Origin of the sequence: Streptomyces sp. SKN60 (genome assembly GCF_026236535.1) — a bacterium.
Classification (GTDB): domain Bacteria; phylum Actinomycetota; class Actinomycetes; order Streptomycetales; family Streptomycetaceae; genus Streptomyces.
In genome coordinates this window covers 336,780-452,122 of record NZ_JAHTMW010000002.1, presented here as the reverse complement: position 1 = coordinate 452,122, position 115,343 = coordinate 336,780, and the positions used below count along the sequence as shown (strand labels likewise).

General features: G+C 72.4%; 94 protein-coding genes and 2 tRNA genes (2 of these 96 cut by a window edge). 50 read left to right on the top strand and 46 right to left on the bottom strand.

The genetic code is table 11. From position 1 onward, the window contains the following. From KV205_RS05140 to KV205_RS05130, 3 genes are all read right to left on the bottom strand, one after another. On the bottom strand, positions 1 to 2,720 hold the 5' portion of the coding sequence (locus tag KV205_RS05140; protein WP_265862494.1) for an FtsX-like permease family protein. The gene continues 61 nt to the left of window position 1, outside the view; the window shows 2,720 of its 2,781 coding nt (coding positions 1-2,720); its start codon is at positions 2,718 to 2,720; its stop codon lies beyond the left edge, outside the window. A 349-nt stretch (positions 2,721 to 3,069) separates the two neighbouring features. Continuing rightward, positions 3,070 to 6,432: an FtsX-like permease family protein gene (locus KV205_RS05135; protein WP_265862493.1), complete on the bottom strand. Its 3,363-nt coding sequence runs from the start codon at positions 6,430 to 6,432 to the stop codon at positions 3,070 to 3,072. A 162-nt stretch (positions 6,433 to 6,594) separates the two neighbouring features. Continuing rightward, positions 6,595 to 6,999: a globin gene (locus KV205_RS05130; protein ID WP_265862492.1), complete on the bottom strand. Its 405-nt coding sequence runs from the start codon at positions 6,997 to 6,999 to the stop codon at positions 6,595 to 6,597. Positions 7,000 to 7,117: 118 nt separating this feature from the next. On the opposite strand from KV205_RS05130, the gene KV205_RS05125 reads away from it, so the two are divergent. Next, positions 7,118 to 8,095, top strand: a complete 978-nt coding sequence (locus KV205_RS05125; RefSeq protein WP_265862490.1) for a methyltransferase domain-containing protein — start codon at positions 7,118 to 7,120, stop codon at positions 8,093 to 8,095. Between the two features lie 40 nt (positions 8,096 to 8,135). On the opposite strand, the gene KV205_RS05120 is transcribed toward KV205_RS05125, so the two are convergent. From KV205_RS05120 to KV205_RS05060, 13 genes are all read right to left on the bottom strand, one after another. Then, on the bottom strand, positions 8,136 to 9,491 hold the full coding sequence (locus KV205_RS05120) for an FHA domain-containing protein (RefSeq protein WP_265862488.1): 1,356 nt from the start codon (positions 9,489 to 9,491) through the stop codon (positions 8,136 to 8,138). 63 nt (positions 9,492 to 9,554) lie between these two features. Beyond that, on the bottom strand, positions 9,555 to 10,868 hold the full coding sequence (locus KV205_RS05115) for a VWA domain-containing protein (RefSeq protein WP_265862486.1): 1,314 nt from the start codon (positions 10,866 to 10,868) through the stop codon (positions 9,555 to 9,557). A 45-nt stretch (positions 10,869 to 10,913) separates the two neighbouring features. Next, positions 10,914 to 12,275: a PP2C family serine/threonine-protein phosphatase gene (locus tag KV205_RS05110; RefSeq protein WP_265862745.1), complete on the bottom strand. Its 1,362-nt coding sequence runs from the start codon at positions 12,273 to 12,275 to the stop codon at positions 10,914 to 10,916. A 2-nt stretch (positions 12,276 to 12,277) separates the two neighbouring features. Further along, complete coding sequence (locus KV205_RS05105; RefSeq protein WP_274710131.1) at positions 12,278 to 14,692, bottom strand: serine/threonine-protein kinase; 2,415 nt, start codon at positions 14,690 to 14,692, stop codon at positions 12,278 to 12,280. Positions 14,693 to 14,751: 59 nt separating this feature from the next. Further along, positions 14,752 to 15,996 (bottom strand): hypothetical protein, encoded by a 1,245-nt coding sequence (locus tag KV205_RS05100; RefSeq protein ID WP_265862483.1) that lies wholly within the window; start codon positions 15,994 to 15,996, stop codon positions 14,752 to 14,754. A gap of 88 nt (positions 15,997 to 16,084) precedes the next feature. Next, complete coding sequence (locus tag KV205_RS05095; protein WP_265862481.1) at positions 16,085 to 17,230, bottom strand: glutamate ABC transporter substrate-binding protein; 1,146 nt, start codon at positions 17,228 to 17,230, stop codon at positions 16,085 to 16,087. Positions 17,231 to 17,241: 11 nt separating this feature from the next. Beyond that, positions 17,242 to 18,693, bottom strand: coding sequence for a hypothetical protein (locus KV205_RS05090; RefSeq protein ID WP_374214624.1), 1,452 nt, complete (start codon positions 18,691 to 18,693; stop codon positions 17,242 to 17,244). A 299-nt stretch (positions 18,694 to 18,992) separates the two neighbouring features. Then, positions 18,993 to 19,964, bottom strand: a complete 972-nt coding sequence (locus KV205_RS05085; RefSeq protein ID WP_265862479.1) for a BadF/BadG/BcrA/BcrD ATPase family protein — start codon at positions 19,962 to 19,964, stop codon at positions 18,993 to 18,995. Further along, positions 19,955 to 21,220 carry a 6-phospho-beta-glucosidase gene (locus KV205_RS05080; protein WP_265862477.1) on the bottom strand — a complete coding sequence of 422 codons (1,266 nt, stop codon included), beginning with the start codon at positions 21,218 to 21,220 and terminating at the stop codon, positions 19,955 to 19,957. The genes KV205_RS05085 and KV205_RS05080 overlap by 10 nt, the downstream gene beginning before the upstream one ends. Positions 21,221 to 21,227: 7 nt before the next feature. Further along, positions 21,228 to 22,133: a carbohydrate ABC transporter permease gene (locus KV205_RS05075; protein ID WP_265862475.1), complete on the bottom strand. Its 906-nt coding sequence runs from the start codon at positions 22,131 to 22,133 to the stop codon at positions 21,228 to 21,230. A gap of 3 nt (positions 22,134 to 22,136) precedes the next feature. Further along, a complete protein-coding gene (locus tag KV205_RS05070; RefSeq protein ID WP_265862474.1) occupies positions 22,137 to 23,081 on the bottom strand; it encodes a carbohydrate ABC transporter permease in 945 nt (314 codons plus the stop codon). 5 nt (positions 23,082 to 23,086) lie between these two features. Next, a complete protein-coding gene (locus KV205_RS05065) occupies positions 23,087 to 24,436 on the bottom strand; it encodes an ABC transporter substrate-binding protein (RefSeq protein WP_265862473.1) in 1,350 nt (449 codons plus the stop codon). 54 nt (positions 24,437 to 24,490) lie between these two features. Continuing rightward, on the bottom strand, positions 24,491 to 25,654 hold the full coding sequence (locus KV205_RS05060) for an ROK family transcriptional regulator (protein WP_265862471.1): 1,164 nt from the start codon (positions 25,652 to 25,654) through the stop codon (positions 24,491 to 24,493). 169 nt (positions 25,655 to 25,823) lie between these two features. Here KV205_RS05060 and KV205_RS05055 point away from each other — a divergent pair, with 169 nt between their 5' ends. After that, a complete protein-coding gene (locus KV205_RS05055; protein ID WP_265862468.1) occupies positions 25,824 to 26,156 on the top strand; it encodes a hypothetical protein in 333 nt (110 codons plus the stop codon). A 16-nt stretch (positions 26,157 to 26,172) separates the two neighbouring features. Here the strand turns inward: KV205_RS05055 and KV205_RS05050 are convergent, their stop codons facing one another. The 3 genes from KV205_RS05050 to KV205_RS05040 form a co-directional block, all read right to left on the bottom strand. Beyond that, positions 26,173 to 26,571, bottom strand: a complete 399-nt coding sequence (locus tag KV205_RS05050) for a helix-turn-helix domain-containing protein (RefSeq protein WP_265862466.1) — start codon at positions 26,569 to 26,571, stop codon at positions 26,173 to 26,175. Beyond that, positions 26,486 to 26,728, bottom strand: coding sequence for a type II toxin-antitoxin system RelE/ParE family toxin (locus tag KV205_RS05045; RefSeq protein WP_265862743.1), 243 nt, complete (start codon positions 26,726 to 26,728; stop codon positions 26,486 to 26,488). The genes KV205_RS05050 and KV205_RS05045 overlap by 86 nt, the downstream gene beginning before the upstream one ends. 115 nt (positions 26,729 to 26,843) lie before the next feature. After that, positions 26,844 to 27,275 carry a hypothetical protein gene (locus KV205_RS05040; RefSeq protein ID WP_265862464.1) on the bottom strand — a complete coding sequence of 144 codons (432 nt, stop codon included), beginning with the start codon at positions 27,273 to 27,275 and terminating at the stop codon, positions 26,844 to 26,846. A gap of 95 nt (positions 27,276 to 27,370) precedes the next feature. Here KV205_RS05040 and KV205_RS05035 point away from each other — a divergent pair, with 95 nt between their 5' ends. Next, positions 27,371 to 28,210 (top strand): helix-turn-helix transcriptional regulator, encoded by an 840-nt coding sequence (locus KV205_RS05035; RefSeq protein ID WP_265862462.1) that lies wholly within the window; start codon positions 27,371 to 27,373, stop codon positions 28,208 to 28,210. Further along, positions 28,207 to 28,410, top strand: coding sequence for a DUF397 domain-containing protein (locus KV205_RS05030; protein WP_265862459.1), 204 nt, complete (start codon positions 28,207 to 28,209; stop codon positions 28,408 to 28,410). The genes KV205_RS05035 and KV205_RS05030 overlap by 4 nt, the downstream gene beginning before the upstream one ends. Here KV205_RS05030 and KV205_RS05025 read toward each other — a convergent pair whose 3' ends face one another. The 3 genes from KV205_RS05025 to KV205_RS05015 all read right to left on the bottom strand — a co-directional run bounded on the left by KV205_RS05025 (position 28,411) and on the right by KV205_RS05015 (position 30,339). Continuing rightward, positions 28,411 to 28,734: a hypothetical protein gene (locus KV205_RS05025; protein ID WP_265862457.1), complete on the bottom strand. Its 324-nt coding sequence runs from the start codon at positions 28,732 to 28,734 to the stop codon at positions 28,411 to 28,413. Then, entirely contained in the window at positions 28,731 to 29,072 is a 342-nt protein-coding gene (locus KV205_RS05020) for a DUF6247 family protein (protein WP_265862455.1), read from the bottom strand. Before KV205_RS05020 ends, KV205_RS05025 begins: the two co-directional genes overlap by 4 nt. Positions 29,073 to 29,226: 154 nt before the next feature. After that, positions 29,227 to 30,339 carry a mechanosensitive ion channel family protein gene (locus KV205_RS05015; protein ID WP_265862454.1) on the bottom strand — a complete coding sequence of 371 codons (1,113 nt, stop codon included), beginning with the start codon at positions 30,337 to 30,339 and terminating at the stop codon, positions 29,227 to 29,229. Positions 30,340 to 30,565: 226 nt separating this feature from the next. On the opposite strand from KV205_RS05015, the gene KV205_RS05010 reads away from it, so the two are divergent. Next, positions 30,566 to 31,132, top strand: a complete 567-nt coding sequence (locus tag KV205_RS05010) for an HNH endonuclease (RefSeq protein ID WP_265862453.1) — start codon at positions 30,566 to 30,568, stop codon at positions 31,130 to 31,132. A gap of 33 nt (positions 31,133 to 31,165) precedes the next feature. Here the strand turns inward: KV205_RS05010 and KV205_RS05005 are convergent, their stop codons facing one another. Continuing rightward, positions 31,166 to 34,282 (bottom strand): beta-N-acetylglucosaminidase domain-containing protein, encoded by a 3,117-nt coding sequence (locus KV205_RS05005; RefSeq protein ID WP_265862451.1) that lies wholly within the window; start codon positions 34,280 to 34,282, stop codon positions 31,166 to 31,168. A 263-nt stretch (positions 34,283 to 34,545) separates the two neighbouring features. Between KV205_RS05005 and KV205_RS05000 the strand changes: the two genes are divergently transcribed. From KV205_RS05000 to KV205_RS04990, 3 genes are read left to right on the top strand one after another with little or no spacing between them, the layout of a single operon-like run. Continuing rightward, positions 34,546 to 34,740: a hypothetical protein gene (locus KV205_RS05000; RefSeq protein ID WP_265862450.1), complete on the top strand. Its 195-nt coding sequence runs from the start codon at positions 34,546 to 34,548 to the stop codon at positions 34,738 to 34,740. Between the two features lies 1 nt (position 34,741). Further along, on the top strand, positions 34,742 to 36,919 hold the full coding sequence (gene malQ, locus KV205_RS04995) for a 4-alpha-glucanotransferase (protein WP_265862447.1): 2,178 nt from the start codon (positions 34,742 to 34,744) through the stop codon (positions 36,917 to 36,919). A 20-nt stretch (positions 36,920 to 36,939) separates the two neighbouring features. Beyond that, positions 36,940 to 37,170 (top strand): hypothetical protein, encoded by a 231-nt coding sequence (locus tag KV205_RS04990; protein ID WP_265862444.1) that lies wholly within the window; start codon positions 36,940 to 36,942, stop codon positions 37,168 to 37,170. 67 nt (positions 37,171 to 37,237) lie between these two features. On the opposite strand, the gene KV205_RS04985 is transcribed toward KV205_RS04990, so the two are convergent. Continuing rightward, positions 37,238 to 37,735, bottom strand: coding sequence for a MarR family winged helix-turn-helix transcriptional regulator (locus KV205_RS04985; RefSeq protein WP_265862442.1), 498 nt, complete (start codon positions 37,733 to 37,735; stop codon positions 37,238 to 37,240). A 126-nt stretch (positions 37,736 to 37,861) separates the two neighbouring features. On the opposite strand from KV205_RS04985, the gene KV205_RS04980 reads away from it, so the two are divergent. The 5 genes from KV205_RS04980 to KV205_RS04960 all read left to right on the top strand — a co-directional run bounded on the left by KV205_RS04980 (position 37,862) and on the right by KV205_RS04960 (position 43,770). Continuing rightward, positions 37,862 to 38,821, top strand: a complete 960-nt coding sequence (locus KV205_RS04980) for an EamA family transporter (protein WP_265862440.1) — start codon at positions 37,862 to 37,864, stop codon at positions 38,819 to 38,821. Between the two features lie 5 nt (positions 38,822 to 38,826). Beyond that, positions 38,827 to 39,825, top strand: coding sequence for a DMT family transporter (locus KV205_RS04975; protein WP_265862439.1), 999 nt, complete (start codon positions 38,827 to 38,829; stop codon positions 39,823 to 39,825). Between the two features lie 22 nt (positions 39,826 to 39,847). Further along, on the top strand, positions 39,848 to 40,777 hold the full coding sequence (locus KV205_RS04970; protein WP_265862438.1) for a LysR family transcriptional regulator: 930 nt from the start codon (positions 39,848 to 39,850) through the stop codon (positions 40,775 to 40,777). 65 nt (positions 40,778 to 40,842) lie between these two features. Further along, positions 40,843 to 41,988 carry an allantoicase gene (alc, locus tag KV205_RS04965; RefSeq protein WP_265862436.1) on the top strand — a complete coding sequence of 382 codons (1,146 nt, stop codon included), beginning with the start codon at positions 40,843 to 40,845 and terminating at the stop codon, positions 41,986 to 41,988. 78 nt (positions 41,989 to 42,066) lie between these two features. Then, positions 42,067 to 43,770 carry an FG-GAP-like repeat-containing protein gene (locus tag KV205_RS04960; RefSeq protein WP_265862434.1) on the top strand — a complete coding sequence of 568 codons (1,704 nt, stop codon included), beginning with the start codon at positions 42,067 to 42,069 and terminating at the stop codon, positions 43,768 to 43,770. Positions 43,771 to 43,840: 70 nt separating this feature from the next. On the opposite strand, the gene pepN (KV205_RS04955) is transcribed toward KV205_RS04960, so the two are convergent. The 4 genes from pepN (KV205_RS04955) to KV205_RS04940 all read right to left on the bottom strand — a co-directional run bounded on the left by pepN (KV205_RS04955) (position 43,841) and on the right by KV205_RS04940 (position 51,934). Then, positions 43,841 to 46,417, bottom strand: coding sequence for an aminopeptidase N (pepN, locus tag KV205_RS04955; protein WP_265862432.1), 2,577 nt, complete (start codon positions 46,415 to 46,417; stop codon positions 43,841 to 43,843). Positions 46,418 to 46,559: 142 nt separating this feature from the next. After that, positions 46,560 to 47,576, bottom strand: a complete 1,017-nt coding sequence (locus KV205_RS04950) for an aspartate-semialdehyde dehydrogenase (RefSeq protein WP_265862431.1) — start codon at positions 47,574 to 47,576, stop codon at positions 46,560 to 46,562. Positions 47,577 to 47,772: 196 nt separating this feature from the next. Beyond that, a complete protein-coding gene (locus tag KV205_RS04945; RefSeq protein WP_265862429.1) occupies positions 47,773 to 51,102 on the bottom strand; it encodes a S8 family serine peptidase in 3,330 nt (1,109 codons plus the stop codon). Positions 51,103 to 51,370: 268 nt separating this feature from the next. Then, a complete protein-coding gene (locus KV205_RS04940; protein ID WP_265862428.1) occupies positions 51,371 to 51,934 on the bottom strand; it encodes a CGNR zinc finger domain-containing protein in 564 nt (187 codons plus the stop codon). A gap of 161 nt (positions 51,935 to 52,095) precedes the next feature. On the opposite strand from KV205_RS04940, the gene KV205_RS04935 reads away from it, so the two are divergent. The 4 genes from KV205_RS04935 (at position 52,096) to KV205_RS04920 (ending at position 55,268) form a co-directional block, all read left to right on the top strand. Then, entirely contained in the window at positions 52,096 to 52,971 is an 876-nt protein-coding gene (locus tag KV205_RS04935) for a pyridoxamine 5'-phosphate oxidase family protein (RefSeq protein WP_265862426.1), read from the top strand. After that, on the top strand, positions 52,968 to 53,489 hold the full coding sequence (locus KV205_RS04930; protein WP_265862423.1) for an HPP family protein: 522 nt from the start codon (positions 52,968 to 52,970) through the stop codon (positions 53,487 to 53,489). The genes KV205_RS04935 and KV205_RS04930 overlap by 4 nt, the downstream gene beginning before the upstream one ends. Before the next feature lie 32 nt (positions 53,490 to 53,521). Then, positions 53,522 to 53,989: an NUDIX hydrolase gene (locus KV205_RS04925; RefSeq protein WP_265862421.1), complete on the top strand. Its 468-nt coding sequence runs from the start codon at positions 53,522 to 53,524 to the stop codon at positions 53,987 to 53,989. Positions 53,990 to 54,089: 100 nt separating this feature from the next. Then, the gene (locus KV205_RS04920; RefSeq protein ID WP_265862419.1) at positions 54,090 to 55,268 is read left to right on the top strand and encodes a serine hydrolase; all 1,179 of its coding nucleotides are present in this window, start codon (positions 54,090 to 54,092) and stop codon (positions 55,266 to 55,268) included. 3 nt (positions 55,269 to 55,271) lie between these two features. Here the strand turns inward: KV205_RS04920 and KV205_RS04915 are convergent, their stop codons facing one another. Next, a complete protein-coding gene (locus KV205_RS04915; RefSeq protein ID WP_265862418.1) occupies positions 55,272 to 56,102 on the bottom strand; it encodes a hypothetical protein in 831 nt (276 codons plus the stop codon). 139 nt (positions 56,103 to 56,241) lie between these two features. After that, a complete protein-coding gene (pepN, locus tag KV205_RS04910) occupies positions 56,242 to 58,803 on the bottom strand; it encodes an aminopeptidase N (RefSeq protein WP_265862416.1) in 2,562 nt (853 codons plus the stop codon). A 143-nt stretch (positions 58,804 to 58,946) separates the two neighbouring features. Here pepN (KV205_RS04910) and KV205_RS04905 point away from each other — a divergent pair, with 143 nt between their 5' ends. Then, positions 58,947 to 59,582, top strand: coding sequence for a DsbA family protein (locus KV205_RS04905; protein ID WP_265862414.1), 636 nt, complete (start codon positions 58,947 to 58,949; stop codon positions 59,580 to 59,582). A gap of 130 nt (positions 59,583 to 59,712) precedes the next feature. Here the strand turns inward: KV205_RS04905 and KV205_RS04900 are convergent, their stop codons facing one another. Then, positions 59,713 to 60,357 (bottom strand): superoxide dismutase, encoded by a 645-nt coding sequence (locus KV205_RS04900; RefSeq protein ID WP_265862413.1) that lies wholly within the window; start codon positions 60,355 to 60,357, stop codon positions 59,713 to 59,715. A gap of 240 nt (positions 60,358 to 60,597) precedes the next feature. On the opposite strand from KV205_RS04900, the gene KV205_RS04895 reads away from it, so the two are divergent. Next, complete coding sequence (locus KV205_RS04895; RefSeq protein ID WP_265862411.1) at positions 60,598 to 61,494, top strand: hypothetical protein; 897 nt, start codon at positions 60,598 to 60,600, stop codon at positions 61,492 to 61,494. A gap of 76 nt (positions 61,495 to 61,570) precedes the next feature. Here the strand turns inward: KV205_RS04895 and KV205_RS04890 are convergent, their stop codons facing one another. Then, positions 61,571 to 63,019: an amino acid permease gene (locus tag KV205_RS04890; RefSeq protein ID WP_265862410.1), complete on the bottom strand. Its 1,449-nt coding sequence runs from the start codon at positions 63,017 to 63,019 to the stop codon at positions 61,571 to 61,573. Positions 63,020 to 63,136: 117 nt separating this feature from the next. Continuing rightward, positions 63,137 to 64,531: an amino acid permease gene (locus tag KV205_RS04885; RefSeq protein ID WP_265862409.1), complete on the bottom strand. Its 1,395-nt coding sequence runs from the start codon at positions 64,529 to 64,531 to the stop codon at positions 63,137 to 63,139. Positions 64,532 to 64,785: 254 nt separating this feature from the next. Here KV205_RS04885 and KV205_RS04880 point away from each other — a divergent pair, with 254 nt between their 5' ends. Continuing rightward, complete coding sequence (locus KV205_RS04880; protein WP_265862408.1) at positions 64,786 to 65,382, top strand: biotin transporter BioY; 597 nt, start codon at positions 64,786 to 64,788, stop codon at positions 65,380 to 65,382. A gap of 27 nt (positions 65,383 to 65,409) precedes the next feature. Here the strand turns inward: KV205_RS04880 and KV205_RS04875 are convergent, their stop codons facing one another. Continuing rightward, the gene (locus KV205_RS04875; RefSeq protein ID WP_370412809.1) at positions 65,410 to 66,708 is read right to left on the bottom strand and encodes an FAD-binding oxidoreductase; all 1,299 of its coding nucleotides are present in this window, start codon (positions 66,706 to 66,708) and stop codon (positions 65,410 to 65,412) included. 66 nt (positions 66,709 to 66,774) lie between these two features. Next, positions 66,775 to 68,235, bottom strand: coding sequence for an amino acid permease (locus KV205_RS04870; protein WP_265862405.1), 1,461 nt, complete (start codon positions 68,233 to 68,235; stop codon positions 66,775 to 66,777). Positions 68,236 to 68,452: 217 nt separating this feature from the next. Here KV205_RS04870 and KV205_RS04865 point away from each other — a divergent pair, with 217 nt between their 5' ends. Both KV205_RS04865 and KV205_RS04860 read left to right on the top strand, forming a co-directional pair. Continuing rightward, positions 68,453 to 68,947 carry a ribose-5-phosphate isomerase gene (locus KV205_RS04865; RefSeq protein WP_265862404.1) on the top strand — a complete coding sequence of 165 codons (495 nt, stop codon included), beginning with the start codon at positions 68,453 to 68,455 and terminating at the stop codon, positions 68,945 to 68,947. Further along, positions 68,947 to 69,756, top strand: coding sequence for an Fpg/Nei family DNA glycosylase (locus KV205_RS04860; protein WP_265862402.1), 810 nt, complete (start codon positions 68,947 to 68,949; stop codon positions 69,754 to 69,756). The genes KV205_RS04865 and KV205_RS04860 overlap by 1 nt, the downstream gene beginning before the upstream one ends. A gap of 7 nt (positions 69,757 to 69,763) precedes the next feature. On the opposite strand, the gene KV205_RS04855 is transcribed toward KV205_RS04860, so the two are convergent. Beyond that, the gene (locus KV205_RS04855) at positions 69,764 to 71,002 is read right to left on the bottom strand and encodes a GNAT family N-acetyltransferase (protein ID WP_265862399.1); all 1,239 of its coding nucleotides are present in this window, start codon (positions 71,000 to 71,002) and stop codon (positions 69,764 to 69,766) included. Positions 71,003 to 71,109: 107 nt separating this feature from the next. Between KV205_RS04855 and KV205_RS04850 the strand changes: the two genes are divergently transcribed. From KV205_RS04850 to KV205_RS04840, 3 genes are all read left to right on the top strand, one after another. Further along, positions 71,110 to 72,255: a PP2C family protein-serine/threonine phosphatase gene (locus KV205_RS04850; RefSeq protein ID WP_265862398.1), complete on the top strand. Its 1,146-nt coding sequence runs from the start codon at positions 71,110 to 71,112 to the stop codon at positions 72,253 to 72,255. Positions 72,256 to 72,258: 3 nt separating this feature from the next. Next, on the top strand, positions 72,259 to 72,750 hold the full coding sequence (locus KV205_RS04845; protein WP_265862397.1) for an HD domain-containing protein: 492 nt from the start codon (positions 72,259 to 72,261) through the stop codon (positions 72,748 to 72,750). 170 nt (positions 72,751 to 72,920) lie between these two features. Beyond that, the gene (locus KV205_RS04840) at positions 72,921 to 73,115 is read left to right on the top strand and encodes a hypothetical protein (protein WP_265862396.1); all 195 of its coding nucleotides are present in this window, start codon (positions 72,921 to 72,923) and stop codon (positions 73,113 to 73,115) included. 51 nt (positions 73,116 to 73,166) lie between these two features. Here the strand turns inward: KV205_RS04840 and KV205_RS04835 are convergent. Continuing rightward, positions 73,167 to 73,240, bottom strand: a tRNA-Gly gene (locus KV205_RS04835). Positions 73,241 to 73,369: 129 nt separating this feature from the next. Between KV205_RS04835 and KV205_RS04830 the strand changes: the two genes are divergently transcribed. From KV205_RS04830 to clpX, 5 genes are all read left to right on the top strand, one after another. Next, a tRNA-Pro gene (locus KV205_RS04830) sits at positions 73,370 to 73,446 on the top strand. Positions 73,447 to 73,610: 164 nt separating this feature from the next. After that, positions 73,611 to 74,990, top strand: a complete 1,380-nt coding sequence (gene tig / locus KV205_RS04825; RefSeq protein WP_265862394.1) for a trigger factor — start codon at positions 73,611 to 73,613, stop codon at positions 74,988 to 74,990. Positions 74,991 to 75,275: 285 nt separating this feature from the next. Continuing rightward, positions 75,276 to 75,893, top strand: coding sequence for an ATP-dependent Clp protease proteolytic subunit (locus KV205_RS04820; RefSeq protein ID WP_265862392.1), 618 nt, complete (start codon positions 75,276 to 75,278; stop codon positions 75,891 to 75,893). A 63-nt stretch (positions 75,894 to 75,956) separates the two neighbouring features. After that, positions 75,957 to 76,619, top strand: coding sequence for an ATP-dependent Clp protease proteolytic subunit (locus KV205_RS04815; RefSeq protein ID WP_265862391.1), 663 nt, complete (start codon positions 75,957 to 75,959; stop codon positions 76,617 to 76,619). A 165-nt stretch (positions 76,620 to 76,784) separates the two neighbouring features. After that, a complete protein-coding gene (clpX, locus tag KV205_RS04810) occupies positions 76,785 to 78,068 on the top strand; it encodes an ATP-dependent Clp protease ATP-binding subunit ClpX (protein ID WP_128980430.1) in 1,284 nt (427 codons plus the stop codon). 83 nt (positions 78,069 to 78,151) lie between these two features. Here the strand turns inward: clpX and KV205_RS04805 are convergent, their stop codons facing one another. Further along, positions 78,152 to 79,114: a hypothetical protein gene (locus tag KV205_RS04805; RefSeq protein ID WP_265862387.1), complete on the bottom strand. Its 963-nt coding sequence runs from the start codon at positions 79,112 to 79,114 to the stop codon at positions 78,152 to 78,154. 138 nt (positions 79,115 to 79,252) lie between these two features. Here KV205_RS04805 and KV205_RS04800 point away from each other — a divergent pair, with 138 nt between their 5' ends. From KV205_RS04800 to obgE, 19 genes are all read left to right on the top strand, one after another. After that, positions 79,253 to 81,874 (top strand): valine--tRNA ligase, encoded by a 2,622-nt coding sequence (locus tag KV205_RS04800; protein ID WP_265862385.1) that lies wholly within the window; start codon positions 79,253 to 79,255, stop codon positions 81,872 to 81,874. 179 nt (positions 81,875 to 82,053) lie between these two features. After that, positions 82,054 to 83,214 carry a sensor histidine kinase gene (locus KV205_RS04795; RefSeq protein WP_265862384.1) on the top strand — a complete coding sequence of 387 codons (1,161 nt, stop codon included), beginning with the start codon at positions 82,054 to 82,056 and terminating at the stop codon, positions 83,212 to 83,214. A 228-nt stretch (positions 83,215 to 83,442) separates the two neighbouring features. Continuing rightward, on the top strand, positions 83,443 to 84,963 hold the full coding sequence (locus KV205_RS04790; protein ID WP_265862383.1) for a folylpolyglutamate synthase/dihydrofolate synthase family protein: 1,521 nt from the start codon (positions 83,443 to 83,445) through the stop codon (positions 84,961 to 84,963). A 9-nt stretch (positions 84,964 to 84,972) separates the two neighbouring features. Then, entirely contained in the window at positions 84,973 to 85,341 is a 369-nt protein-coding gene (locus KV205_RS04785; RefSeq protein ID WP_265862382.1) for a DUF4233 domain-containing protein, read from the top strand. A 229-nt stretch (positions 85,342 to 85,570) separates the two neighbouring features. Beyond that, positions 85,571 to 85,981, top strand: coding sequence for a nucleoside-diphosphate kinase (gene ndk, locus KV205_RS04780; protein ID WP_265862381.1), 411 nt, complete (start codon positions 85,571 to 85,573; stop codon positions 85,979 to 85,981). Between the two features lie 317 nt (positions 85,982 to 86,298). Beyond that, the gene (locus KV205_RS04775; protein ID WP_019886273.1) at positions 86,299 to 87,318 is read left to right on the top strand and encodes a rod shape-determining protein; all 1,020 of its coding nucleotides are present in this window, start codon (positions 86,299 to 86,301) and stop codon (positions 87,316 to 87,318) included. A gap of 117 nt (positions 87,319 to 87,435) precedes the next feature. Then, the gene (gene mreC / locus KV205_RS04770) at positions 87,436 to 88,464 is read left to right on the top strand and encodes a rod shape-determining protein MreC (RefSeq protein WP_265862378.1); all 1,029 of its coding nucleotides are present in this window, start codon (positions 87,436 to 87,438) and stop codon (positions 88,462 to 88,464) included. Beyond that, on the top strand, positions 88,461 to 89,129 hold the full coding sequence (gene mreD, locus KV205_RS04765; RefSeq protein ID WP_265862377.1) for a rod shape-determining protein MreD: 669 nt from the start codon (positions 88,461 to 88,463) through the stop codon (positions 89,127 to 89,129). Before mreC ends, mreD begins: the two co-directional genes overlap by 4 nt. 19 nt (positions 89,130 to 89,148) lie before the next feature. Further along, positions 89,149 to 91,407: a penicillin-binding protein 2 gene (gene mrdA / locus KV205_RS04760; protein WP_265862375.1), complete on the top strand. Its 2,259-nt coding sequence runs from the start codon at positions 89,149 to 89,151 to the stop codon at positions 91,405 to 91,407. A 4-nt stretch (positions 91,408 to 91,411) separates the two neighbouring features. Further along, complete coding sequence (rodA, locus tag KV205_RS04755) at positions 91,412 to 92,611, top strand: rod shape-determining protein RodA (RefSeq protein WP_265862374.1); 1,200 nt, start codon at positions 91,412 to 91,414, stop codon at positions 92,609 to 92,611. A 24-nt stretch (positions 92,612 to 92,635) separates the two neighbouring features. Further along, positions 92,636 to 94,162 (top strand): CYTH and CHAD domain-containing protein, encoded by a 1,527-nt coding sequence (locus KV205_RS04750; RefSeq protein ID WP_265862373.1) that lies wholly within the window; start codon positions 92,636 to 92,638, stop codon positions 94,160 to 94,162. Positions 94,163 to 94,214: 52 nt separating this feature from the next. Beyond that, positions 94,215 to 96,143, top strand: coding sequence for a TIGR03960 family B12-binding radical SAM protein (locus KV205_RS04745; RefSeq protein ID WP_265862372.1), 1,929 nt, complete (start codon positions 94,215 to 94,217; stop codon positions 96,141 to 96,143). A gap of 73 nt (positions 96,144 to 96,216) precedes the next feature. After that, complete coding sequence (locus KV205_RS04740; protein ID WP_265862371.1) at positions 96,217 to 97,425, top strand: hypothetical protein; 1,209 nt, start codon at positions 96,217 to 96,219, stop codon at positions 97,423 to 97,425. A gap of 125 nt (positions 97,426 to 97,550) precedes the next feature. After that, a complete protein-coding gene (locus KV205_RS04735) occupies positions 97,551 to 98,342 on the top strand; it encodes a TIGR03936 family radical SAM-associated protein (RefSeq protein ID WP_265862370.1) in 792 nt (263 codons plus the stop codon). Positions 98,343 to 98,577: 235 nt separating this feature from the next. Then, positions 98,578 to 102,243: an Rne/Rng family ribonuclease gene (locus KV205_RS04730; protein ID WP_265862367.1), complete on the top strand. Its 3,666-nt coding sequence runs from the start codon at positions 98,578 to 98,580 to the stop codon at positions 102,241 to 102,243. A 93-nt stretch (positions 102,244 to 102,336) separates the two neighbouring features. Next, the gene (galU, locus tag KV205_RS04725; RefSeq protein ID WP_265862365.1) at positions 102,337 to 103,260 is read left to right on the top strand and encodes a UTP--glucose-1-phosphate uridylyltransferase GalU; all 924 of its coding nucleotides are present in this window, start codon (positions 102,337 to 102,339) and stop codon (positions 103,258 to 103,260) included. Between the two features lie 201 nt (positions 103,261 to 103,461). Then, on the top strand, positions 103,462 to 103,782 hold the full coding sequence (gene rplU / locus KV205_RS04720) for a 50S ribosomal protein L21 (protein WP_265862363.1): 321 nt from the start codon (positions 103,462 to 103,464) through the stop codon (positions 103,780 to 103,782). Positions 103,783 to 103,796: 14 nt separating this feature from the next. Beyond that, entirely contained in the window at positions 103,797 to 104,051 is a 255-nt protein-coding gene (gene rpmA / locus KV205_RS04715; RefSeq protein ID WP_030494090.1) for a 50S ribosomal protein L27, read from the top strand. Positions 104,052 to 104,166: 115 nt separating this feature from the next. Further along, the gene (gene obgE / locus KV205_RS04710) at positions 104,167 to 105,606 is read left to right on the top strand and encodes a GTPase ObgE (protein WP_265862357.1); all 1,440 of its coding nucleotides are present in this window, start codon (positions 104,167 to 104,169) and stop codon (positions 105,604 to 105,606) included. A 103-nt stretch (positions 105,607 to 105,709) separates the two neighbouring features. Here the strand turns inward: obgE and KV205_RS04705 are convergent, their stop codons facing one another. From KV205_RS04705 to rfbB, 8 genes are all read right to left on the bottom strand, one after another. Continuing rightward, complete coding sequence (locus tag KV205_RS04705) at positions 105,710 to 107,284, bottom strand: hypothetical protein (protein ID WP_265862356.1); 1,575 nt, start codon at positions 107,282 to 107,284, stop codon at positions 105,710 to 105,712. A gap of 59 nt (positions 107,285 to 107,343) precedes the next feature. Next, on the bottom strand, positions 107,344 to 109,614 hold the full coding sequence (locus tag KV205_RS04700; RefSeq protein ID WP_265862353.1) for a bifunctional glycosyltransferase family 2 protein/CDP-glycerol:glycerophosphate glycerophosphotransferase: 2,271 nt from the start codon (positions 109,612 to 109,614) through the stop codon (positions 107,344 to 107,346). A gap of 48 nt (positions 109,615 to 109,662) precedes the next feature. Continuing rightward, positions 109,663 to 110,598 carry a glycosyltransferase gene (locus tag KV205_RS04695; RefSeq protein WP_265862351.1) on the bottom strand — a complete coding sequence of 312 codons (936 nt, stop codon included), beginning with the start codon at positions 110,596 to 110,598 and terminating at the stop codon, positions 109,663 to 109,665. After that, entirely contained in the window at positions 110,595 to 111,329 is a 735-nt protein-coding gene (locus KV205_RS04690; RefSeq protein ID WP_265862349.1) for a glycosyltransferase family 2 protein, read from the bottom strand. The genes KV205_RS04695 and KV205_RS04690 overlap by 4 nt, the downstream gene beginning before the upstream one ends. Continuing rightward, entirely contained in the window at positions 111,326 to 111,718 is a 393-nt protein-coding gene (locus tag KV205_RS04685; RefSeq protein WP_265862347.1) for a DUF2304 domain-containing protein, read from the bottom strand. The genes KV205_RS04690 and KV205_RS04685 overlap by 4 nt, the downstream gene beginning before the upstream one ends. Before the next feature lie 148 nt (positions 111,719 to 111,866). Next, positions 111,867 to 113,135, bottom strand: a complete 1,269-nt coding sequence (locus KV205_RS04680; protein ID WP_265862346.1) for a hypothetical protein — start codon at positions 113,133 to 113,135, stop codon at positions 111,867 to 111,869. Next, positions 113,132 to 114,025 carry a dTDP-4-dehydrorhamnose reductase gene (gene rfbD, locus KV205_RS04675; RefSeq protein WP_265862343.1) on the bottom strand — a complete coding sequence of 298 codons (894 nt, stop codon included), beginning with the start codon at positions 114,023 to 114,025 and terminating at the stop codon, positions 113,132 to 113,134. The genes KV205_RS04680 and rfbD overlap by 4 nt, the downstream gene beginning before the upstream one ends. Then, positions 114,025 to 115,011: a dTDP-glucose 4,6-dehydratase gene (gene rfbB, locus KV205_RS04670; protein ID WP_265862341.1), complete on the bottom strand. Its 987-nt coding sequence runs from the start codon at positions 115,009 to 115,011 to the stop codon at positions 114,025 to 114,027. The genes rfbD and rfbB overlap by 1 nt, the downstream gene beginning before the upstream one ends. A 126-nt stretch (positions 115,012 to 115,137) precedes the next feature. Between rfbB and rfbA the strand changes: the two genes are divergently transcribed. After that, on the top strand, positions 115,138 to 115,343 hold the 5' portion of the coding sequence (gene rfbA, locus KV205_RS04665) for a glucose-1-phosphate thymidylyltransferase RfbA (RefSeq protein ID WP_265862339.1). The gene runs 685 nt beyond the window's last position; 206 of the gene's 891 nt are visible here — the first part of the coding sequence; the start codon lies at positions 115,138 to 115,140; its stop codon lies beyond the right edge, outside the window.

Genomic DNA, 115,343 nt, shown 5'->3' with positions numbered 1-115,343 from the left:
TGCGTTCCGGCGACCGCGCCGGTGAGGAGCACCACCGCGACCGCCGGGACCGCGAGCGACCAGCCGTCCGCCCGCAGCGCGGTGCCCAGGGCCATGGCCTCGTCCGGCGCGGCGGCGAGCGCCAGCCGGATCAGGTCGACGCCCGGCGAGAGCAGCGCGATCGTCGCCCAGCCCACGAGCACGCCGCCCACGGCCGCGAGGACCGCCTGCGGCAGCGCTTCGAGTCCGAGCAGCTGCCGGCCCTGGCGGCGGGTGAGGCCCATGGTGCGCAGCCGGGCGAGCAGCGTGGTGCGCTCGGGCGCGGCCTGCAGCAGCGAGAGCAGCACGGCCAGGACGGCGTAGCCCGCGCCCGCGCCGATCGCCGCGCGGTAGATCCGCTCGGCGCCCGTCTGCATGGGCGAGTCGACGTACGCGGCCCGCTTCTCCGCGCGCAGCACCACCTGGAGGGTCTGGTTCACCCCGGTGACCGCGCTCCGCAGCGCCCGCCCGTCGAGGGCGCCGTCCGGGCCGCCGGTGACGAGCAGGGAGGTGGCCGCCCGGTTGGTGAGGTCCGCGCCGTTGACGACGAGGAACTCCTTGTCGGGCAGGCCGGGGGTGGCGGCGCGGACGGCGACCACCTTCACATGGAAGCGGCCGGCCGCCGCGATGATCTCCATGGGCTTGTCGCCGAGGCGTTCGGCGACCCGCGGCGAGGCGATGGCCGGGATCACCCGGGCGTTGTCCCCGACGTGCCCGGGGCCGCCCGTGCCGGTGGACCTGAGCAGCCCGGCGGGGAAGCCGCCGATGCCGGTACGGGCGGCGAGCCGGGTGTACGAGGCGGGCTCGACGCCGATCAGCGGGGCGCCCATGCCGTGGTCGGAGGTGCCGCGGTGCGAGGGCAGTTCGAGCCCGTACTCGACCTGCACGGGCGACACCTCCCGCACGCCGGGGACGCTCCGTACCTTCTCGGCGACGCCGGCGGGCAGCGGGGCCGAGGCGAGTTCGCCGACCACCCGGGCGTCGGCGCCGGTGGCCAGGTAGGCGGCCGTGTCGCGGACGTCGGACACCCCGGTGAGCACGGAGCCGCCGAACGCGGCCGTCGTCAGCGCGAGCAGCAGCGCGAGCAGCGGCAGCGCGCCCGAGGCGGAGGAGCGGCCCGCCCGGGCGAGCGACAGGAAGCCGATCGCGCCGCGCAGTCTGCGGGTGGGCCGGGCGGCCCAGCGCAGCGGCAGCGGATAGAGCAGCACGAGCACGAACGCGGCGATCAGGGCGACGAGCACCGGCGCGGCGCTGACCAGGTAGTCGCCGGAATCGCCGGTGCCGCGGCGGCGCAGCGCGGTGACGGCGGCCACGGCGAGGACGAGGAAGGTCAGTTCGGCGACGGTGCGGCGGGCGGAGGGCCGGGCGCCGATCAGGTCCTCGCGGCCGCCGTGCAGCCGGGGCCTGCGGTGCAGGAACACCGCGCGCACCGGCAGCACCAGGGAGGCGACCGCGGCGACGGCGGCGGCGCCCGCGCAGGCGGGCAGCAGCCGGGCCCCGGCGCCGCCCGCGAGCAGCACGGCGAGGAGCAGCCCGAGCGCGGCGGCGGGGACGGCGATCGCGGCGGTCTCGGCGAGCAGCCGGCCGCCGATGCCGGTCAGGGAGGCGCCGCGCGAGCGCAGCAGGGCGAGTTCGTGGTGCCGGCGGGCGGTGAAGAGGCTGCCGGTCATGGCGAGGACGACGAGGGCGACGGCGCCGATGCCGAAGGCGGCGACGGCGACGACCGAGGCGATGGCGGTGCGGGTTCCCGCGTATCCGGCGAGGATCTCGTCGAGGTCGGTGCTGAACGCCCCGCCGGCGCCGAGGACATCGCGCAGCTTCACCAGGGCCGGTCCGTCGCCCGCCGAGTCGAGGGCGGCGGTGAGCCGTTCGGTGTCGAGGGCGGTGAGGTGGCGGACGTCGGGCGCGAACCGCCAGTACTGCTCGGGCTCGCCGAGCGTGCCGACCGTCGCGGGCGCGCTCTCGGGCGATACGAGGAGGGTGCCCACCCAGTAGTAGCGGGGCTCGTCCTCCTTCGTGGCGTCGAGGAACGGGTCGTGCAGCACCGGCTCGGTCGCCCAGTAGGGGCCCTCGGTCCCGCGCGGCTCGACGATGCCGGTGACGGCGACCGGCTTCGGGTTGCCGTCGACGCCGGGGACGTGGACGACGGAGCCGACCGTGATGCCGATGGCCTTGGCGGTCTTGGTGCTGACCGCCGCCTCCATGCCGTCGGCCGTGCCTCGTGGCATGCGGCCGGCCGTGAGCGTGGCATGCCCGGCCAGGTCGGACGGCGCGTCCAGGACGAACTGCGGCGCCACCCCGTCCGGCCGGGTCAGGAACGGGTCGGGCGCCGTCAGCCGCTTGGTCGTCCGCACCCCGTACGCCGACCCGACGGGGTCCGCCCGCAACGGCGCCGGCAGCGCCGGGAGCAGCTTGTCCCGGATCGCCCGCAGCTTCTCCGGCGCGAACTTCGCCGCCCGCGCCTCCGGCGCCAGGCTGCTCGGCACGTCGGCGGTCAGCGTCAGCGCGCTGGTGCGCGGCTCGGCACTGCCGACGGCGTGCCGCAGCCCCTCGGTCTCGTACGTGTCGACGGTCCGCGGCAGCGCGGCGGCGAGGAACGCCGTCACCAGCACGAGCAGCCCGTACGCGAACGCCGCCCCCGGCGCCGTCCGCAGTCGGGTACGGACCCAGGGCGCCACGGAGCGGACGGGCTTGCGGGGCATGGCGTTCGCCTTTCCGCGGGCGGGGGAGGTGGAGGACGGTGGCTGCGGGGAGCGGGTGGCCGGCATCAGCGGCCCCCTCGGGTGGTGGCGGGGCGTGTCTTCCGGAGGGCGGTGCCGCCTGCCCCTCCGAGCCGGGCCCGCGGCCTCCACTGCCCGGCACACGGAGCGGCGCCCTCGGGCGGCCCCGACAGGGCCTTCGGGCGCGGCTCCCGTGCCCGAAGGGCTACGGGCGCCGGAGACCGGCGCCGGGTGGTCGGTGCCGGGCGCCCGCCCTGTGCGGCGGGCTGCGGAGCCAGCGGCCCGCGCCCGGCGGCGGCCGGCGGTGTCGCGGTCTTCGTGAGCGGTGTCGTCACTGGTCCCCCTGGCTGCGCAGGGTGACCGCCGGGTCCGTGCGGCGGAGGGCGATGGTGGCGACGATCGTCAGGGGGAGTGCGGCGACGGCGGCGAGGAGCAGGGACACGTGGGGGAGGGGGAGTTGGACCAGGGGGGTGGGGACCGGGCGGTCGGCCTGGGCGGTGAGGACGATCAGGGGGACGACCGCGCGGGTGAGGACGGTGCCGAGGGCGACGCCGACGAGCAGGCCGATGCCGACGAGGAGGCCCTGTTCGGCGGCGAGCAGGCGGGCGAGTTGGCGGCGCGGGGCGCCGAGCGCGCGGAGCAGGCCGAACTCGCGGCTGCGTTCCCGCAGGGAGCCGGCCGAGGAGACGGCGAAGCCGACGGCGGCGAGGGCGGCGGCGGCCGCCGCGACCGCCATGAGGGCGGAGTTGGGGCCGGCGCCGAGCGGGTCGCCGAGGAGTTCGGCCGCGGCCTCGTCCCGTACGAGTACCAGGGAGGGGTCGGCGTCGCTGCCGGACCGGAGGGTCCTGGCGACCTCGGCGGCCTTGCCGGGGGCGGTGGTGAGCCACCACTCGGTGGGCGCCAGGGTCGCGCCCGGGGCGCCGGACAGGGCCTGGTTGGCGGTGTTCAGGTCGACCAGGATCGCGCCGCCGTCCTGGGGGACGGCGTCGGGGGAGGCCGCGGTGACGGCCCGGGCGCCGGGCCCGGTGGTGGGCAGTTCGCGGACCGTGCCGGCGATCGTCACCTTGAGGGTGGCGCCGCCGAAGGTGACGCCGACGGTGTCGCCCTCCTTCGCGCGGGTCGCCGCGAGGAAGGCGTCGGTGGCGAGCGCCGGGACCGTCGCCGGCCGGGCGCCGCGCGGGGCGGACAGGGACAGCGTGTAGCCGTCGGTGCCGGGACCGGCCTCGCCGGGCCCGACGGTGAAGGGCGCGGAGAGCAGCACGCCGGAGCCGGAACCGGAACCGGAACCGGAACCGGAACCGGAGCCGGAGCCGGCAGCCACCGGCTGGGCCGTGGTCTCGCCGTTGTCGCGCTCGGCCCGGTACTCGCCGGTCCATTCGGCAAGGGAGCCGCTCGTGCCGCTCGTGCCGCTCGTGCCGATCGGCCGCTGGGCCTCGCCGGCGCCCATCGAGACCAGCCCCTCGACCGCGAGCCGGTGCGGGCCGCCGTCCGCCGCCTCGCCGCTGATCTCCAGGCCGGTCAGCACGAAGCCCCGGGCGTCCGCGAGTTCGGGCAGGGCCACCTGGAGCCGGTGGCTGTGCCCGTCGGCCGGGAGGGTGCCGAGCAGCCGGCGGTACGGGACGCCGTAGCCGTCCTCCAGGACGACGGTGACCCGGGCGGGCGGTGGGCCGCCGGGTGCGCCGGCGCGCAGCGTGAGCGCCAGGGCGCGGGTGTCCCCGGGCAGTTCGACGCCCGTACGGGGACCGGCCTTGGGCTGTACGGCGGCGAGCCGCTCGGCCGCCGAGCCGCCCGCGAGGTCGGGGCGGAACAGCATGCCGTCGGCGGCCCGCCGGGTGTCCATGGCGAGCACGGTGGCGTTGCGGCCGGTGAGGTCGGTGCTGCCCCGGTGCACGGGCGCGGCCTGGCGTACGCCCGGCATGGCCGCGAGCCGCTCGGTCCTGGCGAGCTCGCCGGGGCCCGCGCTCAGCACCCGCAGGTCCGCGCCGGTGCGGAAGTCGGCCTGGTCGCGCTGCGAGCGGTCCCAGGAGTCGCGCTGGCCGATCGCCAGCATGCCCATGGCGACGGCGAGTATGAGCAGCAGCACCGGGCCCGCGCCGCGCAGCGGCCGGCGGCTGAACTGCCAGCCGGCGAGCGCCGTCGGCAGGCCCCGGCCGCCCGCCGCGCGCCGCTCGGCCAGCCGGGCCGCGGGCGGCAGCAGCCGCAGGGTGAGGACGGTGCCGGCGAGCAGCCCGAGCGCGGGTGCCGCCACGAGCAGCGGATCGACGCCGAGGGTGCCGGTACGGTCCCCAGCGAGCGCGCCGCCGCCGGTCTGCCGGTCGAGCTGCCAGTAGGCGATGCCCGCGACGAGCAGCAGCGCGAGGTCGGCGCCGGCCCGGACGGGTCCGGGCAGCGCGGCGGAGCGGCCCTTGCGCAGCGAGATCCCGGCGCCGTCCCCGGTGGCGAGCGCGGGGGCGACGACGGCGGCGGCGCAGCACAGCGCGACCGCGGCGGCCACCAGCCAGACCGTGGGCGGGGGAGCGGCGCCTAGCCCGCCGCCGAGCGCGTCGAGCGTGGTCCGGTCGGCGACGAGCCGGGTCAGCGGGCCGGAGAGCAGTGGGGCGGCGATCGCGGCGGGCAGCGCGAGGAACAGCGCCTCGACGGCGGCGAGTCCGGCGATCCGGCGGCGCGAGGCGCCCCGCGCGCGCAGCAGGTCGGTCTCGCCGGAGCGTTCGGTGCTGAGCAGCCGGGCGACGAGCAGCAGCGCGTAGGCGGCGAGCAGCACCAGCTGCACGGCGACGATCGAGAGGGTGGAGCGGGCGACGAGCAGTGCCCGGTCGGTCTGCTCCAGGACGGTCGGCAGCGAGGTGGTGGCGCTGACGGTGGTGCCGAAGCCCGCGGTGTCGGCGAGCAGCGCCTTGGGGCCCTCGGTGGCGGCGGTCCGCAGACCGTCCATCCGGTCGGTGGTGAGACCGGTGTAGTCGGCCACGCCGAGCCAGGACGTGTCGCCGGCGGTGAGCCGCCCGGAGCCGAGCAGGGCGGGATCGGTGAGCAGCGGGCCGTACGTGGTGAAGACCAGGGTCTTCACGCCGCGGCCGGCCGCCGGGTCGAGCTGCCAGTAGAGGTCGGCGGTGTCGACGGGCCGGTAGACGCCGGTGATCCGGGTCGTCACGGTGGCGCCGGTGAGCCGGTCGGTGAGCTTCAGGACGGCGTCCGGAGCCACCCCGAGCCGGCGCGCGGCCTCCTCGGGCACGGCGCTCTCGACCGCGTCGCGCGGGCCGGTCGCCTTCGCCCCGCCGGCCTTGGGCCAGGCGCCCCGCACCAGGGTGATCCGGGACCGGTCGAGCGCCGCGAACTGGGTGAGGTCCGGCTCGCCGGAGCGCGCGGCGGGCGGCTGGAGCGAGCGGGGCAGGGCGTACGGCCCCGAGGTCTCCAGCTTCCGCACGGTGACCGGGAGCCCGGCGAAGGTCCGCTCGGCGCCCGCGCGGGCGGCCGCGTCGGCGCTCGCCCGCTTCGCGTCCGGGATCCGGCCCCTGACCACGAGGGCGGCGGCGGGGGCGGAGCGGCCGGTGAGCGTGCTCCGCAGCGCGGCGTCGCCGATGGAACCGGAGAATGCGGCCAGGGTGGCGAGGACGGAGGTGGTCAGGAGGACCGCGAGCAGGGCCGCGGCCAGGAGCAGCCGGTGCGCCCTGACGCGCAAAAGTACGAACCCCGTCACCCGGTTCCCCCCTGAAAGCACCGTGATCGTTCACTATCGAACGTTCTTCGGATGCTTTCAGAGGGCATCGGATCCGGAAACCGCTTTCGCGCCCACCTTGACGCGATCGTGACCGTTATCCGGCGTCAGGTCACCGGAATGTGTTCGTCCGCGAGCAGGCGGTCAGTCCGCGGTGTTGATCATCGAGGCGGCGGCGTACGTCAGATAGCGCCACAGCTGCTCCTCGTGCTCCGGCGCGAGCTCCAGCTCGTCCACCGCGTCCCGCATGTGCCGCAGCCACGCGTCGTGCGCCGCCCGGTCGACCGTGAACGGCGCGTGCCTCATCCGCAGCCGCGGATGGCCGCGGCGGTCGCTGTAGGTGTTCGGACCGCCCCAGTACTGCATGAGGAACAGCGCGAGCCGCTCCTCGGCCGGGCCCAGGTCCTCCTCCGGGTACATCGGCTTCAGCAGGGGGTCCTCCGCGACCCCCTGGTAGAAGCGGTGCACCAGGCGACGGAAGGTCTCCTCGCCCCCCACCTGCTCGTAGAAGGTCTGCTCCTGAAGCGTGCCGCGCGGAATCTCGTTCACCGTTCCATCGTCTCAGACGCACCGGACGAGGACCGGAGGTCTAGGACTTCCCGCCGCAGCGGCCCGGACCTGTGGCCGGATCCGGGCGGGGCGCAGGCGAGTGCAGGACAGTGGAGTCATGGAGGAGGTACGGCGCGACCCGTTCGCGGAGGAGGGCGCGCGGGCCCGGCGGGCACTGGTGCGGGAGATCGAGGCGTACGGCGCCCTGCGCGAGCCCGTCTGGCGCGCGGCCTTCGCCGCCGTCCCGCGCCATCTCTTCGTGCCGTCCTACTACGTCGCCGGGCCCGCCGGCTACGAACGCCGCTGGTCCGGCGACCCCGACCCGGCCCGCCGGGTCCGCTGGCTGCGCGGCGCCTACCGCGACCTCGCCCTCGCCACCCGGGTCCGGGACGGCGAGCTGCTCTCCTCCGCCAGCCAGCCCTCCCTGATGGCGAAGATGCTCGAAGCCCTGGACGTACGCGACGGGCACGACGTCCTGGAGATCGGCGCCGGCACCGGCTACCACGCGGCGCTGCTCTGCCACCGCCTCGGCGACGCCCACGTCACCACCGTCGACCTCGACGAGGAGATCGCCGAGTCCGCCCGCGCCCACCTCGCCGCCGCCGGGTACCGGCCGGCCGTGCTCACCCGCGACGGCGCCCGCGGCTGCCCCGAGCGCGCCCCGTACGACCGGATCGTGGCGACCTGCGCGGTGCCCTCCGTCCCGTACGCCTGGCTGGCCCAGTGCCGCCCCGACGCGCGGATCCTCACCCCGCTCTCCACCGGCCTGCTGCTGCTCGCGGTCCGCGACCGGGACCGCGCCGAGGGCCGCTTCCTGGCCGGCTCCGCGTACTTCGTCGCCCTGCGCGGCTCCGGCGCCCGCACCCCGCGCCCGCGCACCGCCGGAGTGCCCCGGCGGGTGTACGAGGACGAGGGCTTCCAGTTCCTGACCGGCCTGGCCGGCGACCGCCTCGACCTGCGCGAAGCGCTCTCGCTCTGGCAGCGCGAACGGCGGCCGGAGCGAGAGCGCTTCGGGGTGACGGTGAGCGGCGGCCGGCAGTGGGCCTGGCTGGACGACCCCGAGGGGCCGTACGCCTGGCCCCTGCCGGAGCTCTAACTGTTGCTCCAGCTGTTGCTCCAGCTGTTCTTCAGGGCTGTCAGCCGCGCCGTACGGTGATCGTCGTCCAGGCGCCGACGTGCACCCGGTCGCCCTCCTGGAGCTGCACCGGCACATAGGGCTGGATCGGGTCGGGCGAGCCGTTGATCGTCGTGCCGTTGGTGGAGTTCTGGTCCACCACCGCCCACGAACCGTCGGGCTGCGCCACCAGCACCGCGTGCTGGTGCGAGACGCCCGGGTCCTCCGGCGGCACCGACAGGTCGATGTCGGGCGACTCGCCGGTGGAGTGCCGGCGGCGGCCGATGCTGATCTGGTTGCCCTGCAGCGGGATGTGCTGCTCGGGGGAGTACGCGGGGAGGTTGAGCCCCCCGGCCTCCGGGCCGCTGCGCTGCATCATCGCCATGAAGTACTCGCGGTCCGGGCCGATCACCGCGGTCCAGCCGAGCTGCGACTGCGGGACCTGCGGCTGAGGCGCCTGGGGAGCCTGCGGGGCCTGGGGCTGCGGGACCGGCGGCGGGCCCTGCTGGAACTGCGGCGGCGGACCGCCCATCGGACCGGGACCCATCGGACCCGGACCCGGGGCCGGCGCGGGCGGGGCCGGGGGCTGCGGCATCGAGGGCGGCGACAGCATCCAGTCGTCGTCGGCCCGCGGCTGCGGCGGAGCGGGCTGCGGGGGCGCGGCCTGCGGCGGCGCGGCCGGGAAGCCCTGCGGGGCCTGGGGCGCCTGGGGCGTCTGCGGCATCGGCGGGCGCGGCGGCGCCTGGAGGTGCGTCGGGTCGGCGCCCAAGGGCTCGGCCGGCCGGTTCACCTGCGAGGGCCGCGAGCCCTGGTAGTCGAACGGGTCCGGCTGCTGACCCGGCATCGGCTGACCCGGCATCGGCTGACCCGGCATGGGCTGAGGCGGCATCGGCGGGCCCTGCGGCGGCTGACCCTGTACCGGCGGGGACTGGAAGCCCGGCGGCAGGTTCAGACCGGGCGGCGGACCCTGCGGACCCGGGCCCTGCGGCGCGCGGGGCGCGCTCTGCGGGGCGACCGGGGTGTAGGAGGTCGCCGTGTTGGTGAGGAAGTTCCAGCGGCACTCCTCGCAGAACGGCGCCATGTGCTCGCGCGGCGTCCGGCACTGCGGGCACAGCTCCGCCTGGGCGGTGGCGTTCGGGTCGCCGCCCGGGCCGAAGCCGCCGGGCGCGCCGGGCGGCGGCGGGACCGGCCCACCGGGAGCACCCGGACCACCAGGGCCCGGACCACCGGGGCCGGGATATCCGTACGCGGGAGGCGGCGGCGGGGGAGGCGGCGGTACGGCACCCGTCGGCGCACCCGCCCCGGCCGCCATGCGGTGGCCGCAGACCTCGCACCAGTCGTCGGAGACCGACTGGTGTCCGTTCGGGCAGGTCGGCATGTCGGTGCTTCCCCCTCTCCTCGTCCTCGCCCTGCCGGGCGGCGGCTTCCTCGCCCTGACGGGCTACTTCTTCACGCGAACGGTCTTGGTGGAGCGCGTCTCGAGAGTCATCTCGTCCGCTTCCGCGACCTTCGCCTTCAAACGCACAGTACCCGTCGCGGCGTCGACCACGTCCACCACCTTCGAAAGCAGTTTCGCGGTATCGGCGTTCCCGGAGGCCGCCGCCAGCTGCACCGCGCGCCCGAGCTTGGCCGTCGCGCCGTCGCGATCGCCCGATTTGCGGGCATCCAGACCCTGCTGGATGGCGTCGGCCAGCTCGGCCTGCCCGGTGTAGTGCGCGACCTGCGCGTTGATCGCGGTGGACATCACCATGTCGTCCGTCCACACCGCCCGTACCAGCCCCTGGGACAGCGTCACCGGCGCGCCGCCCGCCGGGTCCGGGACGATCAGCGAGACCCGGGCCGCCAGCATCTCCTGGCCGACCGCGGCCTGCGGCACCCGTACCGACACGTGGTAGTCGCGGGACTCGTCGCCCCACGAACCGGTCGGGTAGTCCCCGGCGCGCGGGCCCGCCTCGGTGCGCCGCCCGGACAGGTCCTCGACCGTCGGCGCCACCTGCTTCACGAAGCCGATCTCCACCCCCACCGGGGTCCACAGGCGCAGCGCGACGTCGGCGACCTCCTTGCCCATGGCGCCTTCCATCATGGTGGTGAAGTCGGCGGCGAGGCCGGCCGGGTCGGCGACGATGTCGGCGGTGCCGAGCAGCGCCGAGGCGATGCCGCGCACCTCCTCGACCTCCCAGTCGGTGCCGACCCCGCGCGCGTCGCAGGTGAAGCGGCCCGCGCAGGCGTCGAGCGCGGCCCGCAGGTCCTCCGGGGACTCGTGCTCGTTGCGCCCGTCGGTCAGCAGGATGCCGTGCCGGATGGCGGCGTCGGCGGAGGAGAGCAGCCGGTCGGCGAGTCGCAGCCAGGTGCCGATGGCGGTGCCGCCGCTCGCGCTCAGGGCGCGCAGCGCGTCCTTGGCCTCGGCGCGGGTCCGGGCGTCGGCGACGGCGAGCCGCCCGCCGCCCGGATACACCTCGCGCGCGATGTGGGTGCCGGCGACGACGGCGAAGGAGGTGCCGTCGCGCAGGGTGTCGATGGCGGCGGCGGTCGCCTCGCGGGCGCCGCGCATCTTGGTCGCCGGGTAGTCCATCGAACCGGAGCAGTCGAGCATCAGGACGACGGCCGCCGACCCACCGGCTGCGGCTGCGGATCCGCCGCCGGTGGTGGTCACGGTGACGATCGCGTTGACGTCCCGGCCGCCCTCCGGCAGGAACTCGTTCTGGTACACGTCCACCGAGAACCGCGGTCCGGTGGGTTTGGAGAAGTTCGCCATGGGTGATTCGGCTCCTCGGCTCACGAGAAGAGAAGGTCAAAGGGTTTACGGGGCGGACGGCGCCGGAAGCGCGAACGGCAGCAGCGCGACCGTGATGTTGTCGTGGCCGCCCCCGTCCAGGGCGTGGCCGACGAGCACCTGTGCCGCGTGCAGCGGGCGTTCGGCGGCGTCCGGCGGCATGATCCGGGCCATGTCCTCGGCGCCCTCGGCGTAGTTCCACAGACCGTCCGTGCAGACCACGACCACGCCCGGCCGGTCCGGCTTGAACGCGGCGGTGTGCGGCTCCAGTTCGTAGCTGTCGGCGCCGAGCCAGCCGGTGATCGCGTGGGCGCGCTCGTCCGCGTACGCCTGCGCCTCGTTCATCAGGCCCGCGGCGACCATCTGCGCGGCCCACGAGTCGTCCTCGGTGAGCCGGGCGGGCGGGGTGCCGCGGTCGTCGGGCACCCAGTAGGCCCGGCTGTCGCCGACCCAGCCGACGGTCAGCAGTCCGTCGGCGACGATCGCGCTGACGATGGTGCAGGCCGGGGCGTTCTGGTGCTCCCGCTCGCCGTCCGCCGGACGCTCGGCGAGCGCGGTGACCGCGTCGGCGGCCGCCACGATCGCCTCCTGCATGGCCTGCTGCGGGTGCGTGCCCCGCGGCAGCGCCGCGAGCAGCGTGGTGCGGGCGGCGGTGGCCGCCGCGGCGGAGGCCTCGTCGGGGCGGGTCGCCGAGGACACGCCGTCGCAGACCACGGCGAGCGCGGCCGGCAGCCCGCCGGGCAGCGCCGCCGAGGCCACCGCGAAGGAGTCCTCGTTGCGGTGGTGCCGCAGGCCCCGGTCACTGACGGCGGCCACCGCCGCCAGCTCCTCCTCCATGTGATCGCGGTCCCGCGGCTGCGCGTGCCCGCAGTGCTCGCAGTACCCGTCCCCGTCGACCCGTCCGGTCCGGCAGGCCACACACACCTTCCGGTCGTCGCCGGCCGCGGCCGCCGCCGCACCCGCCGCCCCTGCGGCAAGGGCCGCCCGCGGATCGGGCGCGGGCAGGGTGAAGTCCCCGTCCCCGTGCTCACCGGTCGCGCCGGTGGGGGCCGCGGCCGCTGCCGCGCCCGCCGGGTCGGCCACCGCCCCCTCGCCCGCCTCCGGCACCCCGTCCGTCCGCACCGGGATCGTCGGCAGGTCGCGGCCGCCGGAGTCGGTGCCCGGCAGCTCGCCGGGGTGCTGGGTGGCCGTGGTCAGGGAGTTGGGGTCGCGGGGCGGGGCGTCCGGCCAGTCCACGGGGAGCGCGATCGGGACGGTCGGGCGGTCCGGGACCTCGGCCGCCGAGAGGTCGTAGCCGCACGCGCCGCAGAACTTGTCCCCGGACTCCAGGGGTTCGGCGCACTCGGGGCAGGTCCCCAGGGGGTGCGGGGGCTTCGGTTTCAGCGGCATACTCACACCCACGTCCTGGGGCGGAAGCGGTTGGCCCGCTCCACCAGTTCGATCCTCTCCTCGCCGCGCTGGGCGAGCCGGGCGAGCACCCGGTAGGAGCGTTCGAGGCCGAAGCGCAGTCCGCGCTCGTCCAGTGCGCTGCCGAGCAGCACCGTGCCGGCCGGGCCCGCGCCCGGGCTGCCCGAGAGCACCCAGTCCAGGGCCGTGCCGAGCACCTCCGTCGACAGCTGCTCGCGGCGCACCGCGTCCAGGCCGAAGCCCTGCAGCGCCGAGACCTGCGCGGCGGCGGCCGTCAGGTCCGCGCCCAGCGGCTCGTTCGCGGGCCGCCGGCGCAGCCGGGCCCGTACCGCCGCGACCCGGGCCGCCGTGTAGTGGATCGACGACTCCGGCACCGACTCCAGGGTGCGCACCGCGCCGGGCCGGTCGCCGGCCGCGAGCTGCACCCGGGCCAGGCCGAAGGCGGCGCTGACATAGCTGGGGTCGGTCGCCCACACGAGCCGGTAGTACTCGGCGGCGTTGTCCAGCTGGCCGAGCAGCTCCGCGCACACGCCGAGCGCCAGCTTGGGCGCCGGCTCGCCGGGGAAGGCGTCGTAGATCGCGTCGAAGGACAGCGCCGCGCTCTCCCGGTCGCCCGCGATCAGCGCGGTCACGCCCCGGTACCAGACCACCCGCCAGTCGTCGGCGTGCCCGTCCTCCAGGTTGTCCAGGCTGCGCCCGGCGGCCACCAGGTCGCCCATCTCCAGGCGCGCCCGCAGCTCGCGCAGCCGCAGTTCGAGCGAGGCCACCGGCGCCGCGTGCAGCGCGGTGATCAGCTCGGCGGGCGCGGCGGCGAGCAGACCCGCGAGGAAACCGGCGTTGGGATCGGCCGCGTCGACCCGCGGCACCGGCAGCGCGAGCGCCGTCGCCGGCACGTCGAAGAGGCGCAGGAAACTGCCCGCCCGGCCGGTCACGGCGGTCGGCAGCGAGCGCCGGGCCCGCCGGGTCTCGCGCGCGCCGAGCACCGACACGTCCTCGGTCAGCTCCTCGAACAGCTCGGTGTCGGTGACCCGCGTCTCGGCGCCGAACAGCGTCGAGAGCGCCGGCCGCGGCCGCCCCGACTGCAGCGCGACGACCTCCCGGAGGACACCGGTCAGCTGCTCCGCCATCTCCTGCGCGGAGCCGAACCGGCGCGCCGGATCGGGGTCGGTGGCGCGCACCAGGAAACGGTAGAAGGACTCGTAGGTGCGGAAGACCTCGATGCCGTCCGGCTCGGGCAGCGAGTCGGCGAAGACATTGGTGTAGCCCTGGAAGTCGAAGGTCAGCACCGCCAGGGTGCGGGCCACCGTGTACAGGTCGCTCGCCACCGACGGGCCGACCTCGGCGACCTCCGGCGCCTGGTAGCCGACCGTGCCGTAGATCGCCGACTCGTCGTCGTCCATCCGCCGGACCGCGCCCATGTCGATGAGCTTCAGCTGGTCCTCGGTCTGGATCGCGTTGTCGACCTTGAAGTCGCAGTACAGCAGGTTGCGGCTGTGCAGATGGCCGAGCGCCTCCAGGGCCTCGATGCCGTACGCGCAGGCCTGCTCGACCGGCAGCGGGTCGCGCCGCCCGTCCGGGGTGCGCCGGTCGTTGGCGATCTCCTTGAGCGACTTGCCGCCCACGTACTCCATGACGATGTAGCCGTCCAGGGAGCCGGTGCGCTGGTCCAGGTGCTCGACGAAGTTGTAGATGCGGACGATGTTGGAGTGCTCGATCTCGGCGAGGAAGCGCCGCTCGGAGATGGCCGCGGCCATCGCGTCCTGGTCGCCGGTGTCGAGCAGGCCCTTGAGCACCACCCAGCGGTCCGAGACCGCCTTGTCGACGGCCAGATAGATCCAGCCGAGGCCGCCGTGCGCGAGACAGCCCACCACCTCGTACTGTCCGTGCACCACGTCGCCCGCGCGCAGCTTCGGCACGAAGGAGTACGGGTGCCCGCACTTGGTGCAGAAGCCCTCGGTGCGGCCCGCCCGGTCACCGCGCGAACGGCCCACCGGCGCACCGCAGTCGGAGCGCGAGCAGAATCGCTTCCTCTCGGGAACCTCCGGGCTCTCCATCACCGCGGCCCGCGGGTCCGGACGCGGCACCTCCGGCACCGTGACCAGGCCCGCGCCCAGCCGGCCGCGCGCCGAGGCGCCGCTCGACGAGCCCGAGCTGCGCACCGACACTGAACGGCCCGTGTTCCGCCCGGACAGCGAGCGCGAAAGGCGTCCCGACACCGAACGCCGGGACGCCGAGGAGCGCGCCGACCGCGAGGAGGTACGGGCGGAGGGCGCGGAACGGCCCGAGTCGCCGCCCCGGCCGGCCACCGCCATCCCGGTCCTGGTCGCCTGCAGCATCCCGCCGGGCGCGACGACCGGGGCGAGACCGCACGTGTCGCAGTACAGCTCGCCGCCGCCCATGTCCTCGTACGAGCCCTCGCACGTCGGACGCTGACAGCTGCTCACGCCGGTTCCCCCGCTCACCACTCGTTCCTCTGATCCCTCGGCCCGGACAGTACGTCCGCCGCCGCCCGCTGGTAGCGCAGCACCGCCTGCTCGGCGACCCGCAGATCGCAGGGGGCGCTCCACAGCATCCGGCGGGCCGCGTCGTACCGCTCGACGAGCAGCGGGTCCTCCGCCGCACCGAGCCGGGCCACCTTCGCCTTGTACGCGTCGAGCCGGCCGCGCAGTTCCGCGCGGACCGCGAGCGGCGCGGTCACCGCCGTCAACGACTCGCGGGCCCGCAGGAGTTCCTCCTCCGCCTCCTGCTCCAGGGCGTCGAGCAGCGGCGAGAGCCGGTGCCAGCGGGCGTGCCTGCGGTGCTCGGCGGCCGCCGCCAGACGCTCCTGGAGGGCCATCGGCGGTCCGCTGACCGCCGGCACCTCGGACGCGGCGATCTTCGCGAGCACCTCGCCGCGCGCCGCCCGCGCCTCGGCCAGCGTGCGGTCCGCCCGGGACAGCACGTCGCGCAGCCGCAGCAGCCGTTCCTCCGCGTCCTGCCGGACCTGCAGCACCGCCTCGATCTCGCGCCGGATGTCCTCCAGGGCGCGCGCCGCCGTGTCGTACCGCTCCGTGTCGGGCCGGCCGCCGCCCGGCGCCGAACTGCCCTGCGCGGGCCGCCAGAAGGCCAGCGGGTCCGACACCACCTGGACGCGCAGCGCGGTCAGCTCGGCGGTGATCGACTCCAGTTCGTCCCCGGCCGGGTGCTCCCCGGGCCGTACGCCCACCGAGTGCGCGAGCGACCGGGTCCGGCCCAGCTCGGCGGCGAGCAGGTCTATCCGCGCGGGCAGCGCCGACCAGACCGCGTCGGCGGTGACCACCACGTCGAGGGAGGACGCGTACAGCTCGTTCATCCGCGTGACGAGCCCGTCCAGGGTGAACCGCTCGGCCAGCGCCGTCTGTTCGAGCGCTCCGCCCGGCACGTGCACGCTCTCGCCGCGCAGCCGGTCGGTCAGCTCGACGAGCTCGTCGCGCCCGGGCCAGCGGCGCCTCGCCCGTACCTCACGGGTGTCGTGCAGGGCGGCCGTGTACGCGTCGAAGTACGCCCACAGCAGGGTGATCGACCGCTCGGCGGTCCGCCAGCGGTCCCGGGTGGTGCCGGTCAGCTCGGCGCCTTCGAGCAGTCTGCGGCCGGCGTGGTCCTGGAGGGCGAGGAGCGAGTCCTCGACCGCCTTGTGCTCCGCGCCGAGCCGCGCCAGCGCACGGTCCACCTCGTCCCGGTCCATCACCGGAGAACCGGGGGGTCCCGCGACGCCGCCCATCGATCACCTCTCGTCTCGTGCTGCCTGTCCTGGGGTTACGTGTGTGGGGGGCCTACCTGTACATGGGGGCCGGCGGCCCGGCGATCCCCGGCAGGTCCGCCTTCAGCCACTTGTCGTACGCCTGCTGCCAGGGGCCCTGCCGGTACTCGACGAGCACCTGGTTGACCCGGCGCACCAGGTCGTCGTTGTGCAGCTTCGCCGCCACTCCGTAGTACTCGGTGGTGAAGGGCCGGCCCTTGAGCTCGACGGCCGGGTCCTGCGCGGCCTGGCCGGCGGCCAGCGCGTTGTCCGTGACCACCGCGTCGACCTCGCCCAGCTGCAGCCGGGCCAGACAGTCCAGCTGGTTGGGCACGGTCAGCAGGTCCGGGTCGTCCTTGGTGCCGTCGCCGACGTCCTTGTAGACCGCGCCGAAGGACTTCTCCTGGAGCGCCTCGAAGGCCGTCGAGCCCTCCGCCGTGCACACCCGCTTGCCGCTCAGCGAGCTGTCGTAGCCGGTGATCGGCGAGGACTTCGGCGCGAGCACCTGCTGACCGGCCTGGAAGTAGGCCGTGGAGAAGGCGACCTGCTGGATGCGCTTGCAGTTGATCGTCATGGTCCGCACCACGAGGTCGACCTTGTCGCCCTCCAGGGCGGCGATCCGCTGGTTGGTCGGAATCGCGCGGAAGATGACCGCGTTCTCGTCGCCGAGGATCGACTTGGCGATGGCCTTCGCCAGGTCGATGTCGAAGCCCTCCAGCTCGCCGGGGGTCTCCTTGACCGAGCCGTCGGGCTGCCGGGTGACCGTCGGCGGCGTGCGGAAGCCCCACTTGTAGCTGTTCTGGTCGACGCCGACGATCAGCTTTCCGCGCTTCTTGATCCGGGTGACCGCCTCTCCGTCGGCGGTCGACGGCGTCAGCGAGGCCTCCGGGTTCTGACAGCTCTCCGCGCTCTCCGCCCGCACCTGCACGCCCTTGCCGACGCCCGGCCCGGGCCCGGGGGACGGCACGGCGCCGTCGGCGGCGGTGCGCGGCAGCGCGAACAGCGCGAGCGCGGCGGTCAGCGAACACGCCACCCCCATCGCGGCCACTCCGCCCCACCCGCGCAGCCGGACCGGCCCGCGCCGCGCGGGCGCGCCGCCGCCCGTGGTGCCCGTGGTGCCCGTGGTGCCCTGCGGGCCGGGGACCGTCCCGGTCGTACGCCCGACGCCGTCCGGCAGCATCCCGCCCCCTCTCACCGGTACTCCGACAGTCTGCGGTTGACGCCGGTCACGGCGCACCCCGCGGCGAGCATGCCGAGGACCGCCGCGCCCAGCGGCAGCCCGGTCAGCGCGTCCCGGCCGCCCTCGGCGGCCAGGGTGAACTCGTCCTGCTCGTGGGACAGCGCCCGGCCGAGCGCCGCGTCGACCCGGTCGAAGGACTCGCCGGTCGAGCCGGTGCGGCCGATCACCTTGTTCATGGCGGCCGTGAAGTCGCCCGCGTCGTCGAGCTGCCGGGCCTGGGCGTGCCGGGAGCGCCACTCCTCCGTACGGGTCGTGGCCTCGGCCACCGGGTCGCGGCCCGCGCCGTCGTCGGCGAGCCGGCCGGCCTCCTCCAGCGCGGCGGTCAGCGTCTTCGCGCTGCTCGTGTAGTCGGCCTCGTACTTGTCGTTCTTGCCGTCCTCGGTGAGCACGGCGCCGCGGCCCACCACGGCCAGGTTCTCGTTGGCGCGGGCCTTCAGGGAGCCGATCCGGGCCTCGTTGAGGACCTGCAGGGACTCCTGGCCGTGCGCCCGGGCGTCGTCGAGGCCGGCGCGGGCGAGCCCGTGGCCGGCCACCAGCCAGAGCAGCGCCACCGCGCAGGCGGTGGTCGCGCCGAGCAGCCCGCGGTTGAACACCCGGTTGGTGCGCAGATAGCTGCGGCGCTGCGCCCAGCCGAGCACGGCGAGCGCGAGCAGTCCGAGGCCGATCGACAGGAACGGCCAGGTGCGGGCCTCGTCGTCGTCCTGGGCGAGGCGCTCGGTCTCCGCCGCGTACAGCCGCTCGGCGGCCGGGAGCAGCTGCTGCGTCATCGTCAGGTTCGCGTAGCGCAGATAGGCGCCGCCGAGCGGCAGACCCTGCCGGTTGGCGGCCCGCGCCCGCTCCACCAGGCCGGTGTAGCGCGGCAGATGCTCGTTGAGCGTGGCGATCTCGCGGCCCGAGCCGCCGTCCGCGTCGGTGCTCGCGGCGGCCTTCACCAGGAGCCGGGAGGCGGTGGCGATGTCGTCCGTGTAGCGCTTGCGGAGCTGGTCGGACTCCTGCGGACCGGCCAGGAAGCCGCTGGCCGCGGTGGCGTCCGCGTCCGCGAGGGAGCGGTAGATGTCGGCGGCGTCCGCGCTCAGCGGCTGGCTGCGGCCCACCACGTCGTCCGCGTACGAGGCGCGGTCGAGGACCTCGTACGCCGTGACGGCGCCGAAGGCGACGACGAGCAGCGCCAGCACGGCGCCGAGGATCCGCAGCCGGCCCGGCTCTGTGGTGGCGGCGCGGCGCAGCGCGGCGCGGGCCTCGGCCCAGGCGCCGGGCCCGTCGGGCGGCGGCGCCGCAGCCGGGCCCAGCCCGGCCTGCCCCGCGGTTCCGCCCTGCGCGGGCACGCCGGAACCCGGCCGCGCGGGCGCGGTGGCGGTGCCCTGCGCCGCCGAGGCGGCGGGCGCGTTCGGCGGGTATGTCACGTGACCTCCCCCTCGGTCTCAGACGTCGACCCGTCCTGCCGGTGGCCGGCGGACGGCTACCACCCGGCCAGCAGTATGGCCGCAGCGCCCGTCCCGTACACCGGGATTGACTCGATCTTGTTCCTATCGTGCCCCATGTCCCCCTGTGCGTCGCAGGCGAACCCCCTTCCTCAGGAACACGAGTGGTGGCCGGAATCGGTTCCACCCCGAACGTCCTCGAACGAGTGAACATGCGTGCGGGGCGCTCCGGGAAGAGCGCCCCGCACACATGCGTCACGTGTGATGCGTCGTACGCCGGCTCAGGCGTAGTGCGCCCGCAGCCGCGCCGCAGCCTCCGCCGGAGCGCCCGCCGCGTCCAGGGCGAGCAGCCCCGCGCCGAGCACCGGCGGCGCCGTCACCACGACCGTCCGCGCCTTCGGCGCCTTCACGGCGAGGAGTTCGGCGATCCGCCCGTCGAGCCGCGGATGCCGGGCGGCCAGCACGCTTCCGCCGAGCACCACCGGCGCCTCCTCGGCGAGCAGCTCAAGCCGGCCGAGCGCGACCGAGGCCAGCGCCACGACCTCGTCGGCGAGCCGGTCCACCAGGGACCGTGCCACCGGGTCGCCCGCCGCGCTCGTACGGAAGAGCACCGGGGTCAGCTCGTGCTTGCGCTCCGGCGGGATCCGGCCCAGGTGCAGGGCCTCGATCAGCGCGTACATGCTGGGCAGCCCGAAGTGCCCGGGCAGGGTGTGCGCGAGCTCGGTCGGCCCGCCCCGCCCGTCCTCGGCGCGCGCCGCGAACCACAGGGCCTCGTCGGCGAGCCCGCCGCCCCCGCCCCAGTCCCCGGAGATCTTCCCGATCGCCGGGAAGCGCGCCGTACGCCCGTCGGGCAGCATGCCGACGCAGTTGATGCCCGCCCCGCACACCACCGCGACACCGCGCGGCTCGTCGACCCCGGCGCGCAGGATCGCGAAGGTGTCGTTCCAGACGTGGACCGCGCCGCCCCAGCCGCGTGCCTCGAGACCGGCCTTCAGACCGGCCTCCTCCACCGGCAGATCGGCGTTCGCCAGACAGGCGGCGACCTGCGCGAACACCGGCTCCACGCCGGCCGCTTCGCACGCCCGCCCGACGATCTCCGCCAGCGCCTCGACCGCCGTCTCCACCCCCACCAACGGCGGCTGGAACCCGCCGCCGCGGGCCCCGCCCAGGACCGTGCCGTCCGGGGCGAGGACCGCGACGTCGGTCTTGCTGTTGCCGGCGTCGATCGCCAGCAGCGCTCCGCTCAGGCCCACGCGAGGTGCTCCCGGTTGTGCGCGATCAGCCGGTCGGTCAGCCCGTCGGCGTACCCGAACTGCCCCACCAGCGGGTGCGCGAGCAGCGCCCGGAACACCCGGTCCCGGCCGCCGCGCAGCGCCGCCTCCAGGGCCAGGTCCTCGTACGCGGTGACGTTGGCGATCAGCCCCGCGTACAGCGGGTCGACCGGCGCCACCGGCAGCGGCACCGCCCCCTGCGGCCCCACCGCGGCCTGCACCTCGATGACGGCGTCGTCCGGCAGGAAGGGCAGCGTGCCGCGGTTGTACGTGTTCACCACCTGGTACGGCGAGCCACCGCCGCCCAGCAGGGACGCGGCCAGGTCCACGGCCGCCTCCGAGTAGAAGGCGCCGCCGCGCCTGGAGAGCAGCTCCGGCTTCTCGTCGAGCGCCGGGTCGCCGTACATCTCCAGGAGCTGCTTCTCCATCGCGGCCACCTCGGCGGCCCGCGAGGGCTTGGTGCGCAGCTCCTCGACGACGGCGTCGTGCGCGTAGAAGTAGCGCAGGTAGTACGAGGGGACGACGCCGAGCCGGTCCACGACGGCGCGCGGCAGCCGCAGGTCGGCGGCGACGGCGTCGCCGTGCTCGGCGAGCAGCCGGGGCAGCACGTTCTCGCCCTCGGGGCCCCCGATCCGTACCCCGGTCTCCCAGGTCAGGTGGTTGAGCCCGACATGGTCGAGGTGCACGTCGGCCGGGGCGACGCCGAGCAGCGCGGCGAACTTGCGCTGGAAGCCGATCGCCACGTTGCACAGGCCGACGGCCTTGTGGCCGGCCTGGAGCAGCGCCCGGGTGACGATGCCGACCGGGTTGGTGAAGTCGATGATCCAGGCGTCCGGGTTGGTCCTGCGGACCCGCTCGGCGATGTCCAGGACCACCGGCACGGTGCGCAGCGCCTTGGCGAGACCGCCGGCGCCGGTGGTCTCCTGGCCGACGCAGCCGCACTCCAGCGGCCAGGTCTCGTCGCGCTCGCGGGCGGCCTGTCCGCCGACCCGCAGCTGGAGCAGCACGGCGTCGGCGCCGTCGACGCCGGCGTCGAGGTCGGAGGTGGTGACGATCCGGCCCTCGTGGCCCTGCTTGGCGAAGATCCGCCGGGCGAGGCCGCCGACCAGGTCGAGGCGGTCGGCGGCCGGGTCGACGAGGACGAGTTCGGTGACGGGCAGGTTGTCGCGCAAGCGCGCGAACCCGTCGATGAGTTCGGGGGTGTAGGTGGAGCCGCCCCCCACGACAGCGAGCTTCATTGAACAGTCAGCCCTTCACTCCGGTCAGTGTGACGCCCTCGACGAATGCCTTCTGGGCGAAGAAGAAGACGAGGATCACGGGGGCCATGACCAGGACGGTCGCGGCCATGGTCAGATTCCAGTCGGTGTGGTGCGCGCCCTTGAAGGACTCCAGGCCGTAGCTGAGGGTCCAGGCGGCCGGGTTCTCGGAGGCGTAGATCTGCGGCCCGAAGTAGTCGTTCCAGGCGGCGAAGAACTGGAAGAGCGCGACGGCCGCGATGCCGGGCTTCGCCATCGGCAGCACGATCCGCAGCAGGGTGCGCAGTTCGCCGCAGCCGTCGACGCGGGCGGCGTCGAGGTATTCGTTCGGGATGGTCAGCAGGAACTGGCGCAGCAGGAAGATGGAGAAGGCGTCGCCGAAGGCCATCGGGATGATCAGCGGCCACAGCGTGCCGGACAGGTCCAGCTGCTTCGCCCAGAACAGGTACATCGGGATGACGACGACCTGCGGCGGCAGCATCATCATCGAGATGACCAGCATCAGCGCCAGCCGGCTGCCGCGGAAGCGGAACTTGGCGAGGGCGTACGCGACCGGGACCGACGACACCACGGTGAGGACGGTGCCGAGGCCGGCGTACAGCAGGGTGTTGCGCCACCAGGTGAGGAAGCCCGGGGTGTCGAGCACCGCCGTGTAGTTGTCCCACTCCCAGGTGGCGGGGACGAGATCGCGGGTGAGCGTCTGCTGGTCGCTCATCAGCGAGGTGAGCAGCACGAAGACGAAGGGGAGGACGAAGAACAGCGCGGCGGCGATGCCGAGCGCGTGCACGGCGATCCAGTGCAGGACCGCCTTGCGGCGGGCGGCGCGGGCGGCCGGGGTGCCGGCGGACTTCCGCTCGGCGGGCGCGAGTTCGGGTGCTTCGAGGGTCTGGCTCATGGTTCAGTCACCTGCCTGGACGAGACCGCCGCGGCGGCGCATGAGCAGCAGGGTGAAGACCATGGCCAGGGCGAAGAGGATCAGGGCGGTGGCGCAGGCGGCGCCGTAGTCGAAGCGCTGGAAGCCGAGGTTGTAGACGAGCTGCGGCAGGGTCAGCGTGGACTTGTCCGGGTAGCCGGGTTCGAAGGACTGTCCGGAGCCGCCGATGACGCCGGAGGCGACCTTCCCGGCCACGAGCGGCTGGGTGTAGTACTGCATCGCCTGGATGATCCCGGTGACCACGGCGAACATCACGATGGGCGAGATGTTCGGCAGCGTGACGTAGCGGAAGCGCTGGAAGGCCGAGGCCCCGTCGAGCTCGGCCGCCTCGTACTGCTCCTTCGGTACGTCGAGCAGCGCGGCCATGAAGATGACCATGAGGTCGCCGACGCCCCACACCGCGAGCATGGTGAGCGCGGGCTTCGACCAGGCGGGGTCGTTGTACCAGGCGGGGGCCGGGACGCCGAGGCCTTCGAGGATCGCGTTGACCGGGCCGGTGCCGGGGTTGAGGAGGAAGACGAAGGCGAGCGTGGCGGCGACCGGCGGGGCCAGGTAGGGCAGGTAGAAGAGGGTCCGGAAGACTCCGGCGCCGGTCTTGATCTTCGTGATGAGCAGGCCGACGCCGAGTCCGAAGACGACCCGGCAGGCGGTCATCACCACGACGAGCCAGAGGGTGTTGCGGAGCGCCGGCCAGAACAGCGGGTAGTCCCGGAAGACGTACGTCCAGTTGGTCAGGCCGCTGAAGGTCGGCGGCCGGAAACCGTCGTAGTCCATGAAGGAGAAGTAGACGGTGGACACGAGGGGGTACGCGAAGAAGACCGCGAACCCGATGAGCCACGGGGAGAGGAAGGCCGCGGTACGAAGCGCCGCGCGCCGGCGCTTCGAGCGGAGGGTGATCGTACTGGTCATCGCGCCTACTTCGCCTTGGCGATGTCGGTGTCGATCTGCTCGGCGGTCTTCTGCAGCCCGCCCTTCAGGTCGGTCACCTCGCCCTTCTCGTACTGCACGGCGAAGTCCTGGAGGGTGTTGAGGTAGGTGGCGCCGTTGACGGCCCCTGCCGCGGTGTTGGACTTCGGGTGCTGCGCGATGTCGAGGAAGGTCTTGAAGCGCGGGTCGAACTTCAGGTTCGGGGACTTCAGCGCCTCGAAGGTGGAGGGGACGTTGCGGATGCCGTTGGCGAAGGCGACGACGGCCTCGGTGTCGGTGGTCATGAACTTGACCAGTTCCCAGGCGGCGTTCTGCTTCTTGCTCTGCGGGGCGATGCCCATGACCGTGCCGGAGAGATAGCCCTTGCCGTAGTCGGCGGCCCGCGCGTCCGGGACGGGCATCGGGGCGACGCCGATGTCGAAGGCGGCCTTGGCGTCGGTGGCCATGCCGAGCCGCCACTCGCCGTCGAGCTGCATGGCGACCTGGCCGGTGTGGAAGGGGTGCTTGGCGCCCCACTCGTCGCCGAAGGTGGTACGGAACTTCTCCAGCTTGGCGTAGCCGCCGAGCTCGTCGACCATCTTCTTCTGCACGGTCATCATCTCGGCCACGCCGGCGTCGCTGCCGACCGTCGACTTGCCACTGGCGTCGAAGTAGGCCGGGCCCCAACTGCCCAGGTAGTGCTCGGTGGTGGTCTCGTAGCCGCGGTAGTTCGGCATGAAGCCGAGCTGCGCGTAGCCGTCGCCCTTGGGCTTGGTGAGCGCCTTGGCCGCGGCGAGCAGCTCGGAGTAGGTCTTCGGGGGCTTCTCGGGGTCGAGACCGGCCGCCTTGAAGGCGGTCTTGTTGTAGTAGAGGCCGTACGCGTCGGTCAGCAGCGGCATCGCGCAGCGCCTGCCCTCGAACTGGGTGTAGTCCAGGAGCGTCTTGGGGATGATCTTGTCGAGCTCCAGCTTGGACTTGGCTATGAAGGGCTGGAGGTCGGCGAAGGCCCCGGACGAGCAGAACTTGCCGATGTTCGACGTGGTGAAGGAGGAGACCACGTCGGGCCCCTTCGAACCGCCGGTGCGCAGCGCCTGGTTGAGCTTGTCGTCGTTGATGTTGCCGACGACGTTCACCTTGATGTTGGGGTGGGCCTTCTCGAAGCGCTTGATGTTGTCGTTGATGGCCTGCACCTCGGAGGGGGCGGACCAGCCGTGCCAGAAGGTGATCGTCGTCTGCGCGTTCGGGTCGTCGGTGGCGCCGTTGTTCGCGGAGCCGGTACAGGCCGCGGCGAAGAGCGCGACGGACGTGGTGGCGGCGAGGGCGGCGGCGAGTCTGCGGTGTCGGCGCAGTGCGGGCATGGCGGAATCTCCCTGGAACGGGGACGGAGGTGTGGTGGGTTTCTGGGGCGGGGTCTACCTGGACGTGTCGAAGACCTCGTCGCGGGTGGCGGCGAGGGCGGATTCGAGGGCGCCGCGGAGCACCGGGTCGCGGTCGACGGCGGCGAGGACGAGCCGGGGCCGGGAGGCGGCCAGATCGGCGAGCTGGGCCTGGACGCGGGAGCGCAGCGGCTCGCCGCCGGGGCTGATGGCGAGGCCGGACAGCACGATCAGCTCGGGGTCGAGCACGGCGACGAGGGCGGCGAGCCCGGTGGCCAGGCGCTCGGCGTAGGTGTCGAGGAGCGCGGCGTACCGCTCGTCCTCGCCGTGCCGCTCGGCGGCCTCGGCGAGCAGCCGGGCCGCGGTCTCGACGTACGGCTGCTCGCGGGTGTCGATCCCGCAGGCCTTGGCGATCCGGGGCACCGACTGCACGCCGGCGAGCTCCTGGAAGCCGCCGGAGTTGGCCTTGGCGACCTGCCGTACGAGCGGGGTGCCGGGCACCGGCAGGAAGCCGACCTCGCCGGCGCCGCCGGTGAACCCGCGGTGCAGCCGCCCGCCGAGGACGAGCGCGGCGCCGACACCGCCCTCGTTCCACAGCAGCACGAAGTTCTCGTGGTCGCGGGCGGCGCCGAGGCGCTGCTCGGCGAGGGCGACCAGGTTGACGTCGTTCTCGTACTCGAACGGCATCGGCAGCGCGACGGCCAGCTCTTCGAGCAGCGTGGGGGAGTGCCAGCCGGGCAGGTGCGAGGCGTACCGCAGCCGCCCGGTCGCCGGGTCGAAGGCGCCGGGCGTGCCGATGACCACGCGGTGTACGTCCCCGAGGGCGAGCCCGGCGGCCTTGACGGCCCCGTCGAGCGCGTCGACCACCTGCCGCACCACGTCCTCGGCCCCGCGCCCGGGCGACGCCACCTCGAACTCCCCGATCACGGTCCCGGTCACATCGGCGACCGCCGCGCGGATCCCCTCGGGCGTGACGTCGAGCCCGGCGGCGTACGCGGCCCGCGGATTCACCCCGTACAACTGCGCGTTCGGCCCCGGCCGCCCCTCGGTCGTCCCGGTCACCACGACGAGCCCGGCGGCTTCGAGCCGGGCGAGCAACTGCGACGCGGTCGGCTTCGACAACCCGGTCAGCTTCCCGATCCGCGTCCGCGACAACGGCCCGTGCGCGAGCAGCAGATCCAGCGCGGCCCGATCATTCATGGCCCGCAACACCCGCGGCGTCCCGGGCGTCCCGGCTGCTCCCGTACTCGTACCGGCCACGACGCCCACCTGTCTGTGTACTGTTAGGAAGGTTTCCTATTGTGTTGGGAGGAAGGTAAGGCCGGCGTCACCGGGGCGTCAAGGGTTGTGTCGGGGGAGGGGGGTGTGCGTGTATCCGCACTCGGAGGACGAGGACGCGGGGTGCCTGCGCTGGGTGATGGGCGTGCCGCTGGTGATGCTGCACGTGATCGCGGCGGCGTTCCTGTGCGTGGCGCTCGCCGTTCAACCGGGCGGCCCGTGGGACCACGACGCCTACACCGGCATCGCCATGGCGTGCCTCACCACCGTCCTCACGAACGCCCTCGCCCTCGCGATCACGGTTCTCCCACCCACCGTTCGCCGCGCGATGGGCCCATGGTGGCTGGCGCCGCCGCTGGTGATGGGCGCGGTGGCGCTGGTGCGGTGGGCGTTGGTGTCCCGGGGCGGGGGCGGGTGGTTCTGAGGCCGCCTCGGGGTGGTCAGGCGGCCTGGGCCTCGAACCTTATGGCCGGGCTCGGCCCGGGGATGAGGCGCACCTCGGCGTGCAGGGCCTCGGCCAGGCGCTCGATCAGCTCCAGGGAGGGCTCGGTGCCCCCCTCCTCGATGCGCTCGATCTCGTCCGGCTCCATCCCCGCCAGCGCGGCGAGGCGCTCCACGCTCAGGGCGCGCTCGATGCGGCAGTCGTACACGGCGAGGCCGAAGGCGAGACGCTTCCGGATGGCCGCACGCTCGGGGTCGTCGCCAGGGGCCCGGTCGCGGAGCCAGCGCAGTGGGCGGTCGTGCTGTACCCGCTCATACCGTCCTCCTGTAGGTGTCCGCCGCCGTCCCGTGATCGCGTTCGCAGACCTTCCGGGCTCCTCGCGCCCGTTGTACCTCATCCTCTTCGTGCTGGCGCGTCTTGCGGAATACGGTCAGGAACACCACCCTCCCGGGGGCGAACCAGTACGTCACCCGCGCGGCCACCGCACCGTCCCTGATGCGTACCCGCAGTTCCCACACGCCGCCACCGAGGGGCTTCGCGAGCGCCCCGGGCATGTCCGTGCCGCATGCGGCGAGCATTCCGGTTCGTGCAGGCTCACGAGCTCCCCTCCTCGAGAGGCACCACGACGGACGGATACGCCCGTCGTGGTCCGGGCCGTCCTGCCGGGCATCACCGGGGGGTGGAGAACTCTTTGATCGTCATCTTCGGCGGGTCGTGCGGGTGGTTGCGGATCTCCACCACGCAGTCCACGGCCGCCGATTCGTCGCGCTGCGGCCCCACCCCCATGTACTGGTCGAACCACTCGACGAGCGCCGCGCAGGAGGGGCAGTTGGGGGCCGGCTCGGGGCGGGGGCGGAGGCCGTGGTCGGCGGACAGCACGTAGGCCGTGCGCGGGACGGGGGTGGTGAGGACGCGGATACGGGCCCACTCGTCCTCCGTGGGCGGCCGCAGGTCCGCCGGCGCCGCGGTCCACTCGATCCCGCCGCCCGGCGGGCGCAGGTAGAGGGTGCCGCCTTCGTGCGCGGTGACCTCGCCGAGGTGGGGCGTTCCGTTGCTGGCGTCGGCGACGAAGGAGCCGAGGGCGGGGGAGGGTTCGGGCATGACGGTGCCTCTCTGTAGCGAATCCACTACCGGGGGTCGCCAGCGTGTCGTAGGGTCGAGTCCCCCTTCAACTGGGCAGACCCGAAGGAAGAGTTGTGGTCAATCGCAAGGAATTACGCCCGGAGGACGGCCCGCGTGCGGCTTACGGTGCGCATCTGCGCAGGCTGCGGGAGCGCCGGAGCTGGACACAGGAGGAACTGGCGGGGCGGACGAGCTACTCCAGTCAGCACGTCTCTGCGGTGGAAACTGCCCGCAAACCGCCGACCCTCCCTTTCTCGCGGGAGCTCGATCAGGTCTTCGGCACGGTCGGGACGGCGGACTCGCTGGAACGCCTGTGGAGCGAGATGCGGTACGGCAACCTGCTGGAGGGCTTCTCGGAATACGTCGCCTACGAGGGTCGGGCGGTCGAGATCCGGTCGTTCCATCTCGGGATCATTCCGGGGCTGTTGCAGACACCGGGGTACGCGCAAGCGCTCGCGAACAGCCACGTGCGGCGCGGCTCCCTCACGCAGCAACAGGCGGACGAGCGCGTCGCGTTCCTCATGGAGCGGCAGGGGGCGCTGGTGAAGGATCGCCCGCCCATGCTGCTCGTGGTGATGGACGAGAGCTGCATCCGTCGCCCTGTTGGCGGTCCCGACGCCATGCGGGCGCAGTTGGAGCGGCTGGTCGAGTTCGCCGAGTTACCGAACAGCGTGTTCCAGGTGGCGCCGTACGAGATGGGCGAGCGGCGCCCGTTCGACCTCCCGGTCAACCTGCTTACGCTGGCCGACCGTTCGATGATCGCGTACGCGGAGACCCACGCGCAGGGGCATGTCGAGCGGGAGCGCACAGCGGTGGTGTCCCTCTTGACGACCTACCATCAACTCCAGGCGGAATGCCTCTCCCAGGCAGACTCCGTAGCCATGGTCGAGCAGGTACGAAAGGGCATGTCATGACGACCGAGTCCCCCCGTTGGTACAAGTCCTCCTACAGCAACAACGGCGAGTGCATCGAGGTCGCCACCAACCTCGCCGCCCCCCACAACACCGTCCCCGTCCGCGACTCCAAGCGCACCGACGGTCCCGTCCTCGGCCTCTCCGTCGCCGCGTTCTCCGCCTTCGTCGCGAGCGTCAAGGGCGGCCGGCTCGGTCGCTGACTACTGCCAGAAGATCTCTTCGACGGTGACCTGGGGGTCTGCGGAGCGGCGGACGAAGGTGTACCGGAGCCAGCCCCGGCCGCCGTCGAAAGAGCAGATGTGCGCGCCGTCAGGCACGGTCGAGCGGCTCGGCTCGATCCAGCAGCCGGCGGGGAGGTCCGGCAGATTATCGATGCCCCGGAAGTAGGGGTCCTTGACCGTGATCAGTTCGGCGCGGACGGCGTCCACGAGATCGCGTACGGCTTCGGGGAAGGCGTCCCGGTCCGCGCGTGCCGAGCGGACCCAGTCCATCTGCCAGGGTGGGCCGAGGAATTCGCTGCTCACCGGCCGGGTTCCGCCTTGCTCGCCTCGCGGCGGAGATGCGCGGCCTGTTCCAGGAGGGCCGTGGCGGTCGCGTTGTCGGCAGAGCCAGCGGCCTCGGCCTCCAGGTCCAGGACGCGACGGTCGAGTTCCGGGTCGCGGGCCAGCGCGAATTCCGTCCACCAGCGGGCCATGAAGGCGGGCACGGGCGCGAGGTCGTAGGTGTCGGCGATCGCGCGCTTCCAGTGCGCGTCGAAGTCGGCGAGGAGTTGCGGCGTGTACTCGGCGATGGCGGCGCGCAGCGCCTTCGGGCTCCGCTCGGGCATGGGCGGGACGCCGGACGGCCGCGGGGCGGTGGTCATGCCGCCGCCTGGGTGCGCGGAGTGTCGCTCATGACGTGAGCGTGCACCCCACTCCCGAGGAAATGCAAGCCGCCTTGGCCAGCCGCCCTGCATAGCGAGGGGCGCCCCGCCGTCGCCACGGCCGGGCGCCCCTTTCGCGTACCGCAGCGGCGGGCTACTTGTTCAGGTCCGGCTTCGGCAGCGGCGTCGCCGCCGCAGACTGCGGCGAGGCCGGGGAGGCGAAGGCCGAGGGGGCCGACATGCCGGCCGTCGGGTCGGTGGGCTTGGGCTCGTCGGCCTGGGGCGGGATGCCGCCGACGATGCGGATGCCGGCGGCGTCGAGGGCGCGCTTGATGCGCCAGCGGAGTTCGCGTTCGACGCCGAGCTTCTTGCCGGGCATGGTCTTGGCGTTGACGCGGATGGTCATGGAGTCGAGCAGGACCTCCGTCAGGCCCAGGATCTCGACGGGGCCCCAGAGGCGCTCGTTCCAGGGCTCGTCCTTGGACATGGACTCGGTGGCCTCGGTGATCACCGCGCTCACCCGGTCCAGGTCCTCGGCGGGGCGTACGGTGACGTCGACGGCGGCCGTGGCCCAGCCCTGGCTGAGGTTGCCGATGCGCTTGATCTCGCCGTTGCGCACGTACCAGATCTCGCCGTCGACACCGCGCAGCTTGGTGACGCGCAGGCCGACCTCGATGACCTCGCCGGAGGCGACGCCCGCGTCGACGGAGTCGCCGACGCCGTACTGGTCCTCAAGGATCATGAAGACGCCGGAGAGGAAGTCCGTCACCAGGTTCCGCGCGCCGAAGCCGATCGCGACACCCGCCACACCGGCGGACGCGAGCAGCGGTGCCAGGTCGATCTTGAAGGCGCCGAGGATCATCAGGCCGGCGGTGCCGAGGATCAGGAAGGAGGCGACGGACCGGAGCACGGAGCCGATCGCCTCGGAGCGCTGGCGGCGGCGCTCGGCGTTGACGAGGAGGCCGCCGAGGGCGGTGCCCTCGACCGCCTGGGCCGAGCGGTTCATGCGGTCTATCAGCTTGGTCAGGGCCTTGCGGACCAGCATCCGCAGGGTGAAGGCGACGACCAGGATGAGGACGATCTTCAGTCCGGTGTTCAGCCAGGTGGACCAGTTCTGCTCCACCCACCCCGCGGCGTTCGTCGCCTTCTCCGCCGCCTCGTCCAGTGTCACCGGGACATTCGTCGGATCGTCGGCGCCGGCGGCTCGCAGGGCGGACCAGGACAGGGGCGGCACGAGGGGACCTCCAGGCAGGCGTTCGCGGTTCATCCACACTAGCGGGGGCAGGGGGGTGCCCCCGTTGACGTGTGCACACAGGTGCACCAGGAAAGACGGCCCACATGCGGGGATGACTCCCGCCGAGCGGCGGATGTGGTCGAGAACACCTCAGGACCATTACGTATACGTGGTGGCGCACCGGCCCGCTGTGAGGAGAGACTGAGAGCAGTTTCGTCCCGGCGCGAGCCACGCGCCGCCGGCGTCATAGGAGGCATCCGTGCCGCATGTCCTGGTCCTCAACGCGTCGTACGAGCCGCTCGGCGTCGTACCGCTCCGCCGCGCGCTCGTCCTCGTCCTGGAGAACAAGGCACTCTGCCTCGAGGAATCCGGCGCCTTCATGCACAGCGAGAGCCGTGTCGTCGCCGCGCCCAGTGTGGTGCGGCTGAAGCGGTTCGTGCGGGTCCCCTACCGGGGGCCCGTTCCCTTGACCCGCAGAGCCCTGTTCGCCCGCGACGGCGGGCGCTGCGTGTACTGCGGTGGCGTCGCAACCAGCGTCGACCACGTCGTTCCGCGCAGCCGCGGGGGGACGCACGCCTGGGACAACGTCGTGGCGGCCTGCCGCCGCTGCAACCACGTCAAGGCCGACCGGCACCTGCGCGAGCTGGGCTGGCGGCTGCACCACCAACCCGCGCCGCCGACCGGCCTGGCCTGGCGGATCATCGGCACCGGCCATCGCGACCCACGCTGGCTGCCGTACCTCCAGCCGTACGGCGCCGACGACGTCCTGGCCCGGATCGACTCCGTCGCCACCGCCTCCCCGCAGGAGGCCGTGACGACGGGTTGAGCCGGGCCTTTCGCGTACGAGAGGCAGCGGGATTCACGGGGAGGCGGGCGGCGGGCCGTCCGGCTCCTCCTCCGGCGTGCCGGGGCTCGTCGGAGCGGGCGCCACCGCGTACGTCTCGACCGACCACAGCGAGTAGCCGTACTCCGTCGCCCGCGCGTCGCCCTGCACCCGCAGGAACCGCGTGTCGGCGGCGTCCATGCGCACCGACTCCCGCCCGCCCCGGCCGTCCCGCACGGTCGCGGCGGTACGCCACACCCGCCCGTCGGCGGAGACCTGGACGCGGTAGCGGGCGGCGTAGGCGTCCTGCCAGTGCAGCACCACCTGCCCTATCCGGGCCGGCTCGGCCAGCTCCACCTGCCACCAGGCGCCGTCCTCGGCCGGCGAGGACCAGCGGGTCGCCGGATCGCCGTCGGCGGCGAGCGCGGCCGGGAAGTCGGGCGTCTCGTCGCCGGAGGACGAGGCCGTGCCCGTACGGACCAGGTCGGGGCCCTCCGTACGCGGGAAGGCGCGCACCGTGAGGACCTGCCGCTCGCCCGCGAAGGAGACCGGGACGGTGTACGAGCCGGAGGGCACGCCGGGCGCCACCGACACCTCCAGGGGCACGGTGGCCGTCGTGCCCCGCGGCACCACGGTCGCCCCGGCCTCCTTCGGCAGGCGCACGGTGATGCCCTTGGGGGCCTCGGCGGTCAGCGGACCGCGCACCTCGGCGGCCCGCCGCCCCTCCAGGGTGACGTCCACCCGCTGCGCGGGGCCGCCGATCTCGGCGTCGGTCTCGGTACGGGACAGGGCGAGCCCGGCCCGCGGCTCGTCGGCGAACCACGGCACGAGCGAGCGCACCCGCGGCGGCGCGCCCGCGCCGCCGGTCCATACGATCCGCAGCGCCTCGGCCCGCAGCCCCTTCAGGTCGGCCTGGGTCCAGCCGGACGCGGCGAGCGGGCCGATCCGCCGCCAGCCCTCGCCCGGCACGTACGCCTCCAGGAAGCCCGTGCCGACGGCGCCGCCGGCGGGGTCGACCGGGTCGGTCATCACGGTCAGGGTCTCCACCGGACGCGTACGGTCCAGCCGGACGGTGTACGTGTCGCCGTCGCCGGAGGCCGTGCCCCCGGCCGCCCCGCGGTCCTGCTTCGGCTCACCGGTGTGCGACGGCGCCCGGTCCGCGCCGGTCCAGGCGGCGGACTCGGCGGCGGCCCGGTCGAGGAAGGCGTCCAGGACGCCCTTGCCGACCGTCACCCGGCCCGCTCCGCCCCCGCCCCCGGCTCCGCTTCCGCTTCCGACGCCCGCCCCGCCCCCGGTGCGCAGGGCGGCGCGCTTGCGCTCCAGGTCCAGCTGGGCCCGCCAGGCCCCGGCGCCGTCGCCGCGCGCCTGGGCGAGCAGCATGTCGACGGCGGTCTCGCCGGCCGCGCCGTACCGGGAGAGGCGCTCCAGCCACGGCCCCGCCTCGGCGCCCAGGGTGCCGTCGGCGGTGCCCTTCAGGCGCGCGGGCGCCTCGCGCATCACGGTGAACGCGGCGCGCAGCTCCCGCCCCGCCCTCTCCCGTACCGCCGGGTCGTGGTGCGCGCGGGCGGTCCAGAAGGCGGCGGCGAGCGGCTTCAGATAGGCGGACTCGGCGTCCGGGGCGAGGAGCGAGGAGGCGCCGTTCCCGGCGAGCGCGCGCAGTGCCTCGCGGGCGGCCGGGTCGGGGCCCGCCAGCTCGTCGACGGCGGCCTGCCAGGACTCCTGCGGCCGGTAGCCCTTGGGGTTCCAGGCGAAGTCGGCGGCGGTGAACAGCGGCACCCGGGAGGCGGCGGCCTGCTCCATCGCGTTGGCGAGGAAGGCGGCGGACCCGGCGGCGACGGCCGGCTCGCGGCCGGTCGCCGGGCCGAGGAAGAGCCGGTCCTGCGCGTAGTCGTTGACCGGATAGTTGTCCATGGTGACCAGCGGGTGGCGCAGCGCGTCCCGGGCCCCGGCGAGCTCCCGGCCGGTGATGGTGCGCGGTACGGCGCCGACGCCGGTCCAGGCCACCTCGACGCGCCGGTCGAGGGCGCCGGCGAGCGCGGTCCGGTAGTCGGTGGCGCCGTCCTGGTAGTACTCGGTCGGCATCAGCGACAGCGGAGCCGCGCCCGGGTGGCGCCGGGCCAGGTGGGCGGCGACGGCGTTCGCCACGCGCGCGTGCGCCCGGGCGGCGGCCTCGGGGCCGCTGCCGAAGGCGTCGGCGTCCGCGTCGCAGCTCCACTCGCTGTAGCTGACGTCCTGGAACTGCAACTGGAAGGCCCGCGCCCCCAGCGCCCACATGGCGTCGAGCTTCCTGGTGAGCGCGGCGACGTCCGCGTCCGAGGACAGACACATCGCCTGGGCGGGGGCGACGGCCCAGGCGAGGGTCACATGGTTGGCGGTGGCGCGGGCGGCGAGCTCGCGGAAGGCGGCCCGCTCGGCCGCCGGGTACGGCTCGCGCCACAGGGCGCGGCGGTAGGGGTCGTCGCCGGGGGCGTACAGATAGCGGTTCTGCTTGGTGCGGCCCATGAAGTCGATCTGGGCGAGCCGTTCGGCGGGCGTCCACGGCTGCCCGTAGAAGCCCTCGGTGAGGCCGCGGACGGCGGTGCCGGGCCAGTCGCGCACCATGACGCCGGGGAGGGTGCTCTTCGGCCCCAGGAGCTGACGGAGGGTCTGTACGGCGTGGAAGAGGCCGTCCTCGCCGGCGCCGTCCACGGCGACGGTGTCGCGGCCGGCCAGGCGGCCGGTGGCGAGCCGGTAGCCGCCGTCCGGCAGATCGCCCCGCTCGGGCACCCTCAGGGCGCGCAGCGCCGCGTCCGTCTCCACGCTGTCGCCGAACCGGATCACCGGCCCGCGGCCGGGCAGCGTCTCGTGCACGGTGCGCACCCCGGCGGCCCGCAGCAGCGCGCGCAGGGCGCCGGCGGCGTACGGGTCGGCCTCGGGCGCGACGAGCAGCGTCACCTCGGTGCCGAGCGGCACGGCCGAACCGGACGGGGCGATCGACTGGGGCCGCGGCCAGACCGGGGGCACGGCCGCGGACTGCCGGTCGGGGGTGGTCACGGGGGAGCCCGGGGAGCCGGGGGCGGCGTGGGCGATCCCGGGCAGGGCGCCGCCGAGGAGGCCGCCGATGACCGCCGCGGCGACGGCGGTGGCCGTCCGCTTCCTGCGTCCGAGGGACACCCGGGGCTCCTTCCCGCCCGAAGACCGTGATCGGTCGATGGTCACGACCGGGCGATGGTCACGACCGGTCGATGGTCACGATTGGATGACGAGCCCACCACCCGGGCCGACGGAGTGTCAATGCGACAGGGCGAACTGTCCGCATTGCCCGGTGCGGTTTCGGCGAGGTGGCACGCTTTCGCCACATCCCGCCGGTAAAACGGGAATCGCTGGGTAGGGCTCCCTCTGCTGTCTTACCTGTCGAGACGAAACCGGGAGATCCCGTGACCGCGCCTGCGACCGACCACGCCTGCAAACGGATAGCGATCCCGAGGCAGGGCGAACCGCTCACCAGCGAACCGCCGCTCGCCGACGCCGCGCCGCTCACCAGCGAACCGCCCCTGATCGAGGCCGCCCCCCTGACCAGCGAACCCACCGCCCGCGCCACCGCGGGCGGTTCGGAGTCCCCCGGAGTGTGACGTGACCCTGGCCCGCCTCGCCGACCTGCACGGCGTCGCCACCTCGTACGCCCCCTCCGAGGGCGTCACGGTCCCCGTGTCCGAGGCCACCGTGGTGGCGGTGCTGCGCGCCCTCGGGGTGGACGCCTCGGGCCCGGAAGCGCTCGCCGCGGCTCTGGAGGCGGCCGAACGCACCGCCCGGGAACGGCTGTTGCCGCCCACCGTGGTCCGCTGGCAGGACGACGAGCAGGGCGAGGAAGGCAACGCGGCGGAGGAGGGCGTGCGGCGCGGGCTCCGGCCGCCCCGCGGACTGCCGCCCGGCACCCGGCTCACCGTCACCACCGAGGCCGGCCGGACCGTCACGGGCGCCGACTGGCGCGCCCTGCCCACCGGGGTGCACCGGCTGGTCGCCGAGGCCCCGGACGGGCGCCGCTCGGCGAGCACCCTGATCGTGGCCCCCGCGCGCGTGCCCGCGCCGGTGGAGCAGGCCGGGGGGCGGGCCTTCGGGCTGCTCGTCCAGCTCTACTCCCTCCTCTCCGCCCGCTCCTGGGGCATGGGCGACCTCGGTGACCTGCGGGAGCTCGCCGACTGGGCGGGCCGCACCCACGGCGCCGGCTTCGTGCAGGTCAACCCGCTGCACGCGGCGGTCCCCGGGGCGCCCTCCGACCCGTCCCCGTACCGGCCGTCCTCCCGCCGCTTCCCCGATCCGGTGCATCTGCGGATCGAGGACATCCCGGAGTACGCGTACGTGGACCCGGCCCGCCGCGAGGAGCTCGACCGGATCCTCGGCGACGCCGCCGAGCTGCGCGAGAGCGTGCTCGGCAAGGGGGCGCTGATCGACCGGGACGCCGTGTGGGAGGTCAAGCGGCGCGCCCTGGAGCTGGTGCACACCGTCGAGTTGGGCCCCGGCCGCCGGGCCGACTACCGCGACTTCCTGGCCGGGCGCGGCCGGGCCCTGGAGGACCACGCCACCTACCAGGCGCTCGCCGAGCGGCACGGCCACCACTGGCGCCGCTGGCCCGAGGAGCTGCGCGACCCGGAGGGGGCCGCGGCGGCGGTCCGCGCGGACGCCGAGCTCGCCGCCCGGGTCGACTTCCACTGCCGGCTCGCCTGGCTGACGGACCGGCAGCTCGCCGACGCGGCGGACACCGCGCGGCGGGCCGGGATGCCGGTCGGGATCGTCCACGACCTGGCCGTCGGCGTGCACCCGGACGGCTCCGACGCCTGGGCGCAGCAGCGGGTCTTCGCCGCCGGGATGTCGGTCGGCGCGCCGCCCGACGCCTTCAACTCCCGGGGCCAGGACTGGGGCCTGCCGCCCTGGCGCCCGGACGCGCTCGCCGCCGCGGGCTACGCCCCGTACCGCGGTCTGCTCCGCGAACTGCTCCGGCACGCGGGCGCGCTGCGGATCGACCACGTCATGGGCCTGTTCCGGCTGTGGTGGGTGCCGGAGGGCGGTGAGCCGACCGAGGGCACGTACGTCCGTTACGACTCCGAGGCCATGCTCGCCGTCCTGGTCCTGGAGGCCCACCGGGCGGGCGCCTCGGTGGTCGGCGAGGATCTGGGCACGGTCGAGCCGGGGGTGCGCGAGGCGCTGGCCCGGCGCGGCGTGCTCGGCACCTCGGTGCTGTGGTTCGAGCGGGACTGGGCGGGCGGCGGGCGGCCGCTCGCGCCGGAGGAGTGGCGCGCCGACTGCGTGGCCACCGCCACCACCCACGACCTGCCGTCCACCGCCGCGCGCCTGTCCGGCTCCCATGTGACGCTCCGCCACCGGCTGGGGCTGCTCACGGGGGAGGTCGAGCGCGAGCGGGCCCGGGACGCGGCGGAGACCTCGGAGTGGCTGGGGCTGCTGCAGCGGCTCGGCCTCCTGCCGGAGGGGCCGGGCGACGAGGCGGCCGAGGTCCGGGCCTTCCACCGTTTCCTGGCGGCCACCCCGGCGCGCCTGGTCGGGGTGTGGCTGCCGGACGCGGTGGGGGACCGGCGGCCGCAGAACCTGCCGGGCACCTGGGACCAGTACCCCAACTGGCGGCTGCCGGTGGCGGGGCCCGACGGGCAGCCGATGTCCCTGGAGGAGCTCGCCGCCTCGCCCCGGGCGCACGACCTGCTGAGGGGGGTGTCGGAGGCGGTGTCGGAGGCGGTCGCGGAGGCGCGCGGAGGGGGCGTGCGTGCCCGTACGGCACCCCCGGGCGCGCGGTCCGTTTAGGTGTTCGCTACTTTTGCACCGTGGACAAGAAGAACGCCCTGCGCGCCGGCGCCGTCGCGGCCGGTACGACGCTGATGATGCTGCTCATGTCGTCCCCCGCGCTCGCGAACACCCGCGACGACGGTGACGACCCGGCCCCCAAGCTGGAGGTCATCGAGACCATCGGCCTGTACGTGGCCGCGCCGATCGCACTGTTCCTGGTCATCGCCGGCCTGGTGATGGTCCTCGACAAGTCCAAGAAGAAGGCCTAGGCCTCACTCGTACGTTCACGAGGGCGCCGCGCGGTACACCGGTACCGCGCGGCGCCCTCGCGTGTCCTCACGCGGTGGTGGCGAGCAGCTTCCGCAGCAGCCCGGCCAGTTGCTCCGCCTCCTCGGCGCTGAGCGCGGCCTCCAGGGCGGCCCGCTGCTGGGCGAGGCCCGCGCCGACGGCCTGGTCGACGAGCTCCCGGCCCTCGTCGGTGAGGGTGACCCGCAGCCCGCGCCGGTCGTTCGGGTCGGGGCTGCGGGTGATGTACCCGGCCCGCTCCAGCTTGTCGAGGCGGCCGGTCATCCCGCCCGTCGTGATCATGAGCGTGGCGGTCAGCTCGCGCGGTGAGAGCGTGTACGGCTCGCCGGATCGGCGCAGCGTCGCGAGCACGTCGAACTCGCCGAGCCCCATGCCCCCGTACGGCTTGTACGCCTGGTCCACCTTCCCGCGCATGGCGCCGGCGAGCCGGTAGATCCGGCCGAAGACGGCCATCGGCAGCGTCTCCAGGTCCGGGCGGACGGCCGCCCACTGGTCGGTGATGGCGTCGACGGCGTCGTGATTCTCCATGCCCGCAGTCTCCCTCTCTCCCGAGCTGCTTGCAACCAAGTCACTTACCGGAAAGCCACTTGCGCATAAGTAGCTTAGTGCTAAGTTAATTACCGCTGAGCAAGTCGCCGCAGAGGGGGAACCGTCATGTCCCGCAAGGCCGCCACCGTCGCCCTGACCGCCCTGGCCCCGATCTCCTGGGGCTCGACCTACTTCGTCACCACGGAGTTCCTGCCGCCCGACCGGCCGCTCTTCACCGGACTCATGCGGGCGCTGCCCGCCGGACTGCTCCTCCTCGCCCTCACCCGCAAGCTCCCGCAGGGCGCCTGGTGGTGGAAGTCCGCGGTCCTCGGCGCGCTCAACATCGGCGCCTTCTTCCCGCTCCTCTTCCTCGCCGCCTACCGGCTGCCCGGCGGCGTCGCCGCCGTCGTCGGCTCGGTGGGACCGCTGTTCGTCGTGGGCCTCGCCGCCCTGCTCCTCGGTGACCGGCCCACCGTGCGGGGGCTGCTCACCGCCATCGCCGCCGCCTTCGGCGTCAGCCTCGTGGTCCTGAAGGCGGGCGCCGCCTTCGACACCGTCGGCGTGGTCGCCGGACTGCTCTCCTCCCTGTCGATGTCCGCCGGCACCGTCCTCACCAAGCGCTGGGGCCGCCCCGAGGGCGTCGGCGCCCTCGCCCTGACCGGCTGGCAGCTCGCCTCGGGTGGCCTCGTCCTGCTCCCCGTCGCCCTGCTGATCGAGGGCGCCCCGCCGGCCCTCACCGGCACCAACCTGGCCGGCTACGCCTACCTCGCCTTCGGCAACACCGCGATCTCCTACTTCCTCTGGTTCCGCGGCATCGAGCGGCTCAGCGCCTCCTCGGTCACCCTGCTCGGCCCGCTCTCGCCGATCACCGCCGCCGTCATCGGCTGGGCCGCCCTCGGTCAGGCCCTCGGCCCGGTCCAGGTGCTCGGCATGATCGTCGCCTTCGGCGCCACGCTGGCGGGCCAGCTCTCGCCCCGGCCCCGCGCCGCGAAGGAGCCCGCGAAGGCGCCCGAACCGTTCAGCTCCGCTGAAAAGAACGGTCAGGAAGTTTCGATGGACCTGGAGGTTTCGGCGGTGCGACGGTAGCGTCCATGAGCCTGATCGCCACCGAGAAAACCGCCACCGAGAAAACCGCCACCGAGAAAACCGCCACTGAGAAGAACGCCGCTGAGAAAGAGACCGCCACCGAGAGGCCGGCCCCCGCGAGCAACCACCGGGGCGCCGGCCTCGGCGTGCTCCTCGCCCTGCTCGCCACCGTCGTCTGGTCCGGCAGCTTCGTCGCCACCCGCGACATGGCCGACTCGATCCCGCCCGTCCAGGCCGTCTTCTGGCGCTGGATCATCGCGCTGCTCGCCGTCGCCCCCTTCGCCGCCCGCCCGCTGTGGCGGCAGCGGGCCCTCATCCGGCGGCACCTCGGCTTCGTCGCGCTCGCCTCCCTCTTCGGCGTCGCCCTCTACAACACCCTGGTCCACCAGGCCGGACTGACCACCTCCGCCGGCAACATGGGCATGATCATGGCCGCCTCGCCGGTGATCATGGCGGGCTATGCGCGGCTCGGCGGCGAACGGCTCGGTGCCCGCCGCCTCCTCGGCCTGCTGACCGCCGTCCTCGGCGTGCTGCTGCTCGTCGGCAAGGGCTCCCTGACCGGCTCCCCGACCCTGGACCTCACCCCCGGCGACCTGTGGATGTTCGCCGCGGCCCTGTCCTTCGCCACGTACAGCGCACTGCTCAAGCGCAAGCCCGCCGAGCTCGACGGACTCGCCTTCCTGCTCACCACCTTCGTGCTCGGCGCGCTGATGCTCGCCCCCGCCTACGCGATCTCGCTCTCCGTCCAGGGCGGCTTCCCGGTCACCGCGGGCACCGTCGGACCGCTGCTCTACGTCGGCGTGTTCTCCTCCGCCGTCGCCTTCTTCGCCTGGAACCGCGCCATCGCCCTGATCGGCGCCGCCCGCGCCGGCGTCGTCTACTACCTCCAGCCGGTCTGCGTCGCGCTGCTCTCCGCCCTCCTCCTCGGCGAACGGCTCGGCCTCGCCGGCGCCGGGTGCATGGTGCTCATCCTCGGCGGAGTGGCCCTGAGTTCGGCCAGGTAGCGGGGCCGGTAGGTTGCGGCCCATGACCGAGTGGGACATCAAGAAGCTCCAGATCCTCCGCACCCTGCGCGACCGCGGCACCGTCACCGCCACCGCGGAGGCCCTCCTGATGACCCCCTCCGCCGTCTCCCAGCAGCTCACCAACCTCTCCAAGCAGCTCGGCGTACGGCTCCTGGAGGCCCAGGGCCGGCGGGTCCGGCTGACCGACGCCGCCCATCTGGTGCTGCGGCACGCCGAGGCCGTCTTCGCTCAGCTGGAGCGGGCCGAGGCCGATCTCGACGCCTATCTCAGCGGCGAGGCCGGCCGGATCCGGGTCGCCGCCTTCTCCACCGCCGTCTCCGCCCTCGTCGTCCCCGCCGTGCAGGCGCTGCGCCCCGCCCACCCCGGGCTCGACGTCCGGGTCCGCGAGGCCGAGGCGGCGGAGGCGTACGAACTGCTCACCGCCGGCCAGGTCGACCTGGCGCTCTCCCTCGCCGCCCACGCGCCCACCGCCCGCGACCCCAAGTTCAGCCGGGTGCCGCTGCTCGCCGACCCGCTCGACGTCGCCCTGCCCGCCGGGCACCCGCTCGCCGACGCGGCCGGACTGCGGCTCGCCGACCTGTCCGCCGAGCCGTGGATCTTCGGCGGCTCCGGGCCCTGGTCCGAGATCACCACCGCCGCCTGCGAGGCCGCCGGCTTCGTGCCCGAGCAGGCGCACAGCGCGGCCGGCTGGACCGCGATCCTCGCCCTGGTCGAGGCCGGGATGGGCGTCGCCCTGGTGCCCCGGATGGCCGCCGCCGAACGCCGTACCGGCGCCGGGGTCGTCATGCGGGTGCTCTCCGCCGACCAGCCGCGCCGCCATGTCGTCGCGGCCGTCCGGCGCGGCTCCGAGGAACGCCCGGCGGTCGCCCGGGTCCTCGCGGCCCTGCGTCAGGCCGCCGTCCAGCGCGAGACCACCCAGACCGTTCAGTAGCTCTACAAAGACCTGTCGAAAACATTCGATGGACCTGAGTCATGCTGCGGCGGCACAGTCGACGCATGAGCCTCGACGCGAACGACCCGATCCAGGACCAGGACCCGCACGCCAACGACGCCGCGCCCTACGCCGGCGGCGACCCGTACGCCGACTACCGCACCGGCGACTTCCCCTTCACCGAGCTCGTCGACCTCGCCGACCGGCGCCTCGGCGCCGGTGTCGTCGCCGCCAACGACGAGTTCTTCGCCGAGCGGGAGAACCTCCTCGTCCGCGAGCGGGCCGTGTTCGACCCCGAGCACTTCGGCCACAAGGGCAAGATCATGGACGGCTGGGAGACCCGGCGCCGCCGCGGCGCCGACGCCGACCACCCGTTCCCGGCGCCCGAGGACCACGACTGGGCGATCGTCCGCCTCGGCGCCCCCGGCGTCATCCGCGGCATCGTCGTCGACACCGCCCACTTCCGCGGCAACTACCCGCAGAAGGTGAGCGTCCAGGCCGCCGCCGTCGAGGGCACCCCGAGCCCCGAGGAGCTCCTGGACGCCAAGTGGGAGGAGCTCGTGCCGCCCACCCCGGTGCGCGGCCACGCCGCCAACGGCTTCGCGATCACCACCGAGCGCCGCTACACCCACCTGCGCCTGTGCCAGCACCCCGACGGCGGCATCGCCCGCCTCCGCGTGCACGGCGAGGTCGTCCCGGACCCCGAGTGGCTGGACGTCCTCGGCACCCTCGACCTGATCTCGGTGCTCAACGGCGGCTCCTACGAGGACGCCTCCGACACGTTCTACTCCTCGCCCACCCAGATCATCCTGCCCGGCACCTCGCGCAAGATGGACGACGGCTGGGAGAACCGCCGCCGCCGGGTCCGCGGCACCAACGACTGGGTGCGCTTCCGGCTCGCCGCCCAGGGCGCCGTCCGCGCCGTCGAGATCGACACCGCCTACCTCAAGGGCAACTCGGCGGGCTGGATCTCCCTCCAGGGCCGAAACGGCGGGCCCGAAGACGGCGCAGAGTGGTTCGAGATCATCCCGCGCACCCGCCTCCAGCCCGACACCCTGCACCGCTTCACGCTCGCCGCCCAGGCTGTGGTCACCCATGTGCGCCTGGACGCCTTCCCGGACGGCGGCGTCGCCCGGATGCGTCTGCACGGCAGCCTCACCGAGGACGGCGCCGCCGAACTGCGCGCGCGGTACGCCCGCCTGACGGACTGACCAACCGACTGACCGACTGACGAACTCCGCACCGGCGCACGGAAGAGGAAGTCCAAACGATCACTACGCTCTGCGGGCATGAGAATCCTCCACAGAGCCGCCACCGTGCTCGCGCTGCTGGCCGCCGCGGTCCTGCCGACCGCGGCACCGGCCGCCGCCGACACGGTGGACCCGGCCACCGCGCCGCCGGTGCGCACCCTCTCGTACAACGTCTGCGGCGGGTACACCTGCCAGAGCGCGCTCGACCTGCCCACCTGGACCGCCGAGGTGAAGGACCAGACGCTCGCCTGGGACACCGACGCGCTGTTCCTCCAGGAGCTGTGCTTCGGCCAGTGGGCCGCGCTGCGCGACGCCCTGCCCGGCTACACCGGCGTGTGGACCTCGACCGTCAACGACGTCTCCGGCTGCGGCAAGTGGTCGAGCGACAAGCGCTTCGGCCTCGGAATCTTCGTCAAGGCGCCGGCCGTCGACCGCTACGCCGCCAACCTCACCGTCCCGGCGGGCGAGGAGGGCCGGGCGGTGCTGTGCGCCCGCGGACCGGTCGACGGGCGCACCACGCTCCTCTGCAACACCCACCTCGCCCAGTACATCCAGCCCGACAACGGCTCCTCCCAGGTCATGGCCAAGGTCGACACCTGGGCCGCCGGGCTCCCCGTCATCCTCGGCGGCGACCTCAACGCGGGCGCCGACTACCCGGCCCTGGACCCGATACGGGCCGGGCTGCCCGGCACCGGGCCGTTCGCCGAGGCCGACGAGAACGACCACGACTGGTTCACGGCCGCGTGCCTCACCTCCGGCGCCACCGAGTGCCGCTCCGGCGAGCCCACCACGTACACCGGCAAGAAGTTCGACCACGTCTTCCTCAGCGCCCGTGACTTCCACACCGTCCGCGCCGACGCCCTCGAACCCGAACCGGCGCCCGCCGCCCCGCTCTCCGACCACCTGCTCCTGCGCGCCGCCGCCTACCCCGAGCCCCGGCCCGGCAGCGGCACCGACGGCGACCTCACCGGCGACGGCCGGCCCGACTTCGTCGCCGTGAAGGACGACGGCAATCTGCGCCTCTACTCCGGCACCGGTGGCGGCACCCTCGCCGGCATGCGCCAGATCGGCACCGGCGGCTGGGCCGGCGCCGCCGTCAGCCACCGCGGCGACTGGACCGGAGACGGCCGCGAGGATCTGCTCGCCCGGATCGGCGACACCCTCTGGGTCTACCCGAACGCCGGCAGCGGCGAGCTCGGCACCCGCGTCGCCATGGGCGGCCGCCCCACCGGCTGGAGCGACGCCACCCCGCTCGCCGCCGGCGACGTGGACGGCGACGGCCTCCCCGACGTCCTCGCCCGCAGCGCCACCGGCCTCTGGCTGCACCGCGGCGGCGCCGCCGTCGACGGCAGGCCGACCTTCGCCGCCAAGGCCGCGCTGAACATCGGCGGCCCCGAGTGGGCCGGCCACGACGTGCTCCTGCCCGGCGACGTCACCGGCGACGGCAGGGCCGACGTGTGGGGCCGCGACCGGGCCACCGGCGAGATCAAGCAGTACGCGAGCCAGGGAGCGACCGCACTCGCCGCCCCCGTCGCCCTGACCGGCGGCCCCTGGACCGTCGCCGACCGGCGCCTCGCCGTCTCGGCCGGCGACGTGACCGGCGACGGCCTGCCGGACCTGTGGACCACCCGTACCGCCGGCACCGCCGAGAACCTGGAGTTCCTCCCGGGCACGGCGACCGGCCTCGGCACCCCGACGACGATCGGCACCGGCGGCTGGCAGTGGCTGACGAACCTCGGCTGAGCCGCTGAAACGGGAAGGGCCCCGGACCGACATCGGTCCGGGGCCCGTCACCGAGGAGGAGCTACGGCCGTCAGGCCGCCGCCGCGTCCGCCGCCTGCGCCTTCAGGGCGCGCTCGACGCCCGCACGGCACTCGGTCACAAGCCGGCGCAGCGCCGGGGCCGGGTCGTTCGCCGCGATCCAGGCGTCCGTGGCGTCCAGGGTCGCCTGCGACACCTGGAGCGTCGGGTAGAGGCCGACCACGATCTGCTGGACCATCTCGTGGCTGCGCGTCTCGGAGACGTGCTTGATCGACGCGAAGTACTTCTCCGTGTACGGGGCGAGCAGCTCGCGCTGGTCGGCCTGGACGAAGCCGCCGATCACCGCCTCCTGCACCGCGTTCGCCAGCGTGTCGGACTCCACGACCGAGGCCCAGGCCTCGGCCTTGGCGGCCTCCGTCGGGCGGGCCGCGCGGGCCGTGGCGGCGTGGCGCTCGCCCGCGGCCGTCTTGTCGCGCTCCAGCTCGGCCGCGATCTCGGCCTCCTCGAAGCGGCCGGCCGCCGCGAGCCGCTGCACGAACGCCCAGCGCAGCTCGGCGTCCACGGCCAGGCCCTCGATCGTCTCGCCACCGTCGAGCAGCGCCGCGAGCAGGCCGAGCTCGGCGTCCTCACGGGCGGTCGCCGCGAAGGCCCGCGCCCACGCCAGCTGGTGGTCGCTGCCCGGAGCCGCCGCCCGCAGCTGCTCCTGTGCGGCCGTCCCCCAGCGGGCCAGGCCCTCGGCACGCCACTCCGGCGCCGCGTACAGGTCGAGGGCCACCTTCACCTGGCCCTGCAGCGACTGCACGACGCCGATGTCGGTCTCCTTGGTGATGCCGGAGAGCACCAGGTCCAGGTAGTCGCGGGTGGCGAGCTCGCCGTCCCGGGTCATGTCCCAGGCCGAGGCCCAGCACAGCGCGCGCGGCAGCGACTCGGTGAAGTCGCCCAGGTGCGCGGTGACGTTCTTCAGGGACACCTCGTCGAGGCGGACCTTGGCGTACGACAGGTCGTCGTCGTTCAGCAGGACCACGGCCGGGCGCTGCTTGCCCGCGAGCTGCGGGACCGGCGTCAGCTCGGCCGCGTCGATGTCCAGCTCCAGGCGCTCGGTGCGCACCAGCTTGCCGGCCGCGTCGAGGTCGTACAGGCCGATCGCGATCCGGTGCGGGCGCAGCACGGCCTCGCCCTTGGCGCCGGCGGGCAGCGCCGGGGCCTCCTGGCGGACGGCGAAGGAGGTGATCGCGCCGTTCTCGTCGGTCTCGATCTCGGGGCGCAGGATGTTGATGCCCGCGGTCTCCAGCCACGCCTTCGACCAGGCCTTCAGGTCACGCCCGGAGGTCTCCTCAAGGGCGCCGAGCAGGTCGGCGAGGCGGGTGTTGCCGAACGCGTGGCGCTTGAAGTACGCCTGCACGCCCTGGAAGAACTCGTCCTGCCCGACGTACGCCACCAGCTGCTTCAGGACGGAGGCGCCCTTGGCGTAGGTGATGCCGTCGAAGTTGACGAGCACGTCCTCCAGGTCGTTGATGTCCGCCATGATCGGGTGCGTGGACGGCAGCTGGTCCTGGCGGTAGGCCCAGGTCTTCTCCGCGTTGGCGAAGGTGGTCCAGGCGTTCGGCCAGCGGGTGCCCTCGACGGAGGCCTGGCAGGCGACCGAGGTGAAGGTGGCGAACGACTCGTTCAGCCACAGGTCGTTCCACCACTCCATGGTGACCAGGTCGCCGAACCACATGTGGGCCAGCTCGTGGAGGATGGTCTCGGCACGCCGCTCGTAGGCCGCGTCCGTCACCTTGGAGCGGAAGACGTACTGGTCGCGGATGGTGACCGCGCCCGCGTTCTCCATGGCGCCGGCGTTGAACTCCGGCACGAAGAGCTGGTCGTACTTGGCGAACGGGTACGCGTAGTCGAACTTCTCCTGGAACCAGGTGAAGCCCTGCCGGGTCACGTCGAAGATGTGCTCCGCGTCCAGGAACTCCGCGAGCGACGGACGGCAGTAGATGCCGAGCGGCACGACCTGGCCGTCGGCGCCCTCGTACGAGGAGTGCACCGCGTGGTACGGGCCGACGATCAGCGCGGTGATGTACGAGGAGATGCGCGGGGTCGGCGCGAACTCCCACACGCCGTCCTTCGGCTCCGGGGTGGGCGAGTTGGAGATCACGCTCCAGCCCTCGGGCGCCTTCACGGTGAACTGGAAGGTGGCCTTCAGGTCGGGCTGCTCGAAGGAGGCGAAGACCCGGCGGGCGTCCGGCACCTCGAACTGGGTGTAGAGGTACGCCTGCCCGTCGACCGGGTCGACGAAGCGGTGCAGGCCCTCACCCGTGTTGGTGTACGCGCAGTCCGCGACGACCTTCAGCTCGTTGCGGCCCTGCTTCAGGTGCGGCAGCGCGATCCGCGAGTCCCGGAAGACCGCGGCCACGTCGAGGGCGTGCCCGTTCAGGACGACCTCGTGCACGGCGGGCGCGACGAGGTCGATGAAGGTCTCCGCGTTCTCCGCGGCGGAATCGAAGCGGACGGTGGTGACGGACCGGTAGGTGCCGCCCTCCTGCGCACCCGTGAGGTCGAGGTCGACCTCGTACGCGTCCACGGACAGCAGCTTCGCCCGCTGCTGAGCCTCTTCACGGGTCAGGTTCGTACCAGGCACCCGGTCAACTCCTCGGTTTCGTGACGTTTGGGCCATCCTTCCACGGGGTGAGCGGGAGGCGCACGGCACATTTCCCAGGGCGAACAAGAAGGAACGGCGGCCACCGGTCACCGGTGACCGCCGTTCCTCCGTACGGCGGGGATCAGCCCTGCAGTTCCTTCGCGACGAGCTCCGCGATCTGCACGGCGTTCAGCGCCGCGCCCTTGCGCAGGTTGTCGTTGGAGAGGAAGAGCGCGAGGCCGTTCTCGACGGTCTCGTCGACCCGGATGCGGCCCACGTAGGAGGCGTCCTTGCCGGCGGCCTGGAGCGGGGTCGGGATCTCGGAGAGTTCGACGCCCTCGGCGTCCTTCAGCAGCTCGTACGCGCGCTCGACGCTGATCGGACGCTCGAAGCGGGCGTTGACCTGGAGCGAGTGGCCGGAGAAGACCGGGACGCGGACACAGGTGCCGGAGACCTTGAGCTCGGGGATCTCCAGGATCTTGCGGGACTCGTTGCGGAGCTTCTGCTCCTCGTCGGTCTCGTGGGTGCCGTCGTCGACGAGGTTGCCGGCGAGCGGGACCACGTTGAAGGCGATGTTGCGGCGGTAGACGCCGGGCTCGGGGAAGGCGACGGCCTCGCCGTCGTGGGTCAGCTCGGCGGCGCGCGGCGCGACGGCCTTGACCTGCTCGTCCAGCTCGGCGACGCCGGCCACGCCCGAGCCGGAGACGGCCTGGTAGGTGGTGGCGACCAGCGCGGTGAGGCCGGCCTCCTGGTGGAGCGGCTTGAGCACCGGCATGGCGGCCATGGTGGTGCAGTTCGGGTTGGCGATGATGCCCTTGGGGCGGTCCTTGACCGCGTGCGGGTTGACCTCGGACACCACGAGGGGGACCTCGGGGTCACGGCGCCAGGCGGAGGAGTTGTCGATCACCACGGCGCCCTGGGAGGCGACCTTCTCGGCGAGGGCCTTGGAGGTGGCGCCGCCGGCCGAGAAGAGGACGATGTCCAGGCCGGTGTAGTCGGCGGTGGCGGCGTCCTCGACGGTCACGCCGTCGACGACCTTGCCGGCGGAGCGGGCGGAGGCGAAGAGACGCAGCTCGTCGACCGGGAACTTCCGCTCGGCCAGAATCTTGCGCATGACTGTGCCGACCTGACCGGTGGCTCCGACGATTCCGACCTTCACGGGGACTCCTCCGTACGAGTGTGCAGGTGCTGCGGCTTCCATGATGCGTATGTCCCGGGTCGCCTTGTCCAATCCATTGTCCAAGGGCCGGACAGGTCACGGGACGGAGACACTCCCGGGGACGGGAAAGGGGCGGGCACCGGTTCCGGCGCCCGCCCCTCCCGTGGATCTTCCCGGTGCTACGGGGTGACCTTCGTTACGGGGTGACCTTCTCGATCACCACGCTGCCGGTGCCCGCGGCGGTGCCCCGCGCGTTCACCAGCTGCACCTCGCCGAAGAACTGCCGGCCCTCGGGCGCGGCGGCGTTCACGACGACCTCGGCGGCGACGTCCGCGGAGCCGCCGTTGGCGAGCTGGACCGGCTTCGACTCGTCGACCTTCACGGTGCCGAGCGCGGACGAGTAGTACACGTCCTTGTAGTCGTAGGCGGTGCCGCCGGCCGCCTGCACGGAGTAGCCGTCGATGACGACGGTGTACGTGCCGGGGGCGGGCTTGAGCAGGGTCACGGCCTCCTCGGAGTCGCCGTCGGCGGACTGGCCGACCTGCTTGCCGTCGAGCGTGACCGTGAGGTCGAGGTCGGCGGCCAGGTCGGAGGTGTTGCCGATGGCGATGTCGAGGCGCTCCACGCCCTCACCGATGGTGACGGTGCGGGTCTGCTGCTCGTGGTGCTGGATGGTCGGGCGCTCGGACTTCTGCGAGCCGAGCGAGCCGCCCTTGAGGTGCCCGTCGATCGCGGCGAAGCCGTTGCCGACCTTCCACTGCACGGCGGACGGGGTGCCGATCTTCGCCTCGGCGACCTTCTGGACGGCCGGGTCGAAGTCGGCGCCGAGGACGGACACGTTCAGGGTGAACGGGTTGTCCAGGTCCGGCGAGGTGCGGCGGGACTCGACGATGATCTCCCAGACGCCCGGGATCGGGTTGGCGTAGGAGCGCACGTCCGGGCGGCAGGTGTTCGCCGGGTTGTAGTGCGGGTAGCACTGGTTGGTCGCGTTGTCCTCCAGGGCCACGCCGTACGGGTGCTGGGTGATGAACCGGGTCTGGCTCTTCTCCTTCAGCCCGCCGATCGAGACCTCGAGGGTCTTGGCGCCCTTCGGCACGGTCACGAAGTAGGACTTGTGGCTGTTGCGCTGCACGGAGCCGGAGGCGGTGAAGCCGAAGCCGGGCGCGACCAGGTCGGCGGAGACGATCGAGGTGGCGAGGATCTGCTTGTCGACGCCCTCGGTGCGCTCGTCGTCGGCCTCCAGGATCACGCTGTGCACGCCGGCGGTGCGCGGGCGGGCCTCCAGCTTGACCGTGACCGGCTTGTTCAGCGGCAGGTCGATCTCGTCGTCGCCGAGGATCCGGAAGGTGCCGTCGTTGTACTTGAGGTCCAGCTCGTGCTCGATGGCACGGTCCGGGCCGCTCGTGCGCGTGACGGTGACGTCGTAGACCTTCTTCTGGCCGACCTTGAGGCCGCCCTCGCGGTCGTACACACCGGTGCCGGTGTGCGGGGCCGGGAAGATCGCGGTGTCGACCGGGGCCTCGACCTTGTAGTCGTGGGCGGTGGCACCGTCCTTGATCGACTCCCAGGCCTCCTCGATGTCGATGAGGCCGGCGCCCTGCTCGTGGGCTGCGACGCCCGAGATGCGCTTGGCGGTCGAGGTGAGCGCGGTGCGCAGGGTCAGCGGGGAGAGCGCGATGCGCTTCTGCTTGGCGGCCGAGATCAGCAGCGCGCTCGCGCCCGCCGCCTGCGGCGAGGACATCGAGGTGCCGTTGAGCATGCCGTAACCGGCGGGCAGCGGGTAGCCGGCCTCCGCCACGCCCTGGCCCTCCAGCCAGGTCGGGATGGAGTTCACGGCCGAGCCGGGCGCGGTGATGGTGGGCGTGAAGCCGCCGTCCTCACGCGGGCCGCGCGAGGAGAACGGGAACATCGCGTACTTCTTCTCGACGGCCGAGCCGTAGTTGGCGGCCCAGGTGTCCTTGGAGACGGCCGCGCCGACCGAGAGGACCTTGTCGGCCAGGCCGGGGTCGCCGATCGTGTTGATGCCGGGGCCCTCGTTGCCGGCCGAGATGACCAGCTGCACGCCGTACTCGTCGATGAGCCGGGTGTAGAGGCGGGCGCGCACGTTGTCGCCGTCGTTCTGCAGCGGCAGACCGCCGATGGACATGTTGACGATGTCGACGCCGCGGTTCACGACGAGGTCCATCATGCCCTCGGTGAGCGCGGTGTTGGTGCAGCCGCCGGTCCAGGTGCAGGCGCGCATGGAGACGAGCTTCGCGCCGGGCGCGGCGCCGCTCATCTTCCCGCCGAACAGGCCGTTGGCGGCGGTGATGCCGGCCACGTGGGTGCCGTGCGCGGACTCGACGAGACCGACGTTGACGAAGTCGGCCTTCTTGCCGACCCAGGTGCCGCCCAGCGGGTCCATCGGCACGTCCTTGCGGATCTGCACGACGAACGGGACCTTCTCGGCGACCGGGGTGGCCGGGTTGTCGGCACCGAAGTAGCCGACCTGGTTGCCGTCCTTGTACGGCTTCATCGGCGCGTTGTCCGTGAAGTCGCCGTTCTGGTCGGTGTCGACCCGGACGGTGCCGGCGGCGGCGTCGTAGAGCAGACCGAAGACGTCGGTGGTGTCGCCGTCCCGGTTGATGTCGCCCTTCGGGTCGCCGCCCGCGGTGACCGACTCGCGGAACACGCTGAAGCTGTAGGAGCCCTCGGGGGCCTTCCAGCTCTGGCTGCTCGCGGTGAAGACGGGGCCGGTGACCGGGGTGATCTGGGCGCGCCAGGTGCCGTCGCCCTCGGTGATCGGGTCGGTGGCGGTGACCCAGTCGACGATCTTGCGCTCGCCGGTGGTGGTCTTCTGCAGGGCCGGGTGGCCGAGGTCGACACCGGAGTCGAGGATGCCGATGGTCACGCCGCGGCCGTCGGCCTTGGGGTGCTCCTTGACGAAGTCGACCGCGCCCGTCTCGTACGAGGGGTTGTACGGGTTCTTCGCCGGGGTGTACTTGCCGGGCGCCGGGTAGGTCTGCGTGACCGTGGTGCCCTCGACGGCGCCGGTGGTGCCGGCGTCCGGGGTGGGGTCGTCGAGCTCGATCTCCGCCTGGAGGTCGATCGACTGGACCGAGGAGAGCTTGGTGGCGGCCTTGATGGCCGCGTCGGCCTTCGCGGTCGGCAGGGTGGCGCGGACGTAGCCGAGCTTGTCGTCCTGCTTGCCGACGGAGGCGCCGGGGACGGCGTCGAGCTGGCCGGCGACCTGCTCGGTCGCGCCGGGGGCGGTGGCGACGAGCACGGTGACGTTCGGCTGGTGCGCGGCCTCGGCCTCGTCGAGGCGCTGGGCGTCGGTGACGCCGAGCTTGTCGGCCGGGTCGGCGGTCTTCGCCGGGGAGGTGGCCGGGGTGCCGGTCGCCGGGTCGTCGGCGGCCAGGACCGGGGCGGCGCCGCTCGCGATCAGCGCGGTCACGAGTCCGGCGGCGGCGGCGATGCGGGCCGCGCGTCTGGTCCCGGGGGTCGAGCGCCCGGGTATGGAGCTCTGCGATTCGGGGGTGGTCATTTACATCCCTGAAGTGAAAGGAGAGGGTCCGGATTTCGGTACCGGATGACCGCTCAGCCTTTCGCAAGTGACAGGGGTTTGGGGAGAGTTCCCGGGCGGCGGAATGCGGGCGTGGCGCACATCCGCCACTGGGGATCGTGCGCCACGGAGAACGAATCACCTCAACAGGGGTGATTCGTCAGAGGGTTGGGACGGGGGTCGATATAGGGGTTGATAGGGGGGTTGACGAGGGTGCCGGGAAGGGGGTCAGGAAGGGGGTCGGGAAGGGTCACTGGTCCTTCGTGCGGGCGTAGTGCCGGGAGGCCTTGGCCCGGTTGCCGCACAGGGCCATCGAGCACCAGCGGCGGGTCCCGTTCCGCGAGGTGTCGAAGAAGTGCAGGATGCACGCCTCGTGGGCGCACTTGCGGATCCGGTCCGGCTGGGTGCGCAGGAGGTCGAGGTAGTCGCGGGCGGCGGTCCAGCCGGGGCCCCAGGCGGGGTCGGCGAACTCCGGTCGCTCGCCCGGACCCTCGGTGCTGAGCACGGCCCGGATGCGCCCGTGGTCGAGGACCGCGTCCACCCGCGCGGTGGCCGCCGGGTCGCCGGGCCGGTCGACGAGCGCGCCGAGCGCGTCGCGGGCGGTGAGGGTGTGCCGCAGGGTGGCCGGGTCGGCGGCGAAGCGCCCGTCGAGTCCGTTGGCGGCCAGCCAGATCGCCAGCCCGTCGGTGTCCGTCAGCAGGTCCTGCCGTACGCCGTCCGCCATCCAGCGGGTGTTGAGCAGGTCGAGGGAGACGGGTTCGCCGGTGAGCGGCCGCGGGTCGGGGGCGGGGGCGGCGGCGGTCGGGACGGTCATGGCGGGCGCCCTCCTCGGCGGCGGTTTTCGGACTAACCCCTGAAGGTTACGTGACCGGTTGCGCGAGGGCGTCACTAACCTCTAAAGTCCCGGTGATAGGTTAGCTGTCATCGGTCGTGAGGGGTGGGGCAGGCCCCTGGGCCCGCATCCCTGGAGGAACCATGCGCACGCACCTCCCCGGCTCCACCGTCCTCGAACGCACCGGCATCACCCCGGTGGCCGCCGCCTTCCTGGAGGCCCAGCCGATGCTGGTGCTCGGCGCCGCCGACCCGGCCGGCCGGGTCTGGGTGAGCCTGCTCACCGGCCGCCCCGGCTTCGCCCGCGCCACCGGCCCGCACACCTTCTCCGTCGCCGGCGGCATCCCCGCCCACGACCCGCTCGGCACGGCCGTCACCGACACCGCCGGCACCCCCGTCGGCACCCTCGCCGTCGACCCGCGCACCCGGCGCCGGCTGCGCCTCAACGGCCTCGCGCGCCCCAGCGCACGCGGGCTGCGCGTCGATACCGAGCGGGTCTTCGCCAACTGTTCCGCGTACGTGTCACAGCGCCGGCTGTACGGCACGGGCGACGCTGGCGTCGTCCTGGGACCCGGGGTCGGGGCCGTACGGCGCGGCACCGCGCTCAGCCGCGCCCAGCAGCGCCTGGTCCGGGCCGCCGACACCTTCTTCGTCGCCAGCGCCACGCCCGACGGCGCCGACGTCAGCCACCGGGGCGGCCGCCCCGGCTTCGTCACCGTCGAATCGCCCACCGAGCTGAGCTGGCCCGACTACCCGGGCAACGACATGTTCCGCACCCTCGGCAACCTCGCCGCCGACGGGCGCGCCGGACTGCTCCTGCTCGACTGGCCCACCGGCACCACCCTCCAGCTCTCCGGCCTCGCCCACACCGAGTACGGCCCCGGCGGCCGGACCGTCCGCTTCCGCCTCGACCACACCGTGCAGGCCCGGACACCGATCCGCTGGTCGGCCCCCGTGACCCCCACTCCTCAACCCGCCGCTCACCCCGCCTCGGACCTCACCGCGAAGGACCACCTGTGACCACCGCCCAGCACGCCGCCGCGCCCGCCGTCGCCGTCCGGCCCGCCTCGGCGCCGCCCCGGCCCCGCCCGCGCGTGCTGCTCGCCTCCACGGCCATCAGCGTCACGGCGCTCCTGCTGCTCGTCGCCGTCGGCACGGCCCTCCACCAGCCGCTGCTCATCCCGCCGCTCGCCGCCAGCATGGCCCTCGTCGCGGGCGCCCCCGACCTGCCGCTCGCCCAGCCCCGCTCGGTCGTCGGCGGCCAGCTCCTCTCCGCCCTCACCGGCTTCGCCGTCCTCGCCCTCGCCGGCCCCGGCCTCTGGTCCGCCGCCCTCGCCGGCGGCCTCGCCCTCGGCGTGATGGCCGCCGCCCGCACCCCCCACTCCCCGGCCGCCGCCACCGCGGTCATCGTCGCCCTCCAGCACCCCCCGTTCTGGACCTTCCTGGCCCTCCTCGCCCTCGCGGCGGTGCTCCTGGTCGCCGTCGGCCTGGCGGGCGCGCGCGTGACGGGACGGAGCTATCCCGCGTACTGGATCTAGGGCCCGTCCCCGTTTCCCCCTAACCTCCCGGTATGAAGCAGGAGTTGCGGGTGGCGGCCTACGCCGTGTGCGTCCGGGACGGGGAGATACTGCTCGCCCGCTGGGTCGCCAAGGACGGGCGCAAGCGGTGGACACTGCCCGGAGGCGGGATGGACCACGGCGAGGAGCCGGTCGAGACCGTCGTGCGGGAGGTCGAGGAGGAGACCGGGTACGTGGCCGAGCCCACCGTGCTGCTCGGGATCGACTCCATCCGGCGCAACTGGCTGCGCCGGATGGGCGGGCCCGGCGACTGGCAGGGGCTGCGGATCATCTACGAGGCGCGGATCACCGGCGGCGAGCTGCGGCACGAGACCGACGGCTCCACCGACCTCGCCGCCTGGCACCCGCTCGACTCCGTACCCGCCCTCGACCGCGTCGATCTCGTCGACATCGGCCTCCAGCTCTGGCGCGACCGGCCCCCCTCGGGCCGCTCGCACCTCACCGATCCGGCGAACGGCTGAAAAGGGATCAACCGTCCGGACGGGTCTCAACCCGTCGCTCAGCTCCCGCGGTCCCCTCCCGTGACCGCAGTTCACGATCACGGGAGACCCGGGAGTCCGCATGTCAGCCACGCGCACCGCACGCACCGTCCGTACCCTCCTCGCCGCCGGACTCGTCGCCGGCCTCACCGCCACCGCGCTCGCCGCACCCGCCGTCGCCGCCACCGCGGCCCCGCAGGCCGCCCCGGCCGCCTCGGCGAAGCCGTCCCACGCCCTCACCCAGCAGGCCCTGGACGCGGCCGTCGCCGAGGGGGTGCCCGGCGCCGTCGCGCAGGTCCGGGACGGCAAGGACCGCTGGACCGGCACCGCCGGCGAGCGCAACGGCGACGACCGTTTCCGGGTCGGCTCCATCACCAAGACCTTCACCGCCACCGTGCTGCTCCAGCTCCAGGCCGAGGGCCGGCTCGACCTCGACGACCCGGTCGAGAAATGGCTGCCCGGCGTGGTCCGCGGCCACGGCCACGACGGCCGCGAGATCACCGTCCGGCAGCTGCTCAACCACACCAGCGGCATCTACGGCTACACCGAGGACCCCGGCTTCCAGGAGAAGGTCTTCGGCCCCGCCTTCCTGGAGCACCGCTACGACACCTGGACCCCTGAGCAGCTCGTCGCCATCGCGATGACCCACGAGCCCGACTTCGCGCCCGGCACCTCCTGGAACTACTCCAACACCAACTTCGTGCTCGCCGGCATGGTCATCGAGAAGGTCACCGGCCGCCCCTACGGCAAGGCCGTCGAGAACCGGATCATCAAGCCCCTGAAGCTGCGCGCCACCAGCGTCCCCGGCACCAAGTCCCGTATGCCGCAGCCGCATTCACCCGCGTACTCGAAGCTGACCCTGGACGGCACCGGACCGGTCCACGACGTCAGCGACCTCAACCCGAGCCTCGCCGGCGCGGCGGGCGAGATGATCTCCGACGCGAACGACCTGCAGACCTTCTACCGCGCCCTGCTCAAGGGCCGGCTGCTGCCGAAGGCCGAGATGAAGGAGCTGACCGACACGGTCGCCACTCCCCTCGACGGGGGGTCGACGCGGTACGGACTCGCGCTGATGCAGACGAAGCTGAGCTGCGGGAAGGAGGTCTGGGGCCACGGTGGCGGCATCCACGGCTCCACCTCGCAGGCCGTGGTCACCAGGGACGGCACGCACTCGCTCGCCGCGAACCTCAACGCCGACTGGACGGGTGACACCCAGCCCCTCCTGGAGGCGGAGTTCTGCGGCACTGCCCCCAAGAAGTAGGGATCAGCGGGGCAGGACGACGACATACGCGGGCGGCTGCCGGTCCGCCGCGGCCATCAGGGCCGTACGGACCACGGTCGCCTGCTGGTCCATCGCCTCGCGCAGCTTGCGCGGGGTGAGGTGGACGACGGTGATGCCGAGCCGCTCCAGGTGCTCGCGCTTGCGCGTGTACTCCGTCCACAGCGCGTCGTCGTCCTGCCGCGGCGCCCGGGTGTCCAGCTCCACCGCGACCGCCTGGTCCGGCCAGTAGGCGTCGACGCCGCCGAGGTGCGGGCCGCCCGGCAGCCGCAGGTCCACGTTCCACAGCGGGTCCGGCAGCGCGAACTCCCGCACCATCGCGTACAGCCGGTCCTCGGCGATCGACCGGCCCTCGGCGAGCAGGGAGTCCACCGCGTCCACCACGTGCGGCCGGGTCAGCAGCCGGGCCCGGTTCAACTCCCGTACCACCGCACCCGGTTCGCAGTGCCCGCCGCTGACCGCCTCGGTGAGCAGCCGGCGTACCACGCTCGCGTCGTTCAGCGCCGCGACGGCGTCGGCGAGCGCCCGGGGGACCGGGGCGACCGGCATCCCGTCGATCTCCACCGGCTGCGGCGGCTCGGCGGTCCGCACCACGCGGACCTGTCCGGTGGACCGCACCCGGCGGGTGCGCGGGACGAGCACGTCGACCCGGTCGATCATGCCGGGCGGGGGAGCGGAGGCGAAGCGGTGCAGGGAGAGCGCGGCGAGCCCGGTGAGCATCGCCTCGGGGCGGGCGTGCCGGAGGGCCTCCCGGAACCGGTCCACGCCGGTGTGGGGGAGGGGGGAGAGGGAACCCTTGGGGGTGTTGTGGTTCATGTCGACGGTCTTCCGTCGTCCGAGCCTCAACTAACCGCTGTTACAAGCGCGTCGACGAATCCGGACAAGCCGGGGCTAAAGTACGCGCGTTCGAGTGCCGAGTAGGCCCCCGGCACCGGGGGCCCACCCGCTCGTACGGCTACGCGGCGCGCGCGTCGCACTCCTGGGCCCGCAGCGCCCGGGCCAGGTCGTCCCGCGCCTCCAGGACGAGCCGGCGCAGCGCCGGGGCGGCGTCGGCGTGGCCGGCGAGCCAGGCGTCGGTCGCGGCCAGCGTCTCGGCCCGGTCCTGGAGCCCCGGGAACAGCCCGCGCACCACGTCCATGCCGATCTGGATCGAGCGCTCGACCCAGATCCGCTCGATCACCGCGAAGTACTTCTCCGCGTACGGCGCGATCAGCTCGCGCTGCGAGGGCCGCACGAAGCCCGCGATCGTCGCCTCCACGAGGGCGTTGGACAGCGCGTCCGACTCGACGACCTGCGCCCAGGCCTGCGCCTTGACCGCCGCCGACGGGCGGGCGGCCAGACAGCGCACCTGGTGGCGCTTGCCGGTCGCGGTGTCGTCGCGGGTCAGCTCCGCACCGATCCGCGCCTCGTCGGCACGCCCGTGGGTGGCCAGCGGCTCCAGGAACGCCCACCGCAGCTCCTGGTCGACGTCGAGGCCGTCGACGCCGGCCGAGCCGTCGAGCAGGCCCTCCAGGAGCTGGAGGTCGGCGTCCGAGGAGGCCACGGCGGCGAAGAAGCGCGCCCAGGTCAGCTGGTGCTCGCTGCCCGGCTCGGCGAGCCGCAGCTCGCGCAGCCCGCCCTCGGCGAGCAGCCGCCCGCCCTCCGGCCGCCACGCGGGCGCCGCGAAGTGGGTGACCGCCGACTGGGCCCAGGCGTGCACCATCTGCAGCACGCCGATGTCGGTCTCGCGGCCCGCGAACTCCAGCGCGACCTTGACGAAGTCACGGGCCGGCATGAGGCCGTCGCGGGTCAGGTTCCACAGCGCCGACCAGCACAGCGCGCGGGCCAGCGGATCGGTGATGTCGCCGAGGTGGGCGCGCAGGGTGGCGAGCGAGCCCTCGTCGAAGCGGACCTTGCAGTACGTGAGGTCGTCGTCGTTGACCAGGACCAGGTCGGGCTTCTCGGCACCCGCCAGCTCGGCCACCACGGTGCGGGCGCCGGTGATGTCGGCCTCCACGCGCGCGTACCGCACGAGATCCCCGCCGGAGAGCTTGTAGAGGCCGACGGCGGCGCGGTGCGGGCGCAGCTCGTCGCCCTCCTGGACCACGGCGAGCTCGGTGATCCGGCCCTCGGCGTCGTAGGTGACGTCCGGGGTGAGGCTGTTGACGCCGGAGGTCTGCAGCCAGGACTTCGCCCAGGCCTTCATGTCCCGGCCGGAGGTCTCCTCCAGGACGGTCAGCAGGTCGCTGAGGCGCGTGTTGCCGTACGCGTGGCGCTTGAAGTAGCGGCGGGCGCCCTCCAGGAACGCGTCCCGGCCCGCGTACGCCACCAGCTGCTTCAGGACCGAGGCGCCCTTGGCGTAGGTGATGCCGTCGAAGTTGAGCTTGGCGTCCTCCAGGTCACGGATGTCGGCCGTGATCGGGTGGGTGGACGGCAGCTGGTCGGCGCGGTACGCCCAGGCCTTGCGGTTGTTGGCGAAGGTCACCCAGCTGTTGGTGAAGCGGGTCGCCTCGGCGAGCGAGAAGGAGCCCATGAAGTCGGCGAAGGACTCCTTCAGCCACAGGTCGTCCCACCACACCATGGTGACCAGGTCGCCGAACCACATGTGGGCCATCTCGTGCAGGATCACGTTGGCCCGGCGCTCGTACGCCGCCTGCGTCACCTTGCCGCGGTAGATGTACTCCTCGCGGAAGGTGACCATGCCCGGGTTCTCCATGGCGCCGAGGTTGTACTCGGGCACGAAGGCCTGGTCGTACTTCCCGAAGGGGTACGGGTAGTCGAAGTTGTCGTGGAAGAAGTCGAAGCCCTGCTTGGTGATCAGGAAGACGTCGTCCGCGTCGAAGTGCTTGGCCAGCCCCTTGCGGCACATCGCGCCCAGCGGGATCTCCAGCTCGGAGCCGTCGGCGAAGGTGCGCTTGTACGTGTCCGTGACGTAGTGGTACGGACCGGCCACGACACAGGTGATGTACGTGGAGATGGGCGCCGTCTCGGCGAAGTGCCACCGCCCGTCGCCGTCCTGCTCGCCCACGCCGTTCGACCACACCGTCCAGCCCTCGGGCGCGTCCACCGCGAAGCGGTACGGCGCCTTGAGGTCGGGCTGCTCGAAATTGGCGTGGACGCGACGGGCGTCGGCCGGCTCGTACTGGGTGTAGAGGTAGACCTCGCCGTCCTCGGGGTCGACGAAGCGGTGCATGCCCTCGCCGGTGCGGCTGTAGGCGCACTGGGCGTCGACGACCAGCACGTTCTCGTCGGCGAGGCCGTCGACCGCGATCCGGGAGCCGTCGAAGACGGCCTTGGGGTCGAGCTCGCGCCCGTTGAGGGTGACCGCGTTCACCGAGGGGGCGATCAGATCCACGAAGGTGGCGTCGCCCGAGCCGGTGCGCCGGAAGCGGATCGTGGTCACCGACCGGAAGGTGCGCACACCATCCCCGGACTCGCCGACCGCCGAGCGCAGGTCGAGGTGGACCTCGTACCCGTCGACGGTCAGCAGCTCGGCCCGCTCGCGGGCCTCGTCGCGGGACAGATTCTCACCGGGCACGGGGCACTCCTTCGTGACGCCATCGAAACAGCACCGATCCTGCCATGTGCCACTGTCACGCGGCACAGGGGAATGCGATCGGGGGCCGGAAGCGTTGCGTCCTTCGGCGCAACGCTGACCGAGACCGTTTGCCGAGGAGTCACATGTCCGAGAGCAGGACCACCGCCGAGTTCTTCTTCGACCCGCTGTGCCCGTGGGCCTGGATGACCTCCCGCTGGATGCTGGAGGTGGAGAAGGTGCGCCCGGTCGACGTGCGCTGGAAGGTGATGAGCCTGGCCGTGCTGAACGAGAACCGGCTGGACGAGCTGCCCGAGCAGTACCGGGAGATGCTGGAGACCCAGGCCTGGGGCCCGGTCCGCGTGGTGATCGCGGCCCAGCAGCTGCACGGCGACGAGGTCGTCGGCAAGCTCTACACGGCGCTCGGCACCCGGTTCCACAACAACGGCGAGGGCCCGACCCGCGAGGCGGTCGTCGGCGCGCTCACCGACGTCGGCCTGCCGGCCGAGCTCGCCGACTTCATGGACAAGGACACCTACGACACCGAGCTGCGCGCCTCCCACCAGGAGGGCATCGACAAGGTCGGCCAGGACGTCGGCACCCCGGTGATCTCCGTGCCCGGCCCGGACGGCGACGAGGTCTCCTTCTTCGGCCCGGTCGTCACCCCGACCCCGCGCGGCGAGGCCGCGGCCCGGCTGTGGGACGGCACCCTGCTCGTCGCCGCGACGCCCGGCTTCTTCGAGATCAAGCGCACCCGGACGGCGAACCCCAGCTTCGAGTAGTCCGCCCGCCCCTGTGCCGTACGGAAGAACCCCCGCGATGCCCTTCATCGCGGGGGTTCCTCTTTCATCCGCCTGCCCGGTGAAGGTGTGAGAAGACGTTCACGAGCAGGAGTACGGGGAGCGCGGAGGCTCAGATGCCGATCAGCGGGGTGCGGCCCTTGGCGTCGGCGTAGCGCCGCTGCACGTCCTGCCAGTTGACGACCTGCCACATGGCCTCGATGAAGTCGACCTTCTGGTTCTTGTACTGCAGGTAGAAGGCGTGCTCCCAGGCGTCGAAGACCAGGATCGGGACCGAGCCCTGGCCCACGTTGCCCTGGTGGTCGTAGACCTGCTCGACGATCAGCCGGCCGCTGATCGGCTCGTAGGCGAGGACGCCCCAGCCGGAGCCCTGGGTGGTCGCGGCGGCCTTGGTCAGCTGGGCCTTGAACCCGGCGAAGGAGCCGAAGGACTCGGTGATCGCGTCGGCGAGCTCGCCGACCCCGTCGGCGGCCAGCGGCTCGCCGCCGCCTCCGTCCTTCGGGCTGTTCATGTTGTTCCAGTAGATCGAGTGCAGGATGTGGCCGGACAGATGGAAGGCCAGGCTCTTCTCGAGCCCGTTGACCGACCCCCACTGCTCCTTGTCGCGGGCCTCCGCCAGCTGCTCCAGGGTGTCGTTCGCACCCTTCACATAGGCCGCGTGGTGCTTGTCGTGGTGCAGCTCGATGATCTGCGGGTTGATCACCGGCTCCAGCGCCGCGTAGTCGTACGGCAGTTCAGGAAGCGTGTAGATCGCCATGGGCCGACCCCTCCGAAGGCTTATTGCACACCATATGCAAGTGCAGGCTAGCAGCAGGAGCTGCCGAAGTTGATCAGCCCTTGGACCTAGGCCCCGTCCAGGCCCCGTCCAGGCCCCGTCCAGGCCCTGCCCGGGTCCCGGCCCACCGCGCCCTGCGCCCCGTGACTGCTTCCGCGCGCTCCGCCGTCCGGAGTAGTCCGCCCTGTTCCGGGCCCGTTCAAGATCCATAACGTGCGGGGCATGAAGCTCACCCGGAGATTCGCCGCCGCCGCTGCCCTCGTCGCCCTGCTCACCACCCCGGCCCAGGCCGCCGACCCCTGGCAGCAGGTGGGCACCGACGCCCGCAGCGGCGTCAGCGGCCTCGCCAGTGAGGGACCGGGCAGCGACAGCGCCCTGTTCGTCAACGACAACAAGCGCTCCGGGCAGCCCCGGCTCTCCCGGGTCTCGTACCGGGACGGCGCCCTCGCCGTCGGGCGGCTCACCTGGAGCGGGGCCGAGCCCAACGACCTGGAGGCCGTCGAGGCCGTCCCCGGAGCACCCGGCGAGTACCTGGCGCTCGCCTCGCGCGGCATCGTCTACCGGATCAAGGTCGACGGCGCCACGGCCACCGTCGTGGACTACGCCCCGCTGCCCGCGATCGGGCCGGGCGACGACTACGAGAGCTTCGCGCTCGTCGCCCGGGACGGGAGGTTCGCCGCGCTCTGGGCCGACCGCGGCGACGGCCCGGACCGCCCGGCCACCCTGTACGCGGCGCCGCTCACCTTCGCCGCCTGGGGGCAGCCGCTGTTCGGCGCCGTGACCCGGCGCGCGTACACCTCCTCGTACCCGCAGGGCGACGGCACCCGGCACATCTCCGACCTCGCGGTGACCGACTCCGGCCGGATCCTGGCCGGTTCGGCCTCGGACGCCGGTGACGACGGCCCCTTCGACTCCGCCGTCAGCGACATCGGCCAGGTGAGCCTGTCGGCCACCGGCCGCGTCCGGGTCGCCCTCGCCGCCACGCCCACCCTCCTCGGCACCTTCCCCGGCTACAAGGTCGAGGCGGTGGAGTGCCTGCCGGGCACGGGTGACGCGCTGCTCGGCACGGACGACGAGAACCAGGGCGGATACGTGCGCACCGCCCCGTACTGCGCGTAGCCGTATCTCCTGAAAACGTGCGGTGCCCCGCCGAGCAGAGGCTCGGCGGGGCACCGCACGTCTGATGACGGGACCGTCAGACCTCCTCGGTCGCGGGCGTCACCGCGCCCGCACCGGCCGGCTCACCGGCCCGCGCCTTCTGCCGCACCACGCCGATCACGGCGAGGACCAGCGTCATCGCGCCCGTCGCGTACAACTGCACGCGGGTGTCCGCCTCGCGGGCCATCAGGAAGAAGATGACCGCCATGCCGGCCAGGGCGACATAGGTCAGGCCCGGGTAGAGCCACATCCGCACGACCAGCTTCTCCGGCGCCTCGCGCTCCAGGCGGCGGCGCAGCACCAGCTGCGAGGCGGCGATGAAGATCCAGACGACCAGGATCACGCCGCCGATCATGTTGAGCAGCCACGGGAAGATCTTGTCGGGCGACCAGTAGTTCAGGCCCACGCAGACGAAGCCGAAGAAGCAGGAGGCGAGGACGGCCGGGCGCGGCACGCCGGCGAAGACCTTGCCGAGCACCTGCGGGCCGAGGCCGCGGCCGACCAGGGAGAAGGCGATGCGCGAGGAGCCGTAGATGTTGGCGTTCATCGCGGAGAGCAGGGCGACCAGGACCACGACGTTCATGATCTGTCCGGCGCCGGGGATGCCCAGGTGGTCGAGGGCGGCGACGTACGGGCCCTTCTCGACGACCGCCTTGTCGTCCCACGGGATGAGGGTGACGACGACGGCCATCGAGCCGATGTAGAAGAGCGAGATGCGCCACATCGCGGTGCGCACGGCCTTCGCGACGCCCTGGACGGGGTTGTCGGACTCGGCGGCGGCGATGGTGACGGTCTCCATGCCGCCGTACGAGAAGACCGAGGCGAGCAGGCCGATGACCAGGCCCTCGCTGCCGTTGGGCAGGAAGCCGCCCTGGCCGAAGAGGTTGGCGGTGCCGGGGGAGTCGGTGCCGGGCAGCACGCCCGTGATGGCGAGCACGCCGAGGCCGAGGAAGAGCGCGATCGCGCCGACCTTCAGGGCGGCGAACCAGAACTCGAACTCGCCGAAGTTCTTCACGGCGGCCAGGTTGGTGCCGCAGAACACCAGCATGAAGAGCGCGACCCAGGCCCACTCGGGCGTGCCCGGCAGCCAGCCGGTGACGATCTTCGCCGCGCCGATGCCCTCCAGGCCGACGGCCACGCTGAGCAGCACCCAGAACGCCCAGCCGGAGGCGAAGCCGGCCCACGAGCCGAAGGCCCGCTCGGCGTGCGAGGAGAACGAGCCGGAGGACGGGTACGCCGCCGACATCTCGCCCAGCATGCGCATCACGAGCATGACGAGCAGACCGGAGAGCGTGTACGCGAGGACGATCGACGGTCCGGCGGCGGCGATGCCGGCGCCGGAGCCGACGAACAGGCCGGCGCCGATGACGCCGCCGAGCGCGATCATCGACAGATGGCGCTGCTTGAGGCCATGGGTCAGGCCCCCGGTGGGGGTCGTCGCGCCGTCCTTGCGGTCGGCCGGCGCGGGCGCGGTGGTCCGAGACATGGGCGAACTCTGTTCACTAGCTGAGACAGGGGAGGTGGCCCACAGTCTGTGGGGCCGCCCCGCTCACAGGGAACAGGTGTCCGCTATACGGGCACCGGTTTCACACAAGGTGAAGATTCAGGTGCGGCCCGTGCGGATCTCGCGCACCCACGCCACCACCAGGACCGCCGCCGTCGCCCCGGCCGACCACAGCACCTGCGGCCGCGCCCCGTCGTCGAGCAGCATCAGGACGAGCACCACGCCCATCGCCGCGAGCGCCAGCCAGGTCAGCCACGGGAAGCCCCACATCCGCAGGGTCAGCGTCTCGGGCGCCTCCCGCTCGATCCGGCGCCGCAGCCGCAGTTGGGACACCGCGATCAGCGCCCACACGAACAGCAGCACCGCGCCGACCGCGTTGAGCATGTAGAGGAAGACGGAATCCGGCCACTTCAGATTGAGCAGCACCGAGACGAAGCCGAAGGCCACCGAGGCGAGCACCGCCCGCAGCGGCACCCCGCCGCCCGAGACCTTCAACAGCCCCCGCGGCGCCTCCCCGCGCTCGGCCAGCGAGAAGACCATCCGGGACGAGCCGTAGAGGTTGGCGTTCAGCGCCGAGAGCAGCGCCACGAACACCACCACGTTCATGATCTGGCCGGCCCCCGGCACCCCGATCGCGTCGAGCACCGCCACGTACGGCGACTCGCCCGGCTCGATCGCCGTCCACGGCAGCAGGGTCACGATCACCAGCATCGAGCCCACGTAGAAGAAGAGGATCCGCCACACCGCGCTGCGCACCGCCCGCGCCACGTTGCGCGCCGGGTCGTCGGACTCGGCCGCCGCGATCGTCACGACCTCCAGACCGCCGAAGGCGAAGACGACCGCGAGGACCCCGGACACCACCCCTGACCAGCCGTGCGGCAGGAAACCGCCCTGGCCCGTCAGATTCGCGAGCCCCACCGGGTCGGTGTCGGGCAGCCAGCCGATGATCGCGAGGGCGCCGAGGACCAGGAAGAGGACGATCGCGCCGACCTTCAGGGCGGCGAACCAGAACTCGAACTCGCCGAAGTTCCTCACCGCCGCCAGGTTGGCCGCCGTGAACACCAGCATGAAGACCAGCACCCAGCCCCACTGCGGCACCCCGGGCACCCAGCCGTGCGCGATCCGGGCCGCGCCCGTCGCCTCCACCGCGAGCACCACGACGAGCAGGAACCAGTACAGCCAGCCCACCGAGAAGCCCGCCCAGCGCCCGAGCGCCCGCTCCGCGTGCACCGAGAACGCGCCGGAGGCCGGCATCGCCGCCGACATCTCGCCCAGCATCCGCATGACCAGCATCGCCAGCGCGCCCGCGAGCAGATACGAGACGACGATCCCGGGACCCGCGACCGCGATGCCCGCGCCCGAACCGACGAACAGACCGGCGCCGATCACCCCGCCCAGGCCCAGCATCGTCAGATGACGCTGCTTCAGCCCGTGCGAGAGCGGCTCCGGTTCGGGGGCCAGGCGGGACGGCGGGGCGGGTGGTGCGTCGTGCATGTGAGTGGCTCACGCTCTTCGGTTGTTTATGGGGACCCCACAGTCTCTCCGCTGAGGCGGCGCCGACGCAAAAGGGATCTCCTGGCAGGTCTTCCCCGTGACGAGCGTCACGTGGCGCGCGGGCGTGAGCGGCCGACTTGTTCGATCTCCACGAAGAGCGCGCCCCGGGCTTTGTGGGCGGCTGACCGTGATCGGGCGTTCACTCCTGGCATACGGTCGAGCCTGCCCCTGTCCCCTCGCCCCGCGGAGTACCGATGAGCACCGCCGCCGCCCCCGTCTCCTCCCTCCGTTCCGGTACGGTCCTCGCCGACCTGATCCCGGCGAGCCGCGTCCGCGGCCTCGCGCTCGTCGTCGGCGGCGCCGCGCTCACCGGCCTGGCCGCGCAGCTCACCGTGCCCGTCCCGGGCTCCCCGGTCCCGGTCTCCGGCCAGACCTTCGCCGCCCTGCTCGTCGGCACCGCGCTCGGCGCCCGCCGCGGCTTCCTCTCCCTCGCGCTGTACGCCGTCGCCGGCATGGCGGGCGTGCCGTGGTTCGCCGAGGCGTCCTCGGGCTGGGCCATGCCGTCCTTCGGCTACATCCTCGGCATGCTGCTCGCCGCCACCGTGGTCGGCGGCCTCGCCCGCCGCGGCGCCGACCGCTCGGTGCTGCGCACGGCCGGCACGATGGTGCTCGGCTCCGCGATCATCTACGCGGTCGGCGTGCCCTACCTGGCCCTCGCCACCGGCATGTCCTTCGGCCAGGCCGTCGCCGCGGGCCTGACGCCCTTCCTCATCGGCGACGCCCTGAAGGCGGCCCTGGCCATGGGCCTGCTGCCCGCCTCCTGGAAGCTGGTCGGCGGCCGCCAGGGCTGACCATCCCTTCCTTCCTTCTTTCTGCGTTCACCCGAAGAGGTTCGCCGGATCGAGCTCCGACTTGACCGCGGCGAGCCTCTTCGCCGTCTCCGGGTCGTACAGCCCCTCCGTGCGCTCCCGGTCGCCGAACACGAAGTTCACCGCGCGGCCGAGGGTCCGCGGCGCCAGCGCCGCCTCCACGCGCGCGTGCAGCTCCCGTACGGGCGCCGCCCCCGCCTCGTCCAGCGGATACAGCGCCCGCACCAGCCAGCCCGCCTCGCGGTACGGCACCGAGGCCGGCCCCTCCGCGGCCAGCGCCCCGCCCAGGTGGTTGAGCTGCACCACCGCCATCCGCCCGGCCTCCGGCCCGGTCAGCCGCAGCACCTCCACCAGGGCGTCGACGTCCGCCGTGTCCAGCAGGATCCCGTCGCCCCAGTAGGCGTGCGGGAAGTCCGGGTCGGCGTGGATCGAGGGGCTCTCGCTGTACGGGAGCTCCCGCAGCGAGTCCGAGAGCGCGGGTCCGAGCGCCCGCAGCGGCGCCACCAGGCGCTCGCCCTCGACGGCGTCCCCCGTGAAGGCGACCCGCACCGAGAGCACGTACCGCCCGCGCAGCCGCGGCGGCAGAGCGGGCGCGTCGGGGTGGACGAGCGCGGCGAGCGAGGAGGTCAGGGCGGCTGGCAGGCCCTCGGCCCAGCGCACGTACCCCCGCAGCAGCCCGGCCGGGTCCACCGCCGCCCCGTCGAAGGCGATCGAGCCGCCGTAGAGCCGCGCGACCGGCACCAGGTCGACGGTCACCTCGGTGACCACGCCGAACCGGTGCACGGCTCCGCCGCCGAGCAGCGCTCCGAACGCCGCATCTCCCGGCACCAGGCGTCGCACGGCGCCGTCCGCCGTCACCAGGTCGACCGCGCGCACCCGGTCGGCGGCCCAGCCGTGGGTCCGGCCCAGGATCCCGAGCCCGCCGCCGAGGAGATAGCCGACCGCGCCGACGCCCGGCGAGGAGCCGTTCAGCGGGGCCAGGCCGTGCGGCGCGGCCGCCTCGACCACCTGCCCCCAGCGCGCCCCGGCGCCGATCCGCGCGGTGCGGGCCACCGGGTCGACCTCGACCCCGTCCATGGCCCGGGTGTCGATCAGGACCCCGCCCTCGACGGGCCCGCCGAGCCCGTGCCCGGTGCTGGTGACGGTGACGGACAGGCCGTGCTCGGCGGCGTACCGCACGGCGGCACGGACGTCCTCCGGCCCGGTGGCGGAGACGAGGCGGTCGGGCCGGACGGCGAAGGCGGTCTGGAAAAACACGGAAGCTCTCCGTTCCCGAGGGGGTGGGTGTACGGAGAGCTTCCGCCTCATACCTGACAGCCTCCGTCAGGTATGGGAAGCGATCGCGGTGATCGCGGTTCGGACGGTGATCGCGGTTCAGACCGTGTCGACGAGCTCCGACTGCGCCTTGGACTTCCGGACCCGGTCCTTGACCAGGCCGATCGCCAGGACGAGCGCCGCGACGAGCAGCGAGAGCACGACCTGCTCACGGTTGCTGCCGCCGTCGTAGACCATGTAGCCGAGGACGAAGACGATCATCGCGGCGGTGGCATAGGTCAGGTACGGGAAGAGCCACATCTTCACGACGAGCTTCTCCGGCGACTCGCGCAGGATGATCTTCCGCATCCGCAGCTGGGTGAGGCAGATGACCAGCCACACGAACAGCGCCACCGCGCCGGAGGAGTTCAGCAGGAAGGCGAAGACGTCGTCCGGGCGCCAGTAGTTGAAGAAGACCGCGACGAAGCCGAAGACCACCGAGGCGAGGATCGCCGCCACCGGGACACCGCGGGTGTTGGTGCGGGCGAAGGCCTTGGGCGCGTCACCGCGCTGGCCGAGGGAGAAGGCCATGCGGGAGGCGGTGTAGAGGCCCGAGTTCAGGCAGGACAGGACGGCGGTCAGGACGATCACGTTCATGATCTGGCCGGCGCCCGGGATGCCGATGGAGTCGAGGGCCGCGACGTACGAGCCCTTCTCGGTGATCGACTTGTCGTTCCACGGCAGCAGGGTGAGGACGACGAAGATCGAGCCCAGGTAGAAGACGCCGATCCGCCAGATCACGCTGTTGGTGGCCTTGGTGACGGCGCGCTGCGGGTCCTCCGACTCGCCGGCGGCGAGGGTGACGATCTCGGAGCCCATGAAGGAGAAGACGACCATCAGCACACCGGTGAGGATCGCGCCCGCGCCCATCGGGAAGAACCCGCCGGCGTCGGTGAGATGCGCGAATCCGGCGCCCGGGTTGTCCGAGCCGGGCAGTACGCCGAAGACGGCGAGCAGGCCGATGACCACGAAGGCGCCGATGGCGACGACCTTGATGCCGGCGAACCAGAACTCGAACTCGCCGTACGAGGCGACGGAGCCGAGGTTGGTCGCGGTGAGCACGACCATCACGATGAGCGCCCAGGCCCACTGCGGGACGGCCGGGATCCAGCTCTCCAGGATCACGGCACCGGCGGTCGCCTCGACGGCGAGCACGACCACCCAGAAGAACCAGTACAGCCAGCCGATGGTGAAGCCGGCCCAGCGACCGAGCGCCTGGTCCGCGTAGGCGGAGAAGGAGCCGGAGGAGGGGCGGGCGGCGGCCATCTCGCCGAGCATCCGCATCACGAAGACGACCATGGCGCCGACGAGCGCGTAGGAGAGGAGGATGGCGGGACCGGCGGCGGCGATGCCGGAGCCGGAGCCGACGAAGAGACCGGCGCCGATGACACCGCCGATGGCGATCATCGACAGGTGGCGGTTCTTCAGCCCGGCCTTCAGGCCGTTGGAGTCGGTCGGCTGGTTTTCACCGGGGTTTCCGGTGGTTCCGCCTTCCTTCGCCAGGGTCGGCTGCGTGTTCATGAACGCTTCCTTCGGTGTGGGGGCGTGCTCGGGTCGCGAGCTGGAGACATGAAACAGGGCGACCGGTGGGTACGGAAGAGTTGATTCCGGATCGTGATTCAGGACATATGCGGGACATAAGGTCCAGACCAGGCGGGACCAAAGTCCTTCCGACGGCCTGTCGGAGGTCCCGACCCCGCTGACCGCTACCCGCTCACGGCCGTGCCACACTCGGAACATGCGCGTCTACCTCGGCTCCGATCACGCCGGCTACGAACTCAAGAACCACCTCGTCGAATGGCTGAAGGCCCACGGCCACGAGGCCGTCGACTGCGGGCCCCACATCTACGACGCCCAGGACGACTACCCGCCGTTCTGCCTGCGCGCCGCGGAGAAGACCGCCGCCGACGAGGGCAGCCTCGGCATCGTGATCGGCGGCTCCGGCAACGGCGAGCAGATCGCCGCCAACAAGGTCAAGGGCGTCCGTGCCGCCCTCGCCTGGAGCGAGCAGACCGCCGCCCTCGGCCGCGAGCACAACAACGCCAACGTGGTCGCCGTCGGCGCCCGGATGCACTCCGAGGAAGAGGCGACCAAGTTCGTCGAGATCTTCCTGAACACCCCGTACTCCGGTGACGAGCGTCACACCCGCCGCATCGAGATGCTCTCGGCCTACGAGACGGAGGGCGTCCTGCCTCCCATCCCGGCCCACCACCCGCAGGAGCCCACCGCCTGATGCCCGAAGGGCACACCATCCACCGGCTGGCCGCCGACTACCGGGAACGGTTCGGCGGCCGGTCCGTGCGCGTCTCCAGCCCCCAGGGCAAGTTCGCCGACTCGGCGGCCCTGCTCGACGGCACCGTCCTGGAGCGCACCGAGGCGCACGGCAAGCACCTCTTCCTCGGCTTTCCCGGAGACGAATGGGTGCACATCCACCTCGGCCTCTTCGGCAAGGTCGGCTTCGGCGACGCCCCGGCCCCGCCGCCCACGGACACCGTCCGGCTGCGGCTCGCCAACCCCGAGTCGTACGTCGACCTGCGCGGCCCCACCACCTGCGCGCTCATCACCGACGCCGAGAAGCAGGCGATACACGAGCGCCTCGGCCCCGACCCGCTGCGCGAGGACGCCGACCCCGGCCGCGCCTGGAAGCGCGTCTCCCGCTCCCGTACGACGATCGCCGCGCTCCTCATGGACCAGAAGATCGTCGCGGGCGTCGGCAACGTCTACCGCGCCGAGGTCCTCTTCCGGCACGGCATCGACCCGTATCGCGCCGGCAAGGACCTGACCCCGGGGGAGTGGGACGCGATCTGGGCCGACCTCGCGATGCTGATGCGCGAGGGCGTCCGCCTCAACCGCATCGACACGGTCCGCCCCGAACACACCCCCGAGGCCATGGGCCGCCCGCCCCGCGTCGACGACCACGGCGGCGAGGTCTACGTCTACCGCCGCGACCGCCGGCCCTGCCACATCTGCGGCACGGAGATCCGCACGGCGGAACTGGCGGCACGGAACCTGTTCTGGTGCCCGGGGTGCCAGCGCCCCTAGCGGGTCGCTAGAACGTGTGCGGCAACCACGGGGCCACCGGTGACCCGAAGGCGACGGACGCCTCGACCAGCGCCCCGTCCCGCAGCTCGCGCACGCGCCCCGCCCCCGCCAGCGACACCAGCGACACGCCGCCCAGGTACGCCGCCCCCAACTCCCGCACGGACAGCGCCAGATCCGCAGGATCGTCCGTCCGGACGCAACTGGCTCCGGTGCTGTCCCCCGTCAGCCGCCAACGCCCCTCGTTCCAAGGACAGAACGCGTCCGCGACCTCCACCACCACATCCACCGGCGCCTGATACGTCCGCGCCGCCAGCGCCCCGCCCACGTCCACGAGCCGCACGAAGAGAATCTCCCGCAGCGTCGGCTCGCAGCGCCGGATGTCCGTCACCAGGTGCTGCCACGCGTCGTCCACCGGCCGGCTGTGCACCTTCACCCGCGCCGTCAGGTCCACCGAGCACAGGTACCGCCACAGCGCCGCCTCCGCCACCGGGTCGAGCCCGGCCAGCTGGTGCACCGACACGGAGCCGTCCGCGCCCGCGAAGGACCAGTCCGGCTTGACCGCGTAGTGCGCGTAGCCGACGACCTCCCCGTCCCGCTCCGCGAGCACGCACAGGCGCGGCGAGGCGCCCGCCCGGTCGCCCGGCGGGTCGAGCAGCCCAAGGCGCTCCCAGCCGGGCCGCCGCTCCAGCATCCCGGGCCGGCCGGCGACCAGCTTCGCGTACACCGCCTCGGTCGCGTCGAGCGCCTCCGTCGGCGTCGTCACCCGCAGCGCGATCCCGTCCACGCCCTCCGGGCCCTCCGGCACCTCCAGCCGCACCCGGGTCGTGTCGATCGTCGCGTGCGCCGCGAACGTCGCCGCCCCGTAGCCGAAGCGGCCGTAGATCACCGGCTCCGAGGCCGTCAGGACCGCCAGCGGCTCGCCCCAGCTCCGTACGTCCTCCAGCTGGCGCCGCATCATCGAGGTGAGGATCCCGCGCCGCCGGTGCGTGCCGGCCACGCTCACCATCGTCACGCCCGCCGCCGGCACCACGCGCCCGCCGGGCACCGACAGGCGGAAGGAGAAGGCGCCCGCCGTGCCGACGCACCGGTCCCCGTCCCAGGCGCCGAGGAACCGCTCGTGCTCGGTGAGCTCCTGCCAGAGCTTGCGCTCCTCGTCGGCCTCCGGGACGCCGCCGAACGCGCGTTCAAGGACTGTGTACCAGTCGTCCCACTCGGCAGCGTCGAGCACCCGCAGTTCAGTAGTCATATGCCATCGATATCAGCGCCTCCTGACCCGACGCGACCCGATTTCGTACACGTTGTCACCTGGGTCCCCCTGCACGAGCTCCGACCGGGTGGATAGGGTCCAGGCCAATGGGACGTCGCGGCGCAGTGGACTCGTACGCGGCCCGGATGCGCAGGCGCGCCCGCCGGGCCCGCGTCGCGCTGCGCCGGAGCGGGGTCGACTACTTCCGCGGCGACGGCTCCGACTGGATCGCGCTCGCCGGACTCCTCCTCACCGTCCCCGCCATCACCGCCGGCTCGCTCGTCGACCCTGTGTGGTGTTCGCCCGTCGCCCTGGTCCTGCCGATCGTCGCCGGCGGGCTGCTGCTGCGGCCCGCCAGCCTGCTCGGCCTGTACGCGGCGGCGGCCGGCGCGCTCATCGTCGAGTCCGTCGTCCTCGGCCCCTACACCCAGGGCCCTGCCCGGGTCACCCCCGGCACCGTCCTCGTCGTCGCCGCCTGCGGACTCTTCGGCCTGCTCATCGCCCAGTTCCGGGCCCGCGTCGGCGTGCCCTGGCGGCGCGGCGGCACCATGCTCTTCGACCTGCGCGAACGCATCCGGGTGCAGAGCGCGCTGCCCCGGCTGCCGGCCGGCTGGCACCGCGAGATGGCGCTCCGCCCGGCCGGCGGCCAGTCCTTCTCCGGCGACTTCGTCGTCGCCGCCCGCACCCACGGCGGCCGCACCCTCGAAGTCGTCCTCACCGACGTCTCCGGCAAGGGCATGGACGCCGGCTCCCGCGCCCTGCTGCTCTCCGGCGCCTTCGGCGGTCTCCTCGGCTCGATGCCCCCGCACGGCTTCCTGCCCGCCGCCAACGGCTATCTGCTCCGCCAGGACTGGGACGAGGGCTTCGCCACCTCCGTCCACCTCGTCCTCGACCTGGAGTCCGGCGACTACGAACTCCTCTCCGCCGGCCATCTGCCCGCGCTCCAGCTGCACGCCGGCACCGGCCGCTGGGAGGAGAAGGACGCCGACGGACCGCTGCTCGGCGTGTACGACGGCGCCGAGTTCCACCCGGTCAAGGGCTCCCTGCGCCCCGGCGACGTCCTGATGCTCTTCACCGACGGCCTCGTCGAGAGTCCCGACCGCGACATCGCCGAGGGCATCGACCGCCTCACCGGCGAGGCCGACCGCCATGTCGCCGGCGGCTTCGAGGGCGCCGCCTGGCACCTCATCGAGGCCTGCGCCAAGGACGTCAACGACGACCGCGCGCTGCTCCTGATCAGCCGGGGGGCCTGAGAAATGACCGGCACCCCGCACCCGGATCCGGACCCGTATCCCGCCCCGTACCTCACCCTGGCCGAGGTCGAGGCCCTGGCCGTCGCCGCCCACGCCGGGCAGACCGACAAGGCGGGCCGCCCCTACGCGGAACACCTGCGGGCCGTCGCCGAGGGGGTACGGGCCGGGGGCGGCAGCGAGGCGCAGATCGCGGCCGGCTGGCTGCACGACAGCGTCGAGGACGACGCCCTGTCCGAGGAGTGGCTGACCGGCGCCGCCCTGCCTGCGGAGGTCAAGGACATGGTCCGCGCCCTCACCAAGCGCCCCGGCGAGCCCGTCGAGGAGTACACCCGTCGCATTCTGGCCACCCCCGGCGCCCTCCTGGTCAAGGAGGCCGACCTCGCCCACAACGCCGACCCGGCCCGGCTCGCCGTCCTCGACCCCGCGACCAGGGACCGGCTCACCGCCAAGTACGCGCGCGTGCGGGCCCTGCTGGGCCTCACCCGACCTCTCTGAAGCCCTCCGCATCAGAAGAGAAATACGTCACGTCGGCCGGATCCGTGCATCAACGATTCGTCACCCGGCCGCAGCGGGCAGGTAGTTGGTGGCACGATAGATGCGGCGGGGGTGTTCTGTGACGTGCGCTCCCGGGCGGCAAGGCGGACCGACCGAGGGTGTGATCAGTTGTGGCCATTTCACTGTCTGTGGTGCTGCTGTTGGCGATCATCCTGGTGGTGCTGATCCGCGGCGGAAACCTCAAGGCCGGACCGGCCGTCGTCGCGGTGCTCTTCGGCTTCTTCCTCGCCTCCACGGGCATGGCCGACGACATCCAGCGCTTCCTCGACTCGATAACGCAGACGATCGGCGGCATCAAGTTCTGACGTTCTGACGCCGAAGGCCCGCCGGACGATGTCCGGCGGGCCTTCGGTCGGTGGAGCGGGCGACGGGAATCGAACCCGCGTAGCTAGTTTGGAAGACTAGGGCTCTACCATTGAGCTACGCCCGCAAACAGGGAGCCGCAGGCCAGGGCCGCGGCACGGACGCCATCGTAGCGGGTCCGGACGGGTCCCCGCACACCCCTTGGAAAGGGGGGCGTCGCACCGTCTCCGTCCATGTACCCTACGTGTCGCACCGACGGGGTGTGGCGCAGCTTGGTAGCGCGTCCGCTTTGGGAGCGGAAGGCCGTGGGTTCAAATCCCGCCACCCCGACCAGCCAGGAACACGTGACCAGCCAAGATCACGTTGTGGGGCGCCCACTGCTTGCGGTTACTATGCAAGCTGCGTGCCCGTGTGTCTCTCTGACCGGGCCGATCGGCCGGAACCGCCCCTGGCGGTGCCGCCGGAAACCAGGAATCAGCCATCAAGGAGACCTAACCGTGAAGAGCGCCGTGGAGACCCTGAACCCGACCCGGGTTCGGCTCACTGTCGAGGTGCCCTTCGAGGAGCTCAAGGACAGCCTCGACGCGGCGTACAAGAAGATCAACCAGCAGGTCACGGTCAAGGGCTTCCGCAAGGGCAAGATCCCCGCGCGCGTCATCGACCAGCGCTTCGGCCGCGGTGCGGTGCTCGAGGAGGCCGTCAACGACGCCCTCCCGAAGTTCTACACCGAGGCCGTGAACGAGGCCGAGGTCAACCCGCTGGGTCAGCCCGAGGTCGACATCACGGAGCTGAAGGACGGCGAGCTGCTGGCCTTCACCGCCGAGGTCGACGTCCGCCCGACCATCGAGATCCCGGACTACTCCGGCATCGAGGTCGAGGTCGACGCCATCGAGGTCACCGACGAGGACGTCGAGAAGTCCGTGGAGCAGCTGCGCGAGCGCTTCGCCTCCACGAACCCGGTCGAGCGCGCCGCCGCCGAGGGCGACGTCGTCACGATCGACCTGCAGGCCAAGGTCGACGGCGAGGTCCTGCCCGACGGTGTCGCCGACGGTGTCTCGTACACCATCGGCTCCGGCGAGCTGCTCGACGGCATCGACGCCGCCGTCACCGGCCTGGAGGCCGGCGGCGAGGCCACCTTCACCTCCGAGCTGAAGGGCGGCTCGGCCGCGGGCAAGGAGGCCGAGGTCACCGTCAAGGTCACCGCCGTCGCCGCCCGCGAGCTCCCCGAGCTGGACGACGAGTTCGCGCAGATGGCGTCGGAGTTCGACACCCTCGACGAGCTCAAGGCCGACAGCCGCAAGCGCCTGGAGAACATGAAGCAGTTCGACCAGGCCACCCAGGCCCAGGAGCGCGTCCTGGAGAAGTTCCTGGAGATCGCGGAGATCCCCGTTCCCGAGAAGCTGCTCGAGGACGAGATCAACACCCGCAAGCACAACCTGGAGCACCACCAGCTCGGCCAGATGGGCCTGACCCTCGAGAAGTACCTGGAGTTCCAGGGCAAGACGGTCGAGGAGTTCGAGGCCGAGACCAAGGAGCAGGCGGTCAAGGGCATCAAGACCCAGTTCCTGCTCGACGAGCTGGTCTCCCAGGAGAAGCTGAACGTGGACCAGGAGGAGCTCACCGAGCACCTCATGCGCCGCGCCGCCTCCTCCGGCATGTCCCCCGACCAGTTCGCCCAGGCCGTCGTCCAGGGCGGCCAGGTGCCGATGCTGGTCGGCGAGGTCGCCCGCGGCAAGGCCCTCGCGGTCGTCGTCGAGGCCGCCAAGGTCGTCGACACCAACGGCAACGAGGTCGACCTGTCCGACGAGGACGAGGAGCAGGCCACGGAGACGGTCGAGGCCGTCACCGGCGAGGCCGAGGTCGCCGAGGACAAGTAAGGCTCTCCGGGCGGCCCGCGCCGCCCGCCGAACGCCGCGCCACGGGCCCGGACGCACGATCGTGCGACCGGGCCCGTGGACGTACCGGGACCTGCGCCTGCCGGTGTCCCGAGCCCCGTGGTGACCCGTTCATGCGTGCCCAACTACCTTGCGCTCCCAGCGAACAGTTCGGGAACCGGGATGGCGTTGTCCTACCTGCGCGTTAGGGTCCATGAATACGGGGGCAGTGCCCTCAGAACGAGACGCGAGACGGCTTGGGGCCGTCGGAGACGAGCAGGTGGATACGTGACGAATCTGAAGCCTTACGCCGCGGGTGAGCCGTCCATCGGTGGCGGCCTCGGCGACCATGTCTACAACCGGCTGCTCGGCGAGCGGATCATCTTCCTCGGCCAGCAGGTCGACGACGAGATCGCGAACAAGATCACCGCGCAGATGCTCCTCCTGGCCGCCGACCCGGAGAAGGACATCTTCCTCTACATCAACAGCCCCGGTGGCTCGGTGACGGCCGGCATGGCCATCTACGACACCATGCAGTACATCCCCAACGACGTCGTGACGATCGGTATGGGCATGGCGGCCTCCATGGGCCAGTTCCTGCTCACCGGCGGCACCGCCGGCAAGCGCTTCGCGCTCCCGAACACCGACGTCCTGATGCACCAGGGCTCCGCCGGCATCGGCGGCACCGCCTCGGACATCAAGATCCAGGCCGAGTACCTGCTCCGTACGAAGAAGCGCATGGCCGAGATCACCGCGCACCACTCCGGCCAGACCGTCGAGACGATCATCCGCGACGGCGACCGCGACCGCTGGTTCACCGCGCAGGAGGCCAAGGAGTACGGCCTCATCGACGACATCATCACCCACGCCGCGGGTGTCCCGGGCGGCGGCGGCACGGGCGCCTGAGCCCAGGCAGCCCGCTCCAGAGCCCCACCCCCGCCGAACGCCACCAGGACGGTGAACACCCAGATGCAGAACAACCTCTCCGCGAGCGGCCTCTACACCGGCGCGCCGATGGACAACCGCTATGTCGTCCCGCGCTTCGTGGAGCGCACCTCGCAGGGCGTGCGCGAGTACGACCCGTACGCGAAGCTGTTCGAGGAGCGCGTGATCTTCCTCGGCGTGCAGATCGACGACGCCTCCGCCAACGACGTCATGGCGCAGCTGCTGTGCCTGGAGTCGATGGACCCGGACCGCGACATCTCGATCTACATCAACAGCCCCGGTGGCTCCTTCACCGCGCTGACGGCCATCTACGACACGATGCAGTTCGTGAAGCCGGACATCCAGACGGTCTGCATGGGCCAGGCGGCCTCCGCCGCGGCCGTGCTGCTCGCCGCCGGCACCCCCGGCAAGCGGATGGCCCTGCCGAACGCGCGCGTGCTGATCCACCAGCCCTCCGGCGGCACCGGCCGTGAGCAGCTCTCCGACCTGGAGATCGCGGCCAACGAGATCCTGCGCATGCGCACCCAGCTGGAGGAGATGCTGGCCAAGCACTCCTCGACCCCCATCGAGAAGATCCGCGACGACATCGAGCGCGACAAGATCCTGACCGCCGAGGACGCCCTCGCGTACGGCCTGATCGACCAGATCATCTCGACCCGCAAGAGCACGGCGGGCGCGTCGGTCTGACGCTCGACCTTCCCCTGGCACGGTCCGCACGGCAGGTGTGGCCGAATCGCATCCATGTGAACCGTGCCAAGGGGGGCCCGAACGGGGGGCCCGGCAAGGTACCGTCGAATATGAGGCACCAGGAGTCGCTGAACCAAGCGCTCCCAGGCGAAGGGGAAGCACCTCGTGGCACGCATCGGTGATGGCGGCGATCTGCTCAAGTGCTCGTTCTGCGGAAAGAGCCAGAAGCAGGTGAAGAAGCTCATCGCAGGACCCGGTGTGTACATCTGCGACGAGTGCATCGACCTCTGCAACGAGATCATCGAGGAAGAGCTCGCGGAGACGAGCGAAGTGCGGTGGGAGGAACTCCCCAAGCCGCGCGAGATCTACGAGTTCCTCGAGGGGTACGTCGTCGGGCAGGAGCCCGCGAAGAAGGCCCTCTCGGTCGCGGTCTACAACCACTACAAGCGCGTCCAGGCCGGCGAGAACGGCGGCGCGCAGGGCCGGGACGACGCCATCGAACTGGCGAAGTCCAACATCCTGCTGCTCGGCCCGACCGGCTCCGGCAAGACGCTCCTGGCGCAGACCCTGGCCCGGATGCTCAACGTGCCGTTCGCCATCGCCGACGCCACCGCGCTGACGGAGGCCGGCTATGTCGGCGAGGACGTCGAGAACATCCTGCTCAAGCTGATCCAGGCCGCGGACTACGACGTCAAGAAGGCCGAGACCGGCATCATCTACATCGACGAGATCGACAAGGTCGCCCGTAAGAGCGAAAACCCGTCGATCACGCGCGACGTCTCCGGCGAGGGCGTGCAGCAGGCCCTGCTGAAGATCCTGGAGGGCACCACGGCCTCCGTCCCGCCGCAGGGCGGCCGGAAGCACCCGCACCAGGAGTTCATCCAGATCGACACGACGAACGTGCTCTTCATCGTCGGCGGCGCCTTCGCCGGCCTGGAGAAGATCATCGAGTCGCGGGCCGGCGCCAAGGGCATCGGCTTCGGGGCGACCATCCGCTCCAAGCGCGAGATCGAGGCGAGCGACCAGTTCCAGGAGGTCATGCCGGAGGACCTGGTGAAGTTCGGGATGATCCCCGAGTTCATCGGCCGTCTCCCGGTCATCACCTCGGTCCACAACCTGGACCGCGAGGCGCTCCTCAAGATCCTCGTCGAGCCGCGCAACGCGCTGGTGAAGCAGTACCAGCGCCTCTTCGAACTCGACGGCGTCGAGCTGGACTTCGACCGTCCGGCCCTGGAGGCCATCGCCGACCAGGCCATCCTCCGCGGCACCGGCGCGCGCGGCCTGCGCGCCATCATGGAGGAGGTCCTCCAGTCGGTGATGTACGAGGTCCCGTCCCGCAAGGACGTGGCCCGCGTGGTCATCACGGCGGACGTGGTCCGCGACAACGTCAACCCGACGCTGGTCCCGCGCATCGTGAAGAACGACGGCCGTCACGAGAAGAGCGCGTAAGCGCCGCAGGGACACGAAGCGACGCGAAGCGACACGAAGAGGGGCGCCCCACCGGATCGGTGGGGCGCCCCTCTTCGTGTCCGTCAGGCCTTGCTGCGCGCGGTGTTGTAGAGCTTGGCCGCGAGGTCGGCCACCTCGGACTGCGGGAGCGCCGCGCCGCCCGTCATCATGGTCGACAGATCGATCAGATTGACCGAGCCGACGGTCGAGTAGTCGGCCCAGATGCAGGTCGGGGCCTCCATCGTCTTGGGGCCGAGGGCCGCCGAGCCGGTGCTCTTCTCGTTGGTCATCTTCACGTTCTGGCACTTCATCAGCGAGCCCTCGAAGCCGGCGGGCTCCACGACCTCGGCGGTGCCGACGAGTTCGTACGAGATGCCGAGCTGCTTGGCCTCGGGGTTCTTCCCGATGCTGGCGAAGTAGTTGTCGATGGTCTTGTCCGGGTCGGCGATCTCGCCGTACAGACCGCTGAAGCTGAGCTGCTTGCCCTTGAGCGGCGCGATGTCGTTCTTGTACTGGGCGAAGACCTGGGCGGGGTTCTTCACGCCCAGCGCCTCGGCCCGGGCCTTCTGCTCGGCGTTCAGGGTGGTCGGCTTGGGCGCCGCCCCGGTGCTCTTGTACTCGCCCACCGTCGTCGGGGCGGTCAGCTTGTACCCCTTGGTGTCGTCGCTCACCGCGCTGTTCACCGCGCCGCCCCCGCCCAGGACGAAGTACGCGCCGACACCGATCGCCGCCACGACCGCGATGCCGCCGATGACCCAGCCCGCCTTGGACTTCTTCGGCGCCGGCGGCTGCGGCAGGTATCCGCCCGGGCCCTGCGGGGCGCCGTACGGGGGCTGCTGCGGCTGGCCGTAGGGGCCGGGCTGCTGGGGCTGCTGGGGGTAGCCGTACGGGGCGCCCTGCGGGGCCTGCTGCGGGTAGCCGTAGCCCGGCTGCGGGGCGGGCTGCTGGCCGTAAGGGTTCGGCTGGCCGCCGTACGGGCCGGGCTGCTGCTGGCCGTAGGGGTTCGGCTGGTCGCCGCCGTACGGGCCCGGCTGGTTGTAGCTCATGGACAGGTTCCCCTCACAGGATGTTTATGCGTAGCGAACATCCTGTCGGAAGCCGCGACGGGCCGGAGCGCTGGGGGGCACACCGTTACGGAACAATCGAGTTTCAGGACAGCTCCGGGACACCCCTAAACTGGGCCCGTGACCGAGAACACTCAGCAGCAGACAGCAGCCACCACCGAATTGCCGACCCAGTACACGCCGGCCGAGGTAGAGGGGCCGCTGTACGAGCGCTGGGTAGAGCGCGGCTACTTCGAGGCCGACGCGAAGTCCGACAAGCCGCCGTACACCATCGTCATCCCGCCGCCGAACGTCACCGGCGCCCTGCACCTGGGCCACGCCTTCCAGGTGACGCTGATGGACGCCCTCACCCGCCGCAAGCGCATGCAGGGCTTCGAGACCCTGTGGCTGCCGGGCATGGACCACGCCGGCATCGCGACCCAGAACAAGGTCGAGCAGCAGCTCGCCGAGGAGGGCAAGTCCCGCCACGACCTGGGCCGCGAGGAGTTCGTCGAGCGCGTCTGGCAGTGGAAGGACGAGTACGGCGGCCGGATCCTCGGCCAGCTGCGCCGCCTCGGCGCCGGTCTCGACTGGTCGCGCGAGCGTTTCACCATGGACGAGGGCCTCTCCCGGGCCGTCCAGAAGATCTTCAAGGACCTGTACGAGGACGGTCTGATCTACCGCGCCGAGCGCATCATCAACTGGTGCCCGCGCTGTCTGACCGCGATCTCCGACATCGAGGTCGAGTACCAGGACGACGCCGGCGAGCTCGTCTCCATCCGGTACGGCGAGGGCGAGGACTCCCTGGTCGTCGCGACGACCCGCGCCGAGACGATGCTCGGTGACACGGCCGTCGCCGTCCACCCCGACGACGAGCGGTACGCCCACCTGATCGGCAAGCAGATCAAGCTGCCGCTGACGGACCGTACGATCCCGGTCGTCGCCGACACGCACGTCGACCCGGAGTTCGGCACCGGCGCCGTCAAGGTGACCCCGGCGCACGACCCGAACGACTTCGCGATCGGCCAGCGCCACGACCTGCCCTCGCTCACCGTCATGGACGAGCACGGCGTGATCACCGTCCACGGTCCCTTCCTCGGCCTGGACCGCTTCGAGGCCCGCTCGGCGATCGTCGGCGCGCTCAAGGAGCAGGGCCGGATCGTCGCCGAGAAGCGCCCGTACATGCACTCCGTCGGCCACTGCTCGCGCTGCAAGACGACCGTCGAGCCGCGTCTGTCGATGCAGTGGTGGGTCAAGGTCGGCCCGCTGGCGCAGGCCGCCGGCGACGCCGTCCGCGACGGCTCCGTCGACATCCACCCGAAGGAGCTCTCCAAGCGCTACTTCGACTGGGTCGACAACATGCACGACTGGTGCATCTCGCGCCAGTTGTGGTGGGGCCACCGCATCCCGATCTGGTACGGCCCCGACGGCGAGGTCGTCTGCCTCGGACCGGACGACGAGGCGCCGACGGGCGAGGGCTGGACCCAGGACCCCGACGTCCTGGACACCTGGTTCTCCTCCGGCCTGTGGCCGTTCTCCACCCTCGGCTGGCCGGAGCAGACCCCGGACCTGGCGAAGTTCTACTCGACCGACGTCCTGCTCACCGGCCACGACATCATCTTCTTCTGGGTCGCCCGGATGATGATGTTCGGTCTGTACGCGATGGACGGCGAGGTCCCGTTCAAGACCGTCGCCCTCACCGGCCTCGTCCGCGACGAGTTCGGCAAGAAGATGTCGAAGTCCAACCCCAACGCGGTCGACCCGCTGGACTGGATGAACGCGTACGGCTCCGACGCCGTCCGCTTCACCCTGGCCAAGGGCGCCAACCCGGGCGCGGACGTGCCGATCGGCGAGGACTGGGTCCAGGCGTCCCGGAACTTCGCCAACAAGATCTGGAACGCGACCCGTTTCGCGATGATGAACGGCGCCACGATCGAGGGCCCGCTGCCGGACGCCTCCGCGATGTCGGCGACCGACCGCTGGATCCTGTCCCGGCTCAACGAGACGGTCGCGCAGGTCGACGCGTACTACGAGGACTTCCAGTTCGCCAAGCTGAGTGAGTCGCTCTACCACTTCGCGTGGGACGAGGTCTTCGCCTGGTACGTCGAGCTGTCGAAGACCACCTTCTTCGCGGGCGGCGAGCAGGCCAAGGTCTCCGGCCGTGTCCTCGGCGAGGTCCTGGACGTGATGCTGCGGCTGCTGCACCCGATCGTCCCGTTCGTCACCGACACCCTCTGGACCACCCTCACGGGCGGAGAGTCGCTGGTGATCGCCGACTGGCCGAAGGACAGCGGCTTCCGCGACAAGGCCGCCGAGGACGAGATCGAGCTGGTCCAGCGGCTCGTCACCGAGGTCCGCCGGTTCCGCAAGGAGCAGGGCCTCCAGGACGCCCAGAAGGTTCCGGCCCGCCTGGAGCTGGCCGGCACCGCGCTCGCCGCGCACGAGGCCGCCATCCGCCAGCTGCTCCGCCTCCAGCCGGAGGGCGAGGGCTTCGCCGCCACCGCCTCCCTGCCGGTCGCCGGCGCGACGGTCTCGCTCGACCTGTCGGGCACGATCGACGTCGCCGCCGAGCGCAAGCGGCTCGCCAAGGACCTGGCCGCCGCCGAGAAGGAGAAGGCGCAGGCCGAGGCCAAGCTCGGCAACGAGGCCTTCCTGGCCAAGGCCCCGGACAACGTGGTCGACAAGATCAAGGGCCGGCTCGCCAAGGCGGACGAGGACATCGCCCGCATCCAGGCGCAGCTGGAGAGCCTGCCGCAGGCGTAGCCCGTAGGCAGTAACAGGCAGTACGGAAGGGCCCGGTACCGCACGCGCGGTGCCGGGCCCTTCCGCGTATCGCCGCCGAGGTCGCTTCATGCCGATTTCATCGGAAAGTGCCTGATCTCACATCGGACGGGACTTCAGGTCCCCCGTCCCGGGACGAAAGACCCGGGATGATGGAACGCATGCTTCCCCTTCCCACCCCGTCCGCGCTGCGCCGCTGCGTGGACCGGTGGGCGGTGTCGCCCCGCGCCATGGACGTCGTCGCCGCGCTGAGCGCCTTCGGCCTGATGGTCCTGGACGTGCCGGGGCTCGCCCGCGAGGACAACTCGCTCACCGGGGTCACCGCCACCCTGGTCCTCGGCGCCGGCGCGGCCACGCTGGTGCTGCGCCGCAAGGCGCCCTGGGTGCCGTTCGCGGTGGCGCTGGCCCTGATGGGCTGGCTGCACGAGCTGACGATGATCCAGTTCGCGCTGTACTCGCTCGGCCGCTTCCGGGGCCGCCGGACCGCCGTGCTCGCCACCCTGCTGTACGTGGCCGCCGCCTACGCGTACTTCAACACGCCCGGCTGGCCCGCCCGGCACGGCGACACGCTCAGCGACTTCCTGAGCCTGGTCGTGCCGATCGGCGTCCTCGCGGCGGGCGTCGGCATCGCCGCGTACCGCCACGACCTGGTGCGCGCCCTGGAGGCCCAGCGCCGCGAGGCCGCCGCCCGGCAGGCCGTCCAGGAGGAGCGGATCTCGGTCGGCCGGGACGTCCACGACCTGGTCGGCCGCGAGCTCACGGTGCTCGCGGTGCGGGCCGAGGTGCTCGCCGTACGGGCCAGGCGGGACGCCGGGGGAGCGGCGTACCGGCAGGACTTCGAGGAGCTCGCGGACACCGCGCGGCGGGCCCACCGGATGCTCAACGAGACGATCGTGCGGCGCGGCGACGACGGGGCCGCCGCGCCCGGCCTGGACGGCCCCGACGGTCTCGCCGCGCTCGCCGAGGAGAGCGAGCGGATGGGCAGCCCGGTCCACCTGGAGGTCGCCGAGGAGGCGAAGGCCCTGTCGCCGCTGCGCCAGACGGCCGTCCACCGGGTGGTCCGCGAGTGCCTCACGAACGCCGCCAAGCACGCCCCCGGCCTCCCGGTCACCGTCACGATCACCGTCGAGGACCCCGACGACCTCCGCGTCGAGGTCCGCAACCCCCTCCCGCCGGCCCCGCCCGCCCGCGCCCCCGTCTCCACCGGCACCGGCCTGGTCTCCATGGCCGAACGCGTCACCAGCATGGGCGGCACCCTGAACGCCGGGCGCGAGCACGGCGCGTACGTGGTGCGGGCGGCGCTGCCGGCGGGGCTTCGGTAGCCGAGCGAGCCCACCTGGGCCGGGCGTCCGGCCCGGGGCCTCGCGGGCCGTGGTCCGCGCCTGCCGCGCCGGGCAGGACTGCGTCCGCCCGGGCCGTGCCGGCCGCGGTCGTCCGCGAGCCCCGGCCCGGGGCCGTCGCGGCCCTGCGAAGCCGGCGCCCGCGCCGCCCGTCCGAGGTCGCGTCGGGTCCCGTCGGGTTCCGTCCGTGGCGCTCCGTAGACTGGACGTGTGAGTGAGCCGAGCGACCCGACCGACCCGCGCGATGCCAGCGACGACCTGTTCGACGACATCGTCGACAACGAGACCGACCGCGACCCCGACCTGGCGGTGATCGAGGCCGGCAGCCGCACCCTGCGCACCATGGGCGGCCCGCCGCAGGGCGACCCGGTGCCGAGCGCGCCGGCCGACCCGGAGGTCGCCAAGGCGCTGCGCGAGGTCGAGACCGAGCTGTCCACCCGCTGGGGCGAGACCAAGCTGGAGCCCTCCGTCACGCGCATCGCCGCGCTGATGGACGTGCTCGGCGAGCCGCAGCGCGCGTACCCGTCGATCCACATCACCGGCACCAACGGCAAGACCTCCACCGCCCGCATGATCGAGGCCCTGCTCGGCGCCTTCGACCTGCGCACCGGCCGCTACACCTCGCCGCATGTGCAGACCATCACCGAGCGCATCAGCCTGGACGGCGCCCCGATCGCCCCGGAGCGGTTCGTCGAGACCTACCGGGACATCGCGCCGTACGTGGAGCTGGTCGACGCCCGCGAGGAGTACCGGCTCTCCTTCTTCGAGGTCCTCACCGGAATGGCGTACGCGGCCTTCGCCGACGCCCCGGTCGACGCGGCCGTCGTCGAGGTCGGCATGGGCGGCACCTGGGACGCGACGAACGTCATCGACGCCTCCGTCGCCGTCGTCACCCCGATCGACCTCGACCACACCGACCGGCTCGGCGAGACGCCCGCCGAGATCGCCGGCGAGAAGTCCGGGGTCATCAAGCAGGGCGCGACCGTGATCCTGGCCCAGCAGCCGGTCGACGCGGCGCAGGTGCTCCTGAAGAAGGCCGTCGACGTGGACGCGACCGTGGCCCGCGAGGGCATGGAGTTCGGCGTCGTCTCCCGCGAGATCGCGGTCGGCGGCCAGCTCCTCACCCTGCGCGGCCTCGGCGGCGAGTACGACAACGTGTTCCTGCCGCTGCACGGTGCGCACCAGGCGCACAACGCGGCCGTGGCGCTCGCCGCCGTCGAGGCCTTCTTCGGCATCGGCGCGCAGCACGCCCGCACCCTCGACCTCGACACCGTCCGCCGGGCCTTCGCCCAGGTGGCCTCGCCCGGCCGCCTGGAGGTCGTGCGCAAGTCGCCGACGGTGATCCTGGACGCCGCGCACAACCCGCACGGCGCCCGCGCCACCGCCGACGGCGTCAGCGAGGCGTTCGGCTTCTCGCGGCTCATCGGCGTGGTGTCCACCAGCGGCGACAAGGACGCGAAGGGGCTCCTGGAGGCCTTCGAGCCGATCTTCGCGGAGGTCGTGATCACCGCGAACTCCAACCCGCGGGCCACCGACGTCGACGCGCTCGCCGCGCTGGCCGTCGAGGTCTTCGGCGAGGACCGCGTGGTGGTCGAGCCGCGGCTCGACGACGCCCTGGAGACGGCGATCACCCTCGCCGAGGAAGAGGGCGAGTACGCGGGCGCGGGAGTCCTCGTGACCGGTTCGATCTTCACGGTCGGCGACGCCCGGCTGCTGCTCAAGAGGGGCTGAGGCGGGGCCATGCGGGTGCTGTGTTCCTCGACGCTGATCGGTGAGTTCTTCGTCATCGGCTTCGCCGGTCTGGTCGCCATGAAGGACGACTCGCTGGCGATGTCCACGGTGTGGTGGGTCTGCGGGGTCGCCATGGTCCTGTCGGTGCTGCTCTGCGGGACGCTCACCCGTCCGGGCGGCGTGCAGCTCGGCTGGGCCCTCCAGATCGCGCTGATCGCCAGCGGTGTCTTCGTGCCGGTGATGTTCTTCCTCGGCGCGGTCTTCGCCGTCCTGTGGTGGTGCTCGGTGCACTACGGACGCCGCATCGACCAGGTCAAGGCCGACTGGGCCGCCCGCCAGGAGGCCGCCCAGGGCTCCGCAGGGCCTGACGCTGCGTGATGACAGCTGGTGCGGGCCCTGTAGATTCTTAGGGCCTGTCCGGCGGATCATGGCCGGGCCCGCGACGCCTGGCACGGCACCTCGCCGCGTTGCCGAAGCGCCCCGATAGCTCCGCTATCGCGACGCTCCGGCGCCTTGCGATCCACCGCACCAGACGCCGCGGCCTTTCCGACCCTGATCCGCCGGACAGGCCCTAGCCCCGCACACCGTTGTCTGAAGGAGTTCCCCCGTGAGCCAGCGCACGCTCGTCCTGCTCAAGCCCGACGCCGTCCGCCGTGGCCTGATCGGCGAGATCATCGGCCGTATCGAGCGCAAGGCCGGCTGGACCATCGCGGCCCTGGAGATGCGCGAGCTGGACCAGGAGACCCTGGAGCAGCACTACGGCGAGCACAAGGGCAAGCCGTTCTACGAGCCGCTCATGGGCTTCATGGCCTCCGGCCCGATCGTCGCGCTGGTCGTCGAGGGCGAGCGGGTCATCGAGGGCCTGCGCACCCTGGCCGGCCCGACCGACCCGATCGCCGCCGCGCCCGGCTCCATCCGCGGCGACTACGGCACCATCGTCCGCGAGAACCTGATCCACGCCTCGGACTCCGAGGAGTCCGCCGCCCGCGAGCTGAAGCTCTTCTTCCCGGGCCTCTGACCTGGCCTTGGGCCGGGTTTCCGGCACGCGCCTGAACGGGTGTCAGCCGATCGGCGGCACCGCCTGGGGGCGACCGAAGGAATTCGGTCGCCCCCAGGCATATGAACGCCGATCCCGGGAACGGATCGCCGCGTCATACCGTCACCTATACAGAGGTGGACTGGGGCGGTCCGCCGCGCGGTATCCGTGCGGGCGGCACTACGATGGGAAAACTCCACGCCGCACCACCTTCAGTCACCACCTCGCCTACCTGAGAAGCCGTCAACGCTCCGCTAGGGAAGGCCCGACGCATCCTCATGGGACACAAGGGGAACTCAATGTCGTTCATCGGCCGTGACATGGCTGTCGACCTCGGGACCGCCAACACGCTGGTGTACGTCAGGGGTCGAGGCATCGTTCTGAACGAGCCGTCCGTCGTCGCGATCAACACCAACACCGGCGGCATCCTCGCGGTCGGTGCCGAGGCGAAGAAGATGATCGGCCGGACGCCCGGCAACATCGTCGCCGTCCGCCCGCTCAAGGACGGCGTCATCGCCGACTTCGAGATCACGGAGCGGATGCTCCGCTACTTCATCCTCAAGATCCACAAGCGCCGCTACCTGGCCCGCCCCCGGGTCGTCGTCTGCGTGCCCTCCGGCATCACCGGAGTCGAGCGCCGCGCCGTCATCGAGGCCTCCACCCAGGCCGGCGCCCGCCAGGTGCACATCATCGAGGAGCCCATGGCCGCGGCCATCGGCTCGGGCCTCCCGGTCCACGAGGCCACCGGCAACATGGTCGTCGACATCGGCGGCGGCACCACCGAGGTGGCCGTCATCAGCCTCGGCGGAATCGTCACAGCACAGTCCATCCGGGTGGCCGGCGACGAGCTGGACAACGCGATCATCCAGCACATCAAGAAGGAGTACTCGCTCCTCCTCGGTGAGCGCACCGCCGAACAGATCAAGATCACCATCGGCTCGGCGTACGACCTCGAACAGGACGAGCACACCGAGATCCGCGGCCGCGACCTGGTCTCCGGCCTGCCCAAGACCGTGGTGATCTCCGCCGCCGAGGTCCGCAAGGCCATCGAGGAGCCGGTCAACGCGATCGTCGACGCGGTCAAGACCACCCTGGACAAGTGCCCGCCGGAGCTCTCCGGTGACGTCATGGACCGTGGCATCGTTCTCACGGGTGGCGGCGCCCTGCTCCGCGGCCTCGACGAGCGGCTCCGCCGCGAGACCGGCATGCCGATCCACATCGCCGAGGACCCGCTGGACTCGGTGGCGCTCGGATCCGGCAAGTGCGTCGAGGAGTTCGAGGCGCTCCAGCAGGTCCTCGACGCCCAGCCGCGCCGCTGACCCGCGGGGCCCCGCCGACCGGCGGCCCCGCACCCGTACCCGTACCGCCACACGTACAACTTCATCTTCACCACCCGTCACATCCCGTCATTTCGAGGAAGGGCACGGCCGCCGCACGTGAGGGACACACGAGAGAGCCGGCTGCTCCTGGTGCTGCTGATCGCCATCGCGTTCGCACTGATCACGGTGGACATCCGAGGAGGCCAGGAGTCGCCGGTCGACGGTGCCCGACAGGCCGCGGCCGCGGTCTTCGGTCCCGTCGAGAACGGAGTCGCCTCGGCGGTCGACCCCATCGGCAACGCCATAGGAGCGGTCCGCGACTCCGGCGAGCGGCACGACCGGATCGCCGCCCTGGAGCAGGAGAACGCCGCCCTCAAGGCCAGGCTCGGCAGCGACGACCGCAACCGCAGCCGGCTGCGCGAGCTCGACGCCATGCTGAAGACCGCCGGCGCCGGCCAGTACGGCATCAAGGGCGCCGAGGTCATCGCCATAGGAGCGGCCCAGGGCTTCTCCTGGACGGTCACCATCGACGTCGGCGCCCGCGACGGCATCCGCCGCGACATGACCGTCCTCAACGGCTCCGGCCTGGTCGGCCGGGTCACCACCGTCGGCCCCTCCACGTCGACCGTGCTGCTCGCCAACGACCCCGACTTCACCGTCGGCACCCGCATGGAGAAGACCGACGAACTCGGCTTCGCCACCGGCCAGGGCGACCGCCCGCTGCTCGTCCAGCTCCTCAACGGCAAGGCCAAGGTCAAGGCCGGCGACCGCCTCGTCACCTTCGGCTCGCAGGCCGACAAGCCCTTCGTGCCCGGCGTGCCGGTCGGCGAGGTGGTCCGCGTCGACCCCTCGGGCGGCGGCCTCACCCGTAACGTCTACGTCCGCCCGTACGTCGGCTTCACCAAGCTCGACATCGTCGGCGTCGTCGTCCAGGCCCCGCGCACCGACCCGCGCGACATGGTCCTGCCGCAGAAGCCCAAGCCGGCCCCGACCGTCACCGTCACGGTCACCCCGCCGCCCCCGGACGGACAGCAGCCGGGCGTGAAGCCGGAGGACCAGGCCCGGGGACAGGCCCAGGACCAGGCACAGAAGCCGGCCGGACAGCAGGACCAGCAGCAGCCGCAGGACCAGGGGGAGACACCGTGAAGATCAACCGCATCCTCCTCTCCGCCGCCCTGATCGTCGTCGCCCTCGTCGTCCAGGTCTCCGTCCTCGCCCGCCTCCAGCTCCCCGGCGCCGTCCCCGACCTCGTCCTGCTCACCGTCGTCGCCCTCGCCCTCGTGTACGGGCACGTCACCGGCGCCCTCGCCGGCTTCAGCGCCGGACTGCTCGCCGACCTCGCGCCGCCCGCCGACCACGCCGCAGGGCGCTACGCCCTGGTGCTGTGCGTCGTCGGCTATCTGTGCGGCCTCGCCAAGCCCGAGAACGGCCGGCTCAAGTCCGCCACCGGCCCGATGACCGTGGTCGTCGTCGCCGCGATCGGCTCCACCCTGCTCTACGCGGGCGTCGGCGCCCTCGTCGGCGACACCGCCGCCCGCCATGTCGGCCTCGGCTTCCTGCTGTTCACCGCGGCCCTCTACGACCTGCTCCTCGCGCCCTTCACCGTGCCGCTGATCATGGCGATCGCCCGGCGCGCGGAGAACGACCCGCTGGCCGACACCAACGGCGGCAGCGGCGCCGACGTCGCCTCCGGCTGGCTGTCCTCCGGCACCGGCCTGCGGATCGGCACCCAGCGCAGCGGCCTGCGCGTCAAGGCCGCCCGCACCCGCGCCTCACGCGCCGGACGCATCAAGGGAGTCAAGCGACTGTGACCCAGGGGGAAGCCGCAGCATGAGCAACATCCCCGAGACCGGGCGGACCCCCCGGGTCCAGATCCGGCTCGTCGTCATCCAGGTCCTCGTCTTCTCGCTGCTCTTCACCCTCGGCGGACGCCTCTGGTACCTCCAGATCCGCAACGGCAAGGAGTACACGGACGAGGCCAAGAACAACCACGTCCAGCAGGTCGTCCAGCCCGCCGTCCGCGGCTCCATCCTGGACGCCCGCGGCGTGCCGCTCGCCGACAACGAGACCCGGCTCGTGGTCTCCGCCTCGCGCACCGAGCTGATGAAGATGAAGGACGACGGCAAGGGCGTCCTCACCCGGCTCGCCGGCATCCTCGGCATGAAGCCCGAGGAGGTCGTCAACAAGATCCGGCTCTGCGACTCCAAGACCCCCAAGCCCTGCTGGAACGGGTCGCCCTACCAGCCGATCCCGGTCACCGACGAGGCCACCACCCAGCAGGCCCTGCAGATCCGCGAGCGCGCCGAGGACTTCCCCGGCATCACCGCCGAGCCCGCCGCCGTACGGCGCTACCCGGCCCCCGGCAAGTCCCGTACCTCCCAGGTCCTCGGCTACCTCTCGCCCGTCACCGACGAAGAGATCACGAAGGCCAAGGACACCGACTCGCCCTATCTGCGCTCCGACCAGGTCGGCCGCTCCGGACTTGAGCGCACCTACGACAAGCAGCTGCGCGGCAAGGCCGGCGTCACCCGCTACGAGGTCGACAACCTCGGCCGGGTCATCGGCCAGGCCAAGAGCGACCAGGCCGTGCCCGGCGCCAACGTCGTCACCTCCATCGACGCCCGCGTCCAGGCGGTCGCCGAATGGGAGCTGCACAACGCGATGGTCGAGGCCCGCAAGACCTTCGACAAGAACACCAACGAGAACTACAAGGCCGACGCCGGCGCCGTCGTCGTCATGGAGGCGAAGACCGGCCGCGTCGTCGCCATGGCCTCGCAGCCCGACTACGACCCCAACGCCTGGGTCGGCGGCATCTCCGCGAAGGACTACGCGGCCCTCACCGGCAAGAACTCCAACTTCCCGCTGCTCAACCGGGCCATCCAGGGCCAGGCCGCCCCCGGCTCCATCTTCAAGGTCATCTCGACCACCGCCGCCGTCAACGCCGGCTACGACTTCGACGGCCGCTACCCCTGCACCAGCTCGTACTCCATCGGCAACCAGGTCTTCAAGAACTTCGAGTCGCAGAACCACGGCCCGATCTCGCTCGGCCGCGCCCTCGAAGTCTCCTGCGACACCGTCTTCTACGCCCTCGCCCACCAGCAGTGGCAGCGCGACGGCGGGATGAAGCCGAAGAAGAACCCGGGCGACTGGTTCTACAAGACGGCCCACCAGTTCGGCCTCGGCGCCGAGACCGGCATCGACCTCCCCAACGAGGTCACCGGCCGCGTCCCCGACCGCCAGTGGAAGCAGAAGTTCTGGGAGGACAACAAGGACTGGTGGTGCAAGAACGGCAAGAAGGGCGGCACCTACGTCCAGCAGCTCTCCTACGAGAACTGCCTCGAAGGCAACCTGATGCGCGCCGGTGACTCCGTCAACTACTCCATCGGACAGGGCGACACCCTCGTCACCCCCATCCAGATGGCCACCATCTACTCCGCCATCTCCAACGGCGGCACCCTGTGGAACCCCAGCGTCGGCAAGGCCGTCATCAGCGCCGACGGCAAGACCGTGAACGAGATCGCGCCCAAGTCGCACGGCAGGCTCCCGTTCGACGCCAAGACCCGCGACTTGATAGACGAAGCCCTCGCGGGAGTCGCCACCCGCGGTACGGCCGCCTGGCGGTTCGGCGGCTGGCCGCAGGACAAGATCCCGATGCACGCCAAGACGGGCACCGCCGAGGTCTACGGCAAGCAGACGACCTCCTGGTTCGCCACGTACACCAAGGACTACGCGATCGTCATGACGATCGCCCAGGGTGGTACGGGCTCCGGCGCCTCCGGCCCCGCCGTGCGCAACATCTACGACGCGCTGTACGGGCTCGACGACTCCGGCAAGCAGGACCTGAAGAAGGCCCTCCTGCCGCAGCCGCAGAAGGCGCTGCCGAAGATCGAGGCCGACGGCTCCATCGACGCGCCGAAGATCAAGCCGTACGACCCGGAGGCCGGGAAGGTCGACCCGGAGAAGGCGACGGCCGACGGCACCCAGCAGACCGACCCGCCCGCCGACCCGCCGGCGGACCCCGCGAAGAAGCCCGACGACGACCCACAGGAACTCGCGGGCCCGCCCGCCACCCACCGAGGGAGGCTCTGACCCGATGAGCGCACCCCACGGCTTCTCCGTCTCCCGTTACGCCCCCGAGCGCGGCACCCTCGCCAAGCTCACCGCCCGCGACTCGGTGCTACGCCGGCTCGACTGGCCGATCCTGCTCTCGGCGCTCGCGCTGTCGCTGATCGGCTCGCTGCTCGTGTGGTCCGCGACCCGCGGCCGCACCACGCTCAACCAGGGCGACCCGTACTACTTCCTCTTCCGGCACGTCCTCAACACCGGCATCGGGCTCGCCCTGATGGTCGGCACGATCTGGCTCGGCCACCGCACCCTGCGCGGGGCCGTGCCGGTCCTCTACGGCATCTCGATCCTGCTGATCCTCGCCGTCCTCACCCCGCTCGGCGCGACCATCAACGGCGCGCACGCGTGGATCGTGATCGGCGGCGGATTCTCGCTCCAGCCCAGCGAGTTCGTGAAGATCACGATCATCCTGGTGATGGCGATGCTGCTCGCCGCGAAGGTCGACGCCGGCGACCAGCTCCATCCCGACCACCGCACCGTCGCCAAGGCGCTGGGCCTCGCCGCCCTGCCGATGGGCATCGTCATGCTGATGCCCGACCTCGGCTCGGTGATGGTCATGGCGGTCATCGTGCTCGGCGTGCTGCTCGCCTCCGGCGCCTCCAACCGCTGGGTCCTCGGCCTGATCGGCGCGGGCGTCGCGGGAGCGGTGCTCGTCACCGCGCTCGGCATGCTCGACGAGTACCAGATCAACCGCTTCGCCGCCTTCGCCAACCCCGACCTCGACCCGGCCGGCGTCGGCTACAACACCAACCAGGCCCGTATCGCCATCGGCTCCGGCGGCCTGCTCGGCGCCGGGCTCTTCAAGGGCTCCCAGACCACCGGCCAGTTCGTCCCCGAACAGCAGACCGACTTCGTCTTCACCGTCGCGGGCGAGGAACTCGGCTTCGTCGGCGCGGGCCTCATCCTCTTCCTGCTCGGCGTCATCCTGTGGCGCGCCTGCCGGATAGCGCGTGAGACCACGGAGCTGTACGGCACGATCGTCGCCGCCGGCATCATCGCCTGGTTCGCCTTCCAGTCCTTCGAGAACATCGGCATGACGCTCGGCATCATGCCGGTCGCCGGCCTCCCGCTGCCCTTCGTGTCGTACGGCGGCTCGTCGATGTTCGCGGTGTGGGTGGCGATCGGACTGCTCCAGTCGATCCGCGTGCAGCGCCCGATGACGGCCTAGGGCCTCCGGCCGTAGATTCGTCTCATGGAGGAGAAACGAGAGGTCGAGCGGAAGTACGAGGCCGACGGCTCCGACGTGCGGCTCCCGGACCTGACCGGGGTCCGGGGCGTGGCCGCCGTCCACGACGAGGGCGTCACCGAACTCGACGCCGTCTACTACGACACGCCGGACCTGCGCCTCGCCGCCGCCTCCCTCACCCTCCGCCGCCGCACCGGCGGCGCGGACGCCGGCTGGCACCTCAAGTTCCCGGTCGCCACCGGAATCCGCGACGAGATCAGAGCCCCGCTCTCGGAGAGCCTCCCGCCCTCCCTGGCGGGGCTCCTCCGCTCCCGCGTCCGCGACGAGCCGGTCGCCCCCGTCGTCCGCCTCCGCACCTCCCGCGCCGTCCGCCACCTGGCCGCAGCGGACGGCACCCCCCTCGCCGAACTCGCCACGGACACCGTCCACGCCCAACGCCTCCCCACCGGCCCCGCCACCACCTGGACCGAGATCGAGGTCGAGCTGGCGGACGACACGGCCGGCGCCGACGAGGCCCTCCTCGACGCGGTCGAGAAGCGCTTGAAGACGGCGGGCATCCGGCGTTCGTCGTCCCCGTCGAAACTGGCGAGGGCGCTGGAGGAGACGGGTACGGACGTGCCCGAGGCCGGGGAAGGGACGGAGGGCGACGGCACCGCCGGGGCCGCCGTGCTCGCGTACGTACGCACCCAGGCCGACGCACTCGTCGCCCTCGACCCCGCCGTCCGCCGCGAGCTCCCCGACGCCGTCCACCAGATGCGCGTCGCCGCCCGCCGCCTGCGCAGCGCGTTCAAGACGTACCGGAAGGTCCTCGACCGGACCGTCACCGACCCGGTCGGCGAGGAGCTGAAGTGGCTGGCCGGGGAGCTCGGGCACGCCCGGGACCAGGAGGTGCTCCAGGCCCGGCTGAGCGCCGCGCTCGACGCGCTGCCGCCCGCACTCGTCGTCGGCCCGGCGCGCCGGCGGCTGCGGACCTGGGACAGCACCAGGAGCGGCGAGGCGAAGAGCCGCGGCCTCGTCGCCCTCGACTCCGCCCGCCACCTCGCCCTGCTCGACCGCCTCGACGCCCTCCTCGCCGCCCCGCCCCTGCGCCCCACCGCCCGCAAGAAGGCGAAGAAGGCCCTCCCCGAGGCCGTCCTGCGCGACTACCGCCGCCTCGCCGACCGCGTCGACCTCGCCCTCGCCCTCGACCCCGGCACCGAGCGCGACCTCGCCCTCCACGAGGCCCGCAAGGCCGCCAAGCGCGCCCGCTACGCCGGCGAGGCCGCCACCCCCACCCTCGGCAAGCCCGCCAAGCGCTTCGCCAAACGCATGAAGCGCGTCCAGTCCTGCCTCGGCGACCACCAGGACAGCGTCGTCGCCCGCGCCGCCCTCCTCGACCTCGCGACCGAGGCCCACGAGGCCGGGGAGTCCGCCTTCACCTGGGGCGTTCTGGTCGGCCGCGAGCAGGCGGCCGGCGACGCGGACGAGCGCGCGCTCCCGGAGCTGTGGGAGCGGGCCTCCGCCCCGGAAATCCGGGCGGCGCTGAGCCACTGAGCACCGGGGTACGCTTGAGAGTCGCCCCCCTGCCAGCTCACGAAGGTTCGAGATGTCTGCTGCCGAGTCTGTCTTCCCGCAGCTCGAAGCTCTGCTCCCGCACGTGCAGAAGCCGATTCAGTACGTCGGTGGAGAGCTGAACTCCACGGTCAAGCCGTGGGAGTCCGCCGACGTCCGCTGGGCGCTGATGTACCCGGACGCGTACGAGGTCGGTCTGCCCAACCAGGGCGTCATGATCCTCTACGAGGTGCTCAACGAGCGCGACGGCGTCCTCGCCGAGCGCACCTACAGCGTGTGGCCGGACCTCGAAGCGCTGATGCGCGAGCACAACGTGCCGCAGTTCACCGTGGACTCGCACCGCCCGGTGAGCGCGTTCGACGTCTTCGGCCTCAGCTTCTCCACCGAGCTCGGCTACACCAACATGCTCACCGCCCTCGACCTGGCGGGCATCCCGCTGGAGTCGAAGGACCGCACCGTCGACCACCCCATCGTGCTCGCCGGCGGCCACGCCGCCTTCAACCCCGAGCCGATCGCGGACTTCATCGACGCGGCGATCATCGGCGACGGCGAGCAGGCCGTCCTCGACATGACCGAGATCATCCGTCAGTGGAAGGCCGAGGGCCGGCCCGGCGGCCGCGAGGAGGTCCTCTTCCGCCTCGCGAAGACCGGCAGCGTCTACATCCCGGGCTTCTACGACGTCGAGTACCTGCCGGACGGCCGCATCGGCCGCGTCGTCCCCAACAAGTCCGGCGTGCCGTGGCGCGTGTCCAAGCACACCGTCATGGACCTCGACGAGTGGCCCTACCCCAAGCAGCCGCTCGTCCCGCTCGCGGAGACCGTCCACGAGCGCATGTCCGTCGAGATCTTCCGCGGCTGCACCCGCGGCTGCCGCTTCTGCCAGGCCGGCATGATCACGCGCCCCGTGCGGGAGCGAAGCATCACCGGCATCGGCGAGATGGTGGAGCGCGGGCTGAAGGCCACCGGCTTCGAGGAGGTCGGCCTCCTCTCCCTGTCCTCCGCGGACCACTCGGAGATCGGCGACATCGCCAAGGGTCTCGCCGACCGCTACACGGACGACAAGGTCGGCCTGTCCCTCCCCTCGACCCGCGTGGACGCGTTCAACGTCGACCTCGCCAACGAGCTGACCCGCAACGGACGCCGCTCCGGCCTCACCTTCGCCCCCGAGGGCGGCTCCGAGCGCATGCGCAAGGTCATCAACAAGATGGTCTCGGAGGAGGACCTGATCCGGACCGTCGCCACCGCCTACGGCAACGGCTGGCGCCAGGTGAAGCTGTACTTCATGTGCGGCCTGCCCACCGAGACCGACGAGGACGTGCTGCAGATCGCCGACATGGCGATCAACGTCATCGCCAAGGGCCGCGAGGTCTCCGGCCAGAACGACATCCGCTGCACCGTCTCCATCGGCGGCTTCGTGCCCAAGCCGCACACGCCGTTCCAGTGGGCCCCGCAGCTGTCGGCCGAGGAGACGGACGAGCGGCTGCAGAAGCTCCGCGACAAGATCCGCGGCGACAAGAAGTACGGCCGCTCGATCGGCTTCCGCTACCACGACGGCAAGCCCGGCATCGTCGAGGGCCTGCTGTCCCGCGGCGACCGCCGGATCGGCGCGGTCATCCGCGCGGTGTACGAGGACGGCGGCCGCTTCGACGGCTGGCGCGAGCACTTCTCGTACGACCGCTGGATGGCGTGCGCCGAGAAGACGCTGCCCGAGTTCGGCGTGGACGTCGCCTGGTACACCACCCGCGAGCGCACCTACGAGGAGGTCCTGCCCTGGGACCACCTCGACTCCGGTCTCGACAAGGACTGGCTCTGGGAGGACTGGCAGGACGCGCTCGACGAGACCGAGGTCGAGGACTGCCGCTGGACCCCGTGCTTCGACTGCGGCGTCTGCCCGCAGATGGACACGCACATCCAGATCGGCCCGACCGGCAAGAAGCTGCTGCCGCTGACGGTCGTGAAGTAGTCCCGGCATTGCGATCGGGTGACGGCCCGGCGGAGGGAGAACCCTCCGCCGGGCCGTCTGCGTCCCTCCCGTCATGAGCACGGAAAACCCGGCGCCGCCCCCGCCCGCCGCCCCGCACGCCCTGATCCGCATCCCGGTGCGGATCGTCGTGCTGGTCCTGATCCTCCCGGTCCGCATGACCTGGGACGCCCTCAAGGCCACCGCCCGCTTCCTCGACCGCGCCGTCCTCCGCCCGGTCGGCCGGGCCGTCGCCTGGCCCTTCGTCATGCTGTGGCGGTACGTGATCGTCGCCCCGGTGGTCTGGCTGTACGGCGCGGTGCTCGCCCCGCTGGGCCGGGGCATCGGGTGGCTGCTCACTCGTACGGGCCACGGGCTGGCCTGGGTGTTCACCGGCCTGGGGCGAGGGCTCGCCTGGCTGTTCACCGGCCTGGGCCGAGGGCTCGCCTGGCTGCTCACCGGCCTCGGCCGGATCATCGCTTGGCCGCTGGTGATGCTGTGGCGGTACGTGATTGTCGTGCCGTTGGTGTGGCTGTACGGCGCGGTGCTCGCGCCGCTGGGCCGGGGCATCGGGTGGCTGCTCACCCGTACGGGGCAGGGCCTGACCTGGGTGTTCACCGGCCTGGGGCGCGGGCTCGCCTGGTTCTTCGGCGGGATCTGGCAGGGGCTGGCCTGGGGACTCGTCCGGATCGGCCGCGGCCTCGCCGCCGCCGCGCGGTGGACCGGGATCGTCGTCGCCTGGCCGTTCGCCGCCCTCTGGCGGTATCTGCTCGTGCCCTTCGTCACGTACGGCATCGCCCGCCCCATCGGCTGGCTCTGGCGGCGCTTCCTCGCCCCGCTCGGGCGCGAGATCCGCGACGCCATCGGGATCTGCTGGCGGGCCGCCGGCTTCGTGTCGCGGGCCGTGGGGCGGGCGATCGGGTGGGCGCTGCGCGTCCTGCTCGTCCAGCCCCTCCGCTGGCTGGGCCGCAACCTGGTCCGGAGGCCCCTCGCCTGGGCGTACCGCCAGGTCTGCACCCCCGTCGGGCACTGGATCCGCGACGCCGTCTGGAACCCGGCCCGCACCGCGCTCGCCCAGGCCCGCCACGCCGCGCGCACCGCGCTCGCGTCGGCCCGCGACACCGTCCGCCAGGCCCGGCGGGACGCCTGGCGGGCGCTCGTCGGCGGGGCGGAGCCGGACCGGGGCGGGGAACCGCAGGTGGCGGGTGCGCGTACTCTGGGTAGTACAACGAACGTCCCCGGCGCGGCGCCCGCACCCGAGATCTCCCTGCACAAGCAGGGGTGAGCCGGGCGGGACCCCCAGGGCACCACCGCATTTCGAGGGCGGCGCGGACGGCCGCGCCCGCCCCGCACCGAGGAGAAGAACCACTGGGCAAGCGACAGCCCGAAGGCCCGCCGCCCGCACCGGCGGTGCAGCGCATCCGACTGCGCTACACCAAGCGCGGCCGCCTCCGGTTCACCAGCCACCGTGACTTCCAGCGCGCCTTCGAGCGCGCACTGCGCCGTGCCGAGGTGCCCATGGCGTACTCGGCCGGCTTCACCCCGCACCCGAAGGTGTCGTACGCCAACGCCGCACCGACGGGCACCGGCTCCGAGGCCGAGTACCTGGAGATCGCGCTCACCGCGACCCGCGACCCGGAGACCCTGCGGGCCATGCTCGACGAGTCCATGCCGACCGGCCTCGACATCGTCGACGCCGTCGAGGCCCGGACCTCCGGCCTCGCCGACCGGCTCACCGCCTCCGTGTGGGAGCTGCGGCTCGACGGGGTCGACACCGACACGGCCCGCAAGGCCGCCGAGGCGTTTCTCGCGGCCGAGACCGTGGAAGTACAGCGCAAGACCAAGAACGGAATCCGCACCTTCGACACCCGCGGTGCCGTCGTGGAACTGACCGCGGCCCCCGCCCAGGGCGATCCCCAGGGTGATAGGCCGCTGGACAGCGCCTGTGCGATACTGCGGCTGGTTGTTCGGCACGTAGCACCTGCCGTGCGACCCGACGACGCCCTGTCCGGTCTCCGAGCTGTGGCCGACCTGGCGCCGCCGGTCCCCGCAGCGGTGACCAGGCTGGCGCAGGGGCTCTTCGACGAGGAGTCCGGCACGGTGACCGACCCGCTCGCGCCCGACCGCGAGGCAGTCACGGCCGCTCCACCCACGGCCGCCGCGACCGCTTCTGCGACGGCGCCGGGTGCGGGTACCGCGTAGGGAGCGTCGTCGCAGCGCCGCCCTGGTACTCGGGAGCCACCTGGGTCGGGCAGCGCACTGACCAGGAGACTTTCGCCAGGCCGTCCGCAGAAGGCGTACGGAACCGGCGAGCCAGACACTGAAGCTCCCGTGCGGCGCCCGCGCCCCGGACGGCGGCACCGCGCTTCACGCGCGTCCGTGCCGCCGGACCGGAACCAGACGCGGCGCCCGGGAGCGTGACGGGAGAACCGCCCGCATGCTCGAACAGCACGAAGAAAACGAGAACGGCAACGCCGGTGACAAGCTGCCGCCGCGCCGCCGTCGCCGCGCCGCGTCCCGGCCGGCCGGTCCGCCGGTGACGGCCGAGGCCGCCGCCGAGACCACCGAGATCGTGGAGACCACGCCGGTCGCCGCGCCCGTGGCCGAGGCCGAGGCCGCGCCGGTCGAGGAGGCCGCTCCGGCTCCGCGCACCCGTCGCCGCGCCACCCGCAAGGCCACCGCGCCCGAGACCACCCCCGCCCCGGCCGAGGCCGCCGCACCGGTGGCGGAGCCGGCCGCCGAGCCCGAGGCCGCCCCGGCGCCCCGTACCCGCCGTCGCGCCACGCGCGCCACCGCCGCTCCGGCCCCCGAGGCCGTCGAGGCCGTGGCCCCGGCCGAGGAGCCCGCCGCCGAGCCCGAGGCCGCCCCGGCGCCCCGTACCCGCCGCCGGGCCACCCGTAAGGCCACCGCGCCCGCCCCGGTCGAGGCCGTGACCGCGGACGTCGCCGCCGAGATCGCCGCGGAGACCTCCGGCGAGGGCCTGCCCGAGGACACCGTCGAGGAGATCGCCTCGCACACCGCCGAGGTCGTCGCCGCCGAGCAGGCCGCCACCCGTGGCCGCACCCGCCGCCGCGCGTCCTCGCCGCAGTTCACCGCCGGCACCGAGGCCGCCCCGGCCAAGGAGGCCAAGGAGGCCGAGGAGGCCCCGCGCGGCCGCCGCGCCGCCCGCCCGGCCGTCGCCGTCTTCCAGGCCCCGGTCTTCACCGAGCCGATGTTCCAGACCCCGGAGACCGCCGCCGCCATGGCCGCGGCCGAGGTCGTCGAGGAGGAGCCGGAGGAGGAGACCGCCGAGGCCGAGACCGTCGCGCCGGTCGTCGAGGCCGTCGAGGCCGAGGAGTCCCCGCGCTCCCGCCGCCGTCGCCGCCGCCGCGGCGAGCCCGTCGCCGTCGAGCCGGTCCCGGCCACCGTCGCCGACGAGCCCGAGGTCGAGTCCACCCCCGAGGCGGAGGCCGAGGTCGAGGGCGAGGAGACCGACGAGTACGAGGACCGGCCGTCCCGCCGCCGCCGTCGCGGTGGCCGCCGCCGGCGCCGCGGTGAGCTCGCCGAGGCCGAGGACACCGAGTCCGAGGAGGGCGAGGAGTTCCACGCCGAGGAGACCGAGGCCGAGGAGGCGGAGGAGTCCGAGGAGGACACCGAGGCCGAGGGCGCCGCGGGCGGCTCCAGCAGCTCCCGCCGCCGTCGCCGCCGCCGTCGCCGCAGCGACGCCGCCGGTGAGGCCGAGGCCGCCGACGAGGACGGCGTCCGCACGGTCGTCAAGGTCCGCGAGCCCCGCCCGGCCCGCGAGAAGGCCGAGCCGTCCGACGAGGTGCAGTCCATCAAGGGCTCCACCCGTCTGGAGGCCAAGAAGCAGCGCCGCCGCGAGGGCCGCGAGCAGGGCCGCCGCCGCGTCCCGATCATCACCGAGGCCGAGTTCCTGGCCCGCCGCGAGGCCGTCGAGCGCGTCATGGTCGTCCGCCAGAACGGCGAGCGCACCCAGATCGGCGTCCTTGAGGACAACGTGCTCGTCGAGCACTACGTCAACAAGGAGCAGGCCACCTCGTACGTCGGCAACGTCTACCTGGGCAAGGTCCAGAACGTGCTGCCGTCGATGGAGGCCGCGTTCGTCGACATCGGCAAGGGCCGCAACGCCGTCCTGTACGCCGGCGAGGTCAACTTCGAGGCGCTCGGCATGGGCAACGGCCCGCGCCGTATCGAGGCCGCCCTCAAGTCCGGCCAGTCGGTCCTGGTGCAGGTCACCAAGGACCCGATCGGCCACAAGGGCGCCCGCCTGACCAGCCAGGTCTCGCTGCCGGGCCGCTACCTCGTGTACGTGCCCGAGGGCTCCATGACCGGCATCAGCCGCAAGCTCCCGGACACCGAGCGCGCGCGTCTGAAGACCATCCTCAAGAAGATCGTCCCCGAGGACGCGGGCGTCATCGTGCGCACCGCCGCCGAGGGCGCGAGCGAGGACGAGCTGCGCCGCGACGTCGAGCGCCTGCAGGCGCAGTGGGCCGACATCCAGAAGAAGGCCACCCAGATCTCGACCTCCGCGCCGAGCCTGCTCTACGGCGAGCCGGACATGACCGTCCGGGTCGTCCGCGACATCTTCAACGAGGACTTCTCCAAGGTCATCGTCAGCGGCGAGGACGCCTGGGAGACCATCCACGGCTACGTGAACCACGTCGCCCCGGACCTGTCCGACCGCCTGTCCAAGTGGACCAGCGAGGTCGACGTCTTCGCGACGTACCGGATCGACGAGCAGCTGATGAAGGCGCTCGACCGCAAGGTCTGGCTGCCGTCCGGCGGCTCGCTGGTGATCGACAAGACCGAGGCGATGGTCGTCGTCGACGTCAACACCGGCAAGTTCACCGGCCAGGGCGGCAACCTCGAGGAGACCGTCACCAGGAACAACCTGGAGGCGGCCGAGGAGATCGTGCGCCAGCTGCGGCTGCGCGACCTCGGCGGCATCGTCGTCATCGACTTCATCGACATGGTCCTGGAGTCCAACCGCGACCTGGTGCTGCGCCGCCTCCTGGAGTGCCTGGGCCGCGACCGGACCAAGCACCAGGTGGCCGAGGTCACCTCGCTCGGCCTGGTCCAGATGACCCGCAAGCGGGTCGGCCAGGGCCTCCTGGAGTCCTTCTCCGAGACCTGCGTCCACTGCAACGGCCGCGGTGTCATCGTCCACATGGAGCAGCCCGCCACCCACGGTGGCGGTGGCGGCGGCAAGCGCTCGAAGAAGCGCGGCCGCGGCGGCGCCGAGCACGTCCACGAGCACGAGCACGCCGAGACGGTGGAGACGGAGCCGACGGAGGCCGAGACCGAGGCCGAGGTCGCCGCCGAGCTCGCCGCCCCGGTGGCCCTGCCCGAGCCGATCGCCGCGGACGAGGAGCTGTACGGCAGCGCCGCCGAGGCCGAGGCGGCCGCCACGCTCCCCCGTAGCCCCAAGGGCACGGGAGGTACCCCCATCCGTGGCCGGCGCCGGGCGACCCGCCGGGTGTCCGCGCCCGTCGCCTCGCCGGCGGTCACCGAGACGGAGACCTACGAGGTCGTCGTACCGGAGCCCAAGGCGGAGCCGAAGGCCGAGGAGCCCGTCGCGGCGCCCGAGCCGGTCGTCGCGCCCGTCGCCGAGCCCGCCGCCGAGGAGGAGGCCGCCCCGGCGCCTCGTACCCGCCGTCGGGCCACCCGTAAGGTCTCCGCTCCGGCCCCCGAGGCCGTCGTCGAGGCGCCGGCCGTGACCGAGGAGGCCCCGGCCGAGCCGGTCGCCGAGCCCGTCGCCGAGCCGGTCGTCGAGGAGGCCCCCGTGGCCGCCCCGCCGCGGGCCCGCCGCCGGGTGGTCCGCAAGGCCACCGCCCCGGCCGGTCCGCCGACCGGTGCCGAGGAGGCCGCCGTGGTCGTCGTGGCGTCCGCCCCGGCCGAGCCGGCCCAGAGCGCCGAGGAGGCCGCGGAGGGGGCCGCCGAGACCGAGGCTCCCGCCCCGGCCAAGAAGGCGGCCCGCAAGACCGCCAAGAAGGCCACCGCGAAGAAGGCCGCCACCAAGAAGACGGCGGCCAAGAAGACCGCGGCGAAGAAGACGACCGCCAAGAAGGCGGCCAAGAAGACCGCCGCTCCCGCGCAGGACTGACCCCAGTCCCCGACGCGACCCGTGTGGACCGTCCTCCCGCCGAGGACGGTCCACACGGCATTCACCCAGGATCGGAACCAGGAACCCAGCCCGATGAACAACACCCCCGCTCCCCGCGTGCGCAAGGCCGTCATCCCCGCCGCCGGTCTCGGCACGCGCTTCCTGCCCGCCACCAAGGCGACGCCCAAGGAGATGCTGCCGGTCGTCGACAAGCCGGCCATCCAGTACGTGGTGGAGGAGGCGGTCTCGGCCGGGCTGTCGGACGTCCTGATGATCACGGGCCGCAACAAGCGCCCGCTCGAGGACCACTTCGACCGGAACTACGAGCTGGAGGAGGCGCTCGTCCGCAAGGGCGACGAGGAGCGCCTGGCCCGGGTCCAGGAGTCCAGCGAACTCGCCACCATGCACTACGTGCGCCAGGGCGACCCGCGCGGCCTCGGCCACGCCGTGCTGTGCGCGCAGCCGCACGTCGGCGACGAGCCCTTCGCGGTGCTCCTCGGCGACGACCTGATCGACCCGCGCGACCCGCTGCTCGCCCGGATGCTGGAGGTCCTCGCCGAGCAGGGCGGCAGCGTCGTCGCCCTCATGGAGGTCGACCCGGCGCAGATCCACCTGTACGGCTGCGCCGCCGTCGAGCCGTCCGCCGACGCCGACGTCGTCCGCATCACCGGCCTGGTCGAGAAGCCGGACCCGGCCGAGGCGCCCAGCAACTACGCGATCATCGGCCGTTACGTCCTCGACCCGGCCGTCTTCGACGTGCTGAGCGGGACCGAGCCGGGCCGCGGCGGCGAGATCCAGCTGACCGACGCCCTGCAGAAGATGGCCGCCGACGAGCGGCTCGGCGGGCCGGTGCACGGCGTGGTCTTCAAGGGCCGGCGTTACGACACCGGTGACCGCGGCGACTACCTGCGCGCCATCGTGCGCCTCGCCTGCGAGCGCGAGGACCTGGGCCCGGACTTCCGCGCCTGGCTCAAGGGCTTCGTCGCCGAGACGGACGCGAGCGCCGGCACCGTCTGACGGGCGGCACCGTCCGACCTGCGGGTCGGCCGGGATTTGACCCCCTCCGGGGCCCGCCCGTAACCTAGACCGTCGGCGTGTCGACTGGCACGCCACCACCTCTGAGCACATTCCTCCCAGCTCACGCCGGGAGAGGCCGCGGTCCGTCAGGGCAGGCGGCTGGCGTCAGAGGTCCCTTTACCGAGTGAGAGAGAGATCCGCGTGTACGCCATCGTGCGCAGCGGTGGTCGCCAGCACAAGGTTGCTGTCGGCGACATCGTTGAGGTTGACAAGATTTCCACCGCCAAGGCTGGCGACACGGTCGAGCTCTCGACCCTGCTCGTCGTCGACGGCGACGCCGTGACCAGCGACCCGTGGGTCCTGGCCGGCATCAAGGTCCAGGCCGAGGTCGTGGACCACACCAAGGGCGCCAAGATCGACATCCTGCGCTACAAGAACAAGACCGGCTACCGCCGTCGCCAGGGTCACCGTCAGCAGTACACGGCGATCAAGGTCACGTCCATCCCGACGGCCGCGAAGTAAAGAGGGACTGAGCAATGGCACACAAGAAGGGCGCATCGTCCACCCGGAACGGTCGCGATTCCAACGCCCAGCGGCTCGGCGTGAAGCGCTTCGGCGGTCAGGTCGTCAACGCGGGTGAGATCCTGGTCCGCCAGCGCGGCACCCACTTCCACCCGGGCTCGGGTGTCGGTCGCGGTGGCGACGACACGCTGTTCGCCCTGCAGGCCGGTTCGGTGCAGTTCGGCACCTTCCGTGGCCGCAAGGTCGTGAACATCGTTCCGGTCGCCTGATCGGAACAGCTTGGCGGAGGCGGACCTCACTTCCCGTAAGGGAAGCGGGTCCGCCTTTCGCGTGTTACTAGATAGACATTCCCACCCATAGCTTTAGCTCTCTGGAGGCACAACCATGACCACCTTCGTGGACCGCGTCGAGCTGCACGTCGCCGCGGGTAACGGAGGCCACGGCTGCGCCTCCGTCCACCGGGAGAAGTTCAAGCCGCTCGGCGGCCCGGACGGCGGCAACGGCGGCCGGGGCGGCGACGTGATCCTCACCGTGGACCAGTCGGTGACCACGCTGCTCGAGTACCACCACTCGCCGCACCGCAAGGCCACCAACGGCAAGCCGGGCGAGGGCGGCAACCGCGCGGGCAAGGACGGCCAGGACCTGGTCCTGACCGTGCCCGACGGCACCGTCATCCTCGACAAGAAGGGCAACGTGCTCGCCGACCTGGTCGGCGAGGGCACCACCTACGTGGCGGCCCAGGGCGGCCGCGGCGGCCTCGGCAACGCGGCGCTGTCCTCGGCCCGCCGCAAGGCCCCCGGCTTCGCGCTGCTCGGCGAGCCCGGTGACCTCCAGGACATCGTCCTGGAGCTGAAGACGGTCGCCGACGTGGCGCTGGTCGGCTACCCGAGCGCCGGCAAGTCCTCGCTGATCTCCGTCCTCTCGGCCGCCAAGCCGAAGATCGCGGACTACCCCTTCACGACGCTCGTCCCCAACCTCGGCGTGGTCACGGCCGGCTCGACCGTCTACACCATCGCCGACGTCCCCGGCCTCATCCCCGGCGCCAGCCAGGGCCGCGGCCTGGGCCTGGAGTTCCTGCGCCACGTCGAGCGCTGCTCGGTGCTCGTGCACGTCCTCGACACCGCGACGCTGGAGTCCGACCGGGACCCGGTCAGCGACCTGGACGCGATCGAGGAGGAGCTGAAGCAGTACGGCGGCCTCGGCGACCGCCCGCGCATCGTCGTCCTCAACAAGATCGACGTCCCGGACGGCAAGGACCTCGCGGACATGATCCGCCCGGACCTGGAGGAGCGCGGCTACCGCGTCTTCGAGATCTCCGCGGTCGCCCGTACGGGCCTCAAGGAGCTCTCCTACGCGATCGCCGACATCGTCGCGAAGGCCCGCGCGGCCAAGCCGAAGGAGGAGGCGACCCGCATCGTCATCCGCCCGAAGGCGGTCGACGACGCCGGCTTCACCGTCACCTACGAGGAGCACGAGGACCTGTACCGCGTGCGCGGCGAGAAGCCCGAGCGCTGGGTCCGCCAGACCGACTTCAACAACGACGAGGCCGTCGGCTACCTCGCGGACCGCCTCAACCGCCTCGGCGTCGAGGACGAGCTCATGAAGGCCGGCGCCCGCGCCGGCGACGGCGTCGCCATCGGCCCCGAGGACAACGCGGTCGTCTTCGACTGGGAGCCCTCCATGGTCTCCGGCGCCGAAATGCTCGGCCGCCGCGGCGAGGACCACCGTCTCGAAGCCCCGCGCCCGGCGGCTCAGCGCCGCCGTGACCGCGACGCGGAGCGGGACGACGCGCAGCGCGAGTTCGACGAGTTCAACCCGTTCTAGGGGCTTCCCCCGGGGTTTCCCGGGGGTTCCCAGGGCGTACGAAAGGGGCCCGGCCTCCTCTCGCGAGGAGGCCGGGCCCCTTTGGCGTATGTCCGTCAGGCCGTCAGGCGACCGGGGTCGGCGTGGGCTTCGGGTCCGGGTCCGGGTTGGATTCCGGGTCCGAGTCGGGGTTTTCGCGCTGGGACTCGGTGGGCTGCGAGGGCTCCGGGTCCGGGGTCGGGCCGAAGTTCGGCTTCGCGCGGAGGAGCGGGAGCAGCAGGATGCCGAGGAAGATCGGGCCGATCATGTAGCGCCACAGCGGCGCCGGGTTCGCGGCCAGGACCGTCAGCTGGAGGCCCAGCGTCACGGAGACCAGGGCCAGCGTGCCCTTCAGCTTGGTGCGGCGGCGGTACAGCAGCACGATCAGGTACGACGCGTAGCACCAGATCGCCCCGCGGAACAGCAGCCACTGCAGCTGCGGCACCTTGAACGCGCGCCACGAGAAGTCCGCGACCTTGTGCAGCGGCTCCGACAGCGGCCGGATCTTCAGCTTCGGCCGGTACTCGCTGTGCTTGATGTCGTCGTTCCACTTGAGGTACGAGAACAGCGTCTTCGACGTCTGCGGGTCACTGAGCAGCGTGTTCGCCCGCAGCTCCTTCGGGCCCGGGAAGATCGCCCACGCGATGTGCGCCCGGCACACCCGCGCCCCGACGACCAGGTCCGGCGTGCGCTTCATGACCCGCTTCCACAGGGCCATCAGCTCGTCGTTGCGCTCGGCCGCGAGCGGCCGGTTCATCGGCGGGGACTCCATCGCCCAGTCCGCGTTGTAGCAGTTCGCGGCGCGGCCCTTCCAGTGGGACAGCGGCGCGATGCTGGACATCAGCGCCTTGTCCTCCTTGGTGAAGAAGCCCGGGCGCTGCCCGTACGCGACCGCGATGTCCGCGTAGAAGAAGGCGTACACCGCGTCCTTCGGCGGCGTCTTCACGCCGGCCGCCGGGTAGATCACGCTGGTCAGCAGACCGAAGATCAGCACCGGCACGGCCGTCGCCGCCAGCACCCACTTCCGCATCGACGGCAGCGCGATCAGCAGCACCGGCGCCGCGACGACCGCGACGAGCATGCCGTTGTTGCGGAACAGCGCGAGCGACAGGAAGCCCAGGAAGAGCAGGCCGACCGTGCGGTAGAACTCCCTGTCGCGGACGGCCTGCCGGCCCCGGGCCCGACGGGCCGCGAGCCGGCCCGCCGCGCCGAAGGCGAGGACCGCGCCGATGACGAACGGCACGTCCTTCCAGACGAAGATCACGAAGACCGCCGTCGGCGGCAGCAGCGCCGGCACGCTCGCGGCGACCGCCGCCCACCGCTGCCGTACACCCCACGCGCGCAGGGTGACGGAGCAGTAGGCGAGCGCCGCCGACATCGCGACGGTCTGCGCCAGCGTCAGGATCCACAGATCACCGATGGTGTTCAGCGACAGCCACACCAGCGAGTCGTAGACCACCGAGTGGTTCGACTCCCAGTGGTTCGTCGTGACGTGCCACACGTAGGTGATCGAGTCGTAGCTCAGCGCTCCGGGGAAGAACGCCGCCCACCACAGCAGGAAGAGAATCTGCGTCGTGGCGTAGACCGCCACGGGCAGTCGGCGCTTCTCCGGAATTCTCTTCCACTGCTTGCTGAGGAAGGCGTTGCGCGGGAGTTTCAAACTCGGCTCCGCTGGGCATCGTGGTTGGACGTTCGGGACAGTCGAACAGACTAGTCGGTTCAGACGGTCTCTCGGTCACGCGGCCTGGCCACCTCGGCCAGCGGCTGCTGCCCGGGGCGCGGCGGCACCGGACGCTCGCCGATCGGCAGCACCGGCGGCACCTCGTCCTGGCCGAGGAACACCTTGCGGACCACGCGCTCGGCCGCCCGGCCGTCGTCGAACTCGCAGAAGGTCTTGCGGAACTCGGCGCGGGCCGCGTCCGACTCGGGACCGTTCCAGCGGCCCGAGGTGAAGACCTCCAGGAGTTCCTCCTCGGTCTGCACGGTCAGACCGGGGGAGTCGACGGTGACGTCGAAGTAGGTGCCGCGGGTCGTGCGGTACACCTCCCAGTCGTTCGCGTAGATCACGACCGGCCGGTCGAGGTTCGCGTAGTCGAACATCACCGACGAGTAGTCGGTGAGCAGGCAGTCCGCGGCGAGGTACAGCTCCTCGACCGAGGGGTGGCTGCTCACGTCGACCAGCCGCGCGCTGCCGGTCGAACCGGCGGCCAGCAGGCTCTGGTCGTAGAAGTAGTGCGCGCGCACCAGCAGGGTGAACTCGGAGCCGAGGGTCTCGGCGAACTTCTCCAGGTCCAGCATCTGCTTGGGGGCGTCGTGGTAGTCGCGGTGCGTCGGCGTGTAGAGGATCACCTGGGTGCCCTCGGCGATGCCGAGCTTCTTGCGGGCCGCGGCCACGTCCGCCGCCGACGCGTTGACCAGCTGGTCGTTGCGCGGGTAGCCGTACTCGAGCGCCTCGTAGAACGAGGGGTAGGCACGGTCCCAGGCGGCGGTGGAGAAGCTGTTGGACGTGAGGCTGTAGTCCCAGCGGTCCACCCGGTCCATCAGCCGGACCAGGTTCATGCCGCGCCGGCCGACCGGGTACTCGGCCAGGTCGACGCCCATGCGCTTGAGCGGGGTGCCGTGGTGGGTCTGGAGGTGCACCTGGCCCTCGCGCTTGACCACGGACGGCGGGAAGTTCACGTTGTTGACGAAGTACTTGCCGCGGGCCATCGCCTTCCAGAACCCGAGCGAGCCCGGGTGCACGGTCGGCACGCCCTTCGGCGGACGGCTGGTGGCGTCGTTCTTGAGGACCCACACCGCCTTCATGCCGGGGGCGAGTTCCTTCATCTTCTCGTGGATCGCCGCCGGGTTGCAGGAGTACGAGCCGTTCCAGTACGCCGCGAACACGGCGACGTCCTGCTGGACCGGCAGCATCCGCTGGGCCCGGTAGTAGGCCTGCAGCACGCGCTTGCGCAGCTTCTTCTTCAGCTTCGCCGGCACGGACTTCTTCGCCCGGAGCGAGCGGACCGTCTTGCGGGCCTTCTCCCGGTGCTTGGCCGGGATCATCTGGCCCTTGCCCTTCGGCGCGGCCGGCACGCCCGCCGGACGGAGCCGGCCCTCGGCCTCGGCCCAGCGCTCGCGGAACTCGGCGCGCGCGTCGTCGGGGAGCCGGCCGGGGGAGACGTCGACCACCCGGAAGTGGTTGACCATCCGCTCGTACAGCGCGCCCCGGTACTCGTCGAACTGCGGGTTCTCGTCGAGGAACTTGAAGACCAGGTCGTACTGGTCGAACACGTCGAAGTGCTTGCGGCTGGTGCTGTGCAGGATCGAGCCCTGGCGCCGCTGGCGGTAGTAGACGCAGACGCGGTCGAGCACGGCGATGGTCTCCGCCGCGATCATGACCGGGTAGGTCCAGGGGGTGTCCTCGTAGTAGCCCGAGGGGTACTGGAAGCCCCACTGCTCGACGAAGTCGCGGCGGTACGCCTTGTTCCAGGCGACCTGCAGCAGGCCGAGCAGCTCCGGCTGCTTCTTCAGCGGGAAGACGCCCTGCTTGGCGGCCTTGGCCAGCACGTCGGCGCGGGCGTTCGGGGTGATCCGGCCGTCCCAGTGGGTCCGCGAGTAGTCGAAGATCACCAGGTCCGGGTCCTCGGCCTCCTCGATGCGGCGGGCGATGGCCTGGAGCGAGCCGGGCAGCATCGTGTCGTCGCTGTCGAGGAAGAGCAGGTACTTGCCCTTGGCGCGGGCCATGCCCGCGTTGCGGGCCTTCCCGAGACCGACGTTCTGCTCCAGGTGCATCGCCACGACGCGCTCGTCGGCCTTGGCGTAGTCGTCGATGATCGCGCCGCAACCGTCCGGCGAGCAGTCGTTGACGACCAGGAGCTCGTAGTCCCGGAACGACTGCTCCAGCACCGAGTCCAGACAGTCCCGCAGGAACGCCTGCACCTTGTACGTGGGCACGATGATGCTGAACAGGGGCACTTCGGAACCGGAGGGGGATTGCGTCTGTGTCATCTCAATACCGTGGAATCTGACGTGGGAGACAGGGGCGTGACCGCCGGGTCAGCGCTGACTCGTGGACAGGGCGTAGCCGAGGAGCGTGCGTATGGTCTTCGACTGTCCGTGGCGCAGCGCCCCCGGAACCATTGTCAGCGCGTGCAGCCGCATGGACAGGTGCCGACGCGCGGCACGCGCGGCCTTGGACCAGCCGTGTGCGTCGAGTTCGTCGGCGACCTGGTGGAAGAAGCGCACGGCCTCGCCGAAGCGGGCGCCGGAGACGGCTTCCGCGGAGGAGAGGCTGCCGGAGTGCCGGCGGTAGCGGAACGCGGTCGTCGGCTCGACGACCAGCTTCCCGCCGCGCCGGATCAGCTCGATGATCAGCGCCAGGTCCTGGATGACCGACAGGTCCTCCCGGAAGCTGACCTCCTTGACCGCTTCGGCACGCCAGACGATGGACGGGAAGTAGAGCCAGTTGCCGCCGAGGAGGTTGGCGGCGAGCGGCTCGCCGGAGAGCACCAGACGGCGGCCGGTGTCCTTCGGCGCGTACAGCCGCTTCTTGACCTCGTCGCCGAGGGTGGAGGACGGGTTGCCGTGCTCGTCGATGACCTCGACGCCCGGCTGGTAGATCGTGGCGTCGGGGACGGCCGCGATGGCGGCGCGCATGGTCTCGACGTAGTTCGGCAGCAGCAGGTCGTCGCTGCCGAGCATGCTGAAGTGGGTGGATTCCACCAGGTCGACGCACTTGCGGAAGTTCCGGGTGATGCCCAGGTTCTGCTCGTTGCGCTGGTAGCGCACCCGGTCGTCGCCGAGCGAGGCGAACCACTCGGGGACGCCGGGTTCCCTGCCGTCGTCGACGACGGTCAGCCGCCAGTTCCCGTCGGTCTGCTCCAGGACGCTGCGCACGGCGGCCTGCATCAGACCGGTGTCGCCGTAGTGCGGGAGCATGATGTCGAGCGGGGCGGCGCCGGCCGTGCTGTCGCTGTGGGGCACTGCGGTCACTTGCCCTTCCCCTTGGGGCCGAGGGCCGAGCGGCGGCTGAGCGCGAGCAGCAGGATCATGCCGATCCGGCCCAGGTAGAGGGTGGCCTTCCACGGCGACTGGCTGGGGGTGCCGGTGGCCCGCGGGCGCATCGCGACGGGCACCTGCTCGACGCGGTAGCCGGCCCGGACGACAGCGATGGTGGACTCCACCGTGTCGCCCAGGTACTCCACGGGGTACCAGTGCGCGAAGACGTCGATCAGGTCGCGGTTGGAGGCGCGGAAGCCGGAGGTGACGTCGGTCAGCTTGGTCTTCGCCATCTTCGACAGCCAGAAGGCGAGGACGACCATGGCCCACTTGCGCGGGCCGCGGGTCTCGTACGCGCCGGTGCCGGCGAAGCGGGCGCCCATGACGAGGTCGGCGCCGCCGTCGAGGCGGGCGAGCAGCTCGGGCACGTTGCGCGGGTCGTGCTGGCCGTCGGCGTCGACCTGGATGGCCACGTCGTAGCCGCGGTCGTGCGCGTACCGGTAGCCGGCCCGCATCGCACCGCCGACACCGAGGTTGTACGGCAGGGTCATCACGGTCGCGCCGGCGCCGCGCGCGACGGCGCTGGTGTCGTCGGCCGAGCCGTCGTCCACCACGAGGACGTCGACGCCGGGGAGGGTCGTGTAGACCTCCTTGACGACGTCGGCGACGCCCTCGGCCTCGTTCCACGCGGGCATGATGATCAATACGCGCTTGCCGTCGATCACTTGAGGCCCCCCTGCCCGGCCCGGTCGGCCGCCTCCCCGGACGCCGCGTGGTCCGCGACCTGCTTCTGCAGTTCCTTCACGTCGATGCGCAGCAGCGCGACTTCCTCCGAAAGGGTGCGCCCCTCTTCCTCGAGATGACCCACCTCCCAGCTGAGCTGGAGACAGACGATGAAGAGGAAGGCCACACTGAGGAAGAGCAGCAGGCTCACACCGGAGCGGACGCCCACCGCGGCGGCGACCGAGTCGAGACCGCTCGGGAAGAAGCCGAGGGGGATGATCACCAGACCGGTGAGCACCCAGAGGAAGGCGTACTTCTCCTTGAGCTTGCGACGACGCAGCAGCTCGATGATGCACGCGACAAGGAAGACTCCGGTGACCGAAGTCAGCATCCACAACTTCACGCGGGGCTCCGGTCTATCGGACGACTCATGGAAACGGCCTGTCTACTTTTCCGGGGTGAGAGGCGAAGAACGCCGCAAGACTGCAGCACACTGTCCGTCGCGTTGGTCACGGAGAGTGAGGGAATGGTGATCATTCCTATGAGTGCACCGAACGGTAGCCTACACGAGAGCGAAGAAGCAGCGTCATGCAGGTGACGACCGCCAGCGACCCCACGGCATAGGCGATCTCGACCCTGGTGCGCAGCTCCAGCGGACTCAGCGTGACCGCCAGGAGAACGCCCGTTCCCACGATCCAGGACACCAGCTGCTGCCGGGCCCCGCCACTCGTGAGCAGCGCCTGACCGAGCACCATCGCCAGCATGTAGAGGGTCGTGCCGAGCGCCAGCCAGAAGAAGTCCACCGGTCCGAGCACGTCCGGCGAACCGAACAGCACCGGCAGCAGGAACGGACCGAGCGCCACCGCGACGATCCCGAACACCGCGCCCATGCCGGCCGTGATCGAGCAGGCCCGCAGCAGCAGCCGCCGGTAGCCGCGGTCGTCGCCCTCCGCCTGCGCCGTCGACAGACCCGCGAGCAGCGAGGCCTGGAAGGCGCCGAACGCGAAGAGCGGCACCCGGGCAAGCACCAGGGCCGACAGCAGGGCCGCGACCAGCGCGCTGTCGTCCGTGGCGATCAGCTTGGTGCTGATCACCGCGATGTTGACCAGGACCTGCGCGAGCAGCGTCGAGCCCACGAGCAGCCCGAGGTGCTCGATCAGCTCCCGCCAGTGCGCCGTGGAACCGGGCCGCGCCCCGCGCAGCACCGCCGGCAGGGTCACGAGTACGGAGACCAGCGGAGCGACCGTCATCACGGCCGCGAAGACGAACGCCGAGGTGACCCCGGCGAACGCCAGGCCCACCGAGAGGACGATCCGCAGCAGTCCGTCGAGCCCCAGCTGCAGCCCGTACGACTCGAAGCGGCCGAGGCCCGCGAGGACACCGCGGGAGACATGCGCGCAGGCCAGCGCCGCGAAGGCGCCGCCGAGCGCGGCCACCAGGCTCCGGTCGCCGTGGAAGAAGAGGTCGGCCAGCTGCCCGGAGAACAGCGCCAGCGGCAGCAGCACCGCCGCGAGCAGCCCGAAGGACAGCGCGGCGCCGCGCCGCAGCACGGGCAGCGCGCCGTCGCCGGCCACCACGCGGGCGGCCACCACCCGGGTGACCTCCTGCTCCACCGGGAAGAACAGGCCGAGACCTATGGAGGCCACCACGGTCCACAGGACCGAGAAGCTCGCCATGTCGTCGACGGAGAGCGAGTGGCCCGCCGCCGCGAGATGGACGTAGTTGGCCCCGCCGAGCAGCGCGGTACCGATCCCTACGAAGGCGGTACCGCGCGGCAGGGCCGTCGTGATGCGGTCGAGCAGGGTCACGCGCCGGACCGTCCCCCGGGAGCCATGACCTTCAGCGCCTCGGTGAGCTGGTCACGCCAGTGCGGCTGCACCGCGACGCCCGCCTCGGCCCAGCGCTCGTGCGCCAGGACGCTGAAGGAGGGACGACGGGCCGGCCGTACGAACTTCTCCGAGGTGGTCGGCCGCACCCGCTCCGGGTCCAGGCCGGTCAGCTCGAAGGCCGCCCGCGCCAGGTCGAACCAGGTCGCCGTCTCGGAGGCCGTGCCGTGGTAGACGCCCGCCGGGGCCTCGCCCTTGACGGCCGCCGTGCCCAGGTCCCGCAGCTGGCGCGCGAGCGCCCGGGTCCAGGTCGGCTGGCCGCGCTGGTCGTCGACCACGTCGAGGGTCTCGCGCTGCTCGGCCAGGCTCAGCATGGTCGCCACGAAGTTGCGCCCGTGCGCCCCGTACAGCCACGCCGTGCGCACCACGTAACCGCGCTCGGGCAGCAGCGTGAGAACCGCCTCCTCGCCCGCGAGCTTGCTGCGGCCGTAGGCGTTCACCGGGGAGGTGGGGGCGTCGTGCGGGTACGGCTCGGTGGCGTCGCCCGGGAAGACGTAGTCGGTCGACACCTGGAGCAGCACGGCGCCGGTCGCGGCGCAGGCCTCGGCGAGCGCGCGCGGGCCGTCGCCGTTGATCCGGGTGGCCGCGGCCTCCTCGGTCTCCGCGCCGTCGACGTCCGTCCAGGCGGCGGCGTTGACGACCACGTCATGGCCGTCGACCGCGGCCCGGACGGCCTCGGCGTCGGTGATGTCCAGATCGGCCCGGGTCAGCGCGGTGACCTCGGCGCCGGCCTCGGTCAGGACCTCGGTGAGGTCGCGGCCGAGCATCCCGGCCGCACCGGTGATCAGCCAGCGATTGGCGGCGGCACTCATCAGGCCAGCGCCGCCTTGGCCTTCAGCGGCTCCCACCAGGCGCGGTTGTCGCGGTACCACTGGACGGTGGAGGCGAGGCCCTGCTCGAACGTGACCTGCGGGGTGTAGCCCAGCTCCTCCTGGATCTTGGCGATCGACAGGGAGTAGCGCAGGTCGTGGCCCTTGCGGTCCTCGACGTGCTCGACCATGTCCCAGCCGGCGCCGCAGGCGTCGAGCAGCAGACCGGTGAGCTCCTTGTTGGTGACCTCGGTGCCGCCGCCGATGTGGTAGACCTCACCGGCGCGGCCGCCGCGCAGCACCATCTCGATGCCACGGCAGTGGTCGGACACGTGCAGCCAGTCACGGATGTTCAGGCCCTCGCCGTACAGCGGGACCTTCTTGCCGTCCAGCAGGTTCGTGGTGAACAGCGGGATCATCTTCTCGGGGAAGTGGTACTGCCCGTAGTTGTTGGAGCAGCGGGTCACCACCACGTCCATGCCGTGCGTGCGGTGGTACGACAGCGCCAGCAGGTCCGAGCCGGCCTTGGAGGCCGAGTACGGGGAGTTCGGCGCCAGCGGCCAGTCCTCGGTCCACGAGCCCTCGGCGATCGAGCCGTACACCTCGTCCGTGGAGACGTGCACGAACCGCCCGACGCCGTGCCGCTTGGCCGCGTCGAGCAGCACCTGGGTGCCGAGCACGTTCGTGGTGACGAACGGCGACGAGTCCAGGATCGAGCGGTCCACGTGGGACTCGGCGGCGAAGTGCACCACCGCGTCCTGGCCGCGCATCACGTCGTCGACGGTGGCGTAATCCCGGATGTCGCCCTGCACGAAGGTGTAGCCGGGCTTGTCGGCGACGGGGGCCAGATTGGCCTCGTTGCCGGAGTAGGTGAGGTTGTCCAGGACGGTGACCTGGGCGCCCTCGCTCGAGGGCAGCTCTCCGGAGAGCAGTGCCCGCACGAACTGTGAACCGATGAACCCGGCGCCGCCGGTGACCAGAATCCTCATAAGGGCCACCATTCTATGGGCTGGGGTGCCGACACCAGTTCGCCCGTCGTTCCGTGGCCGTTCTCACGGTCGACCACCGGGTGTGAGGGTGAGCGGCCCCGTGGCGCTGCCGTAGGCTGCGTGCCCATGCGTGGAATTTTGCTTGCCGGTGGTACCGGCTCCCGACTGTGGCCGATCACCCGAGCCGTGTCGAAGCAGCTGATGCCGGTCTTCGACAAGCCGATGATCTACTACCCCCTGTCGACCCTCGTGATGGCGGGTCTGCGGGAGATTCTGATCATCACCGGCCCCGACGAGCGCCCCCAGTTCGAGCGGCTGCTCGGCGACGGCTC

Coding starts and splice junctions, on each gene's coding strand:
- KV205_RS05125 (WP_265862490.1), top strand. CDS start 7,118: ATGGAGGAGGTACGGCGCGACCCGTTCGCGGAGGAGGGCGCGCGGGCC.
- KV205_RS05120 (WP_265862488.1), bottom strand. CDS start 9,491: ATGCCGACCTGCCCGAACGGACACCAGTCGGTCTCCGACGACTGGTGC.
- KV205_RS05115 (WP_265862486.1), bottom strand. CDS start 10,868: ATGGCGAACTTCTCCAAACCCACCGGACCGCGGTTCTCGGTGGACGTG.
- KV205_RS05110 (WP_265862745.1), bottom strand. CDS start 12,275: ATGCCGCTGAAACCGAAGCCCCCGCACCCCCTGGGGACCTGCCCCGAG.
- KV205_RS05105 (WP_274710131.1), bottom strand. CDS start 14,692: ATGGGCGGCGGCGAGCTGTACTGCGACACGTGCGGTCTCGCCCCGGTC.
- KV205_RS05100 (WP_265862483.1), bottom strand. CDS start 15,996: ATGGACCGGGACGAGGTGGACCGTGCGCTGGCGCGGCTCGGCGCGGAG.
- KV205_RS05095 (WP_265862481.1), bottom strand. CDS start 17,230: ATGCTGCCGGACGGCGTCGGGCGTACGACCGGGACGGTCCCCGGCCCG.
- KV205_RS05080 (WP_265862477.1), bottom strand. CDS start 21,220: ATGAAGCTCGCTGTCGTGGGGGGCGGCTCCACCTACACCCCCGAACTC.
- KV205_RS05075 (WP_265862475.1), bottom strand. CDS start 22,133: ATGAGCCAGACCCTCGAAGCACCCGAACTCGCGCCCGCCGAGCGGAAG.
- KV205_RS05070 (WP_265862474.1), bottom strand. CDS start 23,081: ATGACCAGTACGATCACCCTCCGCTCGAAGCGCCGGCGCGCGGCGCTT.
- KV205_RS05065 (WP_265862473.1), bottom strand. CDS start 24,436: ATGCCCGCACTGCGCCGACACCGCAGACTCGCCGCCGCCCTCGCCGCC.
- KV205_RS05060 (WP_265862471.1), bottom strand. CDS start 25,654: ATGAATGATCGGGCCGCGCTGGATCTGCTGCTCGCGCACGGGCCGTTG.
- KV205_RS05050 (WP_265862466.1), bottom strand. CDS start 26,571: ATGAGGTACAACGGGCGCGAGGAGCCCGGAAGGTCTGCGAACGCGATC.
- KV205_RS05045 (WP_265862743.1), bottom strand. CDS start 26,728: ATGCCCGGGGCGCTCGCGAAGCCCCTCGGTGGCGGCGTGTGGGAACTG.
- KV205_RS05040 (WP_265862464.1), bottom strand. CDS start 27,275: ATGCCCGAACCCTCCCCCGCCCTCGGCTCCTTCGTCGCCGACGCCAGC.
- KV205_RS05030 (WP_265862459.1), top strand. CDS start 28,207: ATGACGACCGAGTCCCCCCGTTGGTACAAGTCCTCCTACAGCAACAAC.
- KV205_RS05020 (WP_265862455.1), bottom strand. CDS start 29,072: ATGACCACCGCCCCGCGGCCGTCCGGCGTCCCGCCCATGCCCGAGCGG.
- KV205_RS05015 (WP_265862454.1), bottom strand. CDS start 30,339: ATGAACCGCGAACGCCTGCCTGGAGGTCCCCTCGTGCCGCCCCTGTCC.
- KV205_RS04985 (WP_265862442.1), bottom strand. CDS start 37,735: ATGGAGAATCACGACGCCGTCGACGCCATCACCGACCAGTGGGCGGCC.
- KV205_RS04980 (WP_265862440.1), top strand. CDS start 37,862: ATGTCCCGCAAGGCCGCCACCGTCGCCCTGACCGCCCTGGCCCCGATC.
- KV205_RS04975 (WP_265862439.1), top strand. CDS start 38,827: ATGAGCCTGATCGCCACCGAGAAAACCGCCACCGAGAAAACCGCCACC.
- KV205_RS04970 (WP_265862438.1), top strand. CDS start 39,848: ATGACCGAGTGGGACATCAAGAAGCTCCAGATCCTCCGCACCCTGCGC.
- alc (WP_265862436.1), top strand. CDS start 40,843: ATGAGCCTCGACGCGAACGACCCGATCCAGGACCAGGACCCGCACGCC.
- KV205_RS04960 (WP_265862434.1), top strand. CDS start 42,067: ATGAGAATCCTCCACAGAGCCGCCACCGTGCTCGCGCTGCTGGCCGCC.
- KV205_RS04945 (WP_265862429.1), bottom strand. CDS start 51,102: ATGACCACCCCCGAATCGCAGAGCTCCATACCCGGGCGCTCGACCCCC.
- KV205_RS04940 (WP_265862428.1), bottom strand. CDS start 51,934: ATGACCGTCCCGACCGCCGCCGCCCCCGCCCCCGACCCGCGGCCGCTC.
- KV205_RS04935 (WP_265862426.1), top strand. CDS start 52,096: ATGCGCACGCACCTCCCCGGCTCCACCGTCCTCGAACGCACCGGCATC.
- KV205_RS04925 (WP_265862421.1), top strand. CDS start 53,522: ATGAAGCAGGAGTTGCGGGTGGCGGCCTACGCCGTGTGCGTCCGGGAC.
- KV205_RS04920 (WP_265862419.1), top strand. CDS start 54,090: ATGTCAGCCACGCGCACCGCACGCACCGTCCGTACCCTCCTCGCCGCC.
- KV205_RS04915 (WP_265862418.1), bottom strand. CDS start 56,102: ATGAACCACAACACCCCCAAGGGTTCCCTCTCCCCCCTCCCCCACACC.
- KV205_RS04905 (WP_265862414.1), top strand. CDS start 58,947: ATGTCCGAGAGCAGGACCACCGCCGAGTTCTTCTTCGACCCGCTGTGC.
- KV205_RS04900 (WP_265862413.1), bottom strand. CDS start 60,357: ATGGCGATCTACACGCTTCCTGAACTGCCGTACGACTACGCGGCGCTG.
- KV205_RS04895 (WP_265862411.1), top strand. CDS start 60,598: ATGAAGCTCACCCGGAGATTCGCCGCCGCCGCTGCCCTCGTCGCCCTG.
- KV205_RS04890 (WP_265862410.1), bottom strand. CDS start 63,019: ATGTCTCGGACCACCGCGCCCGCGCCGGCCGACCGCAAGGACGGCGCG.
- KV205_RS04885 (WP_265862409.1), bottom strand. CDS start 64,531: ATGCACGACGCACCACCCGCCCCGCCGTCCCGCCTGGCCCCCGAACCG.
- KV205_RS04880 (WP_265862408.1), top strand. CDS start 64,786: ATGAGCACCGCCGCCGCCCCCGTCTCCTCCCTCCGTTCCGGTACGGTC.
- KV205_RS04875 (WP_370412809.1), bottom strand. CDS start 66,708: ATGAGGCGGAAGCTCTCCGTACACCCACCCCCTCGGGAACGGAGAGCT.
- KV205_RS04870 (WP_265862405.1), bottom strand. CDS start 68,235: ATGAACACGCAGCCGACCCTGGCGAAGGAAGGCGGAACCACCGGAAAC.
- KV205_RS04865 (WP_265862404.1), top strand. CDS start 68,453: ATGCGCGTCTACCTCGGCTCCGATCACGCCGGCTACGAACTCAAGAAC.
- KV205_RS04860 (WP_265862402.1), top strand. CDS start 68,947: ATGCCCGAAGGGCACACCATCCACCGGCTGGCCGCCGACTACCGGGAA.
- KV205_RS04855 (WP_265862399.1), bottom strand. CDS start 71,002: ATGACTACTGAACTGCGGGTGCTCGACGCTGCCGAGTGGGACGACTGG.
- KV205_RS04850 (WP_265862398.1), top strand. CDS start 71,110: ATGGGACGTCGCGGCGCAGTGGACTCGTACGCGGCCCGGATGCGCAGG.
- KV205_RS04845 (WP_265862397.1), top strand. CDS start 72,259: ATGACCGGCACCCCGCACCCGGATCCGGACCCGTATCCCGCCCCGTAC.
- KV205_RS04815 (WP_265862391.1), top strand. CDS start 75,957: ATGCAGAACAACCTCTCCGCGAGCGGCCTCTACACCGGCGCGCCGATG.
- KV205_RS04805 (WP_265862387.1), bottom strand. CDS start 79,114: ATGAGCTACAACCAGCCGGGCCCGTACGGCGGCGACCAGCCGAACCCC.
- KV205_RS04795 (WP_265862384.1), top strand. CDS start 82,054: ATGCTTCCCCTTCCCACCCCGTCCGCGCTGCGCCGCTGCGTGGACCGG.
- KV205_RS04785 (WP_265862382.1), top strand. CDS start 84,973: ATGCGGGTGCTGTGTTCCTCGACGCTGATCGGTGAGTTCTTCGTCATC.
- KV205_RS04775 (WP_019886273.1), top strand. CDS start 86,299: ATGTCGTTCATCGGCCGTGACATGGCTGTCGACCTCGGGACCGCCAAC.
- mrdA (WP_265862375.1), top strand. CDS start 89,149: ATGAGCAACATCCCCGAGACCGGGCGGACCCCCCGGGTCCAGATCCGG.
- rodA (WP_265862374.1), top strand. CDS start 91,412: ATGAGCGCACCCCACGGCTTCTCCGTCTCCCGTTACGCCCCCGAGCGC.
- KV205_RS04750 (WP_265862373.1), top strand. CDS start 92,636: ATGGAGGAGAAACGAGAGGTCGAGCGGAAGTACGAGGCCGACGGCTCC.
- KV205_RS04745 (WP_265862372.1), top strand. CDS start 94,215: ATGTCTGCTGCCGAGTCTGTCTTCCCGCAGCTCGAAGCTCTGCTCCCG.
- KV205_RS04740 (WP_265862371.1), top strand. CDS start 96,217: ATGAGCACGGAAAACCCGGCGCCGCCCCCGCCCGCCGCCCCGCACGCC.
- KV205_RS04730 (WP_265862367.1), top strand. CDS start 98,578: ATGCTCGAACAGCACGAAGAAAACGAGAACGGCAACGCCGGTGACAAG.
- galU (WP_265862365.1), top strand. CDS start 102,337: ATGAACAACACCCCCGCTCCCCGCGTGCGCAAGGCCGTCATCCCCGCC.
- rpmA (WP_030494090.1), top strand. CDS start 103,797: ATGGCACACAAGAAGGGCGCATCGTCCACCCGGAACGGTCGCGATTCC.
- obgE (WP_265862357.1), top strand. CDS start 104,167: ATGACCACCTTCGTGGACCGCGTCGAGCTGCACGTCGCCGCGGGTAAC.
- KV205_RS04700 (WP_265862353.1), bottom strand. CDS start 109,614: ATGACACAGACGCAATCCCCCTCCGGTTCCGAAGTGCCCCTGTTCAGC.
- KV205_RS04685 (WP_265862347.1), bottom strand. CDS start 111,718: ATGCTGACTTCGGTCACCGGAGTCTTCCTTGTCGCGTGCATCATCGAG.
- rfbD (WP_265862343.1), bottom strand. CDS start 114,025: ATGAGTGCCGCCGCCAATCGCTGGCTGATCACCGGTGCGGCCGGGATG.
- rfbB (WP_265862341.1), bottom strand. CDS start 115,011: ATGAGGATTCTGGTCACCGGCGGCGCCGGGTTCATCGGTTCACAGTTC.